This is a genomic window from Variovorax sp. Sphag1AA, assembly GCF_014192575.1.
Taxonomy (GTDB): Bacteria; Pseudomonadota; Gammaproteobacteria; order Burkholderiales; family Burkholderiaceae_C; genus Variovorax.
In genome coordinates, this window is sequence record NZ_JACHYC010000006.1 from 565,204 (window position 1) to 666,727 (window position 101,524).

97 protein-coding genes and 3 tRNA genes (1 of these 100 cut by a window edge) are annotated in these 101,524 nt (G+C 66.8%); 66 read left to right on the plus strand and 34 right to left on the minus strand.

Annotated features, from left to right (window positions below; translation table 11 throughout):
- The 4 genes from FHW64_RS25450 to FHW64_RS25465 all read right to left on the minus strand — a co-directional run.
- On the minus strand, positions 1-878 hold the 5' portion of the coding sequence (locus FHW64_RS25450; RefSeq protein ID WP_184531002.1) for an acyl-CoA dehydrogenase family protein. 286 nt of this gene lie to the left of the window's left edge; 878 of the gene's 1,164 nt are visible here — the first part of the coding sequence; the start codon lies at positions 876-878; its stop codon lies off the left edge, out of view.
- Between the two features lie 6 nt (positions 879-884).
- On the minus strand, positions 885-1,682 hold the full coding sequence (locus tag FHW64_RS25455; protein WP_184531003.1) for an enoyl-CoA hydratase-related protein: 798 nt from the start codon (positions 1,680-1,682) through the stop codon (positions 885-887).
- Between the two features lies 1 nt (position 1,683).
- On the minus strand, positions 1,684-2,862 hold the full coding sequence (locus tag FHW64_RS25460; protein ID WP_184531004.1) for an acetyl-CoA C-acetyltransferase: 1,179 nt from the start codon (positions 2,860-2,862) through the stop codon (positions 1,684-1,686).
- A gap of 92 nt (positions 2,863-2,954) precedes the next feature.
- A complete protein-coding gene (locus FHW64_RS25465) occupies positions 2,955-3,272 on the minus strand; it encodes a DUF2917 domain-containing protein (protein ID WP_184531005.1) in 318 nt (105 codons plus the stop codon).
- Positions 3,273-3,352: 80 nt separating this feature from the next.
- On the opposite strand from FHW64_RS25465, the gene FHW64_RS25470 reads away from it, so the two are divergent.
- Positions 3,353-4,288 (plus strand): LysR substrate-binding domain-containing protein, encoded by a 936-nt coding sequence (locus FHW64_RS25470; protein WP_184531006.1) that lies wholly within the window; start codon positions 3,353-3,355, stop codon positions 4,286-4,288.
- Between the two features lie 66 nt (positions 4,289-4,354).
- The gene (locus FHW64_RS25475) at positions 4,355-5,161 is read left to right on the plus strand and encodes a ProQ/FINO family protein (protein ID WP_184531007.1); all 807 of its coding nucleotides are present in this window, start codon (positions 4,355-4,357) and stop codon (positions 5,159-5,161) included.
- A gap of 63 nt (positions 5,162-5,224) precedes the next feature.
- Here the strand turns inward: FHW64_RS25475 and FHW64_RS25480 are convergent, their stop codons facing one another.
- The 3 genes from FHW64_RS25480 to FHW64_RS25490 form a co-directional block, all read right to left on the minus strand.
- Positions 5,225-7,399, minus strand: coding sequence for a malate synthase G (locus FHW64_RS25480; protein ID WP_184531008.1), 2,175 nt, complete (start codon positions 7,397-7,399; stop codon positions 5,225-5,227).
- A 195-nt stretch (positions 7,400-7,594) separates the two neighbouring features.
- Positions 7,595-7,813: a hypothetical protein gene (locus tag FHW64_RS25485; protein WP_184531009.1), complete on the minus strand. Its 219-nt coding sequence runs from the start codon at positions 7,811-7,813 to the stop codon at positions 7,595-7,597.
- A gap of 420 nt (positions 7,814-8,233) precedes the next feature.
- Positions 8,234-8,974: an IclR family transcriptional regulator gene (locus tag FHW64_RS25490; protein ID WP_184531010.1), complete on the minus strand. Its 741-nt coding sequence runs from the start codon at positions 8,972-8,974 to the stop codon at positions 8,234-8,236.
- A gap of 108 nt (positions 8,975-9,082) precedes the next feature.
- Here FHW64_RS25490 and FHW64_RS25495 point away from each other — a divergent pair, with 108 nt between their 5' ends.
- Together FHW64_RS25495 and FHW64_RS25500 are read left to right on the plus strand one after the other, a co-directional pair.
- The gene (locus tag FHW64_RS25495; RefSeq protein ID WP_184531011.1) at positions 9,083-10,015 is read left to right on the plus strand and encodes a hydroxymethylglutaryl-CoA lyase; all 933 of its coding nucleotides are present in this window, start codon (positions 9,083-9,085) and stop codon (positions 10,013-10,015) included.
- Entirely contained in the window at positions 10,008-11,207 is a 1,200-nt protein-coding gene (locus FHW64_RS25500; RefSeq protein ID WP_184531012.1) for a CaiB/BaiF CoA-transferase family protein, read from the plus strand. Before FHW64_RS25495 ends, FHW64_RS25500 begins: the two co-directional genes overlap by 8 nt.
- A gap of 12 nt (positions 11,208-11,219) precedes the next feature.
- Here FHW64_RS25500 and FHW64_RS25505 read toward each other — a convergent pair whose 3' ends face one another.
- Positions 11,220-11,606 (minus strand): VOC family protein, encoded by a 387-nt coding sequence (locus FHW64_RS25505; protein ID WP_184531013.1) that lies wholly within the window; start codon positions 11,604-11,606, stop codon positions 11,220-11,222.
- Between the two features lie 91 nt (positions 11,607-11,697).
- On the opposite strand from FHW64_RS25505, the gene FHW64_RS25510 reads away from it, so the two are divergent.
- Genes FHW64_RS25510 through FHW64_RS25520 form a run of 3 tightly spaced genes read left to right on the plus strand, consistent with a single transcriptional unit; the run spans position 11,698 to position 15,156 of the window.
- Positions 11,698-12,657: a LysR family transcriptional regulator gene (locus FHW64_RS25510; RefSeq protein ID WP_184531014.1), complete on the plus strand. Its 960-nt coding sequence runs from the start codon at positions 11,698-11,700 to the stop codon at positions 12,655-12,657.
- On the plus strand, positions 12,654-13,112 hold the full coding sequence (locus FHW64_RS25515) for a DUF2214 family protein (protein ID WP_184531015.1): 459 nt from the start codon (positions 12,654-12,656) through the stop codon (positions 13,110-13,112). Before FHW64_RS25510 ends, FHW64_RS25515 begins: the two co-directional genes overlap by 4 nt.
- Before the next feature lie 4 nt (positions 13,113-13,116).
- A complete protein-coding gene (locus FHW64_RS25520) occupies positions 13,117-15,156 on the plus strand; it encodes a fused MFS/spermidine synthase (RefSeq protein ID WP_184531016.1) in 2,040 nt (679 codons plus the stop codon).
- Position 15,157: 1 nt separating this feature from the next.
- Here FHW64_RS25520 and FHW64_RS25525 read toward each other — a convergent pair whose 3' ends face one another.
- Positions 15,158-15,421: a hypothetical protein gene (locus FHW64_RS25525; RefSeq protein ID WP_184531017.1), complete on the minus strand. Its 264-nt coding sequence runs from the start codon at positions 15,419-15,421 to the stop codon at positions 15,158-15,160.
- Positions 15,422-15,554: 133 nt separating this feature from the next.
- Here FHW64_RS25525 and argS point away from each other — a divergent pair, with 133 nt between their 5' ends.
- The 6 genes from argS to FHW64_RS25555 all read left to right on the plus strand — a co-directional run bounded on the left by argS (position 15,555) and on the right by FHW64_RS25555 (position 21,935).
- Positions 15,555-17,228, plus strand: a complete 1,674-nt coding sequence (gene argS / locus FHW64_RS25530) for an arginine--tRNA ligase (protein WP_184531018.1) — start codon at positions 15,555-15,557, stop codon at positions 17,226-17,228.
- 14 nt (positions 17,229-17,242) lie between these two features.
- Positions 17,243-17,995, plus strand: a complete 753-nt coding sequence (locus FHW64_RS25535) for an SPOR domain-containing protein (protein WP_184531019.1) — start codon at positions 17,243-17,245, stop codon at positions 17,993-17,995.
- A 75-nt stretch (positions 17,996-18,070) separates the two neighbouring features.
- Positions 18,071-18,709 carry a thiol:disulfide interchange protein DsbA/DsbL gene (locus FHW64_RS25540; RefSeq protein ID WP_184531020.1) on the plus strand — a complete coding sequence of 213 codons (639 nt, stop codon included), beginning with the start codon at positions 18,071-18,073 and terminating at the stop codon, positions 18,707-18,709.
- Positions 18,710-18,840: 131 nt separating this feature from the next.
- Complete coding sequence (gene lptA / locus FHW64_RS25545) at positions 18,841-19,542, plus strand: lipopolysaccharide transport periplasmic protein LptA (protein ID WP_184531021.1); 702 nt, start codon at positions 18,841-18,843, stop codon at positions 19,540-19,542.
- Entirely contained in the window at positions 19,539-20,333 is a 795-nt protein-coding gene (lptB, locus tag FHW64_RS25550; protein WP_184531022.1) for an LPS export ABC transporter ATP-binding protein, read from the plus strand. Before lptA ends, lptB begins: the two co-directional genes overlap by 4 nt.
- 21 nt (positions 20,334-20,354) lie before the next feature.
- Complete coding sequence (locus FHW64_RS25555; RefSeq protein WP_184531023.1) at positions 20,355-21,935, plus strand: RNA polymerase factor sigma-54; 1,581 nt, start codon at positions 20,355-20,357, stop codon at positions 21,933-21,935.
- Positions 21,936-21,947: 12 nt separating this feature from the next.
- Here FHW64_RS25555 and FHW64_RS25560 read toward each other — a convergent pair whose 3' ends face one another.
- A complete protein-coding gene (locus FHW64_RS25560) occupies positions 21,948-23,750 on the minus strand; it encodes a hybrid sensor histidine kinase/response regulator (RefSeq protein ID WP_260306334.1) in 1,803 nt (600 codons plus the stop codon).
- Positions 23,751-23,773: 23 nt separating this feature from the next.
- Between FHW64_RS25560 and FHW64_RS25565 the strand changes: the two genes are divergently transcribed.
- Positions 23,774-25,045, plus strand: coding sequence for a class I SAM-dependent RNA methyltransferase (locus FHW64_RS25565; protein ID WP_184531024.1), 1,272 nt, complete (start codon positions 23,774-23,776; stop codon positions 25,043-25,045).
- Here FHW64_RS25565 and FHW64_RS25570 read toward each other — a convergent pair.
- A complete protein-coding gene (locus FHW64_RS25570) occupies positions 25,036-26,067 on the minus strand; it encodes a methionine synthase (protein WP_184531025.1) in 1,032 nt (343 codons plus the stop codon). The two genes, FHW64_RS25565 and FHW64_RS25570, sit on opposite strands and share 10 nt — an antisense overlap.
- A gap of 120 nt (positions 26,068-26,187) precedes the next feature.
- Between FHW64_RS25570 and FHW64_RS25575 the strand changes: the two genes are divergently transcribed.
- Together FHW64_RS25575 and FHW64_RS25580 are read left to right on the plus strand one after the other, a co-directional pair.
- Entirely contained in the window at positions 26,188-26,892 is a 705-nt protein-coding gene (locus FHW64_RS25575) for a glutathione S-transferase N-terminal domain-containing protein (protein WP_184531026.1), read from the plus strand.
- 20 nt (positions 26,893-26,912) lie between these two features.
- Positions 26,913-27,314, plus strand: coding sequence for a putative toxin-antitoxin system toxin component, PIN family (locus FHW64_RS25580; RefSeq protein WP_184531027.1), 402 nt, complete (start codon positions 26,913-26,915; stop codon positions 27,312-27,314).
- Positions 27,315-27,611: 297 nt separating this feature from the next.
- Here FHW64_RS25580 and FHW64_RS25585 read toward each other — a convergent pair whose 3' ends face one another.
- Complete coding sequence (locus FHW64_RS25585) at positions 27,612-28,508, minus strand: hypothetical protein (RefSeq protein WP_184531028.1); 897 nt, start codon at positions 28,506-28,508, stop codon at positions 27,612-27,614.
- A 146-nt stretch (positions 28,509-28,654) separates the two neighbouring features.
- On the opposite strand from FHW64_RS25585, the gene FHW64_RS25590 reads away from it, so the two are divergent.
- Complete coding sequence (locus FHW64_RS25590; RefSeq protein WP_184531029.1) at positions 28,655-29,437, plus strand: YecA family protein; 783 nt, start codon at positions 28,655-28,657, stop codon at positions 29,435-29,437.
- 58 nt (positions 29,438-29,495) lie between these two features.
- Positions 29,496-30,674, plus strand: a complete 1,179-nt coding sequence (locus tag FHW64_RS25595; protein WP_184531120.1) for an MFS transporter — start codon at positions 29,496-29,498, stop codon at positions 30,672-30,674.
- A 6-nt stretch (positions 30,675-30,680) separates the two neighbouring features.
- Here FHW64_RS25595 and FHW64_RS25600 read toward each other — a convergent pair whose 3' ends face one another.
- Genes FHW64_RS25600 through FHW64_RS25625 form a run of 6 tightly spaced genes read right to left on the minus strand, consistent with a single transcriptional unit; the run spans position 30,681 to position 33,372 of the window.
- Positions 30,681-31,124, minus strand: coding sequence for a GFA family protein (locus FHW64_RS25600; protein WP_184531030.1), 444 nt, complete (start codon positions 31,122-31,124; stop codon positions 30,681-30,683).
- Between the two features lie 30 nt (positions 31,125-31,154).
- A complete protein-coding gene (locus FHW64_RS25605; RefSeq protein WP_184531031.1) occupies positions 31,155-31,463 on the minus strand; it encodes a GNAT family N-acetyltransferase in 309 nt (102 codons plus the stop codon).
- 16 nt (positions 31,464-31,479) lie between these two features.
- The gene (locus FHW64_RS25610; RefSeq protein ID WP_184531032.1) at positions 31,480-31,977 is read right to left on the minus strand and encodes a nuclear transport factor 2 family protein; all 498 of its coding nucleotides are present in this window, start codon (positions 31,975-31,977) and stop codon (positions 31,480-31,482) included.
- Positions 31,978-31,980: 3 nt separating this feature from the next.
- On the minus strand, positions 31,981-32,493 hold the full coding sequence (locus FHW64_RS25615; RefSeq protein WP_260306335.1) for a CinA family protein: 513 nt from the start codon (positions 32,491-32,493) through the stop codon (positions 31,981-31,983).
- A gap of 5 nt (positions 32,494-32,498) precedes the next feature.
- Positions 32,499-33,068: a phosphatidylglycerophosphatase A gene (locus FHW64_RS25620; protein WP_260306336.1), complete on the minus strand. Its 570-nt coding sequence runs from the start codon at positions 33,066-33,068 to the stop codon at positions 32,499-32,501.
- A gap of 49 nt (positions 33,069-33,117) precedes the next feature.
- A complete protein-coding gene (locus FHW64_RS25625) occupies positions 33,118-33,372 on the minus strand; it encodes a hypothetical protein (protein WP_184531034.1) in 255 nt (84 codons plus the stop codon).
- A gap of 82 nt (positions 33,373-33,454) precedes the next feature.
- Between FHW64_RS25625 and FHW64_RS25630 the strand changes: the two genes are divergently transcribed.
- Together FHW64_RS25630 and FHW64_RS25635 are read left to right on the plus strand one after the other, a co-directional pair.
- A complete protein-coding gene (locus tag FHW64_RS25630; RefSeq protein ID WP_184531035.1) occupies positions 33,455-34,075 on the plus strand; it encodes a response regulator transcription factor in 621 nt (206 codons plus the stop codon).
- Positions 34,075-35,892 carry a hybrid sensor histidine kinase/response regulator gene (locus tag FHW64_RS25635; RefSeq protein WP_184531036.1) on the plus strand — a complete coding sequence of 606 codons (1,818 nt, stop codon included), beginning with the start codon at positions 34,075-34,077 and terminating at the stop codon, positions 35,890-35,892. The genes FHW64_RS25630 and FHW64_RS25635 overlap by 1 nt, the downstream gene beginning before the upstream one ends.
- A gap of 8 nt (positions 35,893-35,900) precedes the next feature.
- Here FHW64_RS25635 and thiL read toward each other — a convergent pair whose 3' ends face one another.
- The 4 genes from thiL to apaG form a co-directional block, all read right to left on the minus strand.
- Entirely contained in the window at positions 35,901-36,863 is a 963-nt protein-coding gene (thiL, locus tag FHW64_RS25640) for a thiamine-phosphate kinase (protein WP_184531122.1), read from the minus strand.
- 13 nt (positions 36,864-36,876) lie between these two features.
- Entirely contained in the window at positions 36,877-38,025 is a 1,149-nt protein-coding gene (locus tag FHW64_RS25645; RefSeq protein ID WP_221210507.1) for a YbdK family carboxylate-amine ligase, read from the minus strand.
- Positions 38,026-38,066: 41 nt separating this feature from the next.
- Complete coding sequence (locus FHW64_RS25650; RefSeq protein WP_184531037.1) at positions 38,067-39,335, minus strand: cation:proton antiporter; 1,269 nt, start codon at positions 39,333-39,335, stop codon at positions 38,067-38,069.
- 144 nt (positions 39,336-39,479) lie between these two features.
- Complete coding sequence (gene apaG / locus FHW64_RS25655; RefSeq protein WP_184531038.1) at positions 39,480-39,878, minus strand: Co2+/Mg2+ efflux protein ApaG; 399 nt, start codon at positions 39,876-39,878, stop codon at positions 39,480-39,482.
- A gap of 36 nt (positions 39,879-39,914) precedes the next feature.
- On the opposite strand from apaG, the gene rpe reads away from it, so the two are divergent.
- A complete protein-coding gene (gene rpe / locus FHW64_RS25660; protein ID WP_184531039.1) occupies positions 39,915-40,610 on the plus strand; it encodes a ribulose-phosphate 3-epimerase in 696 nt (231 codons plus the stop codon).
- Here the strand turns inward: rpe and FHW64_RS25665 are convergent.
- A complete protein-coding gene (locus FHW64_RS25665) occupies positions 40,600-40,860 on the minus strand; it encodes a hypothetical protein (RefSeq protein WP_184531040.1) in 261 nt (86 codons plus the stop codon). The two genes, rpe and FHW64_RS25665, sit on opposite strands and share 11 nt — an antisense overlap.
- 93 nt (positions 40,861-40,953) lie before the next feature.
- Here FHW64_RS25665 and FHW64_RS25670 point away from each other — a divergent pair, with 93 nt between their 5' ends.
- Positions 40,954-41,952 (plus strand): succinylglutamate desuccinylase/aspartoacylase family protein, encoded by a 999-nt coding sequence (locus FHW64_RS25670; RefSeq protein ID WP_184531041.1) that lies wholly within the window; start codon positions 40,954-40,956, stop codon positions 41,950-41,952.
- Here FHW64_RS25670 and FHW64_RS25675 read toward each other — a convergent pair.
- Positions 41,949-42,551, minus strand: a complete 603-nt coding sequence (locus tag FHW64_RS25675) for a phenylacetic acid degradation protein PaaY (protein WP_184531042.1) — start codon at positions 42,549-42,551, stop codon at positions 41,949-41,951. The genes FHW64_RS25670 and FHW64_RS25675 overlap by 4 nt on opposite strands.
- Positions 42,552-42,737: 186 nt before the next feature.
- Here FHW64_RS25675 and FHW64_RS25680 point away from each other — a divergent pair, with 186 nt between their 5' ends.
- From FHW64_RS25680 to ligD, 17 genes are all read left to right on the plus strand, one after another.
- Positions 42,738-43,538 (plus strand): enoyl-CoA hydratase-related protein, encoded by an 801-nt coding sequence (locus FHW64_RS25680; RefSeq protein ID WP_184531043.1) that lies wholly within the window; start codon positions 42,738-42,740, stop codon positions 43,536-43,538.
- An 8-nt stretch (positions 43,539-43,546) separates the two neighbouring features.
- Positions 43,547-43,987 (plus strand): hydroxyphenylacetyl-CoA thioesterase PaaI, encoded by a 441-nt coding sequence (gene paaI, locus FHW64_RS25685; protein WP_184531044.1) that lies wholly within the window; start codon positions 43,547-43,549, stop codon positions 43,985-43,987.
- 20 nt (positions 43,988-44,007) lie between these two features.
- The gene (gene paaK, locus FHW64_RS25690) at positions 44,008-45,333 is read left to right on the plus strand and encodes a phenylacetate--CoA ligase PaaK (protein WP_184531045.1); all 1,326 of its coding nucleotides are present in this window, start codon (positions 44,008-44,010) and stop codon (positions 45,331-45,333) included.
- A 19-nt stretch (positions 45,334-45,352) separates the two neighbouring features.
- Entirely contained in the window at positions 45,353-46,363 is a 1,011-nt protein-coding gene (gene paaA, locus FHW64_RS25695; RefSeq protein WP_184531046.1) for a 1,2-phenylacetyl-CoA epoxidase subunit PaaA, read from the plus strand.
- 23 nt (positions 46,364-46,386) lie between these two features.
- Entirely contained in the window at positions 46,387-46,695 is a 309-nt protein-coding gene (paaB, locus tag FHW64_RS25700) for a 1,2-phenylacetyl-CoA epoxidase subunit PaaB (RefSeq protein ID WP_184531047.1), read from the plus strand.
- Positions 46,696-46,705: 10 nt separating this feature from the next.
- Positions 46,706-47,479 carry a 1,2-phenylacetyl-CoA epoxidase subunit PaaC gene (gene paaC / locus FHW64_RS25705; RefSeq protein WP_184531048.1) on the plus strand — a complete coding sequence of 258 codons (774 nt, stop codon included), beginning with the start codon at positions 46,706-46,708 and terminating at the stop codon, positions 47,477-47,479.
- A 14-nt stretch (positions 47,480-47,493) separates the two neighbouring features.
- Entirely contained in the window at positions 47,494-47,991 is a 498-nt protein-coding gene (gene paaD / locus FHW64_RS25710) for a 1,2-phenylacetyl-CoA epoxidase subunit PaaD (RefSeq protein WP_184531049.1), read from the plus strand.
- A 17-nt stretch (positions 47,992-48,008) separates the two neighbouring features.
- Complete coding sequence (gene paaE, locus FHW64_RS25715) at positions 48,009-49,094, plus strand: 1,2-phenylacetyl-CoA epoxidase subunit PaaE (RefSeq protein WP_184531050.1); 1,086 nt, start codon at positions 48,009-48,011, stop codon at positions 49,092-49,094.
- Positions 49,095-49,107: 13 nt separating this feature from the next.
- Positions 49,108-49,731, plus strand: a complete 624-nt coding sequence (locus FHW64_RS25720; protein WP_184531051.1) for a TetR/AcrR family transcriptional regulator — start codon at positions 49,108-49,110, stop codon at positions 49,729-49,731.
- Positions 49,732-49,776: 45 nt separating this feature from the next.
- Positions 49,777-50,931 (plus strand): ABC transporter substrate-binding protein, encoded by a 1,155-nt coding sequence (locus FHW64_RS25725; RefSeq protein WP_184531052.1) that lies wholly within the window; start codon positions 49,777-49,779, stop codon positions 50,929-50,931.
- Between the two features lie 143 nt (positions 50,932-51,074).
- Positions 51,075-52,103 carry a branched-chain amino acid ABC transporter permease gene (locus FHW64_RS25730; protein ID WP_184531053.1) on the plus strand — a complete coding sequence of 343 codons (1,029 nt, stop codon included), beginning with the start codon at positions 51,075-51,077 and terminating at the stop codon, positions 52,101-52,103.
- Entirely contained in the window at positions 52,100-53,926 is a 1,827-nt protein-coding gene (locus tag FHW64_RS25735) for an ABC transporter permease subunit (RefSeq protein WP_184531054.1), read from the plus strand. The genes FHW64_RS25730 and FHW64_RS25735 overlap by 4 nt, the downstream gene beginning before the upstream one ends.
- Positions 53,927-53,928: 2 nt before the next feature.
- Positions 53,929-54,669, plus strand: coding sequence for an ABC transporter ATP-binding protein (locus FHW64_RS25740; RefSeq protein WP_184531055.1), 741 nt, complete (start codon positions 53,929-53,931; stop codon positions 54,667-54,669).
- Between the two features lie 17 nt (positions 54,670-54,686).
- Complete coding sequence (gene paaZ, locus FHW64_RS25745) at positions 54,687-56,732, plus strand: phenylacetic acid degradation bifunctional protein PaaZ (RefSeq protein ID WP_184531056.1); 2,046 nt, start codon at positions 54,687-54,689, stop codon at positions 56,730-56,732.
- Positions 56,733-56,800: 68 nt separating this feature from the next.
- Complete coding sequence (locus FHW64_RS25750) at positions 56,801-59,251, plus strand: mechanosensitive ion channel family protein (protein ID WP_184531057.1); 2,451 nt, start codon at positions 56,801-56,803, stop codon at positions 59,249-59,251.
- 88 nt (positions 59,252-59,339) lie between these two features.
- Complete coding sequence (locus tag FHW64_RS25755; RefSeq protein WP_184531058.1) at positions 59,340-60,308, plus strand: Ku protein; 969 nt, start codon at positions 59,340-59,342, stop codon at positions 60,306-60,308.
- The gene (gene ligD / locus FHW64_RS25760) at positions 60,305-62,863 is read left to right on the plus strand and encodes a DNA ligase D (RefSeq protein WP_184531059.1); all 2,559 of its coding nucleotides are present in this window, start codon (positions 60,305-60,307) and stop codon (positions 62,861-62,863) included. The genes FHW64_RS25755 and ligD overlap by 4 nt, the downstream gene beginning before the upstream one ends.
- On the opposite strand, the gene FHW64_RS25765 is transcribed toward ligD, so the two are convergent.
- Positions 62,845-63,699, minus strand: a complete 855-nt coding sequence (locus tag FHW64_RS25765) for a transglutaminase family protein (protein WP_184531060.1) — start codon at positions 63,697-63,699, stop codon at positions 62,845-62,847. The genes ligD and FHW64_RS25765 overlap by 19 nt on opposite strands.
- A 286-nt stretch (positions 63,700-63,985) precedes the next feature.
- Between FHW64_RS25765 and katE the strand changes: the two genes are divergently transcribed.
- The 3 genes from katE (at position 63,986) to FHW64_RS25780 (ending at position 68,178) form a co-directional block, all read left to right on the plus strand.
- Positions 63,986-66,163, plus strand: coding sequence for a catalase HPII (gene katE / locus FHW64_RS25770; RefSeq protein WP_184531061.1), 2,178 nt, complete (start codon positions 63,986-63,988; stop codon positions 66,161-66,163).
- Positions 66,164-66,343: 180 nt separating this feature from the next.
- Positions 66,344-67,384: a M14 family zinc carboxypeptidase gene (locus FHW64_RS25775; protein WP_184531062.1), complete on the plus strand. Its 1,041-nt coding sequence runs from the start codon at positions 66,344-66,346 to the stop codon at positions 67,382-67,384.
- Positions 67,381-68,178: an alpha/beta fold hydrolase gene (locus tag FHW64_RS25780; protein ID WP_184531063.1), complete on the plus strand. Its 798-nt coding sequence runs from the start codon at positions 67,381-67,383 to the stop codon at positions 68,176-68,178. The genes FHW64_RS25775 and FHW64_RS25780 overlap by 4 nt, the downstream gene beginning before the upstream one ends.
- Here the strand turns inward: FHW64_RS25780 and FHW64_RS25785 are convergent.
- Positions 68,132-68,836, minus strand: a complete 705-nt coding sequence (locus FHW64_RS25785) for a glycine zipper 2TM domain-containing protein (protein WP_184531064.1) — start codon at positions 68,834-68,836, stop codon at positions 68,132-68,134. The two genes, FHW64_RS25780 and FHW64_RS25785, sit on opposite strands and share 47 nt — an antisense overlap.
- A 182-nt stretch (positions 68,837-69,018) precedes the next feature.
- Between FHW64_RS25785 and FHW64_RS25790 the strand changes: the two genes are divergently transcribed.
- The 6 genes from FHW64_RS25790 to FHW64_RS25815 all read left to right on the plus strand — a co-directional run bounded on the left by FHW64_RS25790 (position 69,019) and on the right by FHW64_RS25815 (position 76,304).
- A complete protein-coding gene (locus FHW64_RS25790; RefSeq protein WP_184531065.1) occupies positions 69,019-72,507 on the plus strand; it encodes a response regulator in 3,489 nt (1,162 codons plus the stop codon).
- Between the two features lie 68 nt (positions 72,508-72,575).
- Complete coding sequence (locus tag FHW64_RS25795) at positions 72,576-73,358, plus strand: protein-glutamate O-methyltransferase CheR (RefSeq protein WP_184531124.1); 783 nt, start codon at positions 72,576-72,578, stop codon at positions 73,356-73,358.
- A complete protein-coding gene (locus FHW64_RS25800) occupies positions 73,355-73,981 on the plus strand; it encodes a chemotaxis protein CheB (RefSeq protein ID WP_184531066.1) in 627 nt (208 codons plus the stop codon). The genes FHW64_RS25795 and FHW64_RS25800 overlap by 4 nt, the downstream gene beginning before the upstream one ends.
- Positions 73,971-75,176: a hybrid sensor histidine kinase/response regulator gene (locus FHW64_RS25805; RefSeq protein WP_184531067.1), complete on the plus strand. Its 1,206-nt coding sequence runs from the start codon at positions 73,971-73,973 to the stop codon at positions 75,174-75,176. The genes FHW64_RS25800 and FHW64_RS25805 overlap by 11 nt, the downstream gene beginning before the upstream one ends.
- Before the next feature lie 85 nt (positions 75,177-75,261).
- On the plus strand, positions 75,262-75,621 hold the full coding sequence (locus FHW64_RS25810) for a response regulator (RefSeq protein WP_184531068.1): 360 nt from the start codon (positions 75,262-75,264) through the stop codon (positions 75,619-75,621).
- Positions 75,618-76,304, plus strand: coding sequence for a hypothetical protein (locus FHW64_RS25815; protein ID WP_184531069.1), 687 nt, complete (start codon positions 75,618-75,620; stop codon positions 76,302-76,304). Before FHW64_RS25810 ends, FHW64_RS25815 begins: the two co-directional genes overlap by 4 nt.
- A 15-nt stretch (positions 76,305-76,319) precedes the next feature.
- Here the strand turns inward: FHW64_RS25815 and FHW64_RS25820 are convergent, their stop codons facing one another.
- The 3 genes from FHW64_RS25820 to FHW64_RS25830 form a co-directional block, all read right to left on the minus strand.
- A complete protein-coding gene (locus tag FHW64_RS25820; RefSeq protein WP_184531070.1) occupies positions 76,320-78,323 on the minus strand; it encodes an ATP-binding protein in 2,004 nt (667 codons plus the stop codon).
- Positions 78,320-79,315, minus strand: coding sequence for an ABC transporter substrate-binding protein (locus tag FHW64_RS25825; protein ID WP_184531071.1), 996 nt, complete (start codon positions 79,313-79,315; stop codon positions 78,320-78,322). The genes FHW64_RS25820 and FHW64_RS25825 overlap by 4 nt, the downstream gene beginning before the upstream one ends.
- Before the next feature lie 180 nt (positions 79,316-79,495).
- Positions 79,496-81,385 (minus strand): hybrid sensor histidine kinase/response regulator, encoded by a 1,890-nt coding sequence (locus FHW64_RS25830; RefSeq protein ID WP_184531072.1) that lies wholly within the window; start codon positions 81,383-81,385, stop codon positions 79,496-79,498.
- 194 nt (positions 81,386-81,579) lie between these two features.
- Here FHW64_RS25830 and phnD point away from each other — a divergent pair, with 194 nt between their 5' ends.
- From phnD to tagF, 3 genes are all read left to right on the plus strand, one after another.
- Positions 81,580-82,605, plus strand: a complete 1,026-nt coding sequence (phnD, locus tag FHW64_RS25835) for a phosphate/phosphite/phosphonate ABC transporter substrate-binding protein (protein WP_409350642.1) — start codon at positions 81,580-81,582, stop codon at positions 82,603-82,605.
- A 31-nt stretch (positions 82,606-82,636) separates the two neighbouring features.
- A complete protein-coding gene (locus tag FHW64_RS25840; RefSeq protein WP_409350646.1) occupies positions 82,637-83,623 on the plus strand; it encodes a phosphate/phosphite/phosphonate ABC transporter substrate-binding protein in 987 nt (328 codons plus the stop codon).
- A gap of 199 nt (positions 83,624-83,822) precedes the next feature.
- Positions 83,823-84,473, plus strand: a complete 651-nt coding sequence (gene tagF / locus FHW64_RS25845) for a type VI secretion system-associated protein TagF (RefSeq protein ID WP_311733363.1) — start codon at positions 83,823-83,825, stop codon at positions 84,471-84,473.
- 19 nt (positions 84,474-84,492) lie between these two features.
- Here tagF and FHW64_RS25850 read toward each other — a convergent pair whose 3' ends face one another.
- Entirely contained in the window at positions 84,493-85,284 is a 792-nt protein-coding gene (locus tag FHW64_RS25850) for a crotonase/enoyl-CoA hydratase family protein (protein WP_184531075.1), read from the minus strand.
- 133 nt (positions 85,285-85,417) lie between these two features.
- Between FHW64_RS25850 and FHW64_RS25855 the strand changes: the two genes are divergently transcribed.
- Together FHW64_RS25855 and FHW64_RS25860 are read left to right on the plus strand one after the other, a co-directional pair.
- Positions 85,418-86,593 carry a serine/threonine-protein kinase gene (locus FHW64_RS25855; protein WP_409350643.1) on the plus strand — a complete coding sequence of 392 codons (1,176 nt, stop codon included), beginning with the start codon at positions 85,418-85,420 and terminating at the stop codon, positions 86,591-86,593.
- Between the two features lie 18 nt (positions 86,594-86,611).
- Complete coding sequence (locus FHW64_RS25860; RefSeq protein WP_184531076.1) at positions 86,612-87,385, plus strand: PP2C family serine/threonine-protein phosphatase; 774 nt, start codon at positions 86,612-86,614, stop codon at positions 87,383-87,385.
- Between the two features lie 19 nt (positions 87,386-87,404).
- On the opposite strand, the gene FHW64_RS25865 is transcribed toward FHW64_RS25860, so the two are convergent.
- Positions 87,405-87,812 (minus strand): hypothetical protein, encoded by a 408-nt coding sequence (locus FHW64_RS25865; RefSeq protein WP_221220714.1) that lies wholly within the window; start codon positions 87,810-87,812, stop codon positions 87,405-87,407.
- A 103-nt stretch (positions 87,813-87,915) separates the two neighbouring features.
- Between FHW64_RS25865 and fusA the strand changes: the two genes are divergently transcribed.
- Positions 87,916-89,976 (plus strand): elongation factor G, encoded by a 2,061-nt coding sequence (gene fusA, locus FHW64_RS25870; protein ID WP_184531078.1) that lies wholly within the window; start codon positions 87,916-87,918, stop codon positions 89,974-89,976.
- A 16-nt stretch (positions 89,977-89,992) separates the two neighbouring features.
- Here the strand turns inward: fusA and FHW64_RS25875 are convergent, their stop codons facing one another.
- The gene (locus tag FHW64_RS25875) at positions 89,993-91,132 is read right to left on the minus strand and encodes a type VI secretion system protein (protein WP_184531079.1); all 1,140 of its coding nucleotides are present in this window, start codon (positions 91,130-91,132) and stop codon (positions 89,993-89,995) included.
- A 10-nt stretch (positions 91,133-91,142) separates the two neighbouring features.
- Positions 91,143-92,468, minus strand: a complete 1,326-nt coding sequence (locus FHW64_RS25880; protein WP_184531080.1) for a DotU family type IV/VI secretion system protein — start codon at positions 92,466-92,468, stop codon at positions 91,143-91,145.
- A gap of 172 nt (positions 92,469-92,640) precedes the next feature.
- Here FHW64_RS25880 and FHW64_RS25885 point away from each other — a divergent pair, with 172 nt between their 5' ends.
- Positions 92,641-93,384 (plus strand): response regulator transcription factor, encoded by a 744-nt coding sequence (locus FHW64_RS25885; RefSeq protein ID WP_260306340.1) that lies wholly within the window; start codon positions 92,641-92,643, stop codon positions 93,382-93,384.
- 107 nt (positions 93,385-93,491) lie between these two features.
- Complete coding sequence (gph, locus tag FHW64_RS25890) at positions 93,492-94,169, plus strand: phosphoglycolate phosphatase (protein WP_184531081.1); 678 nt, start codon at positions 93,492-93,494, stop codon at positions 94,167-94,169.
- Between the two features lie 25 nt (positions 94,170-94,194).
- Here the strand turns inward: gph and FHW64_RS25895 are convergent, their stop codons facing one another.
- Entirely contained in the window at positions 94,195-94,785 is a 591-nt protein-coding gene (locus FHW64_RS25895) for a chalcone isomerase family protein (protein WP_184531082.1), read from the minus strand.
- A 283-nt stretch (positions 94,786-95,068) separates the two neighbouring features.
- On the opposite strand from FHW64_RS25895, the gene trpE reads away from it, so the two are divergent.
- The 10 genes from trpE to FHW64_RS25945 all read left to right on the plus strand — a co-directional run.
- Positions 95,069-96,571 (plus strand): anthranilate synthase component I, encoded by a 1,503-nt coding sequence (trpE, locus tag FHW64_RS25900; RefSeq protein ID WP_184531083.1) that lies wholly within the window; start codon positions 95,069-95,071, stop codon positions 96,569-96,571.
- A gap of 26 nt (positions 96,572-96,597) precedes the next feature.
- Positions 96,598-97,182 carry an aminodeoxychorismate/anthranilate synthase component II gene (locus FHW64_RS25905; RefSeq protein WP_184531127.1) on the plus strand — a complete coding sequence of 195 codons (585 nt, stop codon included), beginning with the start codon at positions 96,598-96,600 and terminating at the stop codon, positions 97,180-97,182.
- An 8-nt stretch (positions 97,183-97,190) separates the two neighbouring features.
- Positions 97,191-98,246, plus strand: a complete 1,056-nt coding sequence (ltaE, locus tag FHW64_RS25910; protein WP_184531084.1) for a low-specificity L-threonine aldolase — start codon at positions 97,191-97,193, stop codon at positions 98,244-98,246.
- A 49-nt stretch (positions 98,247-98,295) separates the two neighbouring features.
- Entirely contained in the window at positions 98,296-99,324 is a 1,029-nt protein-coding gene (gene trpD / locus FHW64_RS25915) for an anthranilate phosphoribosyltransferase (protein ID WP_184531085.1), read from the plus strand.
- Positions 99,325-99,338: 14 nt separating this feature from the next.
- Complete coding sequence (gene trpC, locus FHW64_RS25920; protein ID WP_184531086.1) at positions 99,339-100,139, plus strand: indole-3-glycerol phosphate synthase TrpC; 801 nt, start codon at positions 99,339-99,341, stop codon at positions 100,137-100,139.
- On the plus strand, positions 100,136-100,840 hold the full coding sequence (locus FHW64_RS25925) for a uracil-DNA glycosylase (RefSeq protein ID WP_184531087.1): 705 nt from the start codon (positions 100,136-100,138) through the stop codon (positions 100,838-100,840). Before trpC ends, FHW64_RS25925 begins: the two co-directional genes overlap by 4 nt.
- 136 nt (positions 100,841-100,976) lie before the next feature.
- Positions 100,977-101,062 (plus strand) — tRNA-Tyr (locus FHW64_RS25930).
- Positions 101,063-101,172: 110 nt separating this feature from the next.
- A tRNA-Gly gene (locus FHW64_RS25935) sits at positions 101,173-101,246 on the plus strand.
- A 37-nt stretch (positions 101,247-101,283) separates the two neighbouring features.
- Positions 101,284-101,358, plus strand: a tRNA-Thr gene (locus FHW64_RS25940).
- Positions 101,359-101,432: 74 nt separating this feature from the next.
- Positions 101,433-101,524: GTP-binding protein (locus FHW64_RS25945; RefSeq protein WP_082519739.1), on the plus strand; the 92-nt coding region annotated here is incomplete at its 3' end.

Genomic DNA, 101,524 nt, shown 5'->3' on the forward strand with positions numbered 1-101,524 from the left:
AGTTCGGCGAGCGTGTAGCGCGTGTTCTGGTAGGCCGCGACCGGCTGGCCGAACACCTTGCGATCCTTCACGTACGCCACGGTCTGGTTGATCGCAGACTGCGACGCAGCCACCGCGCCAATCGCGATCTGCAGGCGCTCCCACGGCAACTGCTCCATCAGGCAGACGAAGCCGCGGTTCTCCTGCGCCTTGCCGCCGAGCAAGGCGTCTGCCGGTACGCGCACATCGTTGAAGAACAGCTCCGAGGTGTCCTGCGCCTTCAGGCCGAGCTTCTTGAGTCGCTTGCCTTTTTCGAAGCCGGGCGTGCCGCGCTCGATCAGGAAGAGGCTGGTGCCCTTCGCGCCAGCGGCCGGGTCGGTCTTCGCGACGACGATCACCAGATCGGCATGCCATCCGTTGGTGATGAAGGTCTTGCTGCCGTTGATGACGAAGCTGCCATCCGCCTGCTTCAGTGCGGTCGTCCGCACGGCCTGCAGGTCGCTGCCGGCGGAAGGCTCGCTCATCGCGATCGCGCCGATCATCTCGCCGCTCGCGAGCTTGGGCAGGTAGTGCTTCTTCTGCGCTTCGGTGCCGTAGTGAAGGATGTAGGGCGCCACGATGTCGCTGTGCAGACCGAAGCCCACGCCGGTGAAACCGCGTGCCCACAACTCCTCGTACTGGATCGCCGAATAGAGCAGGTCGGCATCCGATCCGCCGTACTCCTCCGGCATCGTCATGCAGAGAAAGCCGTTCTCGCCGGCTTTGTTCCAGACCGCTCGATCGACGTAGCCCTGGTCTTCCCAGGCCTCATGGAAAGGCGCGATCTCCTTGTCCATGAAGCGGCGGAAGCTGTCGCGGAAGGTCTCGTGGTCGGGTGTGAAAAGTGTGCGTTCGATCATCGGGATTCAACGTGGAGGAAAGACAGGGGCGCGCTTCTGCAGGAAGGCCATGACGCCTTCGGCGAAGGTCGGCTTGTCGAGCAGCTCGCGCTGACGTTCGCTTTCGTAGTGCAGCTGCTCGGAGAGCGAATGCCGCTCCGACACCTCGATCGCCTTGCGCGCCTCCAGCACTGCATGCGCCGGCAGACGCGCGAGCCGCTGCGCGATCTTCTGCGCTTCCAACAGCAGCAGATCGTCATCGATGCACGACCAGATCAGTCCCCACTGCGCAGCCATCTCGGCACCGAGCTTCTCGTCGAGCAGCGCCATGCCCATCGCGCGCGCCGGACCGACACGGCGCGGAATGAACCATGTGCAGCCGAGGTCCGGCACGATGCCCAGCTTGGGCAGGAAGGGCAGGTAGAAATACGCGCTGCGCGCCGCGACCACGATGTCGCACGCCAGTGCCACGCCCACGCCCGCGCCAGCCGCAGGCCCGTTGACCGCGCACACCACCGGTACGGGCAGCGCGCGGATCTCCTCGATCAGCGGGTGGCTCATCTCCTGCATCCAGTCGGCGGTGCGGTTGCCGAGCGTCTTGCCATCGTCGGGTGGATTCATCGAGCTCAGGTCCGCGCCCACGCAGAAGGCCTTGCCCGCCCCAGTGAGGACTACGGCGCGGATCTCGGGATGCATGCGCACGCGCGCGAGGCTGTCGCGCAGGCCCTGCTGAAGTTCGAGCGCGATCGGATTCAGCTTGGCCGGCAGATTCAGCGTGATCGTCGCGATGCCGTCGTTGACCTCGTAGAGAACGCTGTCGTTCATGTCACAGCCGCTCCACGATGGTGACGTTGGCCATGCCACCGCCTTCGCACATCGTCTGCAGGCCGTAGCGCTTGCCGCGCTGGCCGAGCGCGTTCACCAGCGTCGTCATCAGCTTGGTGCCGGACGCGCCCAGCGGATGCCCGAGCGCGATCGCGCCGCCGTTGACATTGAGCCGAGCCGGATCGGCGCCGAGCTTCTGCAGCCATGCGAGTGGCACGGGCGCAAAGGCTTCGTTGACTTCGAAGAGATCGATGTCGTCGATCTTCATGCCGGCCTTCTTCAATGCACGCTCGGTCGCGGGAATCGGTGCTTCCAGCATGATGACCGGGTCGTGCCCCATCACGCTCATGTGATGGATGCGCGCGAGTGGCTTCACGCCAAGTGCCTTCAGGCCGCGCTCGTTGACCACCAGAACGCCGCTCGCGCCGTCGCAGATCTGGCTCGCGGTGGCGGCGGTGCAGCGCCCGCCTTCGGCGATCAGCTTCACGCCCGCGATGGACTCCAGAGTGGCCTCGAAGCGGATGCCTTCATCGATGGTGTGCATCTCGCCGCTCGCAGAGCCGTCGGCGAGGCGGATCTCCACCGGCACGATCTCGTCCTTGAACGCGCCCTCGCGCGTGGCCGCGATCGCGCGCTTGTGGCTTTCGAGTGCGTAGCGGTCGAGCGCGTCCTTCTCGATGCCGTAGTTCCTCGCGATCATCTCCGCGCCGGTGAACTGGCTGAACTCCACGCCGGGGTAACGCTTCTGCATCGCCGGGCTCATGTAGATGCCGAGCCCTGCCTTCGCCGGCAGCGCGTTGGGCGTGAACATCGGCACGCGCGTCATGCTTTCGACGCCGGCGGCGATCACCGCATCCATCGCGCCGGACATCACCGCCTGCGCCGCGAAATGCAGCGCCTGCTGCGACGAGCCGCATTGCCGGTCGACCGACGTGCCAGGCACCGATTCGGGCAGCTTCGATGCGAGCACCGCATTGCGCGCGACATTGGTTGCCTGCTCACCGACCTGGCTGACGCAGCCGAGGATCACATCCTCGACGAGCGCCGGATCGATGCCGCTGCGCGTCACCAGCGCGTCGATGACCTGCGCTGCGAGGTCGACCGGGTGCCAGCCCGCGAGCTTGCCGCCGCGCCGGCCGCCGGCGGTTCGGCCGGTGGCCACGATGAATGCTTCTGCCATGGAGAGTCCTTCGTCCGAGTGATGAGACCCGGCGCGGAGGGCTATCCGGAGTGCCGGGCAAACGTCGATGGTTCGACGCCCGGCCTGTCAGGTCAAGCCGGGGACATCCCGTGGAGCCAGAGTCGCCAAGGCGACGTGACTTGCCGCGGCACTTCCTGCGCGACCGCGACAGAAAGTCGCTTTGCCGAGAAGCGCACGCACGACGACTCCAGCGCGGCGACCAGGGCGCGCTCATGCGAATCGCTGCGGAAGTGCTCGCCAGGGTTCAGGACGATGTCGCGCCGGTCATGGTCGAGCGTGATCCAGACGGCGCCGCTCGTGCATTCGATGTCGACCTCGTGCGCATCGGGCAGCGTGAAGATCGCTTTCTTGGGCAGGCTGAGGGAAAGGCGTTGCGGGCGGGTGGTCATGACGGCTCCTTGCATTCACTCTGCGAATGAATATAGTCACCGCACGTCCCTGTGTCATACGGTCATTCGGAACTCGTAGCATGCGCCCAGAGAATGCGAAACCGCTTCCGTCGCCAATGGCCGAGCTGCCGCCGCTAGAGCTGCTCCGCAGCTTCGAGGGCGCGGCGCGCACCCTGAGCTTCACCGAAGCGGCGGGCGAACTTTTCGTTACCCAATCGGCGGTCAGCCGGCAGATCCAGCAGCTCGAAGCGAGCCTTGGCGTGATGCTGTTCGAGCGCCGCCACCGCGCGCTGGCGCTGACCGAGGCCGGTCGCATCTACCAGCGCGCCGTCGTGGAAAGCCTGGAGCGGCTCCGCGACGCTTCCGCCCGCGTGCGTGCCGCGCCTGCGCCACGCCAGATCGCGCTCACGACGACGCCGGGCTTTGCGTCGCTGTGGCTCATTCCGAGGCTTGCGCGCTTCACTGCGGACCACCCGCTGGTCGACGTGCGCGTCTCGGCCACGCTCGAAGTGCTGGATCTCGAACGCAGCCGCCTCGATATCGCGGTGCGCTTCGTACCGATCGAACGCGGCACCGGCCCGACGCTGTTCGAGGAATCGGTGATGCCGCTGTGCGCGCCGCATGTCGCCGCCGCGCTGCATGCGCCGAACGACTTGGTCGACCAGACGCTGCTCACCGTCGACCTGCCGAACCATGCCGAAGCGCCCACGGCCGATTGGGAGCCATGGCTCGAAGTGATGCGCCTCACCGACCTGCGCATGAAGAACACCATGCGCTTCACGCAGTACGCGGACGCTGTCGCCGCTGCGGTGGCAGGGCAGGGCGTGGTCATCGGGCGCCTGCCGCTCTTGCGCGAACTGGTGCGATCGGGCCAGCTCGTGGCGCCTTTTGGCGAGGGCGCGGCATCGCGCCGGGGCTACTTCATCGAGACATCGCGCCGCGCCGCCACCAATGCCGATGCGCAGGATTTCGTGCGTTGGCTGCGCGCGGAAGCCGAAGCGGCGCAGCGCGGCTGACCAAGCGCATTAAAGTGGAGGGCTTGGCCGCTTTGGCGGTCTTGCATCCACCGACCCGATATTCCGATGACCTCGACGATCGACAACGACGCTGCCGCGCCCGCGGCTCCTGCTGTACCTGCGGCGCCTACCGCACCTGACGCGACTGCCGCCCCCAGAAAGCGCCGCCGCCGCGGTGGTTCGCAGAAGGCCAGGCCTGCCGACGCGAAAGCGGCCGACCAGCAAGCTGCACAGCAAACCACCCAGAAGGCCCAAAAGGCCCAGAAAGGCCAGAAGCCCGCGCGCAAGGTGCACCCGGTGCTCGAGCGCCTCTTCGAGCTCTACCCGAAGATGTTCGGCGCGCGTTTCCTGCCGCTCAAGCTTGGCGCCTACCAGGACTTGGTGGCGGCGCATCCCGACGAGTTCAAGAAGGAAGACCTGAAGATCGCGCTCGGTCTGCATGCGCGCTCCACGCGCTATTTGGAAGCCGTCGCCGCCGGTGAGCAGCGGCATGACCTGAACGGCGTGCCGGTCGAACCGGTCGCTCCGGAGCATGTGCATCACGCGATCCTCGAAGTCTTCAAGCGCCGCCAGGCGCGCACCGGCGAGGATCTCCGCCCGAAGCTGCGCGAGCGGCTCGTCGCTGCGATCGAGGCCTCGGGCCTTTCGCGCGAGGACTACGTCCTTGCGATGCGCGGCGGCGACGAGGCGTCGAATGCAGTGCTGGACGAAGCCTTCGCGGAAGTCGGCGCGCGCACCGCGAAGCGCGAGGCACTTCGCCGCGCTTTCGAGGCCAGTGGCAAGTCCGTTGCGGAGTTTGCCGAGATGTATGGCATGAAGCCAGCAGAAGTCGAGCGGACGCTGCAGCAAGCGGCGTCACAGAAGACCGCATAACGATTCGGCGCACCAAAGAAAAACGGCACCCTGGGGTGCCGTTTTTTCATTCGCCGGGGTGGATCAGGCCCCAGCCTTCACCTTCAACCGCCACGCATGCAGCAGCGGCTCGGTGTAGCCGCTCGGCTGCTCGACGCCCTTGAAAACGAGGTCCTGCGCAGCCTTGTACGCCGCCGAGGTGCCGAAGTTGCCGGCCATGTTCTTGTAGAGCGGGTCGCCGGCGTTCTGCTGGTCGACCACTGCGGCCATGCGCTGGAAGGTGGCGTCGACCTGCTCCTTCGTCACCACGCCATGCAGCAGCCAGTTGGCGATGTGCTGGCTGGAGATGCGCAGCGTCGCGCGGTCTTCCATCAGGCCGACGTTGTGGATGTCCGGCACCTTGGAGCAGCCCACGCCCTGGTCGATCCAACGCACCACGTAGCCCAGGATGCCCTGTACGTTGTTGTCGAGCTCCTGCTGGCGTTCGGCGTCGGTCCAGTTCACCGACGGCGCGACAGGCACCTTCAGCAGGTCGTTCAGGATGTTGTCGCGCTCGGCGTTGGCATCGATCTGCTCCAGCTGCTTCTGCACGTCGGCCACGCTGACCTGGTGGTAGTGCAGCGCATGCAGGGTCGCGGCGGTGGGCGACGGCACCCAGGCGGTGTTCGCGCCGGCCTTGGGATGACCGATCTTCTGTTCGAGCATTGCGGCCATCAGGTCGGGCATGGCCCACATGCCCTTGCCGATCTGCGCCTTGCCGCGCAGGCCGCACGAAAGACCGACCAGCACGTTGTTCTTCTCGTACGCCTGGATCCACGGGGTGGCCTTGATGTCACCCTTGCGCAGCATCGGACCGGCGTACATGGCGGTGTGCATCTCGTCGCCGGTACGGTCGAGGAAGCCCGTGTTGATGAAGGCCACGCGCGCGGCGGCCTCGGCGATGCAGGCCTTGAGGTTGACGCTGGTGCGGCGTTCTTCGTCCATGATGCCGAGCTTCACCGTGTTGGCCGGCAGGCCGAGCACCTTCTCGACGGCGCCGAACAGCGCGCTCGCGAAGGCGACTTCGGCCGGGCCGTGCATCTTCGGCTTGACGATGTAGACGCTGCCGGTGCGCGAGTTGCCCTTGCGCTTCAGGTCGACGGTCGCGATGGTCGTGGTGATCACTGCGTCCATGACGCCTTCCGGAATCTCCTTGCCGTCGGCGTAGAGGATGGCCGGGTTGGTCATCAGGTGGCCGACGTTGCGCACGAACATCAGCGAGCGGCCATGCAGCTTGACCGGCTTGCCGTCGGCGCCGGTGTATTCGCGGTCGGGGTTCAGGCCGCGCGTGAAGGTCTTGCCGCCCTTGGAGACTTCTTCGGTCAGCGTGCCTTGCAGGATGCCGAGCCAGTTCGAATAGGCGAGCACCTTGTCTTCCGCATCAACCACGGCCACCGAGTCTTCGAGGTCGAGAATGGTCGAGAGCGCTGCTTCGACCACCACATCGCTCACGCCGGCCGCGTCGCTCTTGCCGATCGGCGTGCTGCGGTCGATCTGGATGTCGAGGTGGATGCCGTTGTGCTTGAGCAGCACCGATTTCGGCGCGGCCGCATCGCCTTGGTAGCCGATGAACTGCTCGGGGTTCTTGAGTCCGGTGCTGCTGCTTTGCAGCGCGACGACCAGCTTGCCGTTCTCGACCTTGTAGCCGGTCGCGTTCTTGTGCGAGCCGTTTTCGAGCGGTGCGGCCTGGTCGAGCACGTTGCGCGCGAACTCGATGACCTTGGCGCCGCGCGCCGGGTTGTAGCCCTTGCCCTTTTCGGCGCCACCGGTTTCGGGAATGGCGTCGGTGCCGTACAGCGCGTCATACAGCGAGCCCCAGCGCGCGTTCGCCGCGTTGAGCGCATAGCGGGCGTTGAGGATCGGCACCACGAGCTGCGGGCCGGCCTGCAGTGCGAGCTCGGCATCGACGTTGGCGGTGGTCGCCTTCACGTCCTTGGGTTGCGGCAGCAGGTAGCCGATCGATTCGAGGAAGGCGCGGTAGGCCGGCATGTCGGCGATCGGGCCAGGGTGCGCCTTGTGCCACTTGTCCATCTCGGCCTGGATGCGGTCGCGTTCGGCCAGCAGCGCGATGTTCTTGGGCGCGAACTCGCTGACGATCGCGTCGAAACCCTTCCAGAACGTCGCGCTGTCCACGCCGGTGGCGGGCAGCACGGTGTCTTCGATGAAGCGATGAAGCTCGTTGGCGACCTGGAGGCCGTGGACTTGGGTGCGGGCGGTCATGGTTCTTTCTCCTGGGGGGAATACGGGATTCAGCCGGGAACTTTATTCGATACCTGGCTGGCGAGTAATAGCCGAAATCGGGTTTGATCGATGACAAAAATGGGGGTAATTGGGGCGCTGTCCCATCACATGTGAGCGTACGCCGGGTGAGCGTTTGCTTCCAGTTCCCCCGACATTCGCGGGCTCTGTCCGGCTTCAGCCAAGCGTCGTACGTACCGTCTGAAGCGCATCGGTCACCGTCTGCATGCGCCGCACCATCTCCGCATTGACCACCTCCAGCAAGGCTCGCAGTTCGCTCGGTCGAACAAAGAATTCCTCGAAGTCATGGCGGTAGATCGGCGTCAGAAAGTTCTCGACGCAGTCGTATGCGCAATGCGCTGCACGAAGGTTGTTGAACTCGTCCTCGACTGTCATCAACGCGCCGCTGATCGCCCTTTTCTTGGCTGACTTTCGGGGTGCGGCTGTTGCGAGCCGGCGTTTGACGGCTTTGAGCCTTGCGCGTTTGGACTTGTCGGAAGAGGTCGCGGTTGTGCGATCGGACTTGGCCATTGTTGGCCTCCCTGAGGTTGCGGTTTTCAGAAACCGCCGCTCCCGAGACCAATCGAGGGCGGCAGCTCGACGAGTTGGTCTACCGGGCAACCTCTTGCGAGAAACCGGCCGGGCTCGCGCCCGCCCGCCGAGCCGCCATAAGGGGCGCGACGCGGCGAGGCCGCAAAACCTTGCAGACAGAACTGCGACCTTCGCCGCAGAGATTGCACGGGAGACCAATCCCGATCGCGCCCTTTGTGGACGCGACCCGCGCAGTATGCCAGCGCTACTGCCCCCGCCTGCCTGCTAGACGGTTCCGCTGAGCCTTTGCGCGGCGGCACGAACCGGGTCGACATAGCGCTCGTCGTAGCGGTGCGCCGGCATCGTGAGCGTGACGGCGGCTGCGAGGCTACCGTCCGTACGGAACACAGGGGCCGAGATGCCACCAAGCTCGGCCGTGCGATCGCCGACCGCTGCGTAGTAGCCCTGTGCGCGGATCGATTGGCAGAGTCTGCGTTCCTTTGCGCCGCGCGGCCACCCGGCTTCGGGACCGAATGCGATGAGTACCCGTGCGCCCGCGCCACGATCGGCGGGGAGCAGGTCGCCGGCGCGGACGTGATCGCGCACCGGATGCGGCGAATCGACCCGGTAGAGACACAGCCGCGCCCACGCGTCGCCTTGCGGTTGCCGCACGTGATACGCCGCGCTTTCGCCGGTGGCCGCGACGAGATCGCGCAAGACCGGCATCACGATGCCTTCGAGCGAGAACGAGGTCGCGTACAGGCCGTGCAGCCGCGCGATTTCCGCGCCCAGCGCGTACCGGCCGTCTTCCTGCCGGCGGATCAGCCTCGCATGCTCCAGCGAAGCCAGGAGCCGCAGCACGGTGCTCTTGTAGAGCTGCGTGCGTTCGGCAAACTGGGTGAGCGTCAGCGCGCCATCGCCCGCCTGGAACGCCGCGAGCAGGCTCAGCGCGCGATCGACCGCGGCGGCGCCGCCGGGCGCAGCATTGAGGTCGGATGTCGATTCGGTCTGGGCTTTGCGTGGCATGGGCTTCCTTGACAGCGGGGGCGTTCGCCGGTCTAATTCTGTTCCATGGAATTTAGTTCTGTCTTGCAGAACTGTCAATTCCGCCCAAACCCCCGGAGACAGTTCCCCATGAATTCCCCCGACATCCTCATCAGCGAGGTCGGTCCGCGCGACGGTTTGCAATCGGTGAAGGCCACCATGCCCACCGCCGACAAGCTGCGCTGGATCGACGCGCTCTATGCAGCCGGCGTTCGCGAGATCGAAGTGGCCTCGTTCGTGCCCGCGCGCCTTCTGCCGCAGATGGCCGACGCTGCCGAAGTCGTCCGCCATGCCGTCACGCTGCCCGGCCTGACCGTGATGGCGCTCGTGCCCAATCGCAAGGGCGCCGAGGCGGCGCTCGCGGCCGGCGTGCACAAGCTGACGATGCCGGTGTCGGCGAGCGCGGCGCATTCGCTCGCCAATGTGCGCAAGACGCGCGAAGAGATGGTCGAGGAGGTCCGTGCCATCTCGGACCTGCGCCGCGAGATCGCGCCGCACGTCAAGCTCGAGGCCGGCATTTCCACTGCGTTCGGCTGCACCTTGCAGGGCGACGTGCCGGAAGACGAAGTCATCCAGCTCGCGGCGCAATGCGTCGCGGCGGGCGCCGACGAGTCCGGGCTCTCGGACACCGTGGGTTACGCCAACCCCGCGCAGGTGCGCCGCCTGTTCCGCCGCCTGCGTGCCGAGATCGGCGACAAGGCCGGCGCGGCGCACATGCACAACACGCGCGGCCTTGGCCTGGCGAACTGTCTCGCGGCGTACGAAGAGGGCGTTCGCACCTTCGACGCATCGCTCGGCGGGCTCGGCGGCTGCCCCTATGCGCCGGGGGCTTCGGGCAACGTGGTCACCGAAGACCTGGTTTTCATGTTCGAGGCCATGGGCTTGCGCACCGGCATCGACATCCAGAAACTCATCGCGGCGCGCGCGCCGCTCATCGCCGGCTTGCCCGGCGAACCGGTCTACGGTATGACGCCTGAGGCCGGCCTGCCCAAGGGCTTCACGCAAGGAACCGTTCATGTCTGAGTCCGCCACCGCCCCCCTGCTGCCGTACGCAGGCATCCGCGTCGTCGAGTTCACCCACATGGTGATGGGGCCGACCTGCGGCATGCTGCTGGGCGATCTCGGCGCCGAGGTCATCAAGGTCGAGCCGATCGAAGGCGACAGCACCCGCCGTCTGCTCGGTTCGGGCGCGGGCTTTTTCCCGACCTTCAATCGCAACAAGAAGAGCATCGCGCTCGATCTCAAGCAGCCCGAGGGCGTGGAGGCCGCGCTGCGCCTCGTCGCCACGGCCGACATCGTGAGCGAGAACTTCAAGCCCGGCACGATGAAGAAGCTGGGGCTCGACTACGAAAGCCTGAAGAAGCTCAATCCGCGTCTCATCTATGTGAGCCACAAGGGCTTCCTGCCGGGGCCCTACGACCACCGCACCGCGCTCGACGAAGTCGTGCAGATGATGGGCGGCCTCGCCTACATGACCGGCCGCGTGGGCGACCCCCTGCGCGCCGGCACCAGCGTCAACGACATCATGGGCGGCATGTTCGGTGCCATCGGCGCAATGGCCGCGCTGCGCCAGCGCGAGCAGACCGGCCAGGGCTGTGAGGTGCAGTCGGCGCTGTTCGAGAACAACATCTTCCTCGTCGCGCAGCACATGATGCAGTTCGCCGCCACCGGCAAGGCGGCCGACCCGATGCCCAGCCGCATCTCGGCATGGGGCATCTATGACGTCTTCACCGTGAAGGACGGCGAGCAGATCTTTCTCGCGGTGGTCAGCGACAAGCAGTGGGCGATCTTCTGCAAGGCTTTCGGGCTCGACGAGATGTTTGCCGATCCGCGCCTGAAGACCAACAACGACCGCGTCCGCGCGCGCGAATGGATGATGCCGATCCTGCGCTCGCAGCTCGCGGATCGCAGCGCGGCAGAGCTCAGCGAAGTGTTCGAGCAGAACGAACTGCCCTTCGCGCCCATCACCAAGCCGCAGGATCTGTTCGAGGATCCGCACCTCAACGCCACGGGCGGCCTCGCGCCAGTGCGCATGAATGACGGCAGCGAGTCGAAGGTGCCGCTGATGCCGTTCACCATCGGCGGCGAGCGGCTCGGCATTCACCAGCAGCCGCCGTTGATCGGCGAACACACGGACGAACTGCTGCGCGAGGTCGGCTACAGCGATACGCAGATCGGCGAGCTGAAGTCGCGCGCCGTCACCCGAAGCGAGTGATCGCCCGCGCCTTCAGGCGATGTCCTCATGGAGGCAGAGGATGTTGCCTTCCGGGTCTTCGAACCAGGCCGCTTTCTCTGACCCGAGCACGCACACGTGCTCGACCGTCTTGAGGCCCGGAAAGTCGTAGTCGGCAAAGCGCACGCCCCGCTTTTTAAGCGCGGCAACCGACTCCGAGATGTGATCGACGCGGAAACTCACCGCCGTGTGCTCCGCCTTCGTCCCTTCGGGCTTAGGGAAGAGCGCCAGTTCGGTACCGCCGCAGCGATAGATGAACTTGCCGTCCGGCTTGGCGCCGAGCGGCTCCAGGCCCAGCGCGTCTTCATAGAACCTGCGCGCGCGGTCCAGATCCTTCACGGGCAACATGCACGTGACGCTGCTTGCGGAAAGTGGGTTCATTGCGTGCTCCGGCGGTTTCGGAAGACTTCCTTTCTAGGCCGATCGCGCGCCCGGCGCAATCCTGGCGGCAGCAGGCATCATTGGCGCCGCCATGGACAGACTCAAGCAACTCGAATCCTTCGTCTCGATCGCCACGCGCGGCAGCCTCACTGCTGCGGCGAAGGCGGAGGGCGTCGCGCCGGCCATCGTCGGGCGGCGCATCGATGGGCTCGAGGAGCGTCTCGGCGTCAAGCTCCTGGTGCGCACGACGCGGCGCATCACGCTCACGCACGAAGGCAGCGCGTTCCTGGAGGATTGCCAGCGGCTGCTGACCGAGCTTGCCAACGCCGAGGCGAGCGTGAGCGCAGGGGGCGTCAAGGCCAGTGGCCATCTGCGCGTGACCGCGCCGGCCGGCTTCGGACGCAGGCACGTCGCGCCGCTGGTGCCGCGCTTCCACGAGTTGCATCCGGAAGTGACCCTCTCGCTCAACCTGAGCGACCGGGTGATCGACGTGGCTGGGGAGAACTTCGATTGCGCGGTGCGCGTCGGCGACTTGCCCGATTCATCGCTTGTGAGCGTTCGCCTCGCGGACAACCGCCGCCGTTGTGTGGCGACGCCGGAGTTCGTGCGCCGCCATGGCGCGCCGAAGCACCCGTCCGAGCTCGTCCGCTTCGACTGCCTGACCCTGTCGAGCGATGCCTCGCAGACGCGCGGATGGGCGTTTCGCGTCCCGACCGGCAGTGGCGAGCACGAGGTCATCCATCTCAAGCCCTCGGGGCCGCTCGATTGCTCGGACGGACAGGTGCTGCACGACTGGTGCCTCGCCGGCCACGGCGTCGCATGGCGCAGCACCTGGGAGGTCGAGGCCGAGATCGACGCCGGCCTGCTGGTGCCGCTGCTCGACGACTTCGCCGCGCCACCGAACGGCATCTACGCGGTCTTCCCGCAACGCAAGCACCTGCCGCTGCGGGTGAGGCTCTGGCTCGATTTTCTGAAGGCGAACTATGCGCGTCCGGAGTTCTGGGGCGGCACAATCGCTCGGCCGTCGACAACCGAGGAATCCCACCGATGACGCTCGAAGCCATCCTTGCCTACCTGCATATCCTGGCCATCCTGACGATGGTCGTCTTCATTTCCAGCGAGGCCGCGCTATGCCGGGTCGAGTGGATGAATGCTGCGGTGGTCGAGCGGCTTTCGCGGGTCGACATGGTCTACGGCATCGCGGCCATCGCCGTGCTCGCGACCGGTATCGCGCGCACTTGGTGGGGCATGAAGGGCACGGCGTGGTACTGGACCAACCCGCTGCTGCACCTGAAGCTGACGCTTTTTATCATCGTCGGCCTGCTATCGATCCGGCCGACGATGACCTATTCGCGGTGGCGCAAGGCGCTGCGATCGAACGGTGCGCTGCCGGCCGAGGCCGACGTGCGCAAGACGCGCAAGCAGGTGATGGTGCAGGCGCACATCATCGCGTTGATCCCACTGGCCGCGGTGTTCCTCGCACGCGGCTTCGGGGCGAGGGGCTAGCGCGATGTCGCCGGCGACCTCCAGGGCGCTGTTCGCCGGCACCATCTTCACCAGCGCCTTCCTGCTCTTTCTCGTCCAGCCGCTGATCGCCAAGCAGATCCTGCCGTGGTTCGGCGGATCGGCGGCGGTGTGGTCGATCTGCATGGTGTTCTTCCAGGTCGTGCTGCTGGCGGGCTACGCGTATTCCGACTGGGTCACGCGGCGCCTGGCGTCCCGGATGCAGGCGCGGGTGCATGTCGGGCTGCTGCTGGCGAGCCTTGTGTTTCTTCCCATCGTGACGAGTGCGCGCTGGAAGCCCGACGGCACCGAGGACCCGACGCTCTGGATCCTCGGGTTGCTGCTCGGCACGATCGGGCTGCCGTACTTCCTCCTGTCGACTACCGGTCCGCTCGTGCAGTCCTGGGTGGCGCGGACGCCGTGGGGTGCGCAGGTGTACCGGTACTTCTCGCTGTCGAATTTCGCTTCGCTCGCGTCTTTGCTCGCCTACCCGGTGCTGATCGAACCGCACAGTTCGCTGGTGCAGCAGGCGTGGGGCTGGTCGGCGGGCTATGCCGCTTTCGTGCTGCTGTGTGCCGGCACCGCGCTGCTCGTCTCGCGGCGCTGGCCTGCGGCAGCGCCGGTCGCGGCATCCGGTGCGCCCATGGCGTCGATCGCGTCATCGGCAAGGCCGGCGGTGGGCGACTACCTGATGTGGCTCGCGCTGCCGGCCCTCGGATCGTGGCTGCTGCTGGCGATCACCAACCACCTCACCCAGAACGTCGCCGCGATTCCGTTCCTGTGGGTGTTGCCGCTGTCGGTGTATCTGCTGACCTTCGTGCTGACCTTCGAGAGCGACCGCTGGTACCGCCGTGCTGTCTTCGTGCCGCTTGCCGCCGGGATGCTGGCGCTGTGCGCCTTCGGGTTGCAGGACAACCTGGGCACCAATCTGCGGACAGCGCTGCCGATCTATGTCGTGGGGCTGTTCGCGCTGTGCATGTTCCTTCATGGTGAGATGGCGCGGCTGCGGCCGGGCGGGGCGTATCTCACGCGCTTCTACCTGATGCTGTCGCTGGGGGGCGCGCTCGGCGGCGTGAGCGTCGGGCTGATCGCGCCGCACGTGCTGCCGGCCTACTACGAACTCGGGGTGGGACTCACCTTGTGCGCCCTGATCGCCGCGGTGCTTTGGCGGCAGCGTCGCGTCGGCATGGCGGCCTCGCTCGGTCTGGCCGCTGCTTGCGCCTGGTTCTTGGCGCTGCAGGTGGCGGGCGATGCGTCGGGGGCCCGGCGCATGCAACGCAACTTCTACGGGACGCTGCTGACGCTCGACACGCTGCGCGGCGATGCGAAGGAGAAGGTCCGGCAGATGTATCACGGCTCGGTCAAGCACGGCGAGCAGTACCTCGCGGCTGCGCGTCGCCGCGAGCCGACCACCTACTATGGCCGTTCCTCCGGCATCGGACTGGCGATCGAGTCAGCGCCCGCGAAAGGGCGCCGGGTCGGCCTGATCGGCCTGGGCGCCGGCACGCTTGCCGCCTATGGCCGGACCGGCGACGTCTACCGCGTCTACGAGATCAATCCGGAGGTGTTCACGCTGGCCGACAGCGAATTCAGCTTCCTCGCCGACAGCCGCGCCCGCATCGAGCGCGTGCTCGGCGACGCGCGCTTGGCGCTGGAGCGCGAAAGCCCGAAGGAGTTCGACGTCCTCGCGGTGGATGCCTTCTCAGGCGATTCGGTGCCGGTCCACCTGATCACCTGCGAGGCCATGGACATCTACTGGAAGCACATGAAGCCTGACGGCATCGTCGCCTTCCATGTGACCAACCGCTTTCTTGCGCTGGCGCCGGTGGTCGAGAAGATCGCGCTGGCAAAAGGCCTGCACGTCGCCTACGTGCACGACGAGCCGACCGATCCGGGGCTGCGCAACACCGACTGGGTGCTGGTCGCGCAAGACCCGGAGGTGCTCAAGCGCGAAACCATCCGCCGTGCGAGCTCGGAAATCGCGCCGATCCCAGGCCTCCAGGCCTGGACCGACGACTACAACAATCTCTTTGGCGTGCTGAAGTAGCTCAGCCCTTCGCGTCGGCCTCGCACTTCTTCATGAAGCTGTTCTTGGCTGCACCTGCCAGCGCCTTGCCGTTCTTGTCGATCGCCTTGGTGGCGCAGGTGGCTGCCGCGGCTGCCTTGGCGTCTTTCTCGCACTTCTTGACGAAACTGGTCTTGGCGGCGCCGTTGAGCTTCTTGTCGGCGGCCTGGGCATCGCAGGTCTGTGCGTGCGCGACGCCGAAGGAGAGGGTGGCGCCCAGAGCCAACAGGGAAAGGAGTTTTTTCATGATGGAGGAATCCTTGAAGTTGGGTTGCGACAGGTTGTCCCCCGCCGCCGGGGCTGCCCACCCTAACGGCCCATGTTGACTCTTGGATGACGATCGTCACAGGTCGTCATCGTGCCCCTCGTAAAATCCCGCGATGCTATTGGTCAAACAGGAGCTGCTCGCGGCACTCGCGGACACGCTCGAATCCCTCTCGCCCGGCGCCGGCAGCAAGGCCGCGTTCGAGTCCCCCAAGGTCGCAGCGCACGGCGATTTCGCCTGCACGGCAGCCATGCAGCTCGCCAAGCCCCTCCAGCGCAAGCCACGCGAACTCGCGGAACAGATCAGCGCGGCCTTGATGGCGACGCCGGTCTTCGCCCAGTGGGTGGACGCGATCGAGATCGCCGGCCCCGGCTTCCTCAACATCCGCCTCAAGACTGCCGCCAAGCAGCAGGTGGTGCGGGAGGTGCTCTCCGCGGGCGATCACTTCGGCGAACAGCCCAAGGGCGGCGAACGCGTGCTGGTGGAGTTCGTATCCGCCAACCCGACCGGCCCGCTGCATGTCGGCCACGGCCGCCAGGCGGCGCTGGGCGATGCGATCTGCAACCTGCTCGCCACGCAGGGCGACGACGTCTATCGCGAGTTCTATTACAACGACGCCGGCGTTCAGATCCAGACGCTGGCCAACAGCACGCAGCTGCGCGCCAAGGGCCTCAAGCCGGGCGACGCCGGATGGCCCGAGCAGGCCTACAACGGCGAATACATCGCCGACATCGCCGAGGACTTCAAGGCGAAGAAGACCGTCAGCTCGGACGACCGCGAGTTCACCGCGAGCGGCGACGTCGAGGACATCGATTCGATCCGCCAGTTCGCCGTGGCCTATCTGCGCCACGAGCAGGATCTCGACCTCAAGGCCTTTCAGGTCCGCTTCGACAACTACTACCTCGAGTCGAGCCTGTACACCAGCGGCCGCGTCGAGGCGACGGTCAAGAAGCTGGTCGACGCCGGCAAGACCTATGAGCAGGACGGCGCGCTGTGGCTCAAGTCCACCGACTACGGCGACGACAAGGACCGCGTCATGCGCAAGGGCGACGGCACGTACACCTATTTCGTGCCCGACGTGGCCTATCACATCGCCAAGTGGGAGCGCGGCTTCCACAAGGTCGTGAACATCCAGGGCACCGACCACCACGGCACCATCGCGCGCGTGCGTGCCGGGCTGCAGGCGGCGGGCGTCGGCATCCCGGCCGGCTACCCCGACTACGTGCTGCACACCATGGTGCGCGTGATGCGCGGGGGCGAAGAGGTCAAGATCAGCAAGCGCGCCGGCAGCTACGTCACGCTGCGCGACCTGATCGAGTGGACCAGCACCGATGCGGTGCGCTTCTTCCTGCTCAGCCGCAAGCCCGATACGGAATACACCTTCGACATCGACCTCGCGCTCGCGCAGAACAACGACAACCCCGTCTACTACGTGCAGTACGCGCATGCGCGCATCTGCTCGGTGCTGGCGGCCTGGGGTGGCGACGTGGCGTCGCTCAAGGATGTGGACCTGTCGCCGCTGCAGAGCCCGGCTGCACAGGCGCTGTTGCTGCAGATCGCGAAGTACCCGGCCATGCTCACCGGCGCGGCCAAGGATTTCGCACCGCACGACGTCACTTTCTACCTGCGGGAACTGGCCGCCAGCTACCACAGCTATTACGACGCCGAGCGCATTCTGGTCGATGAAGAACCGGTCAAGCTCGCGCGCCTGGCGCTGGTCGCCGCCACCGCGCAGGTGCTGCACAATGGCTTGGCTGTGCTCGGCGTCAGTGCGCCGCAGAAGATGTGATTTCGACTCTCACCATGAAGCAAAGACAAAGCGGCAACATCGTCATTGGCCTGATCATCGGACTGGTGCTCGGCCTGGGCGTGGCGCTCGGCATCGCGGTCTACGTCACCAAGGTGCCGATCCCGTTCATGACGAAAACCCAGCGCAGCGGCCCTGAGCAGGACGAGGCCGAGGCCCGCAAGAACCGCGACTGGGATCCAAACGCGCCGCTCGCGGGCAAGTCCGGCCAGCAACCGGCACGCCCGCCCGCGACGACTGCAAATGCCAGCCCGACGACAGCCCCGGCCCAGCCGGCGACCGTGGGCCCGCTCAATCCCCCGAGCGCGCCGGTGCCGGTCGTGGTGGCGCCGAGCGCGAAGAGCGCCGACGCCGCTCCCGCACGTCCGCGCACGGCGCCGGTGCCTGCCGAGGCCAACGCGACACCGTCGAGCGATCCGTTGGGCGACCTCGCCCGCGCCCGCGCCGGTATCGGCGGCAGCACGACGACCGCCAGCGCTGCAAACAGCACCGGCTCCAGCACGGGCGCCGATCCGTTCATCTACTTCGTCCAGGCGGGTGCATTCCGCACCTCTGAAGACGCCGAAGCCCAACGCGCCAAGCTGTCGCTGATGGGAGTCGAGGCCAAGGTGACCGAGCGCGAGCAGTCCGGCCGCACCGTCTACCGGGTGCGCGCGGGCCCGTTCAACAAGAAGGAAGACGCTGATCTGCTCAAGGAGCGGCTCGACGGTGGCGGACTCGAGTCCGCACTGGTCCGGGTTCAGCGCTGACATTTCTTTACTTCGCGTTTCCGGGGAACTCGCCCCGGAGCGCAGGCTCTTTCAGCCGCAAAGGAGAATTCATCAATGAAACGTCGTGACTTTTCGCTGGCCGCAGCTTCGCTGGGTCTTCTTCCCCTGGTTTCCAACGCGCAGCAGCGATTCAAGGCTGGAACCGACTACATCGTGCTGAGCACGCCGATGCCGGTCGACGCACCGGCCGGCAAGGTCGAAGTGGTGGAGTTCTTCTCGTACAACTGCCCGCATTGCGCTGCCTTCGAGCCGCAGCTCGAAGCCTGGGTCAAAAAGCTGCCGGCCAACGTGGCCTTCCGCCGCATCCCGGTGCCTTTCGTGGGCAACGATACCGAAGCCAAGCAGCGCCTCTACTACACGCTCGAGGCGATGGGCAAGGTGGATGAGTTCCAGCCGCAGATCTTCGACGCCATCCACAAGCAGCGCCTGCCGCTGGTCGGCGACGCGGCGATCCTGGCATGGTCGGAAAAGCAGCCGGGTCTGGACGCCAAGAAGTTCGCCGAGCTGTTCAAGTCCTTCTCGGTGGTCGGCAAGGCCAAGCGCGCCGCCCAACTGACCAACGACTACCGGGTGGCCGGTGTTCCGGCGATGGCCGTTGCAGGCCGCTGGTATGTCGATGGCGACACCGCCGGCTCGCTCGACCGCGCACTGCAGGTCGTCGAGTTCCTGATCGGTGAAGCCAAGAAGGGCTGAGCGCATTGCCCGGGACGGTCGCTGAGGTCGTCCTCCCGCTTCGGAAAGCCCGCCTTGGCGGGCTTTTTCATCCTGGCCGCGAAACCCCATCCAACGGCCGCATACAATCGTGCAGCAAGTTTCGTGCCTTTATGAATTCGCCATTCCACATCCCCTTCCTACGTCACCTCGGCCGAGCGGTCGTGCTGGCTCTGGCACTGGCGGGCATCGCTTCCGTCGCCCAGGCTGAAAAGGCCGACCGGGGCAAGCCGATGAACATCGATGCTGACGCGATGCGCTACGACGACCTCAAGCAGACCAGCGTGTTCACCGGCAACGTGGTCGTCACCAAGGGAACGATCGTCATCCGCGGCGACCGCATCGATGTGCGGCAGGACCCGGAGGGCTACCAGTACGGCGTGGTGACCGCCGCCCCCGGCAAGCTCGCCTACTACAAGCAGAAGCGCGATTCCGGCAATGACGAATGGATCGAAGGCGAGGCCGAAACCATCGAATACGACAGCCGCGCCGACAACGTGAAGTTCATCCGGCGTGCGGTGATGCGCCGCCTCATCGGCGCGACACCCAATGACGAGAGCAGCGGTCCGCTGATCGTCTACGACCAAAGCAACGACACGTTCACCGTCAACGGTGCCGGTCTGCCGCCGAATGCCGGCGTCGCAAGCCAGCCGAGCGGCCGGGTGCGCGCCATCCTGACGCCCAAGCCCACCGCCGGACAACCCGCTGCGCAATCCGGGGCTGGCGGCAAGACTTCCGCGCCGGCCACCGAAGCGCCCGCGCCCTCCAAGGGCCTGCGCTCCACAACCACCCTGGGCGGGGAAGCAAAGAAGTGATCGAAACCGCTGGCTTCAACGAAAACCCGGATTTCGCAGGCAGCCGTCTTGAAGCGCGCGGCCTGCAGAAGACCTATGGCAGCCGCAAGGTGGTCAAGGACGTGTCGCTGGGCGTGCAGAAGGGCGAAGTCGTCGGCCTGCTGGGTCCGAACGGCGCGGGCAAGACCACCTCGTTCTACATGATCGTCGGGCTGGTCCGCGCCGATGCCGGCGAGATCACCATCGACGGCGAGCCGATCGCGCACATGCCGATCCACCGCCGCTCGCGCATGGGTTTGAGCTACTTGCCGCAGGAGGCTTCGATCTTCCGCAAGCTCACGGTCGAGGAAAACGTGCGTGCCGTGCTCGAACTCCAGCGCGAACCCGATGCCAACGGCAGGCCGGTGGCGCTGTCGAAGCAGCGTATCGAGGAGCGTCTGACCGAGCTGCTGGCCGATCTGCGCGTCGACCACCTTCGCGATTCCCCCGCACTGGCTCTGTCGGGCGGCGAGCGTCGCCGCGTCGAGATCGCCCGCGCACTGGCCACCCAGCCGCGCTTCATCCTGCTCGACGAGCCATTCGCGGGCATCGACCCGATCGCGGTCATCGAGATCCAGCGGATCATCAGTTTCCTGAAGGAGCGCGGCATCGGCGTGCTGATCACCGATCACAACGTCCGCGAGACGCTCGGCATCTGCGACCACGCTTTCATCATCAGCGACGGGCACGTGTTGGCTCAGGGCACACCGTCGGAGATCGTCGACAACGCCGAGGTGCGACGGGTCTACCTCGGCGAGCACTTCCGGATGTAAGGCGAGGGCTCCAGGGTCGTCATGAAACAGGGTCTCTCGCTGCGGGTTTCGCAGCATCTCGCGTTGACTCCCCAGCTCCAGCAGTCGATCCGGCTGCTGCAGCTTTCCACGCTGGAGCTTTCGCAGGAAGTCGAGCAGATGCTCGACGAAAACCCTTTTCTCGAACGCACTGTTGAAGAGGCGCCTCGGGAGGAGTTCGGCCTCGAAGCCGCCGACACGCCGGTACGCGACGACGATCGACTCGCGGAAAGCGACAGTGACTTCGCAAGCGGCTCGTCATCGTCGTCCGACACCGCAACGGCGACCACCGATACCGAAACAGCAGTCGCGGAGGGCTTCGACGGCGAACCCGACTGGGAAGGTGACGGCACCGTCGACCTCGCACCCGACGACAGCGAGTGGGGTAGCGACGCTCCCGCGCGCACGAACAACCTCGGCGACGACGAGCGCGCCGACGCAACCGAACTCGCGCGCAGCCAGGAGTCGCTCCAGTCCTATCTGCACCGGCAGGCGCTGGCGTTGCGGCTGAGCGAGACCGACAGCGCGGCGCTTCGCTTCCTCATCGAATCCCTCAACGACGACGGCTATCTCGAGGACTCGCTGCCGGCCCTGGCGTCCGGATTGGCTGGCGACGACAACGACCAGTTCGACGATCTCGTGCACCACTTCCAGGTGGCGCTGGGCCTGCTCCAGAGCCTGGAGCCTGCCGGCGTCGGCGCGCGCAATCTCGGCGAGTGCTTGACGATCCAGCTTCGCGCCCTCGCGCACGAGGACGAGACCGAGGAAGAAGAAGAGATCCGCAAGACCGCGATCGCGATCTGCAAGCAGCCGATGGAGCTGCTCGCCAAGCGTGATTTCAAGCGGCTCGCCACGCTCACCCGCAGCAACGAGGACGAAGTCCGCGCTGCGCTGCAGCTCATCGCCAAGCTCGAACCCAAGCCCGGCCGCCGCTTCGTCGACGTGGAGCGCAACGTCGTCATCCCCGACGTAATCGTCACGCGCGTGGGCAATGGCGGCAACGCGAAGTTTCGCGTCATGCTCAACCCCGAGGTGATGCCGCGGCTGCGCGTGCACGACATTTATGCGGGCGCGCTCAAGCAGCACAAGGGCGAGGGCAGCCAGGCGCTGTCGCAGCGCCTGCAGGAGGCGCGCTGGTTCATCAAGAACATCCAGCAGCGTTTCGACACCATCCTGCGAGTGTCGAACGCGATCGTCGAGCGCCAGAAGAACTTCTTCGTGCATGGCGAACTCGCCATGCGACCGCTGGTGCTGCGAGAGATTGCCGACGAACTGGGCCTGCACGAATCGACCATCAGCCGCGTGACCACCGCCAAGTACATGGCGACGCCCTACGGCACGGTCGAGCTCAAGTACTTCTTTGGCTCCGCACTTGGCACCGAAACCGGCGGCAACGCGTCGAGCACCGCGGTGCGCGCGCTCATCAAGCAGTTCGTCACCGCCGAAGACCAGAAGAAGCCGCTCTCCGACAGCCAGATCTCAGAGATGCTCAAGGAGCAGGGCATCGAGTGCGCGCGCCGCACCGTGGCCAAGTACCGCGAAGCCTTGCGCATCGCCCCGGCGAACCTTCGCAAAGCCCTCTAGGGCGCCTGCTGCTCAACCCTGCATGCGCACCAGCAGCGTGCGCAGCGCAGCCGGCTGGACGGGCTTGCGCAGCGCCTGCCAACCCCAAAGACTCGCGAGGTCCTGGGTGGCATCGTCGATGTCGGCGGACACGAGCGCGATCGAGAGTTTGGGCGCGCGCCGCTGCAGCTCCTTGGCGAGCGTGATGCCGTCGATCGAGCCCGGCAGGCGGATATCGCACAGCGCGATGTCGAAGCCGGCAAGCGTCGTCAGCGCCAGAGACTCGACCGCGCTGGCGCACACGTGCGCACGGGCACCCCACAGCCGAAGCAGCGCCGCGATGCTGTCGGCGACCACGGTGTTGTCCTCGACGATGAGCACCGAGAGATCGGGGCGCAGCGGCGCCGCATCCTGTGCCGTGGCGGCAGCCTCGGCCACCAGGCCCGTGCCGGTGGTGATGGGGGCATCCTTCGGCGCGGCCGGCAGTTCGAAACCGAAGACCGATCCGCGCCCGGGTGCTGAGCGCAGCGTGATCTGCACCCCCAGGCGGAGTGCCAGCCGTCGCACGATCGCGAGTCCAAGCCCGTGGCCGCGCTGCAGGTTGCGTTCCACGTTGCCGATCTGCTCGAAGTCGCCGAACACGCGGTCCTGCGCCTCGGGCGCAATGCCGATGCCCGAGTCGCGCACTTCGATGCGCCATCCATCGACGCGCCGCCGGCAGGCCAGCAGCACGCGGCCTCGCGGCGTGAACTTGAGTGCGTTGTCCACGAGGTTGCCGAGGATGCGGCGCAGGGTGACCACGTCGGTCCAGACCACCGCGTCGTCCGGGCAGCGGACCCGTACGCGGCCGGTGCCGGTCTGGCGGGCCAGTTCGTTGAGGAGCGGTGCGAGCGCGATCGCGACCGGCGAGATCGGGTCGGCCGCCGCCTCGATGCGGCCGATCTCCAGAAGCTGGTTGGTGAGCCCTTCGAGCGCCTGCTGGGCGCGCGATAGCGCCGCCAGTGTGTTCTGAACCGTGACCTGGTCTTCGCCCGCTTCGAGTTGATGGCGCAGCACCTCGGCCTGCAAGCCCATCGCCATGACCGGCTGGCGCAGGTCGTGGTTGGCCGCCGAAAAGAAGCGCAGCCGCTCTGCCTGTGCCTGCTGCGATTGGCGCAGGCCGGCCATCGCCTGTTCGCGCAGGGTGCTTTCGTTGTGGCGCAGGCCGATGTTCTCCTCGAGCTGGCGGGCGCGTTCGCCGACGAGGCGCCACACCATGGCCAGCAGACCGATGCCGAGCAACGCAAGCGACACCATCGCGGGCGCGCCGAAGGCCACGCCCATTGCGATCACTGGGGCGAGCAGCAGCGTGATCGCAAGCTGCATCGCGGGTGCGAAGTACGACACCGAGAACACCGAAGACAGTGTCATCGCCATCACGACCACGCCGATCATGAGCTGGGTCGTCGGGTTGGCAGGGTCGAACAGCAGGATGCCCGCCGCGCCGTGTGCCCCTTCGTGGACTGCGATGCGCAGCGTGTGCAGCCGCAGTGCACCCGGCAGGTTGTCGCGCGTCAGGGGGTCGGGCAGGCGCTGTGGAAAGAAGGCGCGATAGGCGGTGGTGACCGCGATCAACGCGATCCAGATCGCCGCGTTGCGCACCGAGTACTGCCATGCGAAGAGCGCGGCGACGCCGCAATCCAGCAGGAACTGGACGAATAGCACGCTCCCACTCGGCTGCGCGCTGAGCCGCAACACTTCGCAACGGACGGTGAATCGGTCGGCGATGAAGGCCTCGGTCGCTGTGGGATTGGGCGAGTTGCTCATCTTGCGGCTGAATCCGAAGTAGAACAGCATCGAGACGCGGCGACAATCGCGTCGTGATCGAACTCTCGCTTTTTCTCCCTTGTGCAGCTGGTGTCGAAGACTTCCTGGCACAGGAGGTCCACGCACTCACCGGCCGCGTCGGCCAGGACCTGCTCTCGGCGCGTGGCGGCGTGCGCGTCCGGGCTGGCTGGCGCGATGCGCTCAAGCTCAATCTGCACAGCCGGCTTGCGCAGCGCGTGCTGATCGAGGTCGCGCACGGACCCTATCGCAGCGAGAACGACCTCTACGGCATTGCGAGCGGTGTCGCCTGGGAAGTCTGGTTCACGCCGAAACAGACCTTCAAGATCGAAACCACCGCGCAGCACAGCCCACTCCAGAGCCTCAACTTCGCCACCCTGCGCATCAAGGACGCGATTGCCGATCGCTTTCGCGCCAAGGCCAACGGCGTGCGTCCCAGCATCGAGACGCAATGGCCGGACGTGCGGGTCTTCGCCCACCTGACGACCGAGTTCTGCACGCTCTACATCGACACCTCGGGCGAACCGCTTTTCAAGCGGGGCTGGCGGCAGGACAAGGGCGACGCACCGCTCAAGGAAACCCTCGCCGCCGCCATGCTGGCCGCGAGCGGCTGGTGGAATCCGGAAACCGGCGAGGTCTCGCCGCAGCCGCTGTACGACCCCTGCTGCGGGAGCGGCACGATCGCCATCGAGGCAGCGCAGATTGCCTCGGGGATCGCCGCCGGTTCGTTGCGGCGATTCGGCTTCGAGAAGCTTCTGCCTTTCCAGTCGCACGTCTGGCAGGCATTGAAGGGCGAAGCCACTCCCAAGGCCGATCGGCGAGCCACGCCGGTCTTTGGCTCCGACGTGTCACACCGCATGGTCGACTTCGCCGAACGCAATGCCGAGCGCGCGGGCGTCGCACAGGCGGTGCAGTTCCGCGGCGGCGATGCCTTGCAGCGCATGCCACCGGCGGAGGGGGGGGTGATCATGCTCAACCCGCCGTATGGCGAGCGCATCGAAGTCGGCGGTGTCACGCGCGGCCGGCGTGCCGGCAACGCCGACGCACCGGCCCGCGGACGTGAAGAAGCACAGACGGAAGACGGAGGCGAGTTCTTCGTGCAACTCGCCAGCCACTGGAAGAAGAACTACGCGGGCTGGAGCGCCTGGGTGCTCACGCCCGACATGCAGCTCCCCAAGCGCATGCGGCTCAAGGAGTCACGCCGCGTGCCGATGTGGAACGGGCCGATTGAATGCCGGCTGTTCCGCTTCGACATGGTCGCCGGCTCGGCACGCGATCGGGCGTCGGCGCCGCCGGCTCAACCGTAGCGTCTACGGGCGAGGGCCGCGCCTTCAGCCAGCGCCTGAAGTTTCCGGAGCGCCACTTCGCGATCCATCGGCGCCATGCCGCAGTTGGTGCACGGCAGCAGTCGCTGCTTCGGCACGTACTGCAGCGCCTGCCCGATGGTGTCGGCCACCTGCTCAGGCGTTTCGACCGCATCGCTCGCCACGTCGATCACGCCGACCATCACGTCCTTGCCGTCGAGCAGCTTCATGAGGTCCGGCGGCACATGCGAATGGAAGCACTCCAGACTCACCTGGTCGATGCGGCTCCTTGCGAGCGCCGGAAACACCTCTTCGTACTGCCGCCATTCATCACCGAGCGTCGCCTTCCAGTCGACGTTCGCCTTGATGCCGTAGCCATAGCAGATGTGAACCGCGGTGGTGCAGGTCAGCCCCTCTGCTGCACGCTCCAGTGCCTTCACACCCCAGTCGGCCGCGTCCTTCATGTAGACGTTGAAGGCCGGCTCGTCGAACTGGATGATGTCAACGCCATCCGCCTGCAACGCCAGCGCTTCCTGGTTGAGCAGCTCCGCAAAGGCCATCGCCATCTTCACGCGGTCGCCGTAGAAGCGGTCGGCCACGGTGTCGACGATGGTCATCGGGCCGGGCAGCGTGAACTTGATCTTGCGCGTGGTGTGCGCGCGCAGCAGCCGCGCTTCGGTCGCATGCACGCGGCCCTTGAGGCGCAGCTCCGACACCACCTGCGGCACCATCGCGTCGTAGCGGTTGTTGCGAATGCCCATCTTCACCTTGTGGTCGAAGTCGATGCCCTCGACCTGCTCCAGGAAGCCGTGGACGAAGTGCTGGCGCGACTGCTCGCCATCGCCGATCACATCGAGTCCTGCGTCTTCCTGCGCCTTGATCCACAGCAGCGTCGCGTCGGCCTTCGCCTGCGCCAGCTCTTCACCACCGGACTTCCATTGCGGCCACAGCTTGTTGGTTTCGGAGAGCCATGACGGCTTGGGCAGGCTGCCTGCGATGGTCGAGCTGAAAAGGGGACGTGACATCGTGATACTTCCTGGGATTCGGCTCGGGAGGGTACGCGATTCCCGCCCTCGCACGCATCGGGCATACCTGGGCCAGAATGCAGCCCTTCCGGCTCCGAGCCGCATCACTCGCATCACGCCATGACCGATCTCTCCGCATTTCCCATCACGAAGAAGTGGCCCGCCCAGCACCCTGACCGACTTCAGCTCTATTCGCTGCCCACGCCCAACGGCGTGAAAGTGTCGATCGCGCTGGAGGAAACCGGCCTGCCCTACGAGCCGCATCTGGTGAGCTTCGAATCGCACGACCAGACCTCGCCCGCGTTCCTCTCGCTCAATCCCAACAACAAGATCCCCGCGATCATCGACCCCAACGGCCCGGGCGGAAAGCCGCTGCCGCTGTTCGAATCCGGCGCGATCCTCATCTATCTTGCCGACAAGACCGGCAAGCTCATGCCCAAGGACCCGGCGGCACGCTACCAGACCATCCAGTGGCTGATGTTCCAGATGGGCGGCATCGGACCGATGTTCGGGCAGGTGGGTTTCTTCCACAAATTCGCCGGCAAGAACTTCGACGACAAGCGCCCGCGCGACCGCTACGTCGATGAATCGAAGCGGCTCCTGCGTGTGCTCAACCAGCACCTCGAAGGCCGCCAGTGGGTGATGGGTGACGACTACACGATCGCCGACATCGCGATCTTCCCGTGGGTGCGCAACCTCATCGGGTTCTACGGGGCGGCGGATCTGGTCGGCATTGCCGACTTCCCGCAGGTCACGCGCGTGCTGGAGGCCTTTGTTGCCCGTCCGGCGGTGATTGCCGGACTCAACATCCCGGCCCGCGGCTGAGCATCCGTCCCGATGCCGGCATGTTGATCGTCCTCGACACCAACATCGTTCTCGACCTTTTGGTGTTCGACGATCCGGAGCGGGCACCGCTCGCGGCCGCGCTGGCCGCCGGCGAGCTGCGCTGGCTGGCGACCGCCGCGATGCGCGATGAGTTCGAGCGCGTGCTCGGGTACCCGCTGATCGTCGCGCGGCTGGCCGCCATCGGCCGCCAGACCGCCGAAGTGCTCGCCGCCTTCGATGCACGTGCGCAGATGGTCGACGGCGTTCCTGCCCGCGCGCCTTGCGTGTGCAGCGATCCGGACGACCAGATCTTCATCGACCTCGCGGTCGCGCACGGTGCGCGATTGTTGAGCAAGGACCGCGCTGTGCTGTCGATGCATAGGCGCCTCGCGGCGCACGGCGTCGCCGTTTCGACCACCTAGCTCCCGACGGCAGCAGTCGACGCCTTCCGACACGGTTTGACGGTCGAGCCCACGCGGGCCCAAGGCAGAGCATGTGGAGACTGGGCGGATCGAAGCTCAGGAGAAAGCGTATGTCCTTCGTCCTCTACATGATCGGCTTCCTGGTCTTTATGGCCGGCGTGGCCTGGGGACGCGTCCGTGGCCGGCGTGCCTTCGCTCTACATCGGCATCGGCGCGCTGATCCTGCTGGGGATCGGCATCTTCAGTGCGGTGGGTCGCACGCGGAGCAAGGATCCATCCTGAGGCCGTAGCCCCCTGTCAGTTTCCGTACCAGCGCGCCAGCAGCCGGGCCACCGCGCGCACGCGCTGGGTGTCACGCCCCCAGCGCCGCCCCGACGGCAGATGCCGCAACCAGCGCATTCGGCGCGCGGCGACATTCAGCCGGTCTCGGACTTCGTCGCTCGCATCCGCCAGCACTGCATGCCAATGCTGGGCAGCGGCGTGCGGCGATGCAGCATTCACCAGCATCGCGGTGGAATGAAGGTAGCTGAGCCAGTCACGCGTCTGGCATTCGGGAAGCGGCAGCGTTTCGCCGGGGTCGTCCTCGAAATCGATGTAGCCGATGGTGCCGTCCGGGCATTGCACGAGATTGCGGTCGAAGGCCTGGCTCAGGTAGGCGTCCCGCGAATGCACCAGCGCGATGGCGTCGAGCCCCTCGCGCCAGACCGCGAGCAGCGCTGCCGGGCCGGCGGCCGCCGCGTGGTCGAGGCGCTCCTGGAGCACCACGGCCGGCCGGCCGCTTTCGCCGAGGTCGGAGATCAGCATGCCGTCCGTCTGCTGCGCCAGCACAGCCGGCACGCGCAGGCCGGCATCGCCGAGCTGGCGCAGCCGCCGCGCCTCGATCTCGATCGCCGCTTCGCCGCCCGGATTGGGAACGGGCGAGAGCACGTCGAGCCGCAGGACAGCGGAAATCGCCGCCAGGAGCCGATAGCGCGCCTGGCCATGACGCGGGCCGGCCTTTTTCAGCCAGACGCGCTGCCCGCCGAAGCGGTGGCTCGACACGGCCTTGGTCTGCTGGGGCAGCATGAGACGCAGGAATTCAGCGTAATCCTCGGGCTCGGGCGGCGTATCCACCTCGAGGGGCGCCGGCGCGGACGCCGCGCCTTTTCGCATCTGTACGCGGGATGAAATCCCGCCTCGTCTGACAACGCTCATACGGACAGGATCGGGGGCTGGCAGGTCGGCGCGATTTCGCAAAGCGAAAAAAAGGCGCAACCCGCGGGGAAGAGCGGAATCGACGGGGTAGGAATAGCGGTCTCCGGGAACCTTGCTGCATCATAGAGGGCTGCCTGTGCACTGACATGACAACCCTTCCCGACACCCCCCCTAACACCTCGCCGGCGGATGCGGCGCTCGGCCCCGACGATTTCGACGCCCAGGACAACGCGCTCGACGCCATGCGCGAGCACGACGAAGAGATTCCGCAGTGGGAATTCTGCGAAGGCTTCATGGCCGCGCTGGTCTGCTCGCGTCGGCCGATCGAGCCTTCCGAGTACTGGCCTGTGCTGCTTGGCGACAAATTCGCGCCTGCGCAGCACATGGAGTTCGTCTGGCGCTGGAAGCGCCGCTGGCACGAGATCGAGACCGCGCTCGATGCCGATGTCGAATCGCTCGAGGATGAGCGCACCTTCCAGCCCGAGGTGCTCGACACGCGCGGCGCCATCGCCGCGTTGCCTGAAGAGGAGCGAGGCGAGATGGACGGCGAAGCCATCCCATCGTTCGCGCAGGTGTGGGCGCTCGGCTTCATGTACGCGGTCGAGAACTGGCCCGACGAATGGGCCGCGCCGCGCGACAAGGAAGCAGCGCAGATGCTCGACGATGCGCTCGACACCATCGTCACGCTCACCGAGGACGACAAGGGCCAGCCCGTCGTTTCGATGTACGCGGAGGACGGCCCGCCTAGCGTGAGCCAGCAGCGCGTCGATGATTTCGGCGCCGCCATCTGGGCGGTGTACGACCTTCGGCAGTTGTGGCGCAGCATGGGCCCGCGCGTTGAAACCATCCGCAAGGAAGCGACCCCCGGCCGCAACGACCCCTGCCCCTGCGGCAGCGGCAAGAAGTACAAGAAGTGCCACGGTGCCTGAGGCAAGCACCGGCCTGAGGCAGACCACCGTCGCGCTGCCCGCGCGCACCGCGTGGGCGATGGTGCTGGCGCTGTGCACCGCCTTCGCGTTGAGCCAGGCCTTCCGCACCGTGGGCGCGATCATGGCGGGCCCGCTGCAGAAGGAGTTCGGCCTCTCGGCGCAGGCGCTCGGCATCTTCTCGGGCTCGTTCCACTTCGCCTTCGGTGCGATGCAGCTCTTCATGGGCATCGGCATCGACCTGCATGGCGTGCGACGCACGATGCTGACCGCGTTCCCGCTGGCGATCGCCGGCGCAGTCCTTTCCGCTTTCGCGCCGGGCTATGGGCTGCTCGTGCTGGGGCAGGTGCTGATCGGCGTCGGCTGCGCGCCGGCCTTCCTGGTGTGCACCGTGTTCATCGCGCGGCACTTTCCGGTCGCGCGATTCGCGTCGATCTCCGGGCTGGTGCTCAGCATCGGCGGCGTGGGCATGTTGATGACCGGCACGCCGCTCGCATGGCTGGTGCAGGAGCATTCGTGGCGCATGGGCTTCGCTGTGCTCGCGGTCGCGTCGGTGCTCGCGTGGCTTTCGATTTTCTGGGGCGTGCGCGAGCCGTTGCCGGAGGGCCGCGGTCCGCGCGAATCGATGACCGCCGCGCTGCGGCAGTTCGGGTCGCTGTTCGCGATGCCGCACACGCTCGGCATCATGGTGCTCGGCGCCGTCACCTATGCTGCGTTCATCTCGCTGCGCGGCTTGTGGCTGGGCCCGCTGCTGATGGACCGCCACGGCTTCACGCTGGTGCAGAGCGGCAACGTCGCACTGATCGTGTCGATCATCTCGCTCATCGGTGCGCCGCTCTTCGGCCGCATGGACCGCGACGGCCCGACGCGCCGGCGGCGCATCGTTTCCTGCGCCCTTGCATACGCAGCCTTCTTTGTCGCGATCGCGCTGTTCACGAGTGCGTGGATCGACATCGTCTGCGCCGTGATGATCGGGTTCGTCTCCGGCTTCATCGTCTGGCAATACGCGGATGTGCGCGCGGCCTATCCGTCCGCCATCACCGGCCGCGCGATGGCCGTATTCACGATGGCGATGTTCCTCGGCGTGGCGCTGATGCAGTGGGTCACCGGCGTCGCCGCATCCGTGGCGCAGGCGCACGGGTTCGATCCGTTCCGCGCGGTGCTCACGACGATCGCGGTGCTGCTCGTGGGCGCGACGCTCGCGTTCGCGTGGCTGCCGGCGCCGAAGAGCGACGGCTGAAGCGCCTCAGGCGGCCATGTCTCCGGCCGGTGTGGAGAAGCGCACATCGCCGATCCAGTTGCGCTTGCGGCGTGCGAGGCGTGCGTCAATGTCCTCGCCCTCGAACGACGCCGGCACCTGGCGAAGCAGCGATCGATCCACGTTGCCGAAGCTGTTCACGTTGACGACCGCATAGGTGCGATCTTCAAGTTCGCAGGTCACGAGCGGCACCACGCCGCACCGGCTGCAGACGTGGAAGCGGCCGGTGCCCGTTCCGAAGAAGTAACCCGGATCGAGCGACGGGTCCTGCACGGTCACCCGCAAGGCGCCGGCCGGATTGGACGTCCACACGCCCCCATGCTTGACGCAGAACGAGCAGCCGCAGGCCCGCGCCGGTATCTCGGTGGGCTCCGGCTCCCAGGTGAAGTCGAAGGAAATGTTGCCGCAGTGGCAGCCGCCCTGGATCAGCATGGCGGACCTCCTGTTCGGATTCGGGACAGTTCAGATGTTGAAAGCGCGTCGTGACGCGGGTTGCACGATATCCAGGTACTCGGGGTGCTTGCGGAGCCATCCGGCGATGAACTGGCACACCGGAATCACCGGCTGGCCTTTCGCCCGCGCCTGGTCGAGCACGTGCCGCGCGATCGCGGATCCCACCCCCTTGCCTTCGAACGCCGGCAGCACCTCGGTGTGGGTGAACATGATGGCGTTGCTCAGCACGTTGTATTCGCAATAGCCTGCGAGTTCGCCGCCGATGGTTGCCTCGTAGCGATGCAGTTCGGGCTTGTCGGTGATCGTGATGTCGGTCATGCGGTGTCCGTGAGGTTCAGGGTTGGCGGGCGAGGAAGGTTGCCAGATTGGTCGACGCCGTCCCGCGCACCTTCTTGCGCAGCATCGGCGACCAGCCCAGCAGCAGGCCCGGCGTGCCGAGCGCCTGCCGGGACCATCGCCAGAACTCGAAGCTGTCCTGTTGCGTGGCGATCAGGCCTTCGGGCGTGAACGTGAAGCGCGAGTCGATCGAGTTGTCGACGATGCGGCCGGTCGTGCTGAAGAGATAGTGCGCGTCCCAATGGGCCTGTCCGGTGGTTTCATCGGCCCGCACGTCGCGGTAGCTCAGCTTCCAGACCGATGCGCCCTTGGCCCGCGTGCCGCTGCACAGCATCTTCCACATCCCGCCGACTTCGCGTGCGCCGCGCAGCGAAAAGGCTTCGTCGTCGAAGCTCGCATCCGGTGCGTAGCAGGCGGCCATCGTGTCCGCATCGAGCTGCGCGAAGGCGTCGTAGAACCGGCGGATGGTTTGTTCGTTTTGCGTCGGGGTTGTCATGGTTCAGGGCTGCGGGATCATTTCGGCCAGTGTCTGCAAGGCATGGTGGACTGTGGCGGCACGCACCGCGGCGCGGTCGCCGTCGAAGCGCCGGCGTTCGGTGCGGACCTTGCCGTCGACCGACCAGCCGAACCACACCGTACCCACCGGCTTTTCCGGCGAGCCACCGGTGGGGCCGGCGACGCCGGTGACCGCCACTGCCGTCTGCGCGTTCGAGTGGGTGACAGCACCCTCGGCCATCGCGCGCGCGACTTCCTCGCTCACTGCGCCATGGGCCTGGATCAGCGCGGCGTCGACGCCGAGCAGTTCGGTCTTGGCCTCGTTCGAATAGCTGACGAAACCACGTTCGAACCAGTTGCTGGAGCCCGACAGGTCGGTGCACGCACCGGCGATGAGTCCGCCGGTGCAGCTTTCGGCCGTAGCCATCATCCAGCGCTTGCGCTGCAGAAGATCGGCCAGCGCCAGTACCAGTGCGGGCGTGTCGAGGTCGGAAAGTGCGGGTGGTATCTGCGTCATCGTGTTCACCATGCGCGAAGCGCGGAAACTGCGGCAATCACCAGCAGCGTGCAGAAGGCCGCCACGAGATCGTCAAAGATGATGCCGAATCCGGCGATGCTCCAGCGCATCGTCTCGGGCGTCGCGTCCTTCTGCTTGAAGAGCGCATCGGCCCAGCCCACGGGCCCTCGCTTGACCGCATCGAAGAGGCGGAAGAGCGCGAAGGCGAAGAGCTGCATGAGCAGCCCGGCGGGCATGACGATCCAGAGCACGATCCAGAACGCGACGACTTCGTCCCACACGACATTGCTGGGGTCGGCCACGTTCATATGCCGGGCGGTCACGGTGCAGGCCCACCAGCCGATCGGCAGCGATGCCAGGATCACCCAGCCGATCGCGGCATCCGACAGCCAGAGCTGCATGACCAAGTAGGCCGCCCACGCCCACAGCGTGCCGAAGGTGCCGGGTGCGCGGCGCGGGAGGCCCGAGCCGAAACCCAGGGCGATGAGATGCGCGGGATGCGAGAGCATGAAACGCACCGTGGCGCGACGCGGCGAGAAATCGGGCATGGCACCGGAAGGGGAAGCAGCGGACATGAGGGCGACAGTGTCGCGCATCTGCCCCGCACCCCGCCAGCGGGTGTACTCAGGCCGGCTGGAAGTGCTGCTCGATGCGCTGGGCGACCGCCTTCGGCGCGCGGCGCAGGGCCTCGATGGCGCACGCGCCGAGGAACAGGCCTTCGAGCTTCAACTCCACGCTCGCGAAGTAGAGGCCGAGCGAAGCGGCCGCGTCGATCAGGCAGTGCTCGATCGACGCAAAGGTGCCACCGGCTTCCTGATCGCTGATGCGATAGGAGTAGGCGTCGGGTTCGACACGGCGGATCTCGAGCACGGGCTTCATTGCAAGGCAATCATCGGCAGGCGGCCCCGGGAGGTAAATAGTCCATTTGGACCGCCCGGACTTCGCGCAGAATTCGCGGGTCATGCTGCCGGCCAAGATCCTTCTTATCGACGACCACGCCATGTTCCGCTGCGGATTGCGGATGGTGCTTTCGTCCGGAATTCCGAATGTCGAAGTGGCCGAGGCCGGCTCGTTGGAAGAGGCCATGAAGACCGCCCTGGTCGACCCGGGCCTGGTGCTGCTCGACATCCAGCTCCATGGGCTGAACGGCCTCGAAGGCATCGCGCTCGTGAGGCGAAAGTGGCCCGACGCGCCGGTGGTCATCCTGTCTTCCGACGCCACGCCGCAGAGTGTGCGGCTTGCGCTGGACCGTGGCGCGGCGGCCTTCGTCTCCAAGGCGGAGTCGGCCGACAACATCCTCGCGGTCATCGAGAAGCTCCGGCGCGGGCAGGAAGTGGCAGCGCCGGTGCACGCGGACGCGCCGCCGGCCGAGGGCGATCAGCCCCGGCAATTGCTCACGCCACGCCAGTTCGAGGTGCTCGATCTGCTGTGCCAGGGCCTGTCGAACAAGGTGATCGGCCGGCGTCTCAATCTCTCGGAGAACACGGTGCGCGGCCATGTGCAGGCCGTACTCGCGGCACTCGAGGTGTCGAGCCGCTCCGAGGCCGGCTTCGAGGCACGGCGACGGGGGCTCGTTTCCTGATGCGCAATCCGCTGCGCCTCGCCGAAGGGCGCACGCTGGTGGAGCAATTGCGCCTGCTGCTGGGCAACGTCGGCAGCTCGGTGGGGCCGACCATCCTCGTGGCGTTGCTGCTCGTGTGGGTGCTGTCGAACCCAGGCAACGCAACCGGGCTGCGGGTGTGGGCCGGCATGGTGATCCTGAGCAAACTCTGGTGCGCGCGCGAGGCGCGGCGCATGCTGGCCATGGAGATTCCTCCCGATCGTGCGCCCGGCCTCGTGTGGCAGCAGATGGTGCTCAATGCGGTCGACGGCGCGATCTGGGGTGCCCTGGGCTGGGCGGCGCTCGGTACGACGACGATGGCCGGCAGCGTGCTGGTGGTCGCGGTGCTCGCGGGGGTTGCCGGCAGTTCGATGTCGTCGCTGGCGCCGGTGCTGCCGGTGTTCATCGTGTTCGGCACCACCGAACTCGCGGTGCTCGCGGCCAAGCTCTGGACGCTGGACGATCCGGCCTACAACGCCCTTGGCGTGGCGGGGCTCCTCTACATCGTGACCTTGCTCGGGCAGGCGCGCAACAGCGGGAAGGCGGCGCTGGCGGCGATCAAGTTGCGCTTCGAGAACGTGGAGCTCATCGAGCGCCTGCGCGTCGAGACCGAGCACGCGCAGGCCGCGCACCAGCAGGCCGAGCAGGCGAATCTCGCCAAGTCCAAATTCCTCGCGGCGGCCAGCCATGACCTGCGCCAACCGATCCACGCACAAGGCCTGTTCCTCGAAGTGCTCGCGCGCAGCAAGCTGTCGGCCTCGCAATACGACGCGCTCGCGAATGCGCGCGCGACCTGGCAGGCGTCGGCGGAAATGCTGGACACGCTGCTCGATTTCTCCCGCATCGAAGCAGGCGTGGTCGAGCCGCAGATGCAGGTGTTTCCGCTGCAGCCCTTGCTCAACAAGATCGAGAACGAACTCGCGCCGCAGGCGGACGCGAAGGGCATCATCTATCGCTCGCACGAAACGCATGTGGCGGTGCGCTCCGATCCGGCGCTCGTGGCGCTGATCTTGCGCAACCTGGTGTCGAACGCGATCCGCTACACCGAGCGCGGCGGCGTGCTCGTCGCGTGCCGCGAACGCGGCGGCCGCGCGGTGATCGAGGTGTGGGACACAGGCATCGGCATCGATGCCTCCCAGCACGAGGACATCTTTCGCGAATTCCACCAGCTCGGCAACGCAGAGCGTGACCGGCGCAAGGGTCTGGGCCTGGGGCTCGCGATCGCGCAGGGGCTCGCGCGAGCGCTCGGCACTGCGCTCGGGCTGGCTTCGCGGCCGGGGCGCGGCAGTGTCTTCCGCCTTGCGTTGCCGACGGCGCAGATGGGCGTGGTGAGCAGCGGCGTCGAAGTCATTCCGGGGCATTCGAGCGTCTTCAATGTGCGCGTGCTCGTCATTGACGATGACGACGCGATCCGTGCGGGCATGCGCCAGCTACTGACCGCCTGGGGCTGCGAATGCGACGTGGCCGATTCGATCGAGGAAGCACTGGCGCTCGCACGGCTGCATCCCCCGGGGCTCGTCATCAGCGACTACCGCCTGCGTGAACTGCGCACCGGCGCCGAAGCGATCGCTGCCCTGCGGGCGGAGTTCGGCCAGCGACTACCGGCGCTGCTCATCACCGGGGACACTGCGCCACAGCGGCTGCGCGAGGCGAGGGCGAGCGGCGTGCCGCTACTGCACAAGCCGGTGTCGCCGAACCAGCTCTATCACGGGCTGGTGTGCGTGCTCAACGATGTCGAGCTGGATTCGTCCTTCGCGATGCTCGACGCCGCGCCCGATCCAGGCCTGAAGCGGGCCTGATTGCTTTACTACTTGAAGTGGTCGAACGATGCGTAATGCTGATCGACCGGCTGGCCTAGCGCATCGACAAGACGCAGACCCGCTTCTGCTTCGATGCGGCCGATGCGCGTGACGTGCACCGATGCGGCGCGACCGGCCTGCGCGACCGCTTCGCGCGCAGATGGCGGCGCGGTGAACGCAAGCTCGTAGTCATCACCCCCGCCGAGAGCGCAGGCGCGCAATGCCTCGACGCCCAGGCCGCTCTCGAGTTCGTCGATGCCGACCAGCCCTGCCGCCGCATCGACATCGAGCGTGGCGCCGACGCCGCTCGCTTCGAGGATGTGGCCGAGATCGCCAATCAATCCGTCGCTGATGTCGACCGCCGCGGATGCAACGCCGCGCAACGCCTGCCCGAGCGCCACGCGCGGCGTCGGCATTTCCATGCGGGCGCGCGCCCGCTCGAAGAGATCGCCGGGCAACGAGAGAGTGCCGCGAAACACTTCGAGCGCGAGTCGCGCGTCGCCGAGCGTCCCGCTGACCCAGATGTCGTCGCCCGGTTTGGCGCCGGAGCGAAGCAGCGCATCGCCGGACGGTACTTCGCCGAACACCGTGATGCAGATGTTGAGCGGCCCGCGCGTGGTGTCGCCGCCGACGAGTTCGCAGCCATGCAGATGCGCCAGCGCGAAGAGCCCGCGCGAAAAACCGGCGAGCCAATCCTCATCGACCGACGGCAGCGCCAGCGCCAGCGTGAACGCGAGCGGCTTCGCGCCGCACGCTGCGAGATCGCTGAGGTTGACCGCCAGCGCCTTGTGGCCGAGCCGCTCGGCATCGACCGTCGAGAGAAAGTGCCTGCCCTCGACCAGCATGTCGGAGGACACCGCGAGCTGCATGCCCGCGGCCGGCGCGAGGAGCGCGCAGTCGTCGCCTACGCCCAGCGGCGAGCGCTTCACGGGGCGGGTGAAGTAGCGCGCGATCAAGTCGAATTCGCCGATGCTCATGCCCACCTCACACCGCGCCGCGGAAACGGAGTGCCGCCTGCCGCACCATCTCGGCCAGCAGCTTTTCCTTGCCCTGCCGCTCGCGCAGCCACCGTGCGTCGTTGCGGTTGGCTTCGACGCTCGTGCGCAATTCGGCAAGTGCCTTGGTGGCGTTGAGCGCCTCGCTGTGCCATTCAAGTTGGGTCATCGTCATCAGGATGTGGTCGCGCAGCGGCATGTGCTCGCCGCTCGCCGGGTCGACATACACCGCGTCCAGCCCGAAGCGGCAGGCCTGGAAGCGGTTGTAGGTGTAGACGAGGTAGTCGTCTTCCACCGGCGTGAAGGGCTGTTCCTGCAGGAACCACGCAGCGAGCGATTGCACGTAGCCTGCGAGCGCGGCCGCGCGTTCGACAGTGAGCGGCGTGTCGAACACGCGAATCTCGATGGTGCCGAATTCGGGCTTCGGGCGGATGTCCCAGTAGAAGTCCTTCATGCTGCGCACCACGCCGGTCCGCGTCATGCGCATGAAGTAGTTCTCGAACTCCTTCCATGACAGCGTGAACGGCGCACGGCCCGACAGCGGAAACGCGAACACCGAGTTGAGTCGCGCGGAGTCGAACTGCGTGTCCTGGCCCTGCACGAAGGGCGAGGACGCCGACAGCGCGATGAAGTGCGGGATGTAGCGCGACATGCGGTGCAGCATCAGCAGCGCCGCATCCGCATCGGGGCAGCCGACGTGCACGTGCTGGCCGAAGATGGTGAACTGCTTCGAGAGATAGCCGTAGAGCTCCGACAGCTCGCGGAAGCGCGGCTTGTCGTAGATGCGCCGCTCATGCCACTGCTGGAAGGCATGCGTGCCGCCACCGACCACCGCAATGTTGAGCTTGTCCGCATTGCGCACCAGCGCATCGCGAATCGGCGTGAGTTGCTCGAGCACGTCCTGCGCGGAATGGCACACGCCGGTCGAGATCTCGATCATGCTCGACGTCATCTCCGGCACCACGCTGCCGGGCAGCGGCGTCTGCGCCATGAGGCGCAGCATGTCCTCGGCATAGGGCGTGAGATCGTAGTCGTGCGTGTTGACCAGTTGCAGCTCGACTTCGACGCCGAGCGAAAGCGCAACCGACTTGTTGAAGCGCTCCATGTGCACCACGCGCCGATCCGGCGAGTTGGCCATGTCGTCAGCGTTCGAGGGTGGCGGAGGCGGCGTACGGAGGCTCATCGTTGCGTGTCCTCAGTGGCGCGGAAGGCTTCCGGAAACCAGGGTTTGGAACTCTCTCCAGCGCCGTGGATGGCGATCGTCGCAATCACGGCGCCGAGCACTTCCATCAGCAGGATAGCCGGCAACGTGATCTGCGTGATCATCGCACCCAGAAGCGGCGAGGCACTCACGAAAGCCGACGCGATCAGGAGGGCGATCGACGACAGCGGCGACATCGCGCAGCCCACCCAGAAGGCCTGCTTCCAGCTTGCGCCGCTGCCCGGGTTGGCGATCGCCACGCCCGCGATCTTGGCGAAGGCGCGCACACCGATCATCGCGAGCACCACGCTCGCGATGGGCAGGCTCCAGTCGGCCTGCGCGGCCACGGTGGAGACGAGGACGAACATCATCATCGTGATCAGCGTGGCTGCGGTGCCGAGCTGGCGTGGCCACGCCCATGGCTTGGGATTGAGCGCCTTGAGCAACACGCCACCGATGAGTGCGGCGAGCGGCGCGGAGCCGCCGAAATGCGCCGCCAGTGCCGCGCCCGCGGCGATGATCGCGAGCAGCAGGATGGAGGTGTTCTCGCTCGTCGGGCTCATCACGCGCAGCGCGGAACGCAGCGACAACGCCATCAGCGCGCCCACCACGAACGACATGCCGAGCACCACCAGCACCGGTTGCAGCTTCTGGATGAGTCCGAGCGGTGCATGCTCGATCAGACCAGCCTGCGCGTAGCCGAATGCCAGCGCATAGAAGGTATTGAGCGTTGCAAGCGTCATCGCGCGTTCGGTCACCGGGCCGGATGCGCGCGTGTCGATGATCACGCGCATCAGCACCGCAGGCGACGCGACGATCGCGATCAGTGCGATCGGATTGGCCACGGGGTCGGGCACTTCGAGCCAGTGCAGAGTCCAGAACACGCCGAAGTAGGTCAGCGTCGATTCAAGGATGCTCTGCACCAGGATCATCGGGTTATGGCGAAACCAGCGCAGCGGCAGTCGCCCGCCGGCCTCGAACAGCACGATCGCCACGCCGAGTTCGACGAGAAACAGGCTGATGCCTTGCAGCGGCCAGATCGCGCCTTCAAAACCCGCAAAGCCCACCACTGTGCCGACCACCGAATAACCGATCACCTTCGGCATGCCGATGTAGCGCTGCACAAGATGACCCGCCGCCGCGGCGGCGGCCAGCAACAGCGCCCACAGCACAGTGGGGAGACCAGCCGAGGGTCGCACCCACTCAGCCCAGAAACCCAGCACATCGCTGGTAAAGAAAGAACTCATTCAATACTCCGCCGCGCTAGCGCACGGCCATGAATCAGATGCAGCCCAGCCCAAGGCACCCGCGGAACCGGCTCCGCCGGGCCGCCGGGTGCGCCCCCTCGAGGGGGGTGCAGAGCCACACGAAGTGGGCGAGGCTGGGGGGCCTCAATGAAGTACGCGCGAGGAAGGAATGCCTCCACCCGCATCGGCTTCGAGAACGAACATGGGAATGGGCACGTCGAAGCGCTCCGCCCGTTCCGTCACGATGAAAAAGCTTCCGCGCATCGTACCGGTCGATGCCTGCAGCCGGCAGCCGCTGGTGTAGTGGAAGGTCTCGCCGGGCGCGAGCAGCGGCTGCTGCCCGATCACGCCGAGGCCAGCGACTTCCTGCGTGTGCCCTGCGGCGTCCTGGATGAACCAATGGCGTGCAATGACCTGCGCGGCCCGATCACCGTTGTTTGTAATCGTCACTGCGTAAGCAAAGGTGAACACGCCGTCTTCAGGCGAAGACTGGTCGGGCAGAAATCGGGGTTCGACCTGCACGGTCATCGGGAAGCTGGACATCCCGGCGATCCTACATCGCTGCGACAATTCGGCCCCATGAGCAGCCCCTTCCGCATCGCCCCCTCCATTCTTTCGGCCGATTTCGCGCGCCTCGGCGCCGAAGTGAGCGACGTCATCGCTGCCGGTGCCGACTGGATTCATTTCGACGTGATGGACAACCATTACGTGCCGAACCTGACCTTCGGCCCCATGGTCTGCCAGGCGCTCAAGCCGCATGCCAAGACGCCCGACGGCACGCCGGTGCCCATCGACGTTCATCTGATGATCCAGCCCGTCGACGCGCTCGCCGCGGCCTTCGCGCAGGCCGGTGCCGACTACATCAGCTTTCACCCCGATGCCTCTCCGCACATGCACCGCAGCATCCAGGCGATCAAGGCCGCCGGCTGCAAGGCGGGGCTGGTGTTCAACCCCGGCGCAGGGCTCGAGGCACTCGACTGGGTGATCGACGACATCGACCTGATCCTCATCATGAGCGTGAACCCCGGTTTCGGCGGCCAGAGCTTCATCGACTCCGCGCTGCGCAAGATCGAACTCGCGCGCAAGCGCATCGAACAGACTGGCCGCGACATCCGCCTGGAAGTCGATGGCGGCATCAAGACGGACAACATCGCACGCGTGGCGAGTGCCGGCGCCGACACCTTCGTGGCCGGCAGCGCGATCTTCAACGCCAAGGACTACAAGAGCGTGATCGACGCGATGCGCGATCAACTCAGCGCGTCGGTCAAGGCTTGACCTTCTTGTTGTAGACCTCGTCGGCAACCGGCCCGCGGTCGGTGTCGACCAGCCCGCGCTCGACGTCGTCCAAGGCCTGGCGTCCGACGCGCGGCGGCTTGCCTTCCGGCGTCTGCTGGCTGTCGGAAGACTGGTCATGCTCATGCGGCAGCCGCGGCGCCGATTCGCCGCCCTGCTCCACCTTGGTCTTGCCGCCGCCCGCGTCCTTGAGGGCGTCGGACTTCGCCGGATCATCCTTGCGGGTGGCCATGAGATTGCTCCTTTTTCATGGCTTCGTTTGTCGCACGCCATGGCGGGAAACACGGTAGGACCGGCCTTCGCTGCCCTGTAGGATGGCTGGCCCATGACCGCCTCGACTGCAGCACTCACCGCCAACGACACGCTCCGAATCCACGGCTACGCCGCGCTCGAGCCCGGGCCGAGGTTCGTCGTGCTTGGCGGGGTGCACGGCGATGAAACCTGCGGCACGGCGGGCATCGAACGCGCAGTTGCGGAATTCGATGCGGGCAGCCTGCGCTTGCTGCGCGGTCAGCTCACGATGGTTCCCGTTGCAAATCCCCTCGCGAGGCGGCGCGGCTTTCGCGAGGGCGAACGCAATCTCAACCGGCTCTTCGAGCCCACCGCACCTGGCCAGGCGCCTGCGGACTACGAAGCCCGCATCACCGATCTCCTGTGCCCGCTGCTCGACCGGCACGAGGTTCTGCTCGACCTGCATTCGTTCCAGAGCGCGGGCGAGGCTTTCGCGATGATCGGCCCGCGCGACAACACCGGCACCCTGGAGCCTTTCGCGCGTGCGTTCGAAGAAGGCCAACTCGCACTGCATTTGCGTACGCCGCGAGTGGTCGAAGGATGGCTCGACATCTATGCCGCAGGTGTCGCGCAACGCGCGGGCGGGAAGCCGGTCGATCCCATGGAAGTGGCTTTCGGCAAGGGCACCAACGAATACATGCGAAGCCGCGGCGGCTACGGCGTCACGCTCGAATGCGGGCAGCACGAAGATCCAGCCGCACCCGGCGTGGCCTACGAGGCGATCCTTTCGGCGCTGCGCCTGCTCGGCATGATCGCGCCGGAACCGGGTGCGATGCCGCCACCGAAGCCTTCGTTGCTGCGTCTGGTCAGCGTGGTCGATCGCTTGCACGAGGAAGATCAGTTCGTGCGCGAATGGGCCACCTTCGACCCGGTATCGCGCGGCGATCCGATCGCAGTGCGCGAGGACGGTAGCGTGCTCCACGCTGAGCGCGATGGGTTCATCGTGTTCCCGAACGCGGAAGCCCTGCCGGGGACGGAGTGGTTCTACTTCGCGGTGACCAGTGACCGCGACCTGATGGGGCGGCCTGGTTAGCCGCGCTTCGTCGCGATCAGCGGCTTCACGTCCGGCGCCTGCACGCGCGGCCGGTTGGCCTCGACGGCCGGGAGCGCCTGCACTTCCTTCATGCTCGCGAGGCTGCGCTTCGTGAGGTCCTGGTAGGTCTTCGTGCCTTCGAGCTTCCAGGCGACCTCCTGATCGGTCAGCTCGCGGAGCACCTTGGCGGGGATGCCTGCGGCAAGCGAACGCGGCGGGATCTGCTTGCCCGCAGGCACGAAGGCGCAGGCCGCGAGGATCGATGCTTCGCCCACTTCGGCTTCGTCCATGACGACCGCGTTCATGCCGACCAGCGCATTGCGCCGCACGATGCAGCTATGCAGCACCGCGCCATGGCCGATGTGGCCGTTTTCCTCGACCACCGTGTCTTGCGCAGGAAAGCCGTGGATCACGCAGGTGTCCTGCAGGTTGGAGCCGCGTTTCAGCTCGATGCGGCCGAAGTCGCCGCGCAGAACAGCGCAGGGGCCGACGTAGCAGTCGGGGCCGACGATCACGTCGCCGATCAGCACGGCGGTGGGGTGCACGTAGGCGCTCGGGTCGATGACCGGCACCACGCCTTCGATGGAATAGCAGGGCAAGGTTGTCTCCTGTTTCTGGGTCTGTTTCCGATGGTTTCTTGGCCGAGGGTTAACCCTGCACAAATTTGACTTGCATCAGGATTGGTGTCGATCTTATGATTCACCGACCGGTCGGTCAACAATACTTTGACGCAGATCAACACCCGCCCGGCGCCCGAATCCCGTTCCCACGACTGGAGACACAGCTTGTCCGATGCACTCGTCCTCGCGTCGCAGGACGGCCCGGTTCTGACGCTCACGCTCAACCGGCCCGCCGCGCTCAACAGTTTCAACGGCGCCATGCATGAGCAGCTTCGCGCCGCGCTCGATGCGGCGGCAGCCAATGCCGCCGTCCGCTGCGTGATCCTCACCGGCGCCGGCCGCGGCTTCTGTGCCGGACAGGATCTGGCCGACCCGATGGTTGCCCCGTCGCCCGCCGGCGAGCCTCCCAAGGACCTGAGCCGCGCGATCGAGCTGCACTACACCCCGCTGGTCAAGCGCCTCAAGTCGATGCCGGTGCCGGTCATCGCCGCAGTCAACGGCGTCGCGGCCGGCGCGGGTGCGAACCTCGCGCTCAACTGCGACCTCGTGCTGGCCGCGCAATCTGCAAGCTTCATCCAGGCCTTCGCGAAGATCGGCCTCGTGCCCGACACCGGCGGCACCTGGCTGCTGCCGCGCATCGTCGGCCGTGCACGCGCACTGGGCCTCGCGATGCTGGGCGACAAGCTCACCGCAGCCGAAGCCGAGCGCATCGGCCTCATCTGGAAGTGCGTCGAAGACACCGCCCTCGCTGACGAAGCGCGCAAGCTCGCAGAGCGCCTCGCCGCCATGCCCGTCAAGGCACTGGCCGCCACCCGCGCCGCGATCGATGCCGCACAGCACTTCACGCTCGACCAGGCGCTCGACCACGAAGCCGCACTGCAGGCTGAGCTGGGCCGGGCACACGACTACCTCGAAGGCGTCGCCGCATTCGGCGCGAAGCGCGCGCCCCAATTCACCGACCGCTGATCCATACGATGACCACTGAACGCACTCCGCAGCAGATCGCCGACCTGGTCCGCGAACGCATGTTCGCCAACGACCGGGCCGCCAAGGGCCTCGGCATGGAAGTCACCGAAACCGTGCCCGGCAAGGCCACCGTCACCATGACCGTGCGCCAGAACATGCTCAACGGCCACGACATCTGCCACGGCGGCCTCATCACCACGCTCGCCGACACCGCCTTCGCCTACGCCTGCAACTCGTACAACGAACTCACCGTTGCATCCGGCTTCTCCGTAGACCTGATGGCGCCCGGGCGCGAAGGCGACGTGCTCACCGCGCGCGCGTTCGAAGTGTCGAAGGCCGGCCGTACCGGCGTCTACGACTGCGACATCACCAACCAGCGCAACGAGCGCATCGCGGTCTTCCGCGGTCGCTCCTACACCATCAAAGGCAAGCCGGCCGTCGCCGCGTGAGCTGCCCCAAGGAGACATACATGCCCGTGAAGCAACCCCGTCCCGGTGAACTGGAAGCCATCGAAACCGCAAGCCGCGACGAGATCCAGTCGCTGCAACTCCAGCGCCTGCGCTGGACGCTCCAGCACGCATACGACAACGTGCCGCACTACAAGAAGGCTTTCGACGACAAGGGCGTGCACCCGAGCGATCTGAAGCAGCTCAGCGATCTCTCGAAGTTCCCCTTCACCACGAAGAAGGACCTGCGCGACAACTATCCCTTCGGTCTCTTCGCCGTGCCGCGCGAGAAGGTCTCGCGCGTTCATGCATCGTCGGGCACGACCGGCAAGCCCACGGTGGTCGGCTACACCAAGAACGACATCGACACCTGGGCCACGCTGGTCGCGCGTTCGATCCGCGCAGCAGGCGGCCGCGCGGGCGACATCGTGCACGTGGCCTATGGCTACGGCCTCTTCACCGGTGGCCTGGGCGCGCACTACGGTGCGGAGAAGCTGGGTTGCACGGTGATCCCGATGTCCGGCGGCCAGACCGAGAAGCAGGTGCAGCTCATCCGCGACTTCAAGCCCGACATCATCATGGTCACGCCGAGCTACATGCAGGTGATCGTGGAAGAGTTCGTTCGCCAGGGCCTCGATCCGCGCGAAAGCTCGATCAAGGTCGGCATCTTCGGCGCCGAGCCCTGGACCGAAGCGATGCGCCACGAGATCGAAGGCAAGGCCGGCATCGATGCGGTCGACATCTACGGCCTTTCGGAAGTGATGGGCCCCGGTGTCGCAAGCGAATGCATCGAGACCAAGGACGGCCCTGTGATCTGGGAAGACCACTTCTATCCCGAGATCATCGACCCCGAGACCGGCGAAGTGCTGCCCGAGGGTTCGGAAGGCGAACTGGTCTTCACCTCGCTGACCAAGGAAGCGCTGCCGATCATCCGCTACCGCACGCGTGACCTGACGCGCCTGCTCACGCCCACCTCGCGGTCGTTCCGCCGCATGGGCAAGATCGTCGGCCGCTCCGACGACATGCTCATCATCCGCGGCGTGAACGTCTTCCCGACGCAGATCGAGGAGATCGTTCTGCAGCACGCCAAGCTCTCCGGCCAGTACCAGATCAACGTGAGCCGCGACGGCCTGCTGGATGAAGTGGAAGTGCAGTGCGAACTGCAACCGCTCGCCGCATCGAGCACCGATGCCGCCGAACTGCGCGAGATCTCGGGCTGGTTGCAGTCCCGCATCAAGACACTGGTCGGCATCAGCACGCGCGTGCAGGTGCTGGTGCCGGATTCGATTGAACGCACGCTGACGGGCAAAGCCAGGCGTGTGATCGACAAGCGACCAAAGTCGCAGTGAACCACTGAAAGGGATCGATATGTACACCCAAGCCATGGACACGATGGGCAAGGACGAGGGCGGCAAGAAGGCCGTGCGTTCCGCCGAGGAAATGCAGCTCGAGCAGCGCTTCGACGCCCGCATCGATGCGGGCGATTTCATCGAGGCGAAGGACTGGATGCCCGACCACTACCGCAAGACGCTGGTGCGCCAGATCAGCCAGCACGCGCATTCCGAGATCGTCGGCATGCTGCCCGAGGGCAACTGGGTCACGCGTGCGCCGACGCTCAAGCGCAAGGCGATCCTGCTCGCGAAGATCCAGGACGAAGCCGGCCACGGGCTCTATCTCTACTCGGCCGCGGAAACGCTCGGTACGTCGCGCGACCAGATGCTCGACGCGCTGCACACCGGCCGCGCCAAGTACAGCTCGATCTTCAACTACCCCACGCTGACCTGGGCAGACATGGGCACCATCGGCTGGCTGGTCGATGGCGCGGCGATCATGAATCAGGTGCCGATCTGCCGCTGCTCGTACGCACCGTATGCGCGCGCCATGATCCGCATCTGTCGCGAAGAGAGCTTCCACCAGCGCCAGGGTTTCGAAGCGCTGCTCACCATGATGCAGAAGGGCACCGACGCGCAGAAGGCCATGGTGCAGGACGCGGTCAATCGCTGGTGGTGGCCGTCGATCATGATGTTCGGCCCGCCGGACGACCAATCGCCCAACTCCGCGCAATCGATGCGCTGGGGCATCAAGCGCTTCACCAACGACGATCTGCGCGCCAAGTTCATCGACGCCACCATCGAACAGGCCAAGGTGCTCGGCGTCACGCTGCCCGACCCCGACCTGAAGTGGAACGAGGAACGCGAGCACTACGACCACGGAACGATCGACTGGAGCGAGTTCTGGCGCGTCGTCGGCGGCGACGGCCCGTGCAACCGCGAACGCCTCGGCGCGCGCGTCAAGGCATGGGACGACGGCGCGTGGGTGCGCGAAGCCGCGCTCGCCCATGCCGCCAAGCGCGCCGAGCCCCAGCCCCTCGCTGCCTGAACCACGATCCAAGGAATACGACCATGAGCAACCCGAATCCGTCGAACACCTCCACTGAATGGCCGCTGTGGGAAGTCTTCGTCCGCAGCCGTTCCGGCCTCGACCACAAGCACTGCGGCAGCCTGCATGCCGCCGACCCGAAGATGGCCATCCAGATGGCCCGCGATGTCTACACCCGTCGCCAGGAAGGCACCAGCGTGTGGGTCGTGCGCTCCGACCAGATCGTCGCGAGCGACCCGGGCGACAAGGACATGTACTTCGATCCGATGGAAGACAAGGTCTACCGTCACCCGACCTTCTACCAACTGCCGGGTTCGGTAGACCACATGTGAGGTGAGCGAGATGCAAGCATCCATCGCCGTCGACCTCCAGCCCATCGTGCAGTACCTGCTGCGCATCGGCGACACCTGCCTGATCCACGCGCAGCGGCTCTCGGAGTGGTCCGGGCACGCGCCCATCCTGGAAGAAGACATCGCCATGTCGAACATGGCGCTCGACCTCATCGGCCAATCGCGCGCGGTGCTCACGCTCGCGGGCGAGCTCGAAGGCCAGGGCCATGACGAAGACCAACTCGCCTTCCTGCGTCAGGAGAAGGACTTCCGCAACCTCACCATGGTCGAACTGCCGCGCGGCGACTTCGCTTTCACCGTCATGCGCAACGCGATGATGGCGACGTTGATGAAGCTGCTGTGGGAGCGCCTGCACGAGTCGAGCAACGCCGAACTCTCCGCGATCGCCGGCAAGGCGATCAAGGAAGCGCGCTACCACCAGCAGCATGCGGCCGACTGGGTCGTGCGTCTCGGCGACAGCACCGACGAAGCGCGCCAGCGCATCGAGAAGGCGCTGCGCGACCTGTGGCTCTACGTGCCCGAGCTGTTCGAATCCGACGCGATCGACGAAGCGGCGAGCGCCGACGGCATCGGCCCGCGCTGGTCTGACCTGAAGGCCAAGTGGCTCGAAGAGATGAACACCATCCTCGATGAAGCCACGCTCAAGCGCCCCGAAGACGCGGCCTTCCGCAGCACCGGCAAGAACGGCGTGCACAGCGAGCACATGGGCTACATCCTCACCGAGATGCAGTACCTGCAGCGCGCCTACCCCGGGGGCGTGTGGTGAACACCGAGGCCGTCATGGCAACGCGCAGCGAACAAGCCTGGGACGTGCTGTCGACAGTGCTCGACCCCGAGGTGCCGGCGCTGTCGGTGCGTGACCTCGGCATCGTGCGCGACGTTGTGGAGCACGATGACCGACTCGAAGTGGTGCTCACCCCGACCTACTCGGGCTGTCCCGCGACCGAGGTCATCGAGCACGACGTGCTGAGCGCGATCGAGAAGGCCGGCCTCGGCCCCGCCTACGTGACGCTGCAGCGTGCGCCGGCCTGGACCACCGACTGGATCAGCGCCGAAGGCCGCCGCAAGCTCTTCGAATACGGCATCGCGCCGCCCGGCCCGGCGCCCGATGGCGCAGTGCCGATCCGCATCTTCGGCCGTAAGGCCGACACGGTGATCTGCCCGCGCTGCGGCAGCAAGAACACGGAGCGTCTCTCCGCGTTCGGCTCCACGGCCTGCAAGTCCATGTATCGCTGCATCTCGTGCCGCGAACCGTTTGAACATTTCAAGCCGATCTGAAGCGGCGGAGTCCCCACATGAGCGTGATGTTCCATCCCTTGACGGTGCGCCAGATCGCACCCGACACCGAAGAGGCGGTGATCGTCTCCTTCGACGTGCCCCTTGAATTGCGCGAAGTCTTCGGCTTCACGCAGGGCCAGTACCTCACCCTGCGCAAGGACATCGACGGGCAGGACCTGCGCCGCTCGTATTCGATCTGCGCCGGCGTCGACGACGGCGAACTGCGCGTCGGCGTGCGCAAGGTCAAGGGCGGCACCTTCTCCAACTGGATCAACGAAAAGCTCCAGCCGGGCGACACCATCAACGTGATGGCGCCGCAAGGCCGCTTCTTCGTGCCGATCGAGCCCGAATCGAAGCGCCACCACGTCGGCATCGTCGGCGGCAGCGGCATCACGCCGATCCTGTCGATCATGAAGACGGTGCTGGCGCGCGAGCCCAACTCGCGCTTCACGCTGATCTACGGCAACCGCAAGCTGCAGTCCACGATGTTCAAGGAAGAGCTTGAGGACCTGAAGAACCGCTACATGACGCGCCTGGTGCTGCACCACGTGTTCAGCGGCGAGCCGACCGATGCGCCGCTCAACATGGGCCGCATGAGCCGCGAGAAGCTGGCCGAGTTCTTCGCCAGCGTGGTGCCGGCCGGCAGCATCGACCACGCCTACATCTGCGGCCCGTTCCAGATGAACGACGAGGCCGAAGCCGCGTTGCTGGGCGCTGGCGTGCCCGAAGACCGCATCCACATCGAGCGCTTCGGCGTTGCGACGCCCGAAGGCGCGCCGGTGGGTGCGGTGATCCATGAAGCGCGACCGGGCGATGCCGAAGTCGCGAAGATCGTGATCATCCGCGACGGCCTGCAACGCGAGATCGAGTTCCGCAAGGACCAGCCGAGCATCCTCGACTGCGCATCGGCTTCGGGCCTCGAAGTGCCGTTCTCATGCACTTCCGGCGTGTGCGGCACCTGCCGTGCAAAGGTCGTCGAAGGCGAGGTGCGAATGGAGCGAAACTTCGCGCTCGACAAGAACGAGGTCGCGGCCGGCTTCGTTCTGACCTGCCAGGCCCATCCATTGACAGAGAAGGTGGTCCTCTCATTCGACGAACGCTAGTAGAAGGAATCCCATGGCCCGTGGACGCTCACCCGGTTACGACGATCAGCGCGAGATGATCCTGGAGCATGCCGCGCAGCTCTTCGCCAACCGCGGCTACTCCGCCACCTCGATGAACCAGGTGGCGGAAGCGTGCGGCTTCTCCAAGGCCTTGCTCTATCACTACTACCGCGACAAATACAGCCTGCTCGTCAGCATTGCCGAGAACCATGTGTCGCGCCTCGAAGGGCTCGTCACAGACGTCGAGGCCCAGAAGCTCGACGCCGAGGCGCACCTGCGCGAACTCATCCGCCGCTTCGTTCAGGAATACGCCGGCGCGCGGCATGCGCATCGCGTGCTGACCGAGGACGTGAAGTTCATGGAAGAGGGTGACCGCGAGCGCGTGCTCGGCACGCAACGCAAGGTGGTGTCGGGCTTCGCGCGCGCGGTGCTCGAACTGCGCCCCGACCTGCAAGACGCCGCGCTCGCCAAGCCGCTGACCATGCTGCTGTTCGGCATGATCAACTGGATGTTCATCTGGATGCGCCCAGACGGCGAACTCGACTACGACGCCATGGCCCCGGTGGTGGCCGATCTCTTCCTCGGGGGTCTCCCCGGCGTGAGGATTCCCCAGCGCATCGTCCACGTGGACGCATAGAACCACAGCTCACTTTTTCATCAACCACCAAAACGGAGACATGCAATGACACACTTCAAACCCCTCGCGGTGATCGCGGCCCTCTTGGCGTCGGCGCTCGCACATGCAGACATCAACGTCGGCGTGACCGTCTCGGCCACCGGCCCGGCCGCGTCGCTCGGTATTCCCGAGAAGAACACCATCGCGCTGATGCCCAAGACCATCGGGGGACAGAAGGTCAACTACATCGTGCTCGATGACGCCAGCGACACTACTGCCGCGGTCAACAACACGCGCAAGCTGATCTCCGAGAACAAGGTGGACATCATCCTCGGCTCGACCACCACGCCGAACTCGCTCGCGATGATCGATGTGGCCGCCGAGAACCAGACGCCCGTGATCTCCATGGCCGCATCGGCCCGCATCGTCGAGCCGGTCGATGCCAAGAAGCGCTGGGTCTTCAAGACGCCGCAGAACGACATCATGATGTCGCTCGCGATCGCCGAGCACATGGCCTCCAACGGCGTGAAGACGGTGGGCTTCGTCGGCTTCTCCGACGCCTACGGCGAAGGCTGGTTCCAGGAGTTCTCGAAGGCTGCCGATCTCAAGAAGCTGAAGATCGTCGCCAACGAGCGCTATGCGCGCACCGACACCTCGGTCACTGGCCAGACGCTCAAGCTGATGTCCGCCAAGCCCGACGCGATCCTCGTGGCCGGCTCCGGTACGCCGGCTGCACTGCCGCAGAAGAGCCTCAAGGAGCGCGGCTACGCTGGCAAGGTCTATCAGACGCACGGCGTCGCCAACGCGGACTTCCTGCGCGTGGGCGGCAAGGATGTCGAAGGCACCATCCTGCCGGCCGGCCCGGTGCTCGTCGCCGAGCAACTGCCTGCCAGCAACCCGGTGAAGAAGTCCGCGCTGGCCTATGTGGCCGCCTATGAAGCGGCGAACGGCAAGGGCTCGGTCTCGACGTTCGGCGCGCATGCATGGGACACCGGCCTGCTGATGGCTGCTGCCGTTCCGGTTGCACTCAAGAAGGCACAGCCCGGCACGCCCGAATTCCGCGCCGCACTGCGTGATGCGCTCGAACAGGTCAAGGAACTGCCGGGTGCGCATGGCGTGTTCAACATGACGCCGAACGATCACCTCGGCCTCGACCAACGCGCCCGCGTCATGGTGAAGATCGAGAACGGCAACTGGAAATACATCCCGCCATCACCTTGAGCCACCCCCAGGCTTCGCGCACTTCGTGTCGCTACGCCAACCCCCTTCGAGGGGGCGATACCTGCGGCCCGGCGAAGCCGGTTCCGCGGTATCCCCGGCATGGCGCACGCAAGCCATAGGCTGACGGACTGACAGGAACGGACATGGATTTCGACATCGCCCTGTTGTTGGGGCAAGACGGCATCGTCAACGGCGCCGTCTACGGACTGATGGCGCTGGCGCTGGTGCTGGTGTTTTCCGTCACGCGGGTGATCTTCATCCCGCAGGGCGAACTGGTGGCTTTCGGCGCTTTGTCGATGGCCGCGCTCAACGCCGGACGTACGCCGGCCACGCTGTGGCTGTTGGTCGCACTGGCCGTCGCCACGCTGGCGGTCGAAGGCTGGCGCTGGAAGCGCGGCGCGACGGTGGACTGGAAGGCCACGGCCGTCTGGACCGTCGCGTTCCCGCTGGTGGCCTGCGTGCTCGTGCTCGGTGTGAAATCCACGTCGCTCGCGATGCAGGCGGTAACTGCGCTGGTGCTCATCACGCCGCTCGGCCCGCTGCTGTATCGACTGGCCTACCGGCCGCTGGCGGATGCGACGGTGCTGATCCTGCTGATCGTCTCGGTGGCGCTGCACGGCGTGCTGGTCGGCCTCGGCCTGCTGTTCTTCGGGGCCGAAGGCTCGCGCACGCCGCCCTTTTCCGAAGCAAAGGTCGAGATCGGCGGGCTCGCCATCACCGGCCAGTCAATGGTGGTGGTCGGCGTGGCCGCTGCGCTCGTGGTTCTCATGTTCCTCTTCTTCGAACGGTCCATCGTCGGCAAGGCGTTGCGCGCCACGGCAATGAACCGCGTCGGTGCACGGCTCATGGGCATCCCGACCGACCTGTCGGGTGACCTGAGCTTCGCGCTCGCGGCGCTGATCGGCGCCGTCTCCGGCTTGCTCATCGCGCCGCTCACCACGGTGTATTACGACACCGGCTTTCTCATCGGACTCAAGGGCTTCGTCGCGGCGATCGTCGGCGGCCTCGCGAGCTATCCCATCGCGGTGCTCGGTGCGCTGCTGGTGGGGCAGCTCGAAGCCTTCTCTTCGTTCTGGGCCAGTGCGTTCAAGGAAGTGCTCGTGTTCACCCTGATCATTCCGGTGCTGTGGTGGCGTTCACTCCATAGCCGCCACGTGGAGGACGAGGAATGACGCGCCGCCACTTCACCCTCATCTGCATTGCCGCGCTGGCGCTGTGCTGGGCTTGGCTGCCCGAGTTCACCGTCACGATGTTCAGCTACATCGGCCTCTATTCGATGGTCGCGGCAGGCCTCGTGATGCTCACCGGCATCGGCGGCATGACCTCCTTCGGGCAGGCTGCGTTCGTCGCCATCGGTGCGTATGCCACCGCGTGGGTCTGCACTTCACCCGCTGCGACTGCCGCACTGGGCGGCGTGGTGCCGGCCGGTGCATTGCCATGGGTCGGCCTCGCGCTGGGCCTGGTGCTGACCTTCCTCGTCGCTTGGGCGCTGGGTGCAATCACGCTCAAGCTCTCCGGCCACTACCTGCCGCTGTGCACCATTGCATGGGGGCTGAGCCTCTACTTCCTGTTCGGCAACCTCGAGTTCCTCGGTGGGCAAACAGGTATCACCGGCCTGCCGGCGCTGACCATTGCAGGCCTCTCGCTCGCATCCCCGCGCGCACTCGGGCCGCTGATCTGGGCGCTGCTGCTGCTCTCGCTCTGGGCGCTGCACAACCTGCTCGATTCGCGTGAAGGCCGTGCGATCCGCGCGCTGAAGTCCGGCCGCGTGATGGCCGAATCGATGGGCGTCGACACCGCGCGCTACCGCGTCAAGGTGTTCGTGCTCGCAGCGCTGCTGGCGGCGCTGTCGGGCTGGCTCTATGCGCACATGCAGCGCTTCGTGAACCCGACGCCGTTCAACCTCAACATCGGCATCGAGTACCTCTTCATGGCAGTGGTTGGCGGTGCTGGCCATCTGTGGGGTGCGGTGCTCGGCGCGACGCTGATCACGCTGGTCAAGGAACAGCTGCAGGACATCCTGCCCAAGCTGCTCGGCGCCAGCGGCAATTTCGAGGTGATCGTCTTCGGCCTGCTGATGCTCTTCGTGCTGCAGCGTTTTGCCGAAGGCCTGTGGCCGACGCTCGCGCGCTGGTCGTCGCGCTTCCTCAAGCCCGAGCCCGTCCATGTGCCGAAGTCGACGGCGTCGCTCGCAAGCCGTACGCTTCCGGCTGCCGGTACGCTGCTGCTCGAATCGGACAGGGTCACCAAGCGCTTCGGCGGCCTCGTTGCCAACAACGCGGTCGCGATGACGCTCAAGGCCGGCGAGGTGCATGCGCTCATCGGCCCCAATGGCGCGGGCAAGAGCACCTTCTTCAACATGATCTCGGGCGTCGACGATCCGACCGAAGGCGAGGTGCGTCTCATCGGCGAGACGATGAACGGCAAGCCTTCGCGCGACTACGCCGCACGTGGCCTCGGCCGCACCTTCCAGCATGTGCGCCTGCTCGGCACACGCACCGTGCTGGAGAACGTGGCCGTCGGCGCGCACCGCCGCGGACGTCACGGCTGGATCGCTTCGATGCTGCGGCTCGACCGCGCCGAAGAGGCAGCACTGCTTGCCGAAGCGCGTCGCCAGATCGAACGGTGCGGCCTCGGCGAATACGCCGACGTGCCCGCAGCCTCGCTTGCACTCGGCCAGCAGCGGGTCGTCGAGATCGCCCGTGCGCTCGCCGGCCAACCTGCAGCGCTGCTGCTCGATGAGCCCGCCGCCGGTCTGCGCCACCTGGAAAAGCAGGCGCTCGCAACCCTGCTGTCGCAACTACGCGCCGAAGGCCTGGGCATCCTCATCGTCGAGCACGACATGGAATTCGTGATGAACCTCGCCGACCGCATCACGGTGCTGGAGTTCGGCACCGTCATCGCTGAAGGCACGCCCGCCGAAGTGCAGGTCAACCCCCGTGTGCTCGACGCCTATCTGGGCGGCAGCGACGAACCCGTCCCCATGGCGGCTTGAGCATGAATCCTCTATTCGAACTCCAGGGCTTCAGCGTCGCCTATGGCGCTGTCGAAGCGGTGCACAGCGTCGACCTGCGCGTGGACGAGGGCGAGATCGTCACCGTCATCGGTCCCAACGGCGCGGGCAAGACCACGCTGCTGTGCGCTGCGATGGGCCTGCTGCCTTCCACCGGCAGCCTGACGCTGGCGGGCGAGCGCATCGCGCGGCCTAGCGTCGAGGCGATGGTCGCGCGTGGCGTGGCACTCGTGCCCGAGCGGCGCGAGCTGTTCGGCGAAATGCCGGTCGAGGACAACCTGCTGCTCGGCGGCTTCTACCGCTGGCGCACCGGCCGGCGCGACCAGCGCGAGCGCATGGAGGAAGTCTTCGCGATCTTCCCGCGCCTCAAGGAGCGTCGCGCCCAGCTTGCCAGCACGCTTTCGGGCGGCGAGCGGCAGATGCTCGCGATCGGCCGTGCGCTGATGGCGCGGCCCAAGCTGCTGATGCTCGACGAGCCCTCGCTCGGCCTCGCGCCGCTGATCGTGCGCGAAGTGCTGCATGTCGTCTCGTCGCTGCGCTCGCATGGCGTGTCGGTGCTGCTCGTGGAGCAGAACGCACGCGCCGCATTGCAGGTCGCCGATCGTGGCTATGTGCTGGAAACCGGCGCGGTCGCGCTCACTGGTCCTGCGCAGGCGCTGCTGCACGACCGGCGAATCATCGACACCTACCTCGGGCTGGGCAACAAGAACGCTGTCGCCGCCTGATTTCTTCGGAGAAATTCATGACCCAGATCCTTCAAAGCTTCATCGGCGGTCGCTGGCTCGGCCAGCAGGGCGCGCAGGTGCTCCAGAGTGCCGTCAACGGGCGTCCGGTGGCGAGCACGCACGCCGAGTCCATCGACTTCGGCGAGGCGCTGCATCACGCACGCACCGTGGGCCTCACGAACTTGCTCGCGATGGATTTCCAGCAGCGTGCGCAGCGGCTGCGCGCGCTCGCCAAGTACCTCGCTGAGCACAAGGAAGAGCTCTACGCGATCTCGGCCCACACCGGTGCGACGCGCGCCGACAGCTGGATCGACATCGAGGGCGGCGCGGGCACGCTTGCAGCCTATGCGGGCATCGGCGGCAATGAACTGCCCTCGGGCAACCTCGTGCACGAAGGCCCCGCGATCCCGCTCGGCAAGAAGGGCAGCTTCGCCGGCACGCACATCCTGGTGCCGCGCCGTGGCGTCGCAGTGCACATCAACGCCTTCAACTTCCCGGTCTGGGGCCTGCTCGAAAAGTGGGCGCCGAGCTTCCTCGCGGGCATGCCCTGCATCGGCAAGCCGGCGACCTCGACCAGCTACCTGACCGAAGCGCTGGTGCGCCTCATGCACCGCTCGGGCCTGTTGCCCGAAGGCAGCCTGCAGCTCGTGATCGGCAGCACGGGCGACCTGCTCGACCGCCTTGACGGCGCCGACGTGGTCACCTTCACCGGCTCCGCCGACACGGCGGCCAAGCTGCGCGTGCACCCGAACATCGTTCGCCAGTCGATCCCCTTCAACGCCGAGGCCGACTCGCTCAACTGCGCGATCCTCGCACCCGACGTGTCGCCGGACGACGAGGAGTTCGACCTCTTCGTGAAGGAAGTGGCCCGCGAGATGACGGTCAAGTCCGGCCAGAAGTGCACCGCGATCCGCCGCGCGATCGTGCCGCGCCAGCATCTCGATGCGGTGGCTCAAAGGTTGAGCGCCCGCCTCGCCAAGACGGTGGTCGGCGATCCGTCGCTGGAAAGCGTCCGCATGGGCGCGCTGGCATCGCATGCGCAGCAGGCCGACGTGGCCGAGCGCGTTCGCACGCTGATGCAGGGTGCTGAACTGGTCTACGGCGAGCGCGACGGCTTCGCGCCGCAAGGCGAGGGCGTCGCGGAAGGCGCGTTCTTCTCGCCCACACTGCTCCTGTCGCGCGACCCGCTGCGCCACGACGCGGTACATGACGTCGAAGCTTTCGGCCCCGTCAGCACGCTGATGCCCTACGACGGCATCGACGAAGCGCTCGCGCTCGCCGCACGCGGTCGCGGCAGCCTCGTCGGCACGCTGGTCACCAAGGATCCGGCGACCGCCGCGAAGGCGATTCCGATCGCGGCGGCGCACCATGGCCGCATGCTGGTGCTCGATCGCGAAGCGGCGGTCGAATCCACCGGCCACGGCTCGCCGCTGCCCTTCCTGAAGCACGGCGGCCCGGGCCGCGCGGGCGGCGGCGAAGAGCTGGGCGGCCTGCGCGCGGTCAAGCACTACCTGCAGCGCACGGCGGTGCAGGGCTCGCCGACGATGCTCGCGGCAGTCACCGGTGAATACATGCGCGGCGCGAAGCTCAACGAATCCGAGGTGCATCCGTTCCGCAAGCATTTCGAGGATCTCGCGATCGGCGATTCGCTGCTCACGCACCGCCGCACGGTCGGCGAGGCCGACCTCGTCGCCTTCGGCGGCATCTCGGGCGACTACTTCTACATGCACTTCGACGAGATCGCGGCCAAGGAGAGCCCGTTCGGCAAGCGCATCGCGCACGGGTACTTCGTGCTGTCGGCGGCGGCGGGACTCTTCGTCTCGCCCGCGCCGGGGCCGGTGCTGGCCAACTACGGGCTCGACACGCTGCGCTTCGTCAAGCCGGTGGGCATCGGCGACACCATCCGCGCGCGCCTGACCTGCAAACGCAAGATCGACCGCAACAAGAAGGACGCCAACGGCGTCGGCCAGGGCGTCGTCGCCTGGGATGTGGAAGTGACCAACCAGGACGGCGATCTGGTCGCCAGCTACGACATCCTGACGCTGGTCGCCAAGCGGAGCTGAGGCCGGGCCGATCCGGTCGATCTTCGCCCGGCTTGCCAATCGGGCGATCGTGAGCACAATTCCGCCGCATGGACGGACTTGTGCGCGCACGGAGGGGGATCCTTCCGATCCTCCTCCTCGGCATCGCGGCCTGCCTGTCGGGCCCGTCGTCGTGGGCCGCCACCCCCGAGGAATCCGCCGCGGCTCCGGCCGCGACCGTCGGACCCATTCCCACCGCAGACATCACCGCGCGCGCCGATGCGGACGAGCATCGCATCCAGACGGCGGTGCAGCGCGCCAAGCAGGACGACGAACTCCTGCGCCTGGAAGCCAGCCTTGGGCGCCTGTCGGACTCCATCAACCGGCTCGCGCAACAGTCGGCCGAACACAAGCTCGACGACCTGCCGATGCGCCGCCTCGAAAGCCTGCAGCGGCACTGGCAGCTCTATGCGCGCGAACTGACCGACTTGCGCACGCGGGCGTCGCGCATCGCGCGAGAGCTTTCCGAAGACGCGGCCGCGCTGACCAGCATGCGCGCGCAATGGAGCGCCACCGGCCGCGATGCGCAGGCCATCGCGCCGGCGTTGCGCGAGCGTGTCGACGAGCTGATCGCCAAGACCGAGCAGGCGGAGAAGACGGTGGCCGACCCGCTTGCCAAGTCCCTGCACGTCGGCCGCATCGCGGGCGAGCTTGCCCGGCAGGTGCGCGATGAAGAATCCGAGGTGCAGCAGCGTATCGACGAACTGGACCGCCGCCTGTTGTCGATGGATGCGCCACCGCTCTGGCAAAGCCCGGGCCGGAGCCGCATCGAGCTGGAGCCCTTCCGCGCCGGACTCCGGCAGAGCCTGGCGATCGAATCGGCGCTCGCGCGCGACCATGACGCCGCGAACCTCGGCCTGCTGCGGGTGCTGGTCGCAAGTGCGCTTCTGCTGCTGCCGCTGCTGCTGTGGCTGCGCAGCCGAGCTCGCCGGCTCGTGGCGGACGGGCTGGTGACGCCCGATTCGGTCAAGCCGCTCAGCCGGCCCTGGGCCGCATGGCTGGTGCTGGTGGCACTGTTCGCGGTGGTCTTCGACTTCAAGGGGCCGGCGGTGCGCCAGCAACTGTTCATGCTGCTGGCGTGGCTGCCCATGCTGCGGCTGCTGCCGTCGCGGCTTTTGTCGGCGGTCGGTCCGTGGGCCTACCTGAGCGCGGGTTTCTACATGCTCAACATGCTGGCCTCATTGCCGGTGAGCAACGAGTTCCTGTACCGGAGCTTCCTGCTGCTGCTCGACCTCGTGATGCTCGCGACCGTGGTGATGCTCTTCGTGCGCGCGCGCCGCGAAGTGCCTGTGGGCACCCCCGCGCACAAGCAACCGGTCATGGTGCTGTTGCTGGGCGCGGCGGGCGTGGCGCTCGGCCTCGCCGTCGTGTCGAACCTGCTGGGCAACGTCTCGCTGGCCGTCACGCTGGCTTCGGCGGTGCTCGACAGCAGCTACCTCGGGCTGGTGATGTATGCCGCGGTCACCATCGTGGTTGCGCTCGCGCAGGTGCTTTTCATCCGCCACGATGTGTCGCAGGTGGCGCAGGGCGGGCGGTCTTGGGCGCAGACCGGTGCGCAGGTCGGGCGCGCCTTGCTGGCGGTGGCGTTCGTGGTGATCCTGCTGCAGTCGTTCCGGATCTACCGGCCGCTCTCGGACATGCTCGCCAGTGCGCTCAACCATGTGTTCACGCTCGGCACGCTGTCGTTGAGCCTCGGCAACGTCGTCGCCTTCGTCGCGGCGGTCTTCGTGGCCTTCTGGGTTGCGCGCGTGATCCGGCAGGTGCTGCAGAAGGACGTACTGCCCTCGATGTCGCTGCCGCGGGGCGTGGGCAACAGCATCTCCTCGCTCACCTATTACTTCCTCATCACCTTCGGACTGCTGACGGCGCTCGGGTTGCTGGGCTTTCCGGTGGGGCAACTGGCGATCGTGTTCGGTGCGCTCGGTGTCGGTATCGGCTTCGGCCTGCAGGACGTGGTCAAGAACTTCGTCGCGGGCCTGATCCTGATGTTCGAGCGGCCGATCCGTCCCGGCGACGTGGTTGATATCGCGGGCCTGCTGGGAACGGTGAACCACATCGGCATCCGCGCCACCATCGTCACCACCTTCGAGGGCGCGGATGTGGTGATCCCGAACGGCGTGCTGCTGGCCGACAAGCTGGTCAACTGGACGCTCAGCGGAACCCGGCGCCGCATCGAACTCGAGGTGAACACGCGCCCCGACGTGCCGGCCGAGCGAACCATGGAACTGCTGCAGCGTGTCGCGCGCGATATCGAAGGCGTGTCGGTGCTGCCCGCGCCGGAGGCCATCGTGATGGGCCTCAACGGCGGCCTGCTGCAGATCAGCCTGCGCGCATGGACGGTGGAAGGCGTGAACTGGCTGGTGGTGCGCAGCAACCTCGCGAAGAACATCCGCACCGCACTCGCCGAGGCAGGCATCGAAGTGCCGAAGCCGCAGAGCGAAGTGCACCTCAGCGCCGGGGCCTCCGACGTGCTGGAGCGCTTCGCGGGCCGCGTGACCTAGCGATGGTGCGGGCCTGCATCCCCCGCCGTTGCGCTCCTACATAGGCAGGAGCGGGCGCAAACTACGGTCGAGCCTGGAGAACTGCACCATGCCCAAATCCAAGCCCAAGCCTCCTGCGCCGCGTGTCCTGTGGAAGGGCTCGATCAGCTTCGGCCTCGTCTACATCCCGGTGGCCCTCTATGCGGCCACGGTCAACCACGGCATCGACTTCGACTGGCTCGACAAGCGCACCATGGATCCGGTCGGCTACAAGCGCGTGAACAAGAAGACCGGCAGGGAAGTCGCCCGCGAGCAGATCGTGAAGGGCGTGGAATACGAGAGCGGCCAGTACGTCGTGCTGAGCAACAAGGAGATCGAGGCCGCCTACCCGAAGACCACGCAGACGGTGACGATCGAGCGCTTCGTGCCGGCCGACAGCATTCCGTTCATCTATCTCGATCGGCCTTACTACCTGGCGCCGAGCGGCCGCGGCGGGAGCAAGGTGTATGCACTCTTGCGCGACACCCTCAAGCGCGTCGGCCGCATCGGCATCGCCCGGGTGGTGATCCAGACCAAGGAACACCTCGCGGTGTTGGTGCCCGCCGGCCCCGGCCTGGTGCTTAACCTCCTGCGCTGGGGCACGGACATCCGGCCATGGAAAGACCTGCCGCTGCCGGCCGAAAGCCCGAAGCAGGCCGGCGTCACCGAACACGAGTTGAAGATGGCCGAGCAACTCGTGAAGGACATGAGCGATGACTGGGATCCGGCCGACTTCGAGGATTCGTTCACCGAGAAGATCACGAAGCTGATCGACGAGAAGGTGAAGGCGGGTCAGACCGAAGAGGTCACCAAGCCCGAGGCGAGCGAGGAAGCGGAAGGAAAGCGCGGCAGCAATGTGGTGGATCTCACCGAACTGTTGCAGCGCAGCTTGCGCAAGAATCGCGGCAAGTCCGAGCCGGATGAAGACAAGAGCGCCGACGCCGCTGGCAAGACTCCAGCGAAGAAGGCGCGCAAGCCGCCGGCCCGGAAGGCCGCGCGCAAGCGCACATCGGCGAAGACGTCCCGCAAGGCGGCATGACCCGGAAGGACACCACAGTGGGCAATCAGGCGGAATCCGACGCACTCGCGCCATACCACCGCAAGCGCGATTTCAAGAAGACGCCGGAGCCGCGCTCCGGCGGTAGCGCGCGGAGTGGCGTTCTCTCATTCGTGGTCCAGAAGCACCATGCGAGCCGCCTGCACTACGACTTCCGGCTCGAACTCGACGGCACGCTCAAGAGCTGGGCGGTGCCGAAGGGGCCATGCCTCGACCCGACCGTGAAGCGCATGGCGGTGCACGTCGAAGACCATCCGATCTCGTATGCGAGCTTCGAAGGCACCATCCCGCCCAAGCAGTACGGCGCGGGCACGGTGATCGTGTGGGACCGCGGCGACTGGATACCGCTGGGCGATGTGCACAAGACGCTGGCCGAAGGCAAGCTCAAGTTCGAACTACGCGGCAAGAAGCTGCGCGGGCACTGGACGCTGGTGCGCATGCACGGCAAGGCCGGCGAGAAGCAGGAGCCCTGGTTGCTCATCAAGGAACGCGACAGCGAAGCGCGGCCGATCGGCGAATACGACGTGGTCGAGGCCGAGCCCGACAGCGTGCTGACTGGGCGCGACGTCGACAGCCCGCCGCCGGTGACCTATGAGCGAAAGGCCGAGCCGGACGCGAAGCCTGCGAAAGCGAAGCCCGCGGAACCGCCCGGACTCAAGGCCGATTTGCCCGACATGCTTTCGCCGCAGCTCGCGACGCTGGCAACCGAGCCCCCGGCGCGCGCCGACGACTGGCTCTATGAGCTGAAGTTCGACGGCTACCGCCTGCTGACGCGCATCGACGCGAAGGGCAAGGTCCAGTGCATCACCCGCAACGGGCACGACTGGACCTCGAAGCTGCCCGCACTGGCGAATGCGCTCGCGAAGCTGCCGGTGCGCTCGACCTGGCTCGATGGCGAGATCGTGGTCGACGACGAACACGGCGCGCCCGACTTCCAGGCGCTGCAGAACGCCTTCGACCGTGGATCGACTTCTTCGATCGTCTACTGGCTCTTCGATGTTCCGTTTCTCGACGGGCGCGACCTGCGCGGCGTGCCGGTCGAGCAAAGACGCGACCTGCTCGCCACCATGCTCGGCAGCGAGCCGGATCCGCTGCTGCGCTTCAGCGAAGCCTTCGAGGCCGCGCCGCGCGATTTGCTCGCTTCGACGGCGCGCATCGGCTTCGAGGGGATCATCGGCAAGCGCCGGGGTTCGGGCTATGTGTCGCGACGCTCGCCCGACTGGATCAAGCTCAAGAACCAGCGGCGGCAGGAATTCGTCATCGGCGGCTATACCGCGCCCAAGGGCTCGCGCGAAGGCTTCGGTTCGCTGCTGCTCGGCGTGTACGACGACGCGGGCGCGCTGCAGTACTGCGGCAATGTCGGCACCGGCTTCGACGCAGGCCGGCTTGCGGACATCAAGGGCAGGCTCGACAAGGTGCAGAGCAACGAATGCCCCTTTGCCAGGCGGCCGGCCGGTGTGAAGGCGCAGTGGGTCGAACCGGTGCTGGTGTGCGAGGTGTCGTTCGGCGAATGGACGGACGACGATCGCATCCGCCATTCCGTCTTCCAGGGCCTGCGCACTGACAAGCCCGCCAGGCAGATTCGCCGCGAGACCGCGTTCGCGCCGGAGGCCGAGCCGGCGAAGCCTGCCGGGCAGGGCACGCGCTCCGTGCCGAAGCAGCGCGTGACACACGCCGACCGGGTGGTCGACAAGGAAAGCGGCATCACCAAGGGCGAACTCGTCGCGTTCTACGAGCAGGTGGCGGAACTCATCTTGCCGCACCTCAAGGGCCGTCCCGTGTCGCTGGTGCGCGCGCCCGACGGCGTGGGCGGCGAGCTCTTCTTCCAGAAGCATGCGAAGAAGACCGAACTGCCGGGGGTGACGCTGCTCGATCCGTCGCTCGACCGCGACCACGAGCCGCTCCTGCAGATCGACACCGAGCGGGGGCTGCTATCTGCAGCGCAGATGAACGTGATCGAGCTGCACACCTGGAACGCCACCTCGAACGCGATCGACAAGCCTGACCGGATGACGTTCGACCTCGACCCCGGCGAAGGCATCCAGTGGCCGCAGATGCAGGAGGCCACGCTGCTGGTGCACACCATCCTGACCGAGCTCGGATTGGTGCCTTTCCTGAAGACCAGCGGCGGGAAGGGCCTGCACGTGATGGTGCCGATCCGCCGGCAATACGACTGGGACACGGTCAAGGGCTTCTCGCAGGCGGTGGTGCAGCACCTTGCGCAGGTCATTCCGGACCGATTCGTCGCCAAGAGCGGGCCGCGCAATCGGGTGGGAAAGATCTTCGTGGACTACCTGCGCAACGGCTTCGGCGCGACGACGGTCGCCGCGTGGTCGGCGCGTTCGCGGCCGGGCCTTGGGGTGTCGGTGCCGGTGGCGTGGGACGAATTGCCCGGCCTGACGAGCGCATCGCAATGGACGGTGCGAAACATCGGCCGTCGGCTTCCCGCGGGCAACACGCCGTGGGAAGGCATGGCGAAGAGCGCGAAGGCGCTCGGCCCGGCCATGAAGAAGCTCGGCTACACGCCCTCGGCTTGAGCGACGGCGGGCGCCGCCACCACCTCCTCGGTCGTCACCTCGAAGCGCTCCAGCGTGTTCGCGCCGAACAGCATCGTGATCGGCACGTCGGCGGCGTCACGCCCGCGTGCAATGACGATGCGGCCGATGCGCGGCACGTTGTGCCGTGCGTCGAAGGTGTACCAGCGATCGCCGAGATACGCCTCGAACCACGCGCTGAAGTCCATCGGATACGGCGCCGCCGGCACGCCGATGTCGCCGAGGTAGCCCGTCGCGTAGCGCGCCGGGATGTTCATGCACCGGCACAGCGTGATCGCGAGATGGGTGAAGTCGCGGCACACGCCGACCCGCTCGCGGAAGACATCCAGCGCGGTCCGCGTGGCTCGCGCACATGCGTAGTCGAATCGGACCCGCTGGTGCACGAAGTCGCAGATGGCCTGCACGCGCTGCCATCCGGGCGCGACATTGCCGAACAGGTTCCACGCAAGCTGCAGCAGCTCACTGTCGACTTCGCAATAGCGGCTTGGCAGCAGGAATTGGAGCGTGCCGGTCGGAAGGTGGGCCGGATGGTCGGTGACGGCATGCGGGTTCACCGCGTCCGGCCAGCCGGTGTCGAACACCACCGCCTCGTTGCGCAGGCGGATCTTGCCGACGCCCTGCGGCACGTCGACGCGCGCGCAATGGTTGCCGAACACGTCGGTGTAGTGGTCGGCATGAAGCTGCGGGCAGATCGTGACCCGCTCGCCGGCTTCGCCCTGGATGTCGGCGGCGCGCGAAGGGTGCACGTGCAGCATGTAGATGAGCGCGGTGGGCGAGGCGACCGCCAGTTCGATGTCGAAGCCGATGTGGATGAGCATGGTGCGAGGGCTCGATGACGGATGAAAGGTGCGGCCATGCTAGGGACCGAAACCTGCGGCCGATGAGTGGACGAATACGCGAAGGCGCGTAGTCCAAATCCAGCGCGATCCTTCGTCGGCGAAGTCCTACTGTCGGCGCCGCGAAGCTCCCACACATCGCGGTGTGCGGCCACTACGGTCGTTGCCGGGAGCGGTGCCTAAGCTCTGGAATCCCATCGCGCCGTCGCGGCCTGTCCCTGTCCGAGCGCGATCCCCAGCGATCCCTATCTCCGACGAAGGAACCTCGATGACGCAACAGAACAAGGCCGCGGGCCGTCGCCAGAAGACGGCCAACGGCGCGAACGCGAAGCAGGAACAGCTCGACACCTTCACCACGGAGAACGCGCCGCTGATTACCACCAACCAGGGCGTGCAGATTCCGGACAACCACAACTCGCTGCGCGCCGGTGTGCGCGGCCCGACGCTGCTCGAGGACTTCATCCTGCGCGAGAAGATCACGCACTTCGACCACGAGCGCATTCCGGAGCGCGTGGTGCATGCGCGCGGCGCGGCGGCGCATGGTTACTTCGAGGTCTACAAGTCGATGTCGCAATTCACATGTGCCGACTTCCTGCAAGACCCGGCGGTGAAGACACCGGTGTTCGTGCGCTTCTCGACCGTGGCCGGATCGCGCGGCTCGGCCGACACAGTGCGAGACGTGCGCGGCTTCGCGGTCAAGTTCTACACGCAGCAGGGCAACTACGACCTCGTGGGCAACAACATCCCGGTGTTCTTCATCCAGGATGCGATCAAGTTTCCGGACCTCATCCATTCGGTCAAGGCCGAGCCTCACAACGAGATCCCGCAGGCCGCCAGCGCGCACGACACCTTCTGGGACTTCGCATCGCTGATGCCCGAGAGCACGCACATGCTGATGTGGGCGATGTCGGACCGTGCGATCCCGCGCAGCTTGCGGATGATGGAAGGCTTCGGCATCCACACCTTCCGCTTCATCAACGCGCGCGGCGAGAGTCACTTCGTCAAGTTCCACTGGAAGCCGAAGCTCGGCATCCACGGCCTTGCGTGGGACGAGGCACAGAAGATCGCCGGCAAGGACGCCGACTTCCATCGGCGCGACCTGTGGGAGGCCATCGAGAACGGCGACTTCCCCGAATGGGAGCTGGGCGTGCAACTCATCCCCAACGACAAGGAGCACGCCTTCGGCTTCGACCTGCTCGATCCGACCAAGATCATTCCGGAGGAGATGGTTCCGGTGCAGCGCATCGGCCGCATGGTGCTCAACCGCAACCCGGACAACTTCTTCGCCGAGACCGAGCAGGTGGCCTTCCACCCGGGCCATGTGGTGCCGGGCATCGACTTCACGAACGACCCGCTGCTGCAGGGCCGGCTCTTCTCGTACACCGACACGCAGATCTCGCGCCTGGGCGGTGCGAACTTCCACGAGATTCCGATCAACAAGGGCGTGTGCCCCTTCCACAACTTCCAGCGCGACGGGATGCACCGCATGACCATCGCGCGCGGCCAGGTCGCGTACGAACCGCACTCGCTGGTGGACGGCAAGGACTTCCGGGTCGATGGCGGCAGCGCCGGCTTCCAGTCGTTCCCCGAGGACCTGGAGCCGCCGAAGGTACGCCGGCGCAGTCCCTCGTTCGACGACCACTTCACGCAGGCGCGGCTCTTTTTCAACAGCCAGAGCGCGCCCGAGAAGGAACACATCATCGCGGGCTTCCGCTTCGAGCTGTCGAAGTGCGAGGTGCCGGCGGTGCGCCAGCGCATGGTGGACAACCTTGCGCACGTGGACGAGAAGCTCGCGCGCCGCGTGGCCGAGCCGCTCGGCATCAATGCGCCCGATGCGAAGGCGGCCGCGGGCCGCGCCGGATTTCGTGATCACCGCATCACGATGTCGATCGAGGAATCGCCGGCGCTCAGCATGATGGACACGGGGGACGGCTCGATCAAGACGCGCAAGATCGCGATCCTCGTGGCGGATGGTGTCGACTCGGCGTCGCTGCGTCCGATTCGCGAGGCGATCGAAAAGGCCGGTGCGCAATGCAAGGTGGTCGGCCCGCAGCTCGGCACGGTTGCGAGCGCGTCGAAGCGTCAGCTCGAGGTGGATGCGACCTACATCAACATGCCTTCGATCATGTTCGACGCGGTGCTCGTGCCCGCGGGTGCGCAGGGCGCCGAAGCGATGTCACGCAACGGCGATGCGGTGCACTTCGTGCTGGAGGCCTACAAGCACTGCAAGGCGATCTGCACGGTGGGCGAGGGCGTGCAATTGCTCTCCACGCTGGGCGTCGATGCCGACACGACGCCGTTGCCGGCGGGCGTGATCGTGGCGCCGACGCCCGTCACCAATCTCGGCGACACGACAGCTGCGACGCAGATCGCGCAGGACTTCATCGCGGCGATCGCGAAGCATCGGCACTGGGATCGGGCGAACGTGGAATCCGTGCCCGCCTGACCCCGGGACGGCGCTATCGGGCGCCGTGGCGCACCGACCAGCGCGAGCGCGCCAGCGCGGCGAGTTCGAGGGCGCCCGAGAGCAGGGCGATGGCGTGGCGGGAAATGCGGATCATGGTCGCGCCACGCTAGCGCGCGTCTGTGACGCTTTCGTGTCCGCGCGCCTCGCTATCCTGCGCGCGTGAAGTCCCCCGACCTGCCCGAATTGCTGGAGCTCCAGGCGCTCGCCCAACGGGCGGGCGCGAGCATGACGCGCCGCGCGCTGGGCGAGGTCGAGGCCGGCGCGCAACGCTTCGCGCTGGAGGCATTCATTCTCGGCAGCAGCGCACCTGACGCGCCCGCGATCGGCTTCTTCGGCGGGGTGCATGGGCTGGAGCGCATCGGGGCCGAAGTCACCATCGCCTATCTGCGCAGCCTCGTGATGCGGCTGCAGTGGGATTCCACTGTGCAGCGCCTGCTGGAGGACGTGCGGCTGGTGTTCATGCCGGTGGTCAACCCGGGCGGGCTCTGGCTTGGCACGCGCGCGAATCCGAACGGTGTGGACCTGATGCGCAATGCGCCGGTCGATTCAGTCGAGCGCGTTCCCTTTCTCATCGGCGGTCAGCGCGTGAGTGCCAACCTGCCATGGTTCCGCGGGGCACCGGGCGCACCGATGGAGCGCGAGAGCGCGGCACTGTGCGAGCTCGTCGAAACCGAACTGCTGAATCGCCCGTTCAGCATCGCGATCGATTGCCACTCCGGCTTTGGTCTTGCCGACCGCATCTGGTTTCCGTTCGCGCATGCGTCGCGCCCGATCGAGCATCTGGCCGAGATGCATGCGCTGTGCGAGATCGTGGACGACACGCTGCTGCACCATCGCTATGTGCTGGAGCCGCAAAGCCGCCAGTACCTCGCGCACGGCGACCTGTGGGATCACCTCTACCTGCACGCGTGCGAACGCGGGCGCGTGTTCCTGCCGCTCACGCTGGAGATGGGCTCGTGGCTATGGGTGAAGAAGAACCCGAAGCAGCTTTTCTCGCGGCACGGCATCTTCAATCCGATGATCGAGCACCGCCAGCAGCGCGTGCTGCGTCGCCATGTGGGTTGGCTGGATTTCCTCACGCGCGCCGCGTGCAGCCACGAGCGCTGGCTGCCCACCGGCGCAGGCAGGGAAGAGCACACGCGCCGCGCGCTCGCGCGCTGGTATGCCGGCGACGGCAAGCGTGGAAGGGGCGGGCGGTGACCACCTGGGTGCTGCTGCGCGGCCTCACGCGCGAAATCGGCCACTGGGGCACGTTTCCGGCAATGCTGCGCGACCACCTGCCGGAAGGCAGCCACGTGATCGCGATCGACCTGCCCGGAAACGGCCGCCTGAACGGCCACCGGAGCCCGGCCCGGATCGAGGCCTATGTCGACGACTGCCGCGAGCAACTTCGCGCGCTCGGCGTCACCACGCCGGTGTGCGTCGTGGCGATGTCGCTCGGTGCGATGGTGACGGCGGACTGGGCCTCGCGACACCCCGAAGAACTGGCGGCCTGCGTGCTGGTCAACACCAGCTTGCGGCCTTTCAGTCGCTGGTATCGCCGCCTGCGCCCCGCGAACTACGGCGCGCTGCTTCGCGTGGTGTGGCCCGGGAGCAGCGCTCGTCTGCGAGAGCGGATCATCCTCGCCATCACCACGCGGCACCCCCCGGATGCGGACCGCACGGTGGACGCATGGACCGCGCTGCGCGAATCGCGGCCGGTGAGTGGTTCGAATGCGCTGCGGCAACTGTGGGCGGCGATGCGCTACCGCGCGTCCGCGGAGGCGCCGGCCGTGCCGCTGCTGGTGCTCTCGAGCCAGCGCGATGGGCTGGTGGACGCGCGCTGCTCGCAGCGCCTCGCCCAGGCGTGGCGGGTGCCGATAGCCCTGCACCCGACGGCGGGCCACGATCTCCCGCTCGACGATGGCCCGTGGGTGGCCGGTCAGGTCGCGCAGTGGGCGGCCGCACTCACTTGTGGCCGTCCGCCGGACGCAGCACGTTGTTCTTCAGCGTGACGGCCTTGCCGATCGGCGGGGCGATGGCGGTCTCCACGGTGCGCAGCGTGCCGTTGTCCATGCGGACGCTGACCTGATAGACCGTCTCCGTGTGCGTGCGCTTCTCGATCTCGTTGCCCGCGAAGCCGCCGCCCACGGCACCGGCCACGGTTGCCAGCGTGCGGCCGCGGCCACTGCCGATCTGATTACCGACCACGCCGCCAACCACGCCGCCCGCGACTGCGCCGACGCCAGTGGTGGGCTTTTGATGCTTGATCGTCCGGACCGATTCGACATGCCCGCATACCGTGCAGACCTTGTGCACGGGCGGCGGCGGAGCCGCGCCTTCGTCCGCGGCCGGCGCGGGGCCGCTCGCCGGGGCGTTCTGCGCAATGACGGCCGGCGCTCTCACCGGCGGCGGTGGCGTCACAGCGGCAACAGCCTGGGGCGGAGGAGGATCGGGCGTCGCTTGAGCGACGGGCGGCTTGAAGTCGTCCGGTGCGCGTACCGGTGGCGCTGCGGCGAGCTGGGTCGCTTGCGGCTGCGCGGTGCTCTCGACCTGCTTGTGGACCAGCGCGCCGCCCAGGGCCGCCACTGCGACCGACAGCACGCCGATGGCGATCCAGAGCGCCCGGGACGGCCGGGTCGCGGAGGGAGTGACGACGGAATTCGAGTCCATGGGGTGTTCCCTTTCACCATGAGCATCGCCGATGCCGCGCATCTGTCAATTCACCGCGGTCCTACAAGCACGGCGCACGGTAGGGCGCGGAGCGCACGTCATCGCGCGGCGTTATCCGACACATCGATGGCCCGGACTCCGGCACGCTCAATGGGTTTTTCTGCGCTTAGCAACCACCCTTCATGAAGACCCAGGCAACGATCGATACCGAAGACTTCCAGCGCCTTCTGAATCGCAACCTCAAGCTGCCATTGATCGGCGGCGTCATCGGTGCCGTGGTGTTCGTGCTGCTCATCGCCTACCTGCTCTCGACCATCGCGCTGGTGGAGCACACCGATCGCGTGACCCGCTCCGCGGCCGAGGCACAGCGCCGCAGCATCGACATGGAAACGGGGATGCGCGGCTACCTCATCACGGGCGACGCGAGCTTCCTCGAGCCCTATGACAGCGCGCTCGCGCGATTGAAGGACGACCTCGGTGCGCTGAAGTCGCTGGTGTCCGACAACCGCGGCCAGACGGAGCGGGTGGACCGCATCGCCTCGCTGCAGAACGCTTGGAACGCGTTCGCGAGCGATCTGATCGAGCGGCGCCGCAACGGAGGCGAGGTGAGCGAGGCCGTGCGTCTCGGCAGGGGCAAACGCATCACCGACGAGATGCGCACCGAATACGCAACCTTCATGGATGCGGAGCAGAGCCTGCGCTTCCAGCGCAACAACGACGCGAACCGCACCGCGATCGCGGTGGTTGCCTTTTTCGTGCTCTTCACGCTCGTCGCGACCGGGCTCATGGCGTACTTCGGGCGCCGGCAATTGATGCGGCTGTCCGGCAACTACGACGAGGTGCTCCGGGATCAGGCCGCCAATGCCGCGGTGGTGGAGGCGCAGTCGCGCCTGCGCGGCGCGCAGACCGAACTGAGCGGAGAACTGGTCGGCGAGCTCAGCGCGCAGGAGATGGGGCGCAAGGTGCTCACCTTCTTCTCGCGCCACGTCGGCAGCCCGGTCGGCGCGTTCTACCTGCGCGAGCGCCAGGGCTCGCTGCGGCGCGTGGCGAGCTACGGCTTCTCGGCGGAAGCCGATGCGTCGCAGCAGGTCTTCGCGCCGAACGAAGGCCTCGTCGGGCAGGTCGCGACCGAGCGGCGGCGCATGCTGATCGAGCCGGTGGAAGCCGCCTACCTAAAGGTCAATTCAGGCCTGGGCGACATGCCTGCGGTGGCTGCGGTGCTGCTGCCGGTGTCGAGCGACGGTTTTATCAACGGCGTGGTGGAGCTCGGGTTCCTGCGCACACCCAGTACCGAGACCCATCAATTGCTCGACATGGTCGCCGCCAACATCGGCAGCGCAGTGGCCGCGGTGCGCTACCGCGAGCAACTGCAGGATGCGCTGGCCGAAACCCAGCAGCTCAACGAAGAGCTGCAAGTGCAGCAGGAAGAGCTGCGCACCGCCAACGAGGAACTGGAAGAGCAGTCGCGCGCGCTGCGCGTTTCGCAGACCGCGATGGAGAACCAGCAGGCCGAGCTGGAACAGACCAACAGCCAGCTCTCCGAGCGCACCGAGGCGCTGGACCTGCGCAACGCCGCCCTGCGCCGCGCACAGCGCGATCTGGAGGATCGTGCGGACGAACTCCAGCAGGCCAGCCGCTACAAGTCCGAGTTCCTCGCGAACATGTCGCACGAACTGCGCACGCCGCTCAATAGCGCGCTGATCCTTGCCAAGCTGCTGCGCGACAACGCGCAGGGCAACCTGAGCGAAGAGCAGGTGAAGTTCGCGGATTCGATCTACGGCTCGGGCAACGACCTGCTGGTGCTGATCAACGACATCCTCGACATCGCGAAGGTCGAAGCCGGCAAGCTCGAAGTGGTCGCGGAACCGGTCGGCGTGGCGAAGATCGCCGCGGGCCTCGAAGACCTGTTCAGGCCCCAGGCCGACGAAAAGCGGCTTGCGCTGCGCGTGGAGGTGCAACCGGATGCGCCGCCCACGCTGGTCACCGACCGGCAGCGGGTCGAGCAGATCCTCAAGAACCTGCTCGCCAATGCGCTGAAGTTCACCGACCGGGGCGAATTGACCCTGACCGTACGCGGCGCGCCCGAGGGAGGCGCGCTGTTCGAGGTAGTGGACACCGGCATCGGCATCGCCGCGGACCAGCTCGATGTGATCTTCGAGGCCTTTCGCCAGGCCGACGGAACCGCAAGCCGGCGATACGGCGGCACGGGCCTGGGTCTCTCGATCTCGCGCGACCTCGCGCAACTGCTGGGCGGCAAGCTCTCGGTGTGCAGCACGCCGGGCGTTGGCAGCACCTTCACGCTGGCACTGCCCGCGCAGGCGCCACAGGCCGGCGCATCGGAGGCCCCGGCCGTGCCGGATCGCGCGGCACCGGCGCCCGTCCGCACGCAGGGCCGCGCATTGCCGCCGGCCACGGCACCCGCCGCGGTGCCAGCGCCGCCTGTCGTTCCGCAGTTCCCCGACGATCGCGAGCTGCCGCCCGACCAGACGCGTCGCCTGCTGGTGATCGAGGACGAGCCGCAGTTCGCGCACATCCTCTACGACCTCGCGCACGAGCTCGGCTACCACTGCCTCGTGGCGCACGGCGCGGGCGACGGCTACAGCCTCGCGACGCGGTTCCTTCCCGACGCGATCCTGCTCGACATGCGCCTGCCGGACAGTCCCGGCCTCGCCGTACTGCAGCGGCTGAAGGACGATCCGCAGACGCGCCACATCCCGGTGCATGTGGTGTCGGCGGCGGAAAGCACGGAAGCCGCGATGCACATGGGCGCGATCGGCTATGCCCACAAGCCCGCGTCGCGCGAGCAGCTCATGGACGTGTTCCGCCGCATCGAGGACAAGCTCGCGCAGAAGGTCAAGGCGGTGCTGCTGGTGGAAGACGACGCGGTGCAGCGCGAGAGCGTGGTCAAGCTGATCGGCGACGAGGACGTGGTGATCACCGCCGTCGAATCGGGCGAGGAGGCGCTGGAGCTGCTGCGCACGCGCGTCTTCGACTGCATGATCACCGACCTCAGGCTGCCCGACATGCAGGGCAGCGAATTGCTCAAGCGCATGGCGACCGAGGAGATCGTCTCCTTCCCGCCGGTCATCGTCTACACCGGCCGCAACCTCACGCGCGACGAAGAGGCCGAGCTGCTGCGGTATTCGCGCTCGATCATCATCAAGGGCGCCCGCTCGCCGGAACGCCTGCTCGACGAGGTCACGCTGTTCCTGCACAAGGTGGAGGCCGATCTTTCGACCGAACGCCGCAACATGCTGAAGACGGTGCGCGGCCGCGATCGCGTCTTCGAGGGCCGCCGCATCCTTCTGGTGGACGACGACGTGCGCAACATCTTCGCCCTGACCAGCGCGCTGGAGCAGCGCGGCGCGGCGGTCGAAGTGGCGCGCAACGGACGCGAGGCGCTGGAGAAGCTCGACCAGGTGGGCGACATCGACCTCGCACTGATGGACGTGATGATGCCGGAGATGGACGGTCTCGAAGCCACGCGCCGCCTGCGGCAGGACCCACGCTTCGACAAGCTGCCGGTGATCGCGGTCACCGCGAAGGCCATGAAGGACGACCAGGAGCAGTGCCTCGCCGCCGGCGCCAGCGACTACCTGGCCAAGCCGGTGGACCTCGATCGCCTCTTCTCGCTGCTGCGCGTGTGGATGCCGAAGATGGAGCGGCTGTGACCGGAAAGGCATCGCCGCCATCGCCGCTGCGTCCGCCGAGCAACACCGACATCGAGTTGCGGCTGCTGATGGAGGCCATCTTCCTCAAGTACAGCTACGACTTCCGCAACTACACGGGCGCCTCGCAGAAGCGCCGCGTGCTGTATGCGCTCGACCAACTCGATCTGCCGAGCATCTCGGCCCTGCAGGACAAGGTGCTGCGAGAGCCGGCGACCTTCGCGCGGTTGCTGCAGTTCCTCACGATCCCGGTGAGCGAGATGTTCCGCGACCCGCACTACTTTCTGGCGTTGCGGCGGCAGGTGGCGCCGCACCTGCACACCTATCCGTCGCTGAAGGTGTGGGTGGCGGGGTGCAGCACCGGCGAAGAGGTGTTTTCGCTCGCGATCCTGCTGCGCGAGGAGGGGCTGCTGGAGCGCACGCTCATCTATGCGACGGACATCAACCCGGCCTCGCTGGAGAAGGCACGCAAGGGCATCTTTCCGCTCGAATCGATTCAGGGCTACACCGCCAACTACCAGCGTGGCGGCGGGCTTCGCTCGTTCTCCGACTACTACACCGCCGCCTACGACGCGGCGCGCTTCGACCCTTCGCTCTGCGCGAACGTGATCTTTGCGGACCACAGCCTGGCAACCGACAGCGTTTTCGCGGAGACGCATCTTGTCTCGTGCCGCAACGTGCTCATCTACTTCAACAGGCCACTGCAGGACCGCGCGCTCGGGCTCTTCCACGAATCCCTGTGCCACCGCGGTTTCCTCGGGCTGGGGGCCAAGGAGAGCATCGATTTCTCCGGCTATGCGAGCCGTTTCGATGCCCTGTCCCGTGGCGAACGCATCTACAGGAAGGCCACATGACAGGTCCGTCCGATGCATCGAAGATCGCGCCCGGCGCCGGCGAGGGCCGGGTGGTGCGCGTCGTCGTGATTGGTGCGTCGGCGGGCGGCGTCGACGCTTTGCTCGCGCTGCTATCCGGTCTCCCGGTCGGCTGGCGGTTGCCGATCGTGGTGGTGCTCCATCTGCCGGAGCAGTATCAGAGCCGGCTCCCGGAAGTCTTCTCGCAGCGCTTGCCGTTTGCGGCGCGCGAGGCCGAAGACAAACTGCCGGTGGCCGACGGAACGCTCTATTTCGCGCCTTCGGGGTATCACCTGTCGATCGAGTCGGACCTCTGCTTCTCGCTGAGCTGCGAGCCACCGGTGCTGTTTTCGCGCCCCGCGATCGACATCCTCATGGGCTCCGCGGCCGATGCCTATGGCCCCTCGCTCGCCGGCGTTCTTCTCACCGGTGCCAACGAGGACGGCGCGCGGGGCCTGTTGCTCATTCACGAGGCCGGCGGGCTGACGATCGTGCAGGACCCCGCCGAGGCGCAGGCGCCCGCGATGCCGCTTGCCGCGCTCGCGCTCCATGAACCCGATCATGTCCTGCCCCTGCGCGAGATTCGCATGCTGCTGATGCAGCTGGATTCCACCCATGCCCTTTGATGTCGAAAGCAAGCTGCTGATCGTCGACGACCTGCAGGAGAACCTGCTGGCGCTCGATGCGTTGATTCGCGGCCCGTCGCGCCGTGTCTTCCGTGCCATGTCCGGCGAAGAGGCGCTCACGCTCTTGCTGGAGCACGAGTTCGCGCTGGCGATCATCGACGTGCAGATGCCGGACCTCAACGGCTTCGAGCTGGCCGAGATGATGCGCGGCACCGAGCGCACGCGGCACATCCCCATCATCTTCGTGAGCGCCGCGGGCCGCGAGATGAACTACGCCTTCAAGGGCTACGAGAGCGGTGCGGTCGACTTCCTGCAGAAGCCGCTCGACGCGCTGGCGGTGAACAGCAAGGTCAGCGTCTTCGTGGACCTCTATCGCCATCGCAAGGCACTGCGGCACGAGATGGACGCGCTCGCCGCGTCGCACCGCCAGCAGGAGGAACTCGTGCAGCAACTGCAGAGCGCACAGCGCGATCTGGAGCGCGCGGTGCGCATGCGCGACGACTTCATGTCGATGGTGTCGCACGAGCTGCGCACGCCGCTCAACACGCTGTACCTGGAGACGCAGGTGCGCAAGCTGCACCTGGGCAAGGGCAACATCGCGGCCTTCTCGCCGGACCGCCTGCCGGCGATGGTCGAGCGCGACCAGCGTCAGATCCAGAACATGGTCCGCCTGATCGACGACATGCTCGATGTGACGCGCATGCGCAGCGGCTCGCTGTCGATCCGGCCCAAGCCGACCGACCTTGCGGCGCTGGCGCGCGGCGTGGTGGAAGGGCTCGCGCAGCAGGCCGAGGTCGCGGGCTCGCGCATCGAGCTGCATGCGCCCGAGCCGGTGGAGGGCGTGTGGGACGAGTTCCGCATCGAACAGGTGCTGACCAACCTGCTGACCAATGCGCTGCGCTATGGCGGCGGGAAGCCGGTCCGCGTGGCGGTGAGCCGAACCGGCGATACGGCCTGCATGGCGGTGTGCGACCAGGGGATCGGCGTCGCGCCGGAGGACCAGGAGCGCATCTTCGAGCAGTTCGAGCGGACCGATGACAGCCGCAAGCATGCGGCCGGGCTCGGGCTGGGGCTCTACATCACGCGGGAGATCGTCCGGTTGCACGGCGGCGACATCTCGCTGGACAGCCGCCTGGGCGAGGGCTCGGAATTCCGCGTCTCGCTGCCGCTGCAAGCCCCTGCGCAGGACGCTTGAAGGGGATGCAGGCGGGGAGGCGTCCTACACGCATTGGCCTGATGCTGGTTTCATACTCTGAAGCTGCCTTCCCGGAGATCCTGAAGTGAACGTATTGATCGTCGACGACAACGAGGCCGCGGCGGATCTGCTGCAGGAACTGCTCGTGCTGCAGGACCACACCGCGCGTTGCACATACACCGGCCGGCAGGCGCTGGAGGTGGCCGCGGGCGAAGTCTTCGATGCCGCCCTCGTCGATCTCACCCTGCCCGACTTTCCGGGGACCGAAGTGGCCCGGCAACTCCGCGCCGCCGCGCGGGGCGCACCGCCGCTGATCGTGGCGATCTCCGGCTTCGCGGCCGAGGAGACCACCAGCGGGACCGGCCTGTTCGACCACCATCTGCAAAAGCCCATCGATTTCGACGCGCTCGACCAGATCCTGTCGCGGGCCGCGGGTCATCAATGAAGGCTTCTCCCGGTGCGCGAAGCTGGATGGCGGCAGGCGTCCGCCATGAGTTGCTCACGCGTGCGCTTCCCGCGTTGCGGCACGACATGGCCGCGCCGGTGTCCGTGATTCGCATGGGCCTGCTGGTGCTGAAGCGCCAGGCCGCCGCCACGCCGGATCCCGCGAACTGGACCGAGCGGCTTTCGCTCATCGAAGACCAGGTCGGGCTGCTCGCGAGCGGCGTGCATTCGTTGCGCGCGTGGGAGCTCTCGGTGGGCGACGAGGAAATCACGCGCAGCGAACTGGTCGCGCAATGCACCGGGCTCATGCGCGTGGCCTTCGAGCTGAACGGTATCGGCCTTCTGGTCGCCGAGGAGCTCTCGCCTGAAAGGGACGAGATGCGTTTTCCGTCCGGCGCCGCCCTGCGCTACATGCTGCTGGGCGCGCTGGGCTATCTGCACGACACCGCCCCCCGCCTCGGCGAGATCAGCATCGAGGCAGACGGCGACGAGGGCCTGAGCCTGGTGGCGCGTCGCGGCGAGTCCGAGCCGGCCGATCCGCTCGCGGGTGCGCATCGCGCGCCGCGTGCGCTGGCCATCGATGCCATCGCGCTGCAGTCGCTGGCTGAAGGCCTGGGTTATGCGGTGTCCGTCGAGCCAGAGCTGGTGCGTTTCGGACTGCGGTCCGCGCCGCCCGAGGTCTGAAGGCCGGGTTGCGGCTCAGCAGGCCGCGAGGATGGGCGCGCGCTTCGTCGAAAGCAAGGCGCGCAGCTTTGCCGGGGCGACCGGCTTCGTCAGCAGCATCACCCCGCCCTTGCGAAGCCGCTGGAGTGCCTCGGGGCCGGTGGCGCCGGAGACCAGCACGGCCAGTGCGCCGGGCTGAAGGCGGCGCGTGTCCTCGATGACCTCCATGCCGTCTTCCTCGCCGTCGAGCTGGAGGTCGCACAGCACCACGTCGAAGTGCGCGTCGGTCTTGTCGAGCCGGGTCAGCGCTTCCTTGCGGGTGGACGCGCAATCGACCTGGCAGCCCCAGAGTTCGAGCAGCGTGCGGCTGCCGTCGAGGATGGCCGGATCGTCGTCCACCACCAGGCAGTGCAGGCCGGCGAGCGGCGCCTGCGCAGCGGCTTCCTTGGCCGGCGCCGCAACCAGACGCGGGTGGGCGATCGGCAGGTCGAGCCAGAAGGTGCTGCCAGCCTGCAGCGCCGAGCGCAGCTTGATGCGTGTGCCCAGCAGCAGCGCGATGCGCGCACAGATCGACAGGCCCAGGCCGAAGCCCTGGCGGCGGTCGCGCTCGGTGTTCGCGACCTGGTAGAACTCCTCGAAGATCCGCGACTGGTGGATCGGCGCGATGCCAACGCCGTTGTCGCGAACCTCGATCCGCACCGCGCCGTTGCGCCGGCGCGCGACCACGAGCACCGTCCCGTCGGTCGGCGTATGGCGGATCGCATTGCTGACCAGGTTGCCGATGATGCGCAGCAGCAGCGCCGGATCGGTGTTGACTGCAAGCCCGCGGTCCTTCCACACCAGCCGGATGCGTGAAGCGGCGGCCGCGGCGGCATGCTGCGCTTCCAGCTGATCGAACAGGCTCGCGAGCGACACCCCGGCAATGGCGGGTGTCAGCACCTGCGCATCGAGCCGCGAGATTTCCAGCAGGTCGTCGAGCAGCACGCCCATGAAGTCGGTGGCTTCCTGCAGGCGCAGCACCGCGGGGCGCTGTGTCGCGTTGGCGGTGGGCAGCAGCCCGTCGATGAAGAGGCCCATCGCATGCAGCGGTTGCCGCAGGTCGTGGCTCGCGGCAGCCAGGAAGCGTGCGCGGGAGAGCGCGGCCTGCTCGGCCTCCGCCATGCGCTGCAAGGCTACCGCGGTGGCCTCGCGCACCTGCTCGTCGCTGATCTGCTGGTTGCGTTGCAGCCGTTCGGCGAGGCGGTTGATGTCGTGCGCGAGGTTCGCGAACTCGTGCCGCGCCCGCCGGTTGCGGCCCGCATCGTCGTCCTCCTCGTCCGCGCCGGAAGTGACCACGTTGCAGCGCGCATCGAACTGGCCGGCTTCGAGCGCGGCGACGGTGCGCGAGATGCGACGCAGCGGCTGTGCGACCGCGCGTGCGGTGTGCCGCACCCAGGCCCACGCAGCCAGGAGCGCGAGCAGCGCGATGCCGATGCCCGCCATCAGCAGGCGCGTGCGCTCGTGCGCGTAGGCGGTGGTGTCGCGGAAGGTCTGGACCAGCCCGATCGCCGCATCGCCAGCCGTGGTCGAGCCGGCCGGCGCGAAGGCGGTCGCGCGCGATGCTTCGCGCAGCGTGATCGGCGCGGTGAACATGCGCAGCTCACCCATGGGCGCGGTCTTCGGTCCGGCGGCGACGAACACGCCTGCGCTGTTGCTGATCTCGACGCGCGTGACCTGTCCGCCGCGCAGCGCCGCGTTGGCGACGTTCTGCAATGCCGGCACGTCGCCCGCATACAGGCTCAGGTCCGACATCGCCGCGACCTGGCGTGCGACGGCCTGACCCTCGGCGTCGAAAGACGCTTCCAGCGCATCGAGGCGGCTGTGGGTGAACCAGCCCGTCAGCGCCAGCGCCACGATGACGCAGGGCACCACGCCGAGGCGGAACAAATCGCGCTGCAGGTTGCCTGCCACGACGACATCGCGGCTCACCGGGGCGGCCGTCGGGTCGTCCTGTCGCACGTCGGGCAACGGCGCGATGGTGGGTTGGGTGGAGGAGGTCATCTGATTGCGGTGACCCGCTCCGTGAGTTCACGCTCTTCCGGCACCCGCAGGCCGAGCCCGCGTGCGACCGTGGTGTTGACGCGCACCGTTGCCGGCGTCGCGGCTTCGACGATCACGCCGTTCGCTCCGGTATTGGCGGCCAGCTTCTGGCCGAGCGCACGCGCCTGCTGCGCCAGTTGCGCCGGCGTGGAAACCGCCGCCGCCAATCCGCCGGAACGCACCATGCCGTCGCTGGCGCCGAAGACTGGCAGGCCCGCGCTTGCGCCGGCACGCAGCACCGCGAGGCAGGCCGCCTGGTTGTCGCCGATCATGTCGGGCAGCACGAGGAGTGCATCGCTGCGCGGCACCAGCACGCGCAACGCCGTCGCGAGCGATTTCGCGTCAGGCGCGAATTCCACCTGCAGGTCCCATCCCTGCGCGGCGCTTTGCAGCTCGCGCACGAGCGGCGCCGATTCGCTGGTCGCCACCACGCCGAGGCGCCGCTTGCGGGGCATGACCGCATCGATCAGCGCGAGCTGGTCGGCCATGGCCGGGTCGCGCAGCAAAACGCCGATCTGGCGATCCGGGTGCCGCAGCGCGGGGCTGGTCTTCAGGCTTTCGTAGTCGAGCCGGCTCAGCATCGCCAGCACCAATGGGTCCTGCCCGGGGCGCTCGATCGCCGAACGTGCCGCCGCCACGCCGACGGCCATGGTGACCGGGGCGTCTGCCGGACGCACGCCACGGGCCCGCGCCGTGGCTTGATCGCCGCCGGCGGGAGCCGCATCCGCGATGGGCTGTCCCGCAGTCAGGCGAATCAGCTCGAGGCGGCTTCCCGCTTCCTGCGTTTCGCGCAGCTGCTGGACGAACTCGGCATAGGGCGCACTCTCGTCCGCCATCAGCACGGTCAATCCGGCTGCGCTCGCGCCACTCCACACCATCAAGGCGCAGGCCAAGGCCGCGACCGCAATGGAGCGCTTTCTTTGAAGCAGTGTGGGGAAAAGCGTGGCGAACATCGGACCGAATCCGCAATGGCTGATGGAGACCAATGTACGGACGCGGCTGTTTGCACGCGATAAGGCAGAGGGCTTATGTCGCCCCGACGCGTGGTCGGATTGTGAGGGGGTCCATGACCCGATTCGCGGCCTGACGGTCTATGTCTGACGGCGTATGGACGGACTACCCCCTGCAAGCCCTCATGCGAGCTCGCGCACGGCTGCCAACTGAGCAGTGATCGCCTGCCGCAGCACCTTCGGCGAGACCGGCTTGTAGAGCACCGCAACGCCCGCACTCGCGACTTCGCGCAGGCGATCGGGCTTGGTTTCGCCGGTGACCAGCAGGCGGGCGGTCGTCGGGCCGATGCCGTTGGGATGGCGCTCCAGCGCGGCCAGCACGTCGAGGCCGTTGTCTCCGCCCTGCAGGAGGAGGTCGCTGAGCACGACGTCCGGTGGCCGGTCCCACGAAGCCGCGAGGGCGAGCGCCTCGCTGCGGCTCTGCGCGGCCATCACCTCCGCGCCCCAGTTCGAGAGCACGACCTGCAGGCCTTCGAGGATGGTGCGCTCGTCGTCGATCACCAGCACGCGGATGTTGCACAGGCCGCCGTCGTCGTCTGCCGCGAGGCCCATCGGCAGCAGGGGCGCCGCGGGCATCGGGATCATCGGCTCGGTTGCGCGGATCATCACGCGCACACAGGTGCCCTTGTTCGGCCGCGAACTCAGCTCGACGCGGGTGTTCAGCAGGGCCGCGAGACGCTGCACGGTCGCGAGGCCCAGGCCCATGCCGCGCGAATCGCGGCCAGCCGGCCGGCCGCCCTGCGGCTCGACCTGATAGAACTCCTCGAACACCCGCGCCTGATGGTGCGCCGCAATGCCGACGCCGGTATCCCAGACGTCAATGCGGATGCCCTTCCGGCGCCGCCGCGCACCGATCAGCACGCCGCCTTCGACGGTGTGGCGCAGCGAATTCGACACGAGGTTGTTGAGGATGCGGGACAGCATCACGTAGTCGCAGCGCACCCATGCATCGGTCTTGCGCACCACCAGGCGCAGGTTCTGCTGCTCGGCCACCGCGCGGAAATTGCGGCTGATTTCGTCGAAGAGCGTGTCGAGCGCGAAGTCGGTCCATTGCGGCTGCAGCACGCCGGCGTCGAGTTGCGAGAGATTGAGCAGCTCGGTGAACAGCCGGTCCAGCGAATCCACGCACTCGCGGATGTGGCCGATGCGTTGCAGGCGCGCGGGATCGGTCTCGCCGTTGGCAAGGCCGTCGGAAAAAAGCGTGAGCGCGTGCAGCGGCTGGCGCAGGTCATGGCTCGCGGCGGCCAGCAGCCGGGTCTTGGCCTGGCTCGCCACTTCGAGCTGCTGGTTCTTGCGCGCGAGTTCGGCAGTGGCGTTGGTAATGCGGCTTTCGAGCTGGTTGCGGCTTTCGGACAGGGCGCGCGCCGCCTGGTTGAAACCGTCCTGCAGGCGCCGGACTTCGGACGTGCCCTTGATGGTCACCTGCGCATCCTCGCCCGCGCCGAGACGCTCGACCGCCTCGCCGAGTTCGCCGATCGGCGCGCTGATCCGCCGCGCTGCCCACCAGCCCGCGAGACCGACGCCCACCAAGCTCGCGGCGAGTACCAGCACCACGTTGAACCACACGGCCTGCTTGGCGCTGCCCACGGCGTCGAGGCTCATCTCGACCATCACCTTGCCCGCGTTCTTGCCGTCGTCGCCGATGATCGGCGCGACCACCTGGAGGCCTTCGCCGCGCGCGCGGTCGGTGGTTTCCGAGTTGGCGACGATCTCGCCGTCCTCCGACCAGATCTGCACCTGCTGCACGTGCGGCTGGTAGCTGCCGGACTGAGCAGTGCGCTGCAGCGCGCGGCGGTCCATGCGCTGGATCTGCGATTGCGCCACGGTCGCGACCTGCAGCGCCACCGTCTGCGCGTTGGCGCGGACCAGTTCGGTCACGTTGGAAAGATGCTGTCGCGTCAGCACCGCGATGACGCCAAGGGTGGCGACGGTGGCCGGCAGCAGGGCGAGAAGCACGAGCTGCTGGGCCAGCGTCAGACGCAAACGATGGAAGGCACGGAAGGACCAGTTCATGAACGGATGTCGAGCGGCGCGCGGGTCCCGTTATACGTTACCGATCGAAAAACTTGGATGGAGAAAAACGACACGGGATTTATTCAAGTTAGTTTCTAATTGTGAATTCAACCGTCCGCGTTCTTTTTAGCCCGATGCAGGCCCTGGTCCACAGCGCTCCCAGCGCATCGCATGCCCGGCTGGATCTTCTCCGGGTGGCGCGGCGCGTTTGCGCGTCGCTGTTGCGTACCGGGCTCCTGCTGATCGCGGGGCTGATGGGCATTCAGGCTGCTTCGGCGCAAACGCCTTCGAACACTGCGCCCCTGCGCTTCGGCATCCTCCCGCTGGGCGGCGCCTTCGAATCGCGCAATGACTGGGAGCCGCTGCTCGGCGACATGAGCCGGGCGATCGGCCGGCCGGTGAGCATGCTCTCGGTGACTTCGTACGAGGCGCTCGAGCAGGCGATCCAGCGTGATCAGGTCGACATGGCGTTCCTGTCCGGCAAGATGGCGCTCGACGCGGTGACGCTGCGCCGCATGAACGTGGTCGCCCAGGTCACGCGCCATGACGGCCTGCCGGGCTACCGGGCACTCCTCCTCACCCGCAAGACCGGCGACTACACCAACCTCAAGAGCCTCCTCGCCGAGCCCGAGAAGTGGCGCATCGCGCGCGGCGAGAGCCGGTCGGTGTCGGGCTTCATCGTGCCGCAGCTGCAACTGTTTCTGCCCAATCACATCGTGATGGAGACGCGCTTCCGGACCGAAGTCGTCGGCACGCACCAGGTGACGGCGCTCGCGGTGGCCAATGGCGAGGCCGACGTGGCGACGAACAACACGGCGGACTTCGAGCGCTTCAAGCTGCAGTTCCCTGCCGAAGCCGACAAGCTGCAGGTGATCTGGGAGTCCGAGCTGATCCCGCACGCGCAGATCGTGATGCGGCGGGAGTACGACGATGCCTTCCGCAGGAAGGTGCAGGGCTTTTTCGTCGACTACGCGAAGGGTAAGGGCCCGCGCGGCGATTCGGAGCGCGCCGTGCTGAAGTCGCTGCACGACCTGGCGGGCTTCGTCCCGGCCGACAACACTTCGCTGATGCCTGCCGCCAAACTGGCCTACCAGCTCGCGCGGCAGAGTGCGATGACTTCGCAGTGGGTCAATGAGGCGGCCCGGCAGGCGCGGCTGCAGCGCATCGAGTCCACCTACGCCGAGCAGATGGCAACGCTTCGTGGAGACGCACCTCGTTGATCGCATCGTGAGGCCAGCCTGGATCGTCTTCGTGAGCCGTTGGGTGTTGATGGCGGCGCTGGGCTGGCACGCCATTGCCGTCGCGCGCGAGCCGGCGGACGCGCTGCGCTTCGGCGTGCTGCCGATCGGCGGCGCGGTCGAGTCGAAAGATGGCTGGGCGCCCCTGCTGGCCGATCTGGCACGCGCCGTCGGCCGACCGGTGACGGTGCTTTCGGTGACGAGCTACGAATCGCTCGATCAGGCGATCGATCGCGACGAGGTTGACCTCGCCCTGTTGTCCTCGAAGATGGCGCTCGATGCGGTGACGGAACAGCGCATGAATGTGCTGGCGCTGGTGAAACGGCATGCCGGCGACGCAGACCACCGAGCGATCCTGCTTGCGCGCAAGGACGGCCCGCGCGGGAGCCTCGACGACCTGCTGGCGCATCCGGACCGGTGGCGGCTCGCGCGCGGTGACAGTCGGTCGGTGTCGGGCTTCATCCTGCCGCAGGTGCAGCTCTTCCTGCCGCATCGCATCGAGATGGAGACGCGCTTCAAGAGCGAGGTGGTCGGCACGCACCAGGCCACGGCGCTTGCAGTGGCGAATGGCGATGCAGACGTCGCGACCAACAACACCACCGATTTCGACCGGTTCCGGCGACAGTTTCCGGTGGAGGCTGGCCGGCTGCAGATCATCTGGCGCTCGGACCCGACGCCGCAGGCGCCGATCGTGGTGCGACGCGAGCTTCCGCCCGAGTTGCAGAAGAAGCTGCGGGCATTCTTCGTCGGCTATGGGCGCGAGCCGGGTGTGCGCGGCAACGTGCAGCGCGAGACGCTGAAAGACCTGCATGCGAGCCTCGGCTACGTGGCCGCCGACAACAAGGCGCTGCTGCCGGCGGCACGGCTTGAGTACCAGCTTGCGCGGCAGAGTGCCCTCAATGCGCGGTGGGTCAGCGAGGAAGCGCGGCAGGCGAAGCTCGATCGCATCGAGCAAGCCTACGTTCGTCAGCAATCGGTGCTGCGCGCGGACGGCCGCTGAGCGGAGTGCCCTTCCCGATATGGTTTCGTTGCATAACAAACGGAAATTGACCCTTCCATTTGTAATCAGGATTCCGCTCGAGGCGCATTTTCTAGGTCCTTTGCATTAGGCTGACCATCTTCGGCGCCTTACGCCATCGGCCAGATATGTTTCAACGCGCCGCCGCCGGAAACTGCATGTTTCCAATGTCGGAGAAGTTGTGCACGAGCAGACGAGTTCCCTCTTTTCAGGTTCGGCGCCGGGCTGGCTCGGCAGGCTGCCGGGCATGGGCGATTTCTCGCATCGTCGTCTTCCGCAGAGTTTTCGAGAGGCCTGGGGCCGTTGGTTGCGCTCCGGCATCGCGCGCATGCAGATCAGCCATCCGCATTGGCCCGACCACTATCTTGATGCGCCGCGCTGGTGCTTCGTGCTGGGCAATGACGTGGTGGATGCGCAAGGCTGGGTCGGCGTGCTGGTTCCCTCGGTCGACGAGATGGGGCGCCGTTTTCCCTTCACGATCGCGACCGAACTGGGCGCGGCGGAAAGCGAGCTTCGCGGCAGTGCCCTGGTGCGCCTGAGGCATTGGTGGGAGCTGGCGAGCCGCGCTGCGCGGGAGGGCACGCGGGAGAGCCTCGACGCGGTCCGGTTCGAGATGCTGCTGCATCAGTTGTTCGCGGCCGTCGGGACACAGGCTGACGACGCCGGAGCGATCTTGGCTCTGCCGGAGGTCGGTCAGTCCCTCTGGCTGACCGATCCGACCGCGGAGCGCGGACTCGGAATGGCTGGACAGGAACTACCGCAGGACGACCAGTTCGACGCGCTCTTCGGCTGCGCGGCCGGGGCGGAAGCGTCGGGATCGAAAGAGCGGTGAGGTCGAAGACAGGCCGGGATCACCGGGCGCCGAACTGTCCGTGGCGCCCCGCGCCGCGCACGAAGCGCTCGGCGCCGGCCTTGCCTTCGGCGAACACCGCCGGCACACCATTCGCGCCTTCCTGCCGCAGCGCATCGGCGAGCGGCAGATCCCACTGCGCATAGGCCGAGCGCCGGTCGGTCAGCATGCACTGCTGGGGAAACGCTGCAATCTCCCGCGCGAGTTCCCGGGCTGCCGCCAATGCGCCACCGGGTGCGGACACGCGATTGACGAGGCCCATGGCGAGCGCCTCGGACGCCGGCACCGCCCGGCCTGTGAGGATCAGGTCGAGCGCACGTCCCATTCCCACGAGACGCGGCAGGCGCACCGTTCCGCCGTCGATCAGCGGCACGCCCCAGCGTCGGCAGAAGACGCCGAACACCGCGTCTTCGTCGGCCACGCGCAGGTCGGCCAGCAGCGCGAGTTCGAGACCTCCTGCCACGGCGTAGCCGTTGACCGCGGCGATCAGCGGCTTCGAGAGCGCCATCCGCGTCGGCCCCATCGGGCCGTCGCCGCTCCCGTCGGGCGTGAGCTCGTTGCGTAGCGCGGGATCGCCCACCGCCGCGAGATCGGCGCCCGCGCAGAAGTGGCCCCCGGCGCCGGTCAGGATCGCGACGCGCAGCGTGTCGTCGGCCTCGAAGCGCCTGAAGGCAGCGAGCAGCGCGGCAGCGGTGGGGCCATCGACGGCATTGCGCTTCTCGGGGCGCGAAAGGGTGATGGTGCAGATGGCTTCGTCCGCGTCGAAGAGAACAGGTGAGGAGGCGGGTTCCATGGTCTGGATGACTCTGGTGAAGATGACGCGCATCCTATTTCGGATGCGCCCTCCGCTGTAGACCTTTAGCGTTATTTCCCCCAGCGCGCGAGCGCCGGACACTGGTGCTCCCTCAGTCGTCTCCGGAGTCCGCGTGAACCCCCGTGTGTCGGCTCCGGCTCCTTCGGCGGAGAAGGGGGAGCCGGGTGCATTTCCGCCTTCGCTCGCGCCCACGGTGGCGCCGGCCGTGCGGTCGGCGTCGCGGCATTCCGGTGCGGGCCTTCTCGCGGTCGGCGCGCGGCTCGCGGAATTCGAAATCACACGCATCGTCGGGCAAGGCGGCTTCGGCGTGGTCTACGAAGCGTGGGACCCGGTGCTGGAGCGCGTCGTCGCGATCAAGGAATACCTGCCTTCGTCGCTCTCGGCGCGCCGTTCGGACGGCGCGGTGATGCCACTGTCGGAGCGGCACCGCGAGACCTTCGAGCTCGGCATGCGCGGGTTCATCAACGAAGCGCGGCTGCTGGCGCAGTTCGGCCATCCGTCGCTGCTCAAGGTCTATCGGTTCTGGCAGGAGCACGGCACGGCCTACATGGTGATGCCCTTCTATCGCGGCGACACGCTCAAGCAGGCGCTGGCCGCCTCGCCGGGCATCGCGCAGGAAGCCTGGCTGCTGAAGCTGATGGATGGCGTCACGCAGGCGCTGACGGTCATGCACGCGGCGCACTGCTATCACCGCGATATCGCGCCGGACAACATCATCCTTCTCGAGAACTCGGGTCGTCCCGTGGTGCTGGATTTCGGCGCGGCGCGGCGCGTGATCAGCGACAAGACGCAGACCATCACCGTGATCCTCAAGCCCGGCTACGCGCCCGTCGAGCAGTACGCCGGGATGCCGGACATGGCGCAGGGCGCATGGACGGACGTCTACGCACTGGCCGCTGTGCTGCATGTCGCGGTGTGCGGCCGTGCGCCGCCGCCATCGGTGGCGCGGATCCTGTCGGACAGCTACATGCCGCTGGCGCGGAACGAGGCGCTGCGCCAGCGCTACAGCGAGCGCCTGCTGAGCGCGATCGACGCGGGGCTCGGCGTGCGGCCCGATGCACGGCCGCAGTCGATGGCGGCGTTTCGCGAGGCGCTGGGGCTCGAGCCGATGCCGGCGCCGATGCGGCTCGCCCCGGGCCGGCAGCAGGCCGGTTCCGCGCAGGCGCCGCAGGCACCCGTGCCAGCGACGAAGCGCCAGCGCAAATTGCTCGCGGTGGCCGCGTCCCTTGCGGTCTGCCTCCCGTTCGCCATGGCCCTTGTCGCCTGGTGGATGTTCGGCGTTCGCTGAACGGAGAGAGGCACGTCGATGGACGTCGAAATCGTCTTCGTCTCGAAGCAGGGCGGCCGTTCGTACAACGAGGACGTGTTCGGCCAGTGGAGCAACGATCGCTTCGTTGCCTGCCTCGTGGCAGACGGCGCGGGAGGGCACGGCGGCGGGGATGTTGCGGCCGACATCGCGCGAACGAGCGTGCTCGAAGCCGTGGCTGCCGCGCCCGGGCTGAATCCTGGGCGGCTGCGGCACCTGCTCGAGCAGGCCAACCGCGACGTGGTCGCGCGGCAGGCCGAGGGCGGCCGGCTTGCGGACATGCGCTCGACCGTGGTGGTCGCGCTCCTCGACCTGGAGGTCGGCGAAGTGGCCTGGGTCCATGCAGGCGACAGTCGGGCCTACCTGTTCCGCGATGGCGAACAGGTGGCGCGAACGACCGACCACAGCCTCGTCCAGCAACTGGTCAACGGCGGAATGATCGACGAGGAGCGCGCGCGCCTGCATCCGCAGCGCAATCTGCTGCTGTCGGCGCTGGGCGCGCCGGACGGCGATGTCGAGATCGATGTGTCCAGGCCGATGCCGGTGCGGGTCGGCGACGTCGTGCTGCTGTGCAGCGATGGGGTCTGGGAGGTGCTGGGCGACCAGCGGCTCGGCGAGATCCTGCGGGCGTCGCTCGATCCTCACCAGCTGATCGCGCGGATCGATACCGAGATCAGCCTGCGCGCTGCGCCCGGCTATGACAACTACACCGCCGTCGTGATGTGGCTGCATTCGGACGAGGAAACGACCCAGCCGCTGCCTCTGGGGCCCTGACCGGGCAGACCTTCGACCCCTACCTGTCCCGGACGCCGTGCAACATCGGTTGCGCGATTTGCCAATCGGGAGGGGCAAAGACGTCCGCCACGCTCACGCCGTCACGGCTGTAGTGGATCTCCGTGCCGGCCGGCGTGCCGATGGCGGCCAACACTGCCTGCAGTTCGGCCCGGGCGGCTTCAACTTCCACCACATCGAGATCGACACGGGTGTAGGCGACGCGACGTGATCTCCCGCCCCGGGCCTCGCCAAGCGAGTCGCCCCAGCCGATCACCGTGCCGAGACCCTTGGCCTTCAGCGCCTGGTCGATGCGGTCCTCGCGCTGGTGATACAGGTCGTCCACGTCGGCGACGACCGGGATCTTGACCATCATGAACTGGGTGCGCGCGTAACCCGTCGCGCGGGGTGGGGTGGGTGGCTGTGCCATGGGTTCGGTCGTGAGTGGCGCCATTGTCCGGCAGGCGGGGCCGGCTTGCGTCCGGCCGGTCAATCCCGTACGCTGGGTCGCCCGGGTGTTGAGGAGACCACTCATGCCAAGCCGATCGAACGGCCTCGCGGCCGAAATGGAAGCGGTGCGGACGCTGGCGCTTGTCGGAGCGTCTGCTTCCGGCAAGACCACGCTCGTTGAGGCCCTGCTGCAGCGCACCGGCGCCATCGGCGCGGCGGGCAGCGTCGAGCGCGGGAGCACCGTGAGCGACCACGACCCGCTCGAGCGACGAATGCAGCACTCGCTCAACGCGTCGATCATGCACATGACGCATGGCGACACGCGCATCCACTTCATCGACACGCCCGGCGGTGCCGACTTCCTCGGCCAGAGCCTGCCCGCGCTCGAAGCAGTCGAGACCGCGGCGATCGTCATCAATGCGTCGACCGGCATCGAGCAGATGGCTCTGCGCATGATGGACTACGCGGCGTCGCGCCATCTCACGCGCATGATCATCGTGAACAAGATCGATGCGCAGGGCGTGGATCTCGCCAGGCTGCTGGAGCAGATCCAGGCGGCCTTCGGCCGCGAATGCCTGCCGCTCAACCTGCCCGGCGAAGGAGGCGCCCGGGTGGTCGACTGCTTCTTCAACCGCGAAGGCTCGTGCGACGTCGGCTCGGTCGACGCGGCGCATCGCGCACTCGTGGAGCAGGTGGTCGAGGTCGACGCCGCCTTCGTGGATCGCTACCTCAACGATGGCGACGTGGACCCCGCCGAGCTGCATGCACCGCTGGAACAGGCACTGCGTGAAGGGCATCTGATCCCGGTGTGCTTTGTCTCTGCCCGCACGGGCGCGGGCATTGCCGAGTTGCTCGACGTGATCGTCAAGCTGCTGCCTGATCCGACCGAAGCCAATCCGCCGGACTTCCTCCTCGGCGAAGGCGCGGCCGCGAAGCCGATGGAAGCCAAGCCGGACCCTTCGCTGCATGTGCTGGCACATGTCTTCAAGGTCACGGTGGACCCGTACGTCGGCAAGATGGGCATCTTCCGCGTGCACCAGGGCACGGTGACGCGCGACAGCCAGCTCTACGTGGGCGACGGCCGCAAGCCCTTCAAGGTGGGCCACCTTTTCATGCTGCAGGGCAAGGACCATGTCGAAGTCGCGCGGGCACTGCCCGGCGACATCGTGGCGGTGGCGAAGGTGGACGAGATCCGGTTCGACTCGGTGCTGCACGATGCGGCGGAAGACGACCACGTCCACCTGGCGCCGCTCGACTTCCCGGTGCCGGTGCACGGCCTGGCGATCGAGCCGAAGCGGCACGGCGACGAGCAGCGGATGTGGGAGATCCTCGGCAAGCTGGTCGGCGAGGACCCTTGCCTGCGCGTCGAGCACGTGGCCGCCACCAATGAATCGGTCGTGTATGGCCTGGGCGACTTGCATTTGCGCGTGCTGCTCGACCGGCTGCGCGAGGTCTACAAGTTCGAGGTCAACACGCGGCCGCCGCGCATCGCCTACCGGGAGACCGTGACCTCGCCGGCCGAGGGCCATCACCGCCACAAGAAGCAGACCGGCGGCGCCGGCCAGTTCGGCGAGGTGTTCCTGCGCATCGAGCCGATGGCCCGTGGAGAAGGCTTCGAGTTCGTCGACCAGGTGAAGGGCGGAACCATTCCGGGGCAATTCATCCCTGCGGTCGAGAAGGGCGTGCGCGAAGTGCTGCAGACGGGTGCCATTGCGGGCTATCCGGTGGTCGACGTGCGCGTGGTGGTCTACGACGGCAAGCACCACAGCGTGGACAGCAAGGACATCGCCTTCGCCACCGCGGGTCGCAAGGCGTTCATGGCGGCCATTCGCGACGCGCGGCCCATCGTGCTCGAGCCGATCGTGCAGATCGAGATTGCCGCACCCGATGTGGCGATGGGCGACGTGACAGGCGACCTGTCGTCGCGGCGAGGGCTGGTCACCGGTACCTCGAACCTCGCGGTCGGCACCGTGGTCATCAAGGGACAGGTGCCGATGTCGGAACTGGCGAGCTACCAATCGCGGCTCAACGCGATGACGAGCGGGCAGGGGCGCTACACGATCGTGCTGTCGCACTACGAGGCGGTGCCGCCGGCGATCCAGCAGACCCTGACCAGCCAGCACCGCGTGCGGGACGACGAATGAGCGCCCGCGGCGCGGCTCACATCCGCGTCGATGCGAAGTAGCTGTCGTTCGCGGCCCCCGGCCGCCGCGAGTGCGCCAGCGGCTGGTCGGAGGGGAGGAAACGCGTGAACAGGTCCTGCGCGAACGCGCCCGCCATGCCATTGGACGGCGTCGCGGTGAAGTAGAGGCCTCGCCAGCGCGGCGACCTCGGGCCGGCGCCATAGCCGAACAGCACATCGGCCGTCGAGCGCAATCCCGGTTGAAGCGACCGCAACTGCTCGACGAAGGTGTGGATCGCATGCCGCTGCGCAGGGCTGCGCTCGGCCCGGAACAGGGCCATCCGGAGCGCGTGCATGCGCTGCATGACCTCGCCGTAGAGTCCGTCGAGTTGCTTGTCGGCAGGCACGCGTGGCGCGGCGCCGTTGTGCAGCCGGTGCCCGAGTGCCTGTTCGAGCACGCCAATCGGCAGTGCCGCGCGCAGCGCATCGAACCCGTCGAGCCGTTCCAGGCCGGTCACGACGAGGTACACCGGCAACTGGATCCGCAGGTGCTCCGCCGTGTCGTAGATCAGGGCGCGGAGGCGGCGGGCGAGTTCGTCCCTCGCACGCGCAGGTTCGAGCAGCGTCGACGCGCTCACGCACACCACGATGCCGTTGAGCGGAAGGCGCTTGCGGCGCTCGGCCAACTCCAGCAGCGCGCGATACCAGAGGCTGCGCTCGCGCGGATCGGGCGCGTTGTCCAGCACTGCCGGGTGCACCTCGATCGCGATCATCGAAGGCAGCCGATGCCAGCGCCAGAACGCGCGGTTGCCCGCCGGGGCGTTGGGCACCGGGGGCCTGCCGGTCGCGAGCGCGAGCAATTCCGCCACGTGGGCCGATGCATCGCCGACGAACAGGAACCAGGGCGTCGTATAGAGCGCGCTGCGCCGAGGCGTTCCGGATGAAGCCGGCCGCATGGGCAGGACTTGCTGAGCGAGCGACTGCTGGATCGCGGCGTCTTCCGTCGGGGCCAGGGCTGCCGCACCGCCCGGCGTCACCGCAACGATCCGCGCGCGCAGCGAGCGGCGGCGCGCCGCCCGGCCAGAGCCGAGGAGCACCCACCACAGGCTCAGGAGCGCGATCAGGCAAAGCGCCAGCAACGTCCAGAACTGCATGGGGATGGGCGGCAACTGGCTCATCGGCGGTGCCTCAGCGCGGGACGGTTTCGAGAAAGAGGGTGTCGGCGATCACGCGCACGCCGAATTCGCCGGCCGCCAGCGATTCACGCAGCCGCTGCAGGTACGCGGACGCCAGCTCGAAGGGCGGTCGCTCCGTGGCTTCGCTGAAAGGCACGGGCGAGGACAGCGCGGCCAGCAGCACCGTGCCGAAGGGCGGCGCGACCAGCCAGCTCGAAGGGATGTCGCGGCCCAGTTCGACGGTATCCCCGGCGCTCACGCGTGGCTGACCACGGCCGGCCTTGAGGTGCATGACTGCGCCGTCGGCGGTGTAGTAGTCGACCCACAGGTAGCCGTCGTAGTTGGGGCCCGTCACGCGGAACAGCACCGGATCGCCTTCGCGGAGCTGGCCCTTGCGCGCGCTCGTCGCCTCGATCTTCAGGCCGTGACCCAGCTCGCGATTGCGTCCCTGGTAGGGCTTGAGGATCTCGACCACCTCGCAGTGCGGCCAGACACGCAGGCGCAGGTCGAAGCTGGCCTGGGTCACGCCGGGCAGGCTGCGCACCTCGCGCTGGACGCGCATCACATCCACGGCGGTCGGCACGTAGCCGCTGACGCGGATGCCCCCTTCCGGCGTCTGTGTCGCGGAAAGATCGGCGCAGGCGTAGGTCTGCACCTGCTGCTCCACGCGTTGGACCAGCGTGAGCGGAGTCTCGCGCGAGTTGGTCAGCAGATGGGTGGCCAGGTAGGCGAGGGGCAGCACCGCTGCCAGCGCGGCCACGGTGCGCAGCAAGGCGCGTTTGCGGCCCTGCGGATCCCGCGGTCCGGGCGGATCGGGCACGCCATAGGGCTGGGGCGTGATGCGGTCCTCGGCGAGCGAGTCGAGGGACGCAGGACGGATGGCGAGCTGCTGCGCATGCAGGTCCTTGAGCTTCCCGAGTTCGCCGTCATCGGTGCTCTCGAAGTAGTACTGCCCCTTAAAGCCCAGCGCCAGCGCATGCCAATAGACCTCGCGGACCTCCTGTTCCTCCGCCGGGAGCGCCGAGAGGTGATGGAAGAACTCGGTCTGTGCGTTGCTCGAGTTGAAAAGCCGCATCTGCAGCGGTGCGACCGCGGCCTCGCAGCCGGGATGTCGGGAAAGGACTTCGTCGATCCAGGCGACCATCGCGAACAGGGCCGACTCGATCTGGTCGGTGGGCTTGCCAAGGCGCTGCGCGGCCGCGCGGGCTTCGTCGAGCAATTCCATGGCTCGGCGCTGCGCCTCTTCACAGGAGGCGCCGACCCGGCCGCCCGCTATCGAGGCATCCAGGCCCAGCCCGAAGGAAAGCAGGGCCGAAAAGCAATCGAGCAGGCGCGCCATGGCGGGCTCGCGGCTAGATGTCGCCGACGACGGGGAAAGCGCTGCGATCGCGCCTGCAACGATGGCACATGCCCGTGTCCCCTGTCGTTTCTGGATGCGAAACGATTCTTCCATGCGCGCCCGACCGCGCCATACCGCTTGGGTGCTATGTCGTTCGGAAAGCGATTGCGCCTTGCTGCGCGCCGGTTTCACCGGTATCTTCAGCGTGCTGAGTTCATTACTGACGCTGGGGAAAGCCATGAAAATCCTGATCGCCGACGACCACCGGCTCGTCATCGAAGCGGTCAAGGCCAAGCTGTCGGAAATCGAAGCTGACATCGAATTCGTGTTGGCAATGAGCGTCGACGAATTGCTCGCCGGTGCATCCGACGACATCGACCTGGCCATGATCGACCTGAACATGCCGGGTGCAGAGGGACAGGCCCACATCGACGAGATCCGCCGCCGGCATCCGGCCGTGCCGGTGATCGTGCTGTCGGGCTATGAAGACCCGGCGGTCATGCGCAGCGCGCTGGAACGTGGCGTGCTCGGTTTCATTCCCAAGGCCTATTCGCCCGAGGTCATGCTGTCCGCCGTGCGGCTGGTGCTCGCGGGTGGTGTCTACGTGCCGCCGATGATGCTGTCGTCGGTGCCGCCCGGCGTCATTGCCGGAATTCCCGGTTCGGATGCGGTGCAGCGGTCCGGCGCCGCGCCCGGGGGCGCCCAGACGCTCGAGCATCTGCGCAACGTCCTGACGGAGCGGCAGGTCGAGGTGCTGCAACTGCTCTCGCAAGGCAAGCCGAACAAGCTGATCGGCCGTGCGCTCGGGATCAGCGAAGGCACGGTCAAGATCCACCTGGCGGCGATTTTCCGGGCGCTCAATGTGCGCAACCGGACCGAGGCGGTGGTGGCCGCGCAATCGCTGACTGAGGCTTGACCCCCAGCCTCGCCCACCTCGTGTGGCTCTGACACCCCCTTTCAGGGGGCAATCCCGGCGGGCCGGCGGAGCCGGTTCCGCGGGATTCCTGGTTTTATGCTCGGGGCATGTCCTTGGAACTTTCAAACTTGGACGCGGCGATCGTTGATCTCGACGGGACGCTGGTCGACACGATTGGCGACTTTGTCGTGGCGCTCAACCGCATGCTCGACGAACTCGCGCTGCCGCATATCGATGGGGCGACGGTGGAGCGGATGGTCGGCAAGGGGTCGGAGCATCTGATCCATTCCGTGCTGCTGCATGTGCGCGGCACCTCGGAAGACGGCGACGCGTGGTTCGACCGTGCCTGGCCGCGCTATCAGCACCACTACCTCGCCATCAACGGGCAGCACGCCGAGGTCTATGCGGGCGTGGTCGACGGTCTTTCGGCGCTTCGGGAGCGGGGCCTCCGCCTCGCGTGCCTCACCAACAAGCCGACCGCTTTCGCGCGGCCGCTGCTGGCGATCAAGGGGCTCGACGCATTCTTCGAGGTGATGTTCGGCGGCGATGCCTTCGAGAAGAAGAAGCCGGACCCCCTTCCGCTGCTCAAGGCCTGCGAAGCGCTGGGAACGCCTCCCGCCCGCACCCTGATGGTCGGCGACTCCAGCAACGACGCGAAAGCGGCGCGTGCAGCAGGTTGCCCTGTCGTGCTGGTGAGCTATGGCTACAACCACGGCGAGCCCGTCCGGGGGGTGGACGCGGATGGCTTCGTCGACTCCCTCGCCGAACTGGGGCACCTGCGCTGATGTGCTGACGCGCTGACGGTGGGGATCAGCTCTTTCCGAGCAGGGCGTCCTTGAGCTTCCAGTCCGCGGGGCTCGGGCCGAGCCAGATGCGTACGAGCGCGTTGAAGAAAGCCTGCTCCTTGATCGGCTCGCCCTGAGGCACCCCCTTCACCGAGATGACGGTGCCGCTGCCGGGCACCCAGTCGATGGTGAAGTTATCGCCGGTCCGGAGCTGCTTCTGTTCGGAAAAGATGCCGCTCATCCGGAGCAGCCCGGGAATCAGTTGCGACATCTCGTTCTTGGGCGAGTTGTCCTCCACGCCGCGCGTGAAGAGCTTGCCGAGCTCGTTCGCGTCGATGTCGCGGAGCATGGTGATGGTGACGCGCTTCGCGCCCGGCGCGGCCAGGACTTCTTCTGGAGTGCCCGCCTTCTTGCCGAGGTAGAGGCCGGCGGTGTAGACCTTGAAAACGGCCTTGTAGCGCACTCCTGCGCCGTTGAGTTGCAGCTTGCTGCCATGCATGTCGATGGCGTCGTCGAGCTTCACCCCGGCCACATCGACCTGTGCCGCGACGGCGGCGAACGATGCGAGGGCGAAGGCGGTCAGCGCGACAGCTTGGCGAAGGGCGGACTTGCGCATTTGAAAAAGGCTCCCGTTAGGCAGCGACATCAGATTAATAAACTGAATGTATCTTTTTGTATACCCGTTGTCCCTCGGCTAAACTCCCGATTCCATGTTCATTCATCACGTCATCCAGACAGGTCAAGGCAGCCGGGGAGCCTGGCCTTGGCGTACGCCATCGACGTTGCTTGCTTGATTGCACGGCGCACGCCGTGCGCCCGCGGCCCTCACTCCTGAGCGGCCAATCTGGATGGACCGCCAGCGACCGTGGAGCGTCAGCTGGCAGACGGAGACCCCACCCGTGATCACTGAACTCGAATTCAAAAGCCTCAGCGCGCAGGGCTACAACCGCATTCCGCTGATGGTCGAGGCCTTTGCCGACCTCGAGACCCCTCTTTCCCTCTACCTCAAGCTCGCCTACACCAAGGACAGCGGCCGCAACAGCTTCCTGCTCGAGTCGGTCGTAGGCGGCGAACGCTTCGGCCGCTACAGCTTCATCGGGCTGCCTGCGCGCACCTTCTTGAGAGCTTCCGGCTTCGGATCGGACGCCGTGACCGAGGTTGTTACCGACGGCAAAGTCGTGGAAAAAGTCGCAGGCAATCCGCTCGACTTCGTTGCGGCTTACCAACAGCGCTTCAAGGTTGCTCTGCGGCCAGGACTGCCGCGCTTCTGCGGCGGACTGGCTGGCTACTTCGGCTACGACGCGGTTCGGCACATCGAGAAGAAGCTCGAAAAAACCTGCCCGCCCGATGCGCTGCACTGCCCCGACATCCTGCTGCTGCAATGCGAGGAACTGGCCGTCATCGACAACCTGTCGGGCAAGCTCTACCTGATCGTCTATGCCGATCCGGCGCAGCCCGAGGCGTACGCCAATGCCAAACGCCGTTTGCGCGAGCTACGCGAGCAACTCAAGTACTCGGTGAGCGCGCCGCAGGTGCGGCCATCGCAAGCGCACCCGCCTCAGCGCAGCTTCGCAAAGGCCGACTACCTCGCCGCTGTCGAGCGCGCGAAGGAGCTGATCGCCGCGGGCGACTTCATGCAGGTGCAGGTCGGCCAGCGCATCAGCAAGCGCTACACGGAATCGCCGCTGTCGTTGTATCGCGCGCTGCGGTCGCTCAATCCATCGCCCTACATGTACTACTACGACCTGGGCGATTTCCATGTGGTCGGCGCCTCGCCCGAGATCCTCGTGCGGCAGGAGCACACCGGCGAGGGGGAACAGAAGATCACCATCCGGCCGCTCGCGGGCACCCGCCCGCGCGGTGCATCGCCTGAGCTCGACAAGGCGGCGGAGATCGAGCTCATCAACGATCCCAAGGAGCGCGCCGAGCACGTGATGCTGATCGACCTCGCGCGCAACGACATCGGCCGCATCGCGAAGATCGGCACGGTGAAGGTGACCGAAGCCTTCGCCATCGAGCGCTACAGCCACGTGATGCACATCGTGAGCAATGTCGAAGGCACGCTGAAGGACGGCATGACCGCGATCGACGTGCTCAAGGCCACCTTCCCGGCCGGCACGCTGACCGGCGCGCCCAAGGTGCATGCGATGGAGCTGATCGACCAGCTCGAGCCGACCAAGCGCGGCATCTACGGTGGCGCCTGCGGCTACATCAGCTACGCCGGCGACATGGATGTGGCCATCGCAATCCGTACCGGGATTGTCAAGGACCAGATGCTGCACGTGCAGGCGGCCGCCGGCGTGGTCGCCGATTCGGTTCCCGAGCTCGAATGGAAAGAGACCGAAGCCAAGGCGCGCGCGCTGCTGCGCGCAGCCGAACTCGTCGAGGAGGGGCTGGAATGAGCGGCAAAGCAGATCGGAGTCAGGCGATGAAGCTCTTGATGATCGACAACTACGACAGCTTCACCTACAACCTCGTGCAGTACTTCGGCGAGCTTGGCGCCGAGGTCGAGGTGTTCCGCAACGATGAGATCACGCTGGACCAGCTGCGCGATCGCATCGCCGGTGGGGTCGGGCGACTGGTGATCTCGCCGGGGCCATGCTCGCCGGCGGAGGCGGGTGTGTCCGTCGCTGCGATTCGCGAGTTTGCGGGGCGTCTGCCGATCCTCGGCGTGTGTCTGGGCCATCAGTCGATCGGCGCAGCCTTCGGCGGAAAGGTCATCCGCGCGCAAGAGCTGATGCACGGCAAGACCAGCCAGATCACGACCACGCGCGAAGGCGTCTTTGCCGGATTGCCCGAGAAATTCAGCGTGAACCGCTATCACTCGCTGGCCATCGAGCGATCTACGTGCCCACCCGAACTGGCAATCACCGCGTGGACGGACGATGGCGAGATCATGGGCGTGCGACACACCGGCTTCGCGCACGACGTGCGCATCGAAGGTGTGCAGTTCCATCCCGAATCCATCCTGACCGAGCACGGCCACGCCATGCTGAAGAACTTCCTGGAGTGAGACACGACATGAGCACTTCATCGAATCTGATCGATCTGCGTAGCGACACCGTGACCAAGCCGGCCGCCGCCATGCGCGACGCGATGATGGCCGCGCCTGTCGGTGACGACGTGTTCGGCGACGACCCCAGCGTGAACGCACTGCAGGAGCAGATCGCAGGCATGCTGGGCTTCGAGGCGGCGCTGTTCGTGCCGACGGGCACGCAGAGCAATCTCTGCGCAATCCTGTCGCATTGCCAGCGCGGCGACGAATACATCGTCGGGCAGCAGGCGCATTGCTACCGTTGGGAAGGCGGCGGCGCCGCGGTCTTCGGCAGCGTGCAACCGCAGCCGCTGAATCACCAGCCTGACGGCACGATCGCGCTCGAAGAGATCGAGGCAGCGATCAAGCCCGACGATGCGCACTTCGCGCGGACCCGCCTCCTCGCGCTCGAGAACACCCTTGGCGGCAAGCTGCTGCCCTTCGCATATGTGCAGCAGGCGACGGATCTCGCTCGCCGCAAGGGGCTCGCTCGCCACCTCGATGGGGCGCGGCTCTTCAATGCCGCGACGGCGCAGGCTGCGCAAACCGGTTCCGACGTGCGGTCCGAAGCGCGACGCATCGCTGGATGCTTCGACAGCGTGTCAGTCTGCTTCAGCAAGGGGCTCGGTGCGCCGGTCGGTTCGGCCTTGTGCGGCTCGCGCGACTTCATCGCTCGCGCGCACCGCATCCGCAAGATGGCCGGCGGAGGCATGCGGCAGGCCGGTGTGCTGGCTGCGGCGGCATCCCACGCGCTCACACATCACATCGACAGGCTCGCCCAGGACCACGAGCTCGCGCGCCGGCTCGCGGACGGGCTGGCAGGTATTGCCGAGCTGCGTGTCGAGGCGCCCCAGACCAACCTGCTCTTCGTCGACCTGGAGGGGGAAGCGCGCCATCGCTCGGCGGAGCTCCTTGCGCATCTGAAGAAGGAGGGCGTGCTCGCCACCGGGCTGTACCGGCTGCGCTTCGCAACCCATCTCGATGTCGACGCGAACGGCATCGATCGCGCCATCGGCGCCATACGGAGCTTCTTCCGTGCCTGAGCGGACTTCCCTCAACGACCCGATCCATCGAACCGAGCGAGACATTCACATGCCCATCACCCCCCAGGAAGCCCTGCAACGCACCATCGAACATCGCGAGGTCTTTCACGACGAGATGTTGCACATCGTTCGCCTCATCATGAGCGGCGAATGCTCGCCGGTCATGATGGCCGCGCTGATCACGGGCCTGCGCGTCAAGAAGGAAACCATTGGCGAGATCACCGCTGCCGCGCAGGTGATGCGCGAGGTCTCGACGAAGGTGCCGGTGGCCGACACCACGCACCTTGTCGACATCGTTGGCACCGGCGGCGACGGCTCGCACACCTTCAACATCTCGACCTGCTCGATGTTCGTTGCAGCAGCGGCGGGCGCAAAAGTCAGCAAGCACGGCGGGCGGAGCGTGAGCAGCAAGTCGGGCAGCGCGGACGTGCTCGAGTCGCTCGGCGTCAACATCAACCTGAAGCCCGATCAGATCGCCAAATGCATCGCCGATGTGGGCATCGGCTTCATGTTCGCGCCGAACCATCATCCCGCGATGAAGAATGTGGCGCCGGTACGCAAGGAGCTGGGCATCAAGACCATCTTCAACATCCTGGGCCCACTCACCAATCCGGCGGGGGCGCCCAACATCCTGATGGGCGTGTTCCATCCGGACCTCGTGGGTATCCAGGTGCGTGCGCTGCAGAGGCTGGGCGCAGAGCACGCGCTCGTGGTCTATGGCCGTGACGGCATGGACGAGATTTCCCTAGGCGCCGCCACGATGGTGGGCGAGCTCAAGGGCGGCGAGGTGCGCGAATACGAGCTTCATCCGGAGGACTTCGGCTTTGCGATGTCGAGCAATCGCACGCTGCGCGTCGAGACGCCTGACCAGTCGCGCGAGATGCTGCTCGGCGTACTCGACAACAAGGCCGGCCCTGCGCGCGATATCGTCCTCCTGAATGCGGGCGCCGCGCTCTATGCGGCTGGCGTGTCTGACTCGATCGCGACTGGCATCGAGCAGTCGCGCGCTGCACTCGAGTCCGGCGCGGCGAAGGCCAAGCTCGCGGAACTCGTCGCGGCCACGGCCGCTGCGGCTTGAGGAAGGCGGGCCAAATGTCGGACATCCTCGAAAAGATCGTTGCGGTCAAGCGCGAAGAAGTCGCAGCGGCGAAGAGGCGGACTTCGCTCGAAGCGATTCGCTTCGACGCGGAAAGCCGCGTGCTCACGCGTGATTTCGTCGGCGCTTTGCGCGCGAAGATCGCCGCCGGTGCTGCTGCCGTCATTGCGGAGGTCAAGAAGGCGAGCCCAAGCAAGGGCGTCCTTCGTGCGGATTTCGTTCCCGCCGACATCGCGCAGAGCTATGCGGCGGGCGATGGCAAGGTGAGCGCAGCGTGCCTGTCGGTGCTGACCGATCGCCAGTTCTTCCAGGGCGGCATCGACTATCTGAAGCAGGCTCGCGCATCCTGCGACCTTCCTGTGCTGCGCAAGGACTTCATCGTGGATGCCTACCAGGTCTACGAGGCACGATCGATTGGCGCCGACGCGATCCTGCTCATCGCCGCTTGCCTCGACGACGCACAGATGCGCGAATACGAGGCAATCGCTGCAGGGCTGGGCATGGCCGTGCTGGTTGAAGTGCACGACGGCGCCGAACTCGAGCGGGCGCTGAAACTGCGGACACCCCTGATTGGCGTGAACAACCGCAATCTGCGCACTTTCGAGGTTTCGATCGAGACCACGATCGATCTGCTTGCGCAGGTTCCGGAAGGGCGACTCCTCGTGACCGAGTCGGGCATCTCGTCGCGTGCCGATGTCGCGAAGCTGAGGGAGGCTGGGGTCCATTCGTTCCTTGTCGGCGAGGCGTTCATGCGTGCCGACGAGCCGGGCGAAGCGCTCGCGGAGATGTTCCGTTGAGCGCGGATCAGCTGACCAGCAGCAATCCAGCCGACTGGCCCGTGGCGCCCGGTTGGCAGCCGTTGGTCGACGAATTCTTTGCTGGCGCGGTGGGGCAGCGGTTGCTGGGCTTCCTTCAGGACAGGCTCGATGTCGGCGCGGTGATCTTCCCCCCGCGCCCGCTGCGAGCGCTCGAACTCACGCCCCCAGAGGATGTTCGCGTCGTGATCCTGGGGCAGGACCCCTATCACGGGCGTGGCCAGGCTGAGGGTCTCGCGTTCTCCGTGGCACCCGGCGTGGCGCTGCCGCCGTCGCTGCGCAACATCTTCAAGGAACTCGAGCGCGACTTGGGCGCGCGTCCGCCGGCATTTCCGGATCCTGGTGGCAGCCTCGTCAAGTGGGCGAAGAACGGCGTGTTGCTGCTCAACACCTGCCTCACCGTCGAGGAGGGGCAACCTGCCAGTCATTCCGGGCGTGGATGGGAAGTGCTGACGGACGCGGTGATACGTCACGTTGCGACCATGGGGCAACCGAGCGTTTTCATGCTCTGGGGATCGCATGCGCAGAGCAAGCGATCGCTCATCGATACAAGTCGTCACAAAGTGTTGATGTCGAACCATCCGTCTCCGCTGTCTGCGATGCGGCCGCCGGTGCCTTTCATCGGGTGCGGTCATTTTGGTGAGGCCCGGGCATGGCGTGACGCCCAGCGCACAGCGGGGTAACTGCTTGATTCCATGCGAGAATCGAAGGCTTGAGGCGCTACGCCGGGACGTTGATGTAACGGTACGACGCGGCAGCACGAATCACCAAACTGTCATCGACGCAGGCTGGCAATCGTGCTATATTTCGAGGTTCGCCGGAGAGGTGGCCGAGTGGTTAATGGCAGCAGACTGTAAATCTGCCCTCTTACGAGTACGCTGGTTCGAATCCAGCCCTCTCCACCAGCGAAAATGGATTTTGCAGAGCGCTTGAATGTGATGTGCGGAGCTGAAGCGAAGGTGAAGGCTCTGACCGTGAAGCGATGTGATCTGATCTAGACGGATTGCGTCGCAATGCGGGAGTAGTTCAATGGTAGAACCCTAGCCTTCCAAGCTAATGACGCGGGTTCGATTCCCGTCTCCCGCTCCAAAGGTCCGTCGGCGCTGTGTAGGTTGTTTTGAATATTGCCCATTTGGCTCAGTGGTAGAGCACTCCCTTGGTAAGGGAGAGGTCGCGGGTCCGATTCCCGCAATGGGCACCAGTTTTGGGGTTGCAGTCCGGTGGCTGCAACCCCATGTCAGTGTGTTGATCTAGTTATTTTTCGGAGTCGAGAAAATGGCAAAAGGAAAATTCACCCGCACGAAGCCGCACGTGAACGTGGGCACGATTGGTCACGTTGACCATGGCAAGACGACTCTGACGGCGGC

Bases quoted from the DNA above. Each gene is read 5' to 3' on its own strand.
- FHW64_RS25455 (WP_184531003.1), bottom strand. From the start codon at position 1,682: ATGAACGACAGCGTTCTCTACGAGGTCAACGACGGCATCGCGACGATC.
- FHW64_RS25460 (WP_184531004.1), bottom strand. From the start codon at position 2,862: ATGGCAGAAGCATTCATCGTGGCCACCGGCCGAACCGCCGGCGGCCGG.
- FHW64_RS25465 (WP_184531005.1), bottom strand. From the start codon at position 3,272: ATGACCACCCGCCCGCAACGCCTTTCCCTCAGCCTGCCCAAGAAAGCG.
- FHW64_RS25470 (WP_184531006.1), top strand. From the start codon at position 3,353: ATGCGCCCAGAGAATGCGAAACCGCTTCCGTCGCCAATGGCCGAGCTG.
- FHW64_RS25475 (WP_184531007.1), top strand. From the start codon at position 4,355: ATGACCTCGACGATCGACAACGACGCTGCCGCGCCCGCGGCTCCTGCT.
- FHW64_RS25480 (WP_184531008.1), bottom strand. From the start codon at position 7,399: ATGACCGCCCGCACCCAAGTCCACGGCCTCCAGGTCGCCAACGAGCTT.
- FHW64_RS25485 (WP_184531009.1), bottom strand. From the start codon at position 7,813: ATGACAGTCGAGGACGAGTTCAACAACCTTCGTGCAGCGCATTGCGCA.
- FHW64_RS25490 (WP_184531010.1), bottom strand. From the start codon at position 8,974: ATGCCACGCAAAGCCCAGACCGAATCGACATCCGACCTCAATGCTGCG.
- FHW64_RS25495 (WP_184531011.1), top strand. From the start codon at position 9,083: ATGAATTCCCCCGACATCCTCATCAGCGAGGTCGGTCCGCGCGACGGT.
- FHW64_RS25500 (WP_184531012.1), top strand. From the start codon at position 10,008: ATGTCTGAGTCCGCCACCGCCCCCCTGCTGCCGTACGCAGGCATCCGC.
- FHW64_RS25505 (WP_184531013.1), bottom strand. From the start codon at position 11,606: ATGAACCCACTTTCCGCAAGCAGCGTCACGTGCATGTTGCCCGTGAAG.
- FHW64_RS25510 (WP_184531014.1), top strand. From the start codon at position 11,698: ATGGACAGACTCAAGCAACTCGAATCCTTCGTCTCGATCGCCACGCGC.
- FHW64_RS25515 (WP_184531015.1), top strand. From the start codon at position 12,654: ATGACGCTCGAAGCCATCCTTGCCTACCTGCATATCCTGGCCATCCTG.
- FHW64_RS25520 (WP_184531016.1), top strand. From the start codon at position 13,117: ATGTCGCCGGCGACCTCCAGGGCGCTGTTCGCCGGCACCATCTTCACC.
- FHW64_RS25525 (WP_184531017.1), bottom strand. From the start codon at position 15,421: ATGAAAAAACTCCTTTCCCTGTTGGCTCTGGGCGCCACCCTCTCCTTC.
- argS (WP_184531018.1), top strand. From the start codon at position 15,555: ATGCTATTGGTCAAACAGGAGCTGCTCGCGGCACTCGCGGACACGCTC.
- FHW64_RS25535 (WP_184531019.1), top strand. From the start codon at position 17,243: ATGAAGCAAAGACAAAGCGGCAACATCGTCATTGGCCTGATCATCGGA.
- FHW64_RS25540 (WP_184531020.1), top strand. From the start codon at position 18,071: ATGAAACGTCGTGACTTTTCGCTGGCCGCAGCTTCGCTGGGTCTTCTT.
- lptA (WP_184531021.1), top strand. From the start codon at position 18,841: ATGAATTCGCCATTCCACATCCCCTTCCTACGTCACCTCGGCCGAGCG.
- FHW64_RS25555 (WP_184531023.1), top strand. From the start codon at position 20,355: ATGAAACAGGGTCTCTCGCTGCGGGTTTCGCAGCATCTCGCGTTGACT.
- FHW64_RS25560 (WP_260306334.1), bottom strand. From the start codon at position 23,750: ATGCTGTTCTACTTCGGATTCAGCCGCAAGATGAGCAACTCGCCCAAT.
- FHW64_RS25570 (WP_184531025.1), bottom strand. From the start codon at position 26,067: ATGTCACGTCCCCTTTTCAGCTCGACCATCGCAGGCAGCCTGCCCAAG.
- FHW64_RS25575 (WP_184531026.1), top strand. From the start codon at position 26,188: ATGACCGATCTCTCCGCATTTCCCATCACGAAGAAGTGGCCCGCCCAG.
- FHW64_RS25580 (WP_184531027.1), top strand. From the start codon at position 26,913: ATGTTGATCGTCCTCGACACCAACATCGTTCTCGACCTTTTGGTGTTC.
- FHW64_RS25585 (WP_184531028.1), bottom strand. From the start codon at position 28,508: ATGAGCGTTGTCAGACGAGGCGGGATTTCATCCCGCGTACAGATGCGA.
- FHW64_RS25590 (WP_184531029.1), top strand. From the start codon at position 28,655: ATGACAACCCTTCCCGACACCCCCCCTAACACCTCGCCGGCGGATGCG.
- FHW64_RS25595 (WP_184531120.1), top strand. From the start codon at position 29,496: ATGGTGCTGGCGCTGTGCACCGCCTTCGCGTTGAGCCAGGCCTTCCGC.
- FHW64_RS25600 (WP_184531030.1), bottom strand. From the start codon at position 31,124: ATGCTGATCCAGGGCGGCTGCCACTGCGGCAACATTTCCTTCGACTTC.
- FHW64_RS25605 (WP_184531031.1), bottom strand. From the start codon at position 31,463: ATGACCGACATCACGATCACCGACAAGCCCGAACTGCATCGCTACGAG.
- FHW64_RS25610 (WP_184531032.1), bottom strand. From the start codon at position 31,977: ATGACAACCCCGACGCAAAACGAACAAACCATCCGCCGGTTCTACGAC.
- FHW64_RS25615 (WP_260306335.1), bottom strand. From the start codon at position 32,493: ATGACGCAGATACCACCCGCACTTTCCGACCTCGACACGCCCGCACTG.
- FHW64_RS25620 (WP_260306336.1), bottom strand. From the start codon at position 33,068: ATGTCCGCTGCTTCCCCTTCCGGTGCCATGCCCGATTTCTCGCCGCGT.
- FHW64_RS25625 (WP_184531034.1), bottom strand. From the start codon at position 33,372: ATGAAGCCCGTGCTCGAGATCCGCCGTGTCGAACCCGACGCCTACTCC.
- FHW64_RS25630 (WP_184531035.1), top strand. From the start codon at position 33,455: ATGCTGCCGGCCAAGATCCTTCTTATCGACGACCACGCCATGTTCCGC.
- FHW64_RS25635 (WP_184531036.1), top strand. From the start codon at position 34,075: ATGCGCAATCCGCTGCGCCTCGCCGAAGGGCGCACGCTGGTGGAGCAA.
- FHW64_RS25645 (WP_221210507.1), bottom strand. From the start codon at position 38,025: ATGGCCAACTCGCCGGATCGGCGCGTGGTGCACATGGAGCGCTTCAAC.
- FHW64_RS25650 (WP_184531037.1), bottom strand. From the start codon at position 39,335: ATGAGTTCTTTCTTTACCAGCGATGTGCTGGGTTTCTGGGCTGAGTGG.
- apaG (WP_184531038.1), bottom strand. From the start codon at position 39,878: ATGTCCAGCTTCCCGATGACCGTGCAGGTCGAACCCCGATTTCTGCCC.
- rpe (WP_184531039.1), top strand. From the start codon at position 39,915: ATGAGCAGCCCCTTCCGCATCGCCCCCTCCATTCTTTCGGCCGATTTC.
- FHW64_RS25665 (WP_184531040.1), bottom strand. From the start codon at position 40,860: ATGGCCACCCGCAAGGATGATCCGGCGAAGTCCGACGCCCTCAAGGAC.
- FHW64_RS25670 (WP_184531041.1), top strand. From the start codon at position 40,954: ATGACCGCCTCGACTGCAGCACTCACCGCCAACGACACGCTCCGAATC.
- paaI (WP_184531044.1), top strand. From the start codon at position 43,547: ATGACCACTGAACGCACTCCGCAGCAGATCGCCGACCTGGTCCGCGAA.
- paaK (WP_184531045.1), top strand. From the start codon at position 44,008: ATGCCCGTGAAGCAACCCCGTCCCGGTGAACTGGAAGCCATCGAAACC.
- paaA (WP_184531046.1), top strand. From the start codon at position 45,353: ATGTACACCCAAGCCATGGACACGATGGGCAAGGACGAGGGCGGCAAG.
- paaB (WP_184531047.1), top strand. From the start codon at position 46,387: ATGAGCAACCCGAATCCGTCGAACACCTCCACTGAATGGCCGCTGTGG.
- paaC (WP_184531048.1), top strand. From the start codon at position 46,706: ATGCAAGCATCCATCGCCGTCGACCTCCAGCCCATCGTGCAGTACCTG.
- paaD (WP_184531049.1), top strand. From the start codon at position 47,494: ATGGCAACGCGCAGCGAACAAGCCTGGGACGTGCTGTCGACAGTGCTC.
- paaE (WP_184531050.1), top strand. From the start codon at position 48,009: ATGAGCGTGATGTTCCATCCCTTGACGGTGCGCCAGATCGCACCCGAC.
- FHW64_RS25720 (WP_184531051.1), top strand. From the start codon at position 49,108: ATGGCCCGTGGACGCTCACCCGGTTACGACGATCAGCGCGAGATGATC.
- FHW64_RS25725 (WP_184531052.1), top strand. From the start codon at position 49,777: ATGACACACTTCAAACCCCTCGCGGTGATCGCGGCCCTCTTGGCGTCG.
- FHW64_RS25730 (WP_184531053.1), top strand. From the start codon at position 51,075: ATGGATTTCGACATCGCCCTGTTGTTGGGGCAAGACGGCATCGTCAAC.
- FHW64_RS25735 (WP_184531054.1), top strand. From the start codon at position 52,100: ATGACGCGCCGCCACTTCACCCTCATCTGCATTGCCGCGCTGGCGCTG.
- FHW64_RS25740 (WP_184531055.1), top strand. From the start codon at position 53,929: ATGAATCCTCTATTCGAACTCCAGGGCTTCAGCGTCGCCTATGGCGCT.
- paaZ (WP_184531056.1), top strand. From the start codon at position 54,687: ATGACCCAGATCCTTCAAAGCTTCATCGGCGGTCGCTGGCTCGGCCAG.
- FHW64_RS25750 (WP_184531057.1), top strand. From the start codon at position 56,801: ATGGACGGACTTGTGCGCGCACGGAGGGGGATCCTTCCGATCCTCCTC.
- FHW64_RS25755 (WP_184531058.1), top strand. From the start codon at position 59,340: ATGCCCAAATCCAAGCCCAAGCCTCCTGCGCCGCGTGTCCTGTGGAAG.
- ligD (WP_184531059.1), top strand. From the start codon at position 60,305: ATGACCCGGAAGGACACCACAGTGGGCAATCAGGCGGAATCCGACGCA.
- FHW64_RS25765 (WP_184531060.1), bottom strand. From the start codon at position 63,699: ATGCTCATCCACATCGGCTTCGACATCGAACTGGCGGTCGCCTCGCCC.
- katE (WP_184531061.1), top strand. From the start codon at position 63,986: ATGACGCAACAGAACAAGGCCGCGGGCCGTCGCCAGAAGACGGCCAAC.
- FHW64_RS25785 (WP_184531064.1), bottom strand. From the start codon at position 68,836: ATGGACTCGAATTCCGTCGTCACTCCCTCCGCGACCCGGCCGTCCCGG.
- FHW64_RS25790 (WP_184531065.1), top strand. From the start codon at position 69,019: ATGAAGACCCAGGCAACGATCGATACCGAAGACTTCCAGCGCCTTCTG.
- FHW64_RS25795 (WP_184531124.1), top strand. From the start codon at position 72,576: ATGGAGGCCATCTTCCTCAAGTACAGCTACGACTTCCGCAACTACACG.
- FHW64_RS25800 (WP_184531066.1), top strand. From the start codon at position 73,355: ATGACAGGTCCGTCCGATGCATCGAAGATCGCGCCCGGCGCCGGCGAG.
- FHW64_RS25805 (WP_184531067.1), top strand. From the start codon at position 73,971: ATGCCCTTTGATGTCGAAAGCAAGCTGCTGATCGTCGACGACCTGCAG.
- FHW64_RS25815 (WP_184531069.1), top strand. From the start codon at position 75,618: ATGAAGGCTTCTCCCGGTGCGCGAAGCTGGATGGCGGCAGGCGTCCGC.
- FHW64_RS25820 (WP_184531070.1), bottom strand. From the start codon at position 78,323: ATGACCTCCTCCACCCAACCCACCATCGCGCCGTTGCCCGACGTGCGA.
- FHW64_RS25825 (WP_184531071.1), bottom strand. From the start codon at position 79,315: ATGTTCGCCACGCTTTTCCCCACACTGCTTCAAAGAAAGCGCTCCATT.
- FHW64_RS25830 (WP_184531072.1), bottom strand. From the start codon at position 81,385: ATGAACTGGTCCTTCCGTGCCTTCCATCGTTTGCGTCTGACGCTGGCC.
- FHW64_RS25850 (WP_184531075.1), bottom strand. From the start codon at position 85,284: ATGGAACCCGCCTCCTCACCTGTTCTCTTCGACGCGGACGAAGCCATC.
- FHW64_RS25860 (WP_184531076.1), top strand. From the start codon at position 86,612: ATGGACGTCGAAATCGTCTTCGTCTCGAAGCAGGGCGGCCGTTCGTAC.
- FHW64_RS25865 (WP_221220714.1), bottom strand. From the start codon at position 87,812: ATGGCACAGCCACCCACCCCACCCCGCGCGACGGGTTACGCGCGCACC.
- fusA (WP_184531078.1), top strand. From the start codon at position 87,916: ATGCCAAGCCGATCGAACGGCCTCGCGGCCGAAATGGAAGCGGTGCGG.
- FHW64_RS25875 (WP_184531079.1), bottom strand. From the start codon at position 91,132: ATGAGCCAGTTGCCGCCCATCCCCATGCAGTTCTGGACGTTGCTGGCG.
- FHW64_RS25880 (WP_184531080.1), bottom strand. From the start codon at position 92,468: ATGGCGCGCCTGCTCGATTGCTTTTCGGCCCTGCTTTCCTTCGGGCTG.
- gph (WP_184531081.1), top strand. From the start codon at position 93,492: ATGTCCTTGGAACTTTCAAACTTGGACGCGGCGATCGTTGATCTCGAC.
- FHW64_RS25895 (WP_184531082.1), bottom strand. From the start codon at position 94,785: ATGCGCAAGTCCGCCCTTCGCCAAGCTGTCGCGCTGACCGCCTTCGCC.
- FHW64_RS25905 (WP_184531127.1), top strand. From the start codon at position 96,598: ATGAAGCTCTTGATGATCGACAACTACGACAGCTTCACCTACAACCTC.
- ltaE (WP_184531084.1), top strand. From the start codon at position 97,191: ATGAGCACTTCATCGAATCTGATCGATCTGCGTAGCGACACCGTGACC.
- trpD (WP_184531085.1), top strand. From the start codon at position 98,296: ATGCCCATCACCCCCCAGGAAGCCCTGCAACGCACCATCGAACATCGC.
- trpC (WP_184531086.1), top strand. From the start codon at position 99,339: ATGTCGGACATCCTCGAAAAGATCGTTGCGGTCAAGCGCGAAGAAGTC.